We start from the raw sequence: 94,342 nt of genomic DNA on the forward strand, positions 1-94,342 counted from the left end.
AAGTAGATGCGGCAGGCTTTTATAGTCTGGAAGAAATGGCTTCTATGCCAGTGGCAGATTTCACGAAGTGGCTCATTGATGTTGCCTTGCATGCCAAAGGGGATGGTCTTATTGAGGATAAAGAACCTGTTATTCCGATGGCTGGCTATGGATTGTACCGTGTGCCCAAGGTTAACAACGTATGATCCAACTTCGCGGACATCACTTGCTCTGTTTGTTAGGCTACCGCGGAATGGGGTATTCCCCAGCGTTTTGTGAAAATATGACGACGGTCTATGAGCAGCTGCGCACAGAGCCTGAGACGATGATTCGCGTTGTGCTCGGACCTGACGATCTGTGCGCTGCGTTTCCGCAGGATGAAGTTGCGCATTGCGAGAATCGGACGGTGTACCATCGGGATGCAGAGATTGTTGCCAAGCTCGGCTTGGAGGTGGGGATGGAGCGGACTTGGTCTACCATTTGCGGTCAAGTAGCCCTTGAAGTAAAGCCGACAGATATTAGCAATCTCTGTGCGACATGCCGTTGGGAGCCTTACGGCGTTTGTGCAGATGGCGTTCGTATTATAGGGGAAGGTGGCGCATTGCCGCCTGTTCCGAAGAAATAAAAGGACCTGCGCGTAAGCGCAAGTCCTTTTTTCTCCACATAAGAATTAATAAGGTTCCGGAACTCGGAAGAACTAATTCTTATTGGCGATAAAAACTACATTTAAAACGCGGTCGCACATCTTCGAAGTACTTCGATAGAAGTTTTTCTCATACAAAAATACTGACATCCGAGCCTATTTCCAGCTTCTCAGCTGGGGAAGAGAGAATGTTTGCGACCATCCGCATCTCATCGATGGGATGTAGATAAGATCTTAACTGGCGACTATCCTTCTGGTCAGGCTGCAGCCACTTCTCCATCTGTTCCTCATCAAGAATAGCTGGCATGCTTGCGTGGTACGGCGAGACAACGGAGTTGGATTCCGTCATTAGCATCATGCACGTGCGAAGTTCCTCTCCCCCTGAAGGGGCTTGCCAAATGTCGTACAGCCCAGCAATGCCGAACGTGCCGCTCCGCATTTTGAAACGAATCCACTCCGTCTCCTTACCTTCCGTTCGCCCCACGTAGAAACTGCTGCAGGGGATGACACAACGTTGTTTTTTGACAATGCGCTCGAACACGATATTGGAGAAAATGGAATTGCGATCACCGCATACAGCATCCTTCGCCCAGAAAGGCATCAAACCCCAACGGAATTCATCTAATATACGTTCTCCCTTGCGATTGATCATCACGGCAGATACAGATTCAGTTGGGCGCACCTCATACCGATTGGAACTGTAGGATAAGAGCCGATCGACGCGGAATTGCTTCATAACTTCGTGGACATCAGCCAGAACGGCTATAGAATGACACATGATTATCACCTCATTTGATTTTGGTTAGTGTTTTCCTAAAGCAACCAATTCATGTATGAGGCTTAACACTTTTTTCCACGACAGCTCAAATGAAAAAACCAGCAGCACTTGGCTCCTGATTGTAAGGTTATTCGGCTATGGGCACTTGAATATCGGAAGCATGGACATGTATGCGGTTCTTACCGTTGCGTTTGGCCGTGTACAAGCATTCGTCGACAAGCTGGAACCATGCCTTTTTCATCGTATTCCGATTATAAGTCGCGAGTCCAATACTCATCGTCAGCTTCTGATCTGGCATTTCAGGGATGACGGTGTCGCGTATCGATTCCATAATTTCTTCGCAAATGGCTAGCACATCTTGATGTGATTTCCCAACGAACAATACCGCAAACTCCTCGCCGCCATAACGAAAGGACATATCATCTGGACCAAGCACTTCTTTAAGAATGGAGCCAATTGTTTTGAGAACAACATCCCCAACCCAATGTCCATAATTATCATTAATGAGTTTGAAATTATCTATGTCCATCAAGGCAAGTACTAAGGGTGTATCATGTGGCATATGTGAAATGAGGTGGTCCGTATGTTCTTGGAAAGAGCGGTGATTAAACAACTCCGTAAGTGCATCAACCTTGGAGAGGCGATCTATCATGACGTTGCGAATCAGCAAATCTTGCTCACGTATGACGGAGTGCCTAAGTTTGGCTAGCAGGTCGAGTCCACGGCTCATTATGGTAAAACAAAGCATTGAAATTGCAGTTAAGGTAGTCAGAGAGACGATAATTTCGTAAGGATTCGTTGTTAGTCCCAGTCCCTTCTGTATAAGCAATAGAATGAATAGACTCGCAACGCCAAGACTGTAGGCGAAAATCACATATTTTTTATGGAAATATATCGAGGCTAATAGAATCGGCATGCATAGCAGTTCATAGCTGCGTGTCATTTCAGGTATACAAAGGATGAATATACTAACCATAGTCATAGTCCATATGATCATGATAAACTCACTATAGTTCTTTAAAAAGTAGATGGCCAAATAGCCTATGCCCATAAGAAGTAGCTGTAATCCTGTAGGGTAAACTTGAAAACGAACAAAGCTATTAAACCAATTCGACGGCTGCTCATTAATTTCAAAGCTTAGAGCAATCGTAGCAGCTACTTCATAAATGATGAGGATCCACCATAACGTTAGAATGAGCTTTCGATTCCAAGTTGGATCATGTGCTGGAAATTGTTCCATCAGAAGGTGGCCACTTTCCTTTCAGGGCAGTAGGTGTCGAAATGATTTGTGCCTTATCCTGATATTGTAAAGAATAACCCCCTCTTTAGGCAAGCTATTAATGATGTTAATCGATTCGTTTTGAAAAAAATTATATAGTCATTGGGGAGGCCTATGACAGTTCTAGGGTATGTGCATGCATGGGAACATTATAAGGATGAGCTTCAACTGCTAGATAAGAAGCTGGAGCTTCTCTATAAGCGACGTCAAAAGCTTACACCTGATCCGCAAACGGATTCGTTCCGCGGGATGTTTGTGTCGGAGGATGAATTTATTCGTCTCATTGGCGGGTTTGGCAGTGAAGAAGAGATTGATGAGGACGAGCAAGACGTACTCGGTATGATAGAGCATCTAGAGAGTGCCATTGTAAGCCGCCTTGCAGAAAGCCGCAAGGGAGGTACATTTCTCCCGTTAGCCTATTTATCCACCGTTTTTGGCCTCTCATCTGTCGAAGAACGCATCGTTATGCTCGGGCTTGCCGTGGAATTAGATCGGAAATATGAGCGGATTTTTGGCTTTCTATTAGACGACTTAACTAGCAAAACACCGAATATTAGCATAGCGCTTCAAATTACTTGTACAACTCCGGAGGACATGAGGGCTGCGCGTACGACCTTTATGGCACCTGACGGCCGATTGGCTCGCTATGTGCTCCATCCAGACACGTTGATCGTTAGTGGGCAGACGCTGTTATCCAGACCTTTGCAGCTGGATAAACGGATTGTGACCTTTCTGCTGGATTCAGGCGAGCTAGATCCCAAGCTCAAGCCAGCTGTCGAGATTATTTACCCGGATGACGAGATCTCACCATTGCTTGTGCAGGAAGATTTCCAGCAGCGATTGCACGGGTTCATTACTGACATGTATCAAGCGCCAGCAGCGGAACGCAAACGGCTTGCCTTCCATCTCTGGGGGAATGCCGGTTCTGGCAAAAAGCTGCAAGTGAAGCATCTTAGCCGTTCCTTCCATAAGCCTCTGCTATTGGTGGACCTGGCTGATGTGCAGCTGCATGCGGCGAGCTTCGATGATCAGATTAGCGTTATTATACGCGAAGCAATTCTTCACCAAGCCATCCTGTGTTTCACACGGCTGGAGGTGCTTTACCCCGCAGAGCCAGACTTGGCTGCGCAGCAGCGGCTCGGGCGGTTCCATGAGCTGCTCGACGGCTATGGCGGCATGATCTTTCTCTTAGCCGGGCGATTCAACCGGCTAAGCTGGAAGCCCAAGGAGCGCCTGCTCCTTGAGCATGAACTTACCGTGCCTGACGAAGGCGGGCGCGAGCGCCTTTGGCGGGCATTTGCGCAGGAGATTGGCGCCGGCGCGGATGTGGACTATCGGGTGATGAGCGGGAAATTCCGCTTCACCCCGGGGCAAATACGCCGTGCGCTCTCGCTGGCGCGCGGGTACTCGACCTGGCAGGATGCAGCTGCCGGGGCTGGTACTTCGGGCGCGCTGCGCAGCGACGCGCTGTATAAGGCGTGCTACCAGCAGGTGCAGCACAAGCTGGAGCGCAAAGCGACGCGCATTGAGCCTCGCTATGGGTTTGGGGATGTGATCCTCCCACCCGAGCAGAAGGATCAGCTCCGCAACGCGTGTAACCAAGTGAAGTATCGCGGCGTCGTGTACAACGATTGGGGCTTCGAGAAGAAGCTGGCCTACGGCAAAGGGCTCAGCATGCTCTTCGCCGGTCCGCCGGGCACCGGGAAGACGATGTCGGCACAGGTCGTAGCCGGCGATCTGCAGCTTGAGTTGTATAAGGTTGACCTCTCGCAGGTGATCAGCAAATACATCGGTGAAACCGAGAAGAATTTGCACGAAATCTTTGAAGAAGCGCAGTTGAGCAACGCGGTGCTGTTCTTCGATGAGACGGATGCGCTTTTCGGTAAGCGTTCCGAAGTGAAGGATTCACACGATAAGTATGCGAATATTGAAACCGCGTATCTACTTCAAAAAATGGAAGAGTATCAAGGCATCACAGTGCTCGCTACTAATCTATTAAATAACATTGATGAGGCCTTTCTGAGGCGGATCAATTATGTCATTAAATTTCCGTTTCCGGATAGTGAATATCGGGAGAAAATTTGGCAGTCGATGTTTCCGCCAGCTGCACCGCTTAGCCATGATGTTGATTTCAAATATCTCGCACAGCGATACGAGATTGCAGGAGGGAACATCAAGAATGTCGTGCTCTCTTCTGCATTTTTGGCAGCGGAAGCGGGTGAATCCATCCGAATGCAGCATATTATCAAATCCATTCGGCATGAGCTGCAGAAATCGGGTAAAATCCTCGCTCGACAGGAGTGGGAGGATTACTAGAACAGTACGCAAAGGACGATCTTACAATTCTGTGAGATTGTCCTTTGTCGGTTCTATACACCGATTTTCAGCCAAATATCGCCATTTTCCGGGATGAAAAACATAAATAAATACGAGAATCCTATAGTCAACCTGACGGTTTACATTTATAATAGAAAAAGATACACAATGTGACATATTAAGCATCTTTTTTACAAGATTTATAGGTATTTAGAGGCAGGAAGTGACACTCATAGGCAATTATTCTGTCATCGCTGATGTAAGTGCATCTTTAGTCAAGCTACTTAGAGAAAACATGACCCCAGATCCTATTCCGCAACCAGAAATGATTGGTCTCGCATCGCCTGTAGATAAAGGGGATTTCTATCTTTCACTCTATCTATATAATGTTCGTGAGAGCGGCAATAATCGCCAAACCCATATGATTGCTAGAGGGACGAACGAGATTCAGTTTCCTCCTATGGTTGTCGATTTAAGTTACATAGTTACGGTACAATCGCCAGCTGAGCTTTCTTCGAGAGCATTGGATGAGCATCGAATTCTAGGCAGAGCAATGCAAGTATTCTACGATCATTCCATCCTTCGAGGTTCGATGACAGTGGGCACATTAGCTGAGCAAGATGAAGAAGTCCGTATTATCATGGATCCTTTCAAAGGTGAGAGCCTCATGAATATGTGGAATTTCTCAGACACCCCTTACAGACTCTCAATTGCTTATACGGTGGGGCCTGTACATATTGACTCAACGCGCATCAGAACAACAAAAAGGGTTTCGGAAACCGATTTTCGTATTCAAGGTTAGGAGGATTCCACCCGTGGATCAGATTCGAATATCACAATTGAGATCCCGCGTTTCCCTGGTTGTGTGTGTGATTGACGCACTCACCTCTCAAGCTCCTCTTGGCAACACGACCACAGTTCACCTGGAAGGCACCCGTTCGAAAGCAATTCGTAAATCGAATGGTTCCTATATATTCAACGATTTATCCCCCGGCGAATACCGTCTATCGGTACATAGCGAGTATTATTTTCAAGAACAAACAAACATCACAGTTAACGCACATAATTTTATCGAAGTTGTTCAAATGAAACCGTTACCTTCGTACCCTTTTTCTCAAGGGGCAGGACTGATTCGCTTCATGCTCCAGAATGCAGCTGGCTCTCCAATTCGCGATGCTCACTTACAGTCGACCGTGCTAACGGAGGACTGCGCACGCGCGCGCGTAATGGTTGATCAAGCCGACAAAGGTGCTAGTGAAATGACATTAGGTTCATTTACAGGAGGTATTGTAGTAGGTGATTTTTACCTGCTGCGAGGTAGAGGTTCCCAACCAGATGAAGAGGTCATCCGGATTTCCGAAGTGCTGGAGCACCAGAAACGGTTTCAACTCGCGAATCCATTAACGAAATCGTATACGCGTGGCGCTATGCTGCTTCCCGTTCAAGAAACTCGTAGTACGGAACGTGGAGAGGTTGTGATTGCTTTTCGAGGTAATCGGATCCCGACGTTTCATACCGAGTTGGTTATCACGTATGGGACGGATAACGAGCATAAGATCAAGGATCTCGCAGTAGCAGAAGGAACCACCACTAACCTTGGCACGATACAACTCGCGTAACCCTAATTAGTAGAATGGACACGTCCATCTTCTATACAAAATGACAAGCAGAAAGGAGAGAACTGGTTTCATGTCTTTGGCCATATTTATTAAGTAAGCAGTGCCATCTGACTGAACTGGGGAACAATGGCTGACTATTTATCACCTGGAGTCTATGTGGAAGAGTTTGACAGCGGAGCACAACCGCTTGAGGGTGCAAGCACAAGTACGGCCGGGTTTATAGGGCTTGCGCAAAGAGGGGAAATTGAAGGTGTCCCTCAACTGGTTACGAGCGTAGCTGATTTCCACCGTTTATTCGGGAGCTACTTGTCCGAGAATGAATTCGGCGAATATCGTTTCCTTTCTTATGCTGTAGAGCATTTCTACTTAAACGGAGGTAATCGCTGTTTCGTCATGCGTGTAGCGCCAACTGACGCGAAAGTAGCAACGAACAAAGCAGCTTCGAATAAAGAATCAGCAATTCTTGAGATTGCTTCCAAGAACCCTGGAACATGGGGGAACCAAGTTCGTATCGTGGTTGTGCCAGCTAGCAAAGCTAAGACGCAAATCTATGAAGTGCTAAGCGAATCACAATATCGCGTGAAGAACAACGCCGGATTTAATGTTGGCGACGTAGTTGCTTTTGAAGCAGCAGGCGTGAAGCAATACAGCAAAGTTGTCGCTTCTCAAGATAACATTATCTCGTTGTCTGAAGCACTTGATGGCGATGTTGTAGATAGCGGATTGCTACCTGCCAAAGTTCTGACAACAAGTGAATTTACACTTCACGTATTCTACGGTGACGAAGCTGAGACGTATGAGAAGGTATCCCTGAACATCACAGCAGCGAATCACATTGAGAAAATCGTTTCCCGTTCAAATATTATTACGGTGAAGGATTTGACAGAAGGTCAAGATCTTGGCGCAATCGCTCCTTTCGAGGTGCTTTCCGGTGAGAACGAAACAGCTGGCAAATTCCAAATCGCTTTGTCTGGCGGCAGCAACGGTTCCATCGCGAATGTAACGCCTGATATTTACATGGGTGTTGATCGTGGGCCTGGCAAACGTACAGGGATTCAGTCCTTCATCGATAACGATGTCGTATCCATCATTGCGATTCCAGGCGTAACTGAGCCGACGGTTCAATTATCCCTTGTAGCGCACTGTGAAAACTTGGGCAGCCGCTTTGCGGTTCTCGATATTCCACGCGAGAAAACAAAGGTAGCGGATGTTATGACACACCGCAATATTTTTGACAGTTCTTATGCAGCGATGTACAACCCATGGTTACAAGTATTCGATCCATTAGATAAACGCAACATTTACATACCGCCATCTGGTTCCGTCATCGGTATCTACTCCCGTTCCGACCAATCCCGTGGTGTTCAAAAAGCGCCAGCGAATGAAGTTGTTCGCGGTGCAGTTGGCCTCGATTGCCAATATAACAAAGGCGAGCAAGATATTCTAAACCCACAAGGCGTTAACTTGATCCGTCACTTTGCTGGACAAGGTATTCGTGTATGGGGTGCTCGTACAACATCGTCGAACGGTTTATGGAAATATGTGAACGTAAGACGTTTGTTCATCTTTATCGAAGAGTCCATCAAGAACGGCACGAACTGGGTTGTCTTCGAACCGAATGACGAACAGCTTTGGGCACGTGTACAGCGGACGATTGATGCGTTCTTGACGCGAGTGTGGAGAGATGGTGCTTTGATGGGCGGAAGTCCTTCTGAAGCGTTCTACATTAATATTGGTCGCAGCACAATGACACAGGATGACATCGATAATGGTCGATTGATCTGCGTAATCGGGGTTGCTCCGGTGAAACCTGCCGAGTTCGTGATCTTCCGTATTACTCAGAAAACAAGAGAAGAATAGTCTAACGTTAGATATTACGCATATTAGGAAAGGGGTATATTATGGCTGGCGAACGTAGGGATCCATACCGCAATTTTAGATTTAGAATTGAAGTAGAAGGTATTCAACAAGCTGGATTCAGCGAAATTTCTGGATTTGATGCTTCCTTATCGGTGATTGAATACAGAGAAGGAAACGAAACCATCACGCCTCGGAAGCTTCCGGGTCTTGCTAAATACGGTAACATCTCATTGAAATGGGGAGTTACAGACTCCATGGATATGTACAACTGGATGTCAGAGTCCATTCAAGGCAAAATCTCCCGCAAAACGGTCACGATTATCGCGATCAACGAAGAGGGCGGAGATGTAGCCACTTGGCAGGTTATCGAAGCGTGGCCATCCAAGTACTCAGCACCAAGCTTTAAAGGAACTGGGAACGAAGTTGCCATCGAGAGCTTAGAACTTGCACATGAAGGTATGACACGTACGAAGTAATGTTTAGCTAGAGTAGGTGCCGGAGCGAATACCTCCGGTTCCTGACTCTTCTTTTTGTTAAAATAGAAGAATTAATTGTTTTCACCACGAAGGAGGTAATGACACCATGGCTTTCAAAACAGAATATGAATTTGAACTTCCTAGAGGGTATGTAGATGACAACGGCACGCTTCACAAAAAAGGTGTTATGCGCTTAGCGACAGCTGCGGATGAAATTTTACCGATGCGTGACCAACGTGTTCAGCAAAACCCAGGCTATTTAACGATCATTTTGCTTACACGTGTCATTACAAATCTAGGGGATTTGCGTGCGATTGATACACGTGTCGTGGAGAAGTTCTTCACAGCAGATTTAGCATTCTTACAAAACTTTTATCGTCAGATTAACGAAATGGACGCTCCGAGGGTTCATACAAGTTGTCCCAAATGTGAGCATGAGTTCGATGTGGACGTGTCTTTTTTGGACGAGATGGCGTAACGGGCTACCCCATTGACAAAATATATGAAGAAGTAGGCTTCATTGCTTATTATTTTCATTGGTCACACGATGAAATTATGTCCATGGAACACCGTGAACGCCGTACGTGGTGCGAGGAAATTTCACGCATCAACCGTAATTTGAACGAAGAAGGTAAAAAACAGCCAGACAATCCGTTTGATGTGTTTCGGTAAGAGGTGAGTAACAAGCAATGGCAAAGAATTCATCCAAATTGCATAATGTAGGCGGCAACTTTCGTTTTCTCGTTGAGCTTGATGGACTGATCGTCGGAGGTTTCTCCGAGGTGACAGGCATGAAGTCAGAGATTGAAGTAAAGCCGTATTGGGAAGGTGGCTTGAACACCCATCCTCACTACATGGTTCAACATACGAAGTACCCGAACATTGTGCTTAAAAGAGGTATCAGCAACGCCAGCGAGTTGTGGGATTGGTACAATAATGCTGCGCAAGGCAAGATTAGTCGCAAGAATGGCTCTATTCTTTTGTACAACGTCGAGGGTAAAGAAATGTGCCGTTGGGAATTCACAAGCGCATTTCCTGTGAAATGGAACGGACCCGATCTCAATGCAGGCAGTGCCAATGTGGCGATTGAGTCGATCGAGCTGGTGCATGCGGGGTTGAAGACGATTTTTAAGAAATAAGTAGGGTAGCTTAGCGAAGGCTTGAAGCAAAACTTTTAGGGGGATTGTTCATGAACTCTCGACAATCGCATAAACCCCGTGGGAACAAGAAGAAGGGTTCATTACGTTTTGCTGAAGGTAAACGCATGGCAACTGTCGGTCAGACTTCTCGTCAGGCGAAGCAATTTGCCACTGGCATTATGGGGAAGTATGGATTTGATCGTCAAAATTATTTAGGCATGTTCGCCCTGATTTTTAAAGGCAAAGGCTTGCTGACAGATAAGGAATTAGCATCCATCAAGAACCCGAGTGATCGAGCTTGGATTCTGCAATTACAGCTACAGCTGCAAAGCTTGAAACATCCAGAATCAGCACCATTGATAACGAAGCAGCAAACAATTCAGCAAATTCAGAAGTTAGTGACACAAAGTGGATATCGGTTACCGAAGCAAGTCCTTATAGATGGAAGTCATAACGAAGAAGAAAGTGTGCCCTCGGAACCAACGCAGGCAGCCGTTGATGTGCCTGTCAAGAAGAAGAGAGGACGTAAAAGCAAGAAGGAGAAGGAATTAGCAAGCCAAATCCTAGCTGAGCAAGAAATTGCAAATGCCGCTAAGCGTAATCGTGCACAGTCTAAACAAGAAACAATTAACGTCGTTAATAAACGAAACTCACCGATTATGCAGCGTTCGATGAGGCAGCTCGTTGCTTCGATAGGTATGTTAGCTCATTCTACAAGCAACAAGACGAATCAACCGAGCCCTATGGTGAATGGCGTTCAACATACAGGTCACAGAACAAATATTAGCCAGAAAACAGTGAATTTATTATATAAACAAGCTTTGCGTGATAACAAGGATAGCGGTCTAGTCCGTTCAAGTGAGCAGGATGGACATACAACAGTTAGGGCGAAGCATGCTAACGTCGCTCAGCATGTGGAAGCCATTCGAAGTACTTCCGTTTGGCTTGAGCAGTTCCAATCTGGGAAGTTAAGTTTGGGCCGAAATGACGATGAAGCTGCTGGTACCCGTTTATCTGGGCAAAATATGCTGAAGTCGAATCCTTCTTTTCTCAATGTAGCTAAGCTGATCTTGCAAGAGGTAACGCAAGCGCCAAGAAGTCACCGCGGATTGATTCAGCAAGGTTCGCACAATAGGAGTGATTCTGAGGAATCCCAATCGAGCCCTACAGATTCCCAAACCATCGGATTTAGAAAGTCGTTAAAGCTGGGTGAAGGTCCTTTTTCGGAAGAGTCATCGCCAAGTACAGTTCGCTTTATTCGTAGTTTACTAAGTAAACATGCTGAAGGGCAGGATGTTCAAGCGAGCAAACTACAACCCGCTGAACAAGATCAGGCGGAAGGCTCTACACGCACAAGAAAAAGCGAATCGTCCATTGCGAAAGGGTTTCTTTCTTCCAGTCTACAACCAATGGCGATTAATGCTGCAAGCTTAACATCACGTTTACCTAGATCTATGCATGCTTCTGCAGGTTCATCTAGTTCTAGTCGTTCTAGAAATAGGGAAATGGATACGAGCACGACGAAGATTTGGCGTAAGACAGGTGATCAACAGGAAGCCGCTCAGCTACAGCCATCTTCACAAGTGTTGCAAGAGCAAGGAATATTAACAGAAGTAGTCCAGAGATTACAACAAGAGCGTGATGAAATAAGGCCACAAGAAGCGGCCTCAAGTCAGTCTCCAGTGATCGAACAACTGCGTATTCAACAAGAGCAGCAAGAAGTGCAACAACGGGCACAACGAGAAGAATTACTAGAGCAGCAAAGAGCCCAACAACGGACACAACAAGAAGAGTTGCAAGAGCGACAAGAAGCGTTACAACGGAGACAAAGAGTAGAACCACAAGTGCAGCAGGAAGCTCATCAACAGTTTACGCAAGCTCAGTTGCAGATTTCACAAGAGAACGAGCAGTCTACTAATCTGGTGCATGAGCGAGAAGGTCAAGTTTTCCATCAGCGACAAGTTAGAGAGAATCCGCAAGAATTGCCGGAGCTACAAGTAACGCAAAACAACCATGTAACTGACTTACAACGTGAACCTCAAGTGAGTCTAAGGCAAGAAGAGCCACGCCTTCAACAACAGCAGGTAGCTCAAGTAGAGACAGTTCACCAAGCAAAGCAAGCGCAACAAAAGCAGGATGTGGACATTGCAGAATCCGTGGTTTTGCAAACGATTGAGCAGCCTGTTAAGCGAAAAAGAGGACGACCACGCAAAAATAGCAGCCTACAACAGACAAGTAAAGAAACAATTGTTGGATCCTCAGAGATCTCGCCTGCTTCTACGGATGTGCCATCCATGGAGAAGACGACATCCGATTCTGAGACTGTGGGAATGCCAGAGCAAGAAAGAGTAGCATCCAAACACGTTGAGGTTGTGACTGCGTATCCGAGTCAGGTGTACAGGAAGCCTGCGCGTATGGATAATAGACGTCCAAAAGCTCAGAAAATTCAAAGCAACGAGAGCTGGTTGCAGCAGCTCGTTACCATACAAAGACAACCCTCTTCTAATAACGATTCTTTCATTAGGAGTACAAATAGTGTAAACAAAGATGGTATGCAAGTTTTAAGGAACAGAGCTTCTACCCAATCATCAATAAACGTAATAAAGCCTGATTTAGGTGCAGATGTGTTGGCTAGATCAACAAGTAAGCTTAGAGATCAGGGCTTAAGAGAATCCGCCATAGTTTCTAGGAGAATTAGTCGAACTTCCAACGGAGAGGAACTGCGTGGAAGTAATCGACTGCACCGTCAGCAGGAGAATCAAAGCGTAGACAGTCAAAGCCTACCTATCCAACGAGAGTCGGACTTATCAGAAAGTAAACCGCAAAGAGCAATTCCTGTGGAGTCCAGCTGGAATGGGGATGAATTCCTTCGTTCTGCTACTACGCTAGGACAGCAAGAAGTTCAGATAAGACAACAACAAATAAAGCAAGAAGACCAGATTCAAAGCAATAGGATAGTGGTAAGAGAGAAACGTCCTACTGGGAAGTTAACCGCTGAGATTGCAGCTAAAATGGCAGAAGCGAGCGTTCGATCCATAGGATCGTTGGTTTCTACACCAATACAACAGAGAAGCACAGAAAATAGAGAAGTTGTTCGTCTATTGCGCACTACTTTACGCCAAGCCGGATTAAGCAACAACAGGATGGCAGATCCACAACAGTCTGGTTTGCAAGAGGGCCATGCAGGATCGGGTCCACAAGGGCTGACAATCAGACAAACCTTAGCCGCAGAAATCGCAGCAAAGGTAGCACAAAGCAGCATGAACTTCGTGAATTCAAGCAAAGCTGCCATGAACGGCCCGCAGTTGCTTCAACGCAGCTTACGCCAACCAGCTAGTTTGGTGCAAGACGGTGGCAGTCTGTTTTCAACAGCAACGTCGAGGGAGAATAGGCCTCACAGCGCTGTGAGAGCAACAGAAATCAAATCAAGTGTCAGTGAACAGGCTACTGGCAAACCAACAAATGAAACAACGGTTGTTGGGATCGTTCAGCCAGCTAGTCATACGCCTCTTGATATAGTTAGGCGAGCTGGAAGCCCTTCTCGTGTTAATCAGGTGAAAGAGCAGCAAGCTAGTATTCAGCGTAGAATCGACTTAGGACAGTTTATATCTCGAAAACAAACCCGTAGCTCTCGCAACCAATCATCTTCAACAAGCAGCGAGGGTGATGCTGCGATTTCAAGTTCAACTGGTCCATGGGTGAGAGGTCAGCTTACACTTCGAGCCGGGCGAGTCGAGAATGGTACGGTAACAAGACGAGCAAGCGGATCAGAAGATGCGCAGTCATTAGAAATGACTAGTATTGCGGAGCAAGATAACGTACAGCGGTTAGCTGATGCTGATCGGAGGGACGAGAGACAGCCGAATAGTGTTGAAAACGTTGAACCAATTAGTGACCCTGTAACAGGGGAGGTTGGAGCACGGGCTTCTTCGGTTAGTCAGAATCGAAATTCAACTAGCAGAATGATAGATACACATATCGAACAACAGAATTCCGATACTGCTACACAGATCCAATTGAGCCGAATGGATGGAGAGGTGGACACACAACTCAACCATCCGGCAAGAGAGGTTGTGCGTGGGGAGCTTGTACAACAGCCGTCTTTTGTTGAGAATAGCAGGCAATTGAAACCGAACAATGGAATTGAACATCTTCTTCTGCAAGCTAGAAGTATAAGCAACACAGTAGTAGGAAAGCTCGTTCAGCGTTCACTAGCGAGTATGAATGGTATTCAGGTAAGAAGAGCCAATCAAGCTGATAACGCGCAATCACATAGTGCATCGGGTGAATTAGTACGTAGAAATCTCGTGCCAAGATCAACTGAGAACGAAATTAGGCAGCATGGAGGACAACGTGAGACTGCAAGACGGGTGGTCAGAACAGTTGATTCAGCGACAATTTCCGTGCAAAGCGCTTCAGGAAGAACAACAGGTTCATCTCCGGCTAATCATTCTTTTGATCTTACAAACCGTCAGATGCTTAGTCAGAATATGATGGAAAGTTCGAACCGGATACAAGGTACAGCAGGTATGGGTACTGGCAATCTGATTCAACGGGCGAGCGAGACGAGAATTAGGCAATTAATCAATAAAGCATCTGCCCAGGATATCAGGCAAGGAATATTGCAGGGGGCTGATGGTGAAGCATCACCAAAGCGTGGAGCAGTGAACTGGACTGGGGCGCAAGCCGAACATCTTCAGAGACGCGTAGTCGTCGATGGCAGTGAGCGCGCGCCTATGCGGGAAGCACATGGTTCGGAGAATCGCTTGGAAGCGGAACGCTTGCAAGTGGATTCGGCGGAGCAAACCATCAGAGCTATGGTGAGCGCGCAGGTGGAAGAGCGCGCACAAGGGCTAGAGCCTGCGGCCGCTTCGCGGGCCGCAGAGACGGTCTCGGTCGCGCGCGCTGCACGCGCGCCAAGAGCTCGCCAGAGCACGAGCATGACACCGCGTGTCATGCCGCTGCTGGCGAGCAGCGCAGGAGCGCTTCGCGCTGCTCCTGCGGCAATGGCTGCGGCTTCGCCTCCCGCAGCGGAACACCGACTGCCCGCCCGCGGGACGGGCAGTCTCATACAGGCGGCTGCCTCTGGCGGAGCCGCAGCAGCAACAGCTGGCGCGCGAAGCGGCGCCAGCATCACGAACAGCAGCAGCCAAGGCTGGGCTGCTGCTGCATTAACCAAGCCGCTGCCCACGCAGGTGCAGCGGCTTGCCAGACCCGTCGGCGGCATGCAAGCCGACCTCAACCAGGGCACGCCAGCGATGAGCATGTCGATGCAGTCCCGCAACCAGCAGCCGTCCATCGGCGCGAGCCACCAGGGCACGCCAATGGTAAACATGCCGATGCAATCAGCAAGTCAAGATCACCTTGCTTCACCGCTCAGCATGCTGGAGCATAAACAAGCCCCAACGAGTCAACTGGCGAACGCTCCGCTCGACATGGACTGGCTACGAACCAAAACGAGCGCAGACTCAGAACCAACACCAACACCGCCGGTCGATCAGACGCCGCCAGAGCTAAGTGAAGAACAGCTGAAAGAGCTGATTAAACAGCTTCCACAGCTGGATATCTCCAAAATCGCGGACAAAGTATACCGCGAAATCGAGAAAAAAATGAAATTCGAACGGCAACGCCGAGGAATATAAGCTTTTAATTTAAATAGAAGAATTTATAAGTATCACATAGTAAATCGACTATAAGTTAGTCGATAAAACCGACTAACTCAAGCGCGCCAGTGGCAATAGTAGTGAAGTTAGTCGATGAAACCGACTAACTCGAGCGCGCCAGTGGCAATTGTAGTGGAGTTAGTCGATAAAACCGACTAACTCGAGCGCGCCAGTGGCAATTGTAGTGGAATTAGTCGATGAAACCGACTAACTCGAGCGCGCCAGTGGCAATTGTAGTGGAGTTAGTCGATAAAACTGACTAACTCAAGCGCGCCAGTGGCAATTGTAGTGAAGTTAGTCGATAAAACCGACTAACTCAAGCGCGCCAGTGGCAATTGTAGTGAAGTTAGTCGATGAAACCGACTAACTCGAGCGCGCCAGTGGCAATTGTAGTGGAGTTAATCGATGAAACCGACTAACTTCACTGACAAGCATTCAACCTAAGATGAATTCAATACGGCAGAAAGGACGGATTCCTATGGCACTTAAGAAAGCAATGATTATTGTACACAAAGGCAGTAAAACAGAAAATGTACAAGTCATGTTTAACCCAGGTGAGTATACGATTGACACGAGCAATAACTACGACTGGAAAACAGTGCCGGGTCTGTCCATGCCAATTGCTCAGTTCGTGAGCGGGGGTACGACGACACTCACCATGGATTTCTTTTTCGACACTTACGAGAAGGGGACGGACGTTCGTCAGTTGACGACGAAGATTTCAGGTCTCCTCGATGTGGAGAAGGAGATCCATGCACCGCCGCTATGCAGATTCGTATGGGGTTCACTGGATTTTAAGGGAGTCGTCGTCGGTGTAAATCAGCATTTTACAATGTTCCTGGATACAGGGGTTCCTGTTCGCGCTAAGCTGAAAGTGACGTTTAAATCCACACTGAGCAAGAAAGATCAACTCAAGCAAATTCCGCGTCATTCGGCAGATCGGACGAAATTAAAGATGTTGAATCAAGGTGATCAACTATGGACGATAGCTGCCAATGAGTACGAGGATCCTACGATGTGGCGAGAAATCGCCAAAGCGAATGGGATCGATAATCCAATGAAAGTAGCCACGGGACGCCGCATTTCAGTTCCGCGGTTGGATTAAGCCGATGGCCTTAGATTTGGAAACGAGTTCTTTTACCTTTGACGACCTGGCCAAAAAATATGGTGATTTTTACGCCCCTTATTACGATATTAAAGTGGATGGCACGAAATTGTCGGATGATATCGCACTGGATAATCTACGTGTGGAGACAACGATTGATGGCACGGCGGACTCTTTTTCTTTTCGAGTAGCAAATGCGTACGATGTTACGAAGAATGATTTTCAATGGCTATCTACCTTCACGTTAGGTAAAGCCATTGATATCGGTTTAGGTTATGTAGACAAATTTACACCTGTTTTTACGGGACAAATCACATCTGTCGTTGTGGATTTTCCAGAAGACGGCGCCCCAGGTCTCGTTGTGCGTGGGATGGATATTTCTTATCTTATGATGAAAGGGACGAAGTCCCGATCTTGGAATAAGAAGAAATACAGTGAGGTTGTTGAAGAAATCGCCAAAACATATGGCTTCAAAACAAACGTGGATGCAACGACAACGGTATTTCCGGCACTTTCACAGAGTCAGATCAATGACTATCACTTCATTCAAAATTTAGCGAATTTAGTTAACTATGATTTCTTCGTTGTGGGGAAGAATTTGTATTTCCGTAAGCCATTAACGGCGATGACAGCCGTGATGACGTTGGAAATGGGAAAGACTCTCCGCAGCTTAATGATAGATCACAATTTGGCTGAGCAAATTACGGGCGTAACCGTACGAGCTTGGGATAATAAAGAGTTAAAAGTCATCGAAGGCAAGTCAGCCAGCGTGACGAAGCTCGGTTCTAATAGCAAGACTGGCAAGGATATTTTAGGCTCAAAAGGTGATTTCATCGAGCATATGTATACGAATGTAACTTCTGTGGAGGAAGCAAAAAGCTACGCAGATGCGATATTAAATCGCCGAGCCATGAAGCTGGTTAGCGGCAGCGGGGAATGCATTGGGATTCCAGAGATTCGCGCGGGGCGCTACATCAAGCTCAGTGGCGTTGGCAAGACGTTCGACCAGCCGTATTATATTACGGGAGCAACTCATATTTTTGATGATGAAGGTTATACAACTCGGTTTCAGTTGGGAGGGAATGCGGTCTAATGTTCAAAACTCCCGATATTACCATTGGTGGCATATCCGATTTTGCCAGTCAGAAGATTGGCGGTGTTATGGTTGCTGTGGTCACGAATAACACCGATCCTGATAAAATGGGACGCGTGAAGCTTAAGCTGCCGATGCAAGAAACCGAAACGGAGACAGACTGGGTTCGTATTGCGACGTTAATGGGCGGTAAGGAAATGGGCAGTCTTTTTATCCCGGAGGTTGGGGATGAAGTATTAGTTGCCTTCCATTTAGGCGAGCTGCGGATGCCTTTCGTGATTGGTATGCTGTGGAATCCGAAAAATATGCCGCCAACACCCGCAGAGAAGAATGATTTGCGTATGATCAAAACAAAATCAGGTCATGAACTGTCTTTCAATGATAAGAGCGGTGACGAAAGTATCACATTGAAGACCAAAAAAGGCCAGATTATTGAACTCAAGGACAAAGATCAGAGCATTTCGATTGCGGACTCCAGTGGGAACAATAAGATTTTGATCAAAGGCGGATCGGCGAATGAAATTTCAGTCGTCAGCCAAACCTCGAAGATCACCTTGAACGCCAAGGGCGAGGTCGGCATTGAAAGCACGAAGGAAATCAAAATTAAATCTACGCAAATTAACATAGAAGCATCTGCTACCATGGCGCTGAAGGCAGGGGCAACGCTAGATCTGAAGTCAGATGGGATCATTAACATCAAAGGTAGTATGGTGAAAATTAACTAGCGTCAAAATCAATTAGCGAGAGGGCGTGGCGAGATGTCGGAAGCATTTTTGGGACGAGGATGGAAATTCCCTATTCAAGTAGACCCTGCAACAGGAAGAATCCGAATGTCCGAGTATGAGGAAGACATCGCTGAAGCGATTCGCGTCATTTTGGGCACCACGCAAGGTGAACGCGTCATGCGTCCTTCTTTTGGATGCGGCGTTCAGGAATTTATTTTCGGTTTAACCGACGATACGACGCTTCATTTGCTGCAAACGAATATTGAAGAAGCCATTCGCAACTGGGAACCGAGGGTTCACGAGGTTGAAGTGAAAGCCATTCCAGAAGCGGATGACCCCGCTAAAGTGATGATTCATATTGCCTATCAGGTACGTACAACGAACAACTTGTTTAACCAAGTCTATCCGTTTTATTTATTTGAAGGTTCGAAATAGAAAGAGGATGCGGAAGCGATGACGATACGTGCAGAGAGGAGGTGGAGCTGTGCAACCTCCCAAAATTGATCCCAGAGACATACCTGATCTGATTGCCCAAATGAAGGAAATGGCGCCATATTATACACCGGAGTGGCGATTTACGCCTGAGAATCCGGATCCGGGTTCAGCCTTATTCCTGATGTTCGCGGATATGTTTCACGACAATATTAAACGATTGAATCGAGTGCCGACGAAGAACCTAATCTCGTTTCTAAATATGTTCGATGTCACGCTGCTTCCAGCAAGACCGGCTAGCAGTTACCTGACATTTGCATTAAATGAAGGAACGAAAGAATCTGTGTTTATTTCAGCGGGTACACAAATTGCCGCTGCTATAGAGGCTGATACGATTCTATATGAAACGGCACGCAGTGCCTTGCTGACGCCGGCCGTGCTCTCGAGCATTTATGTGACGAGTCGTAAACAGGATATCATTGTCAGGATCACGGATGACTTCTTACTTGCTAGTCGTCACGGGTATGCGTTCCCGAAGAAGCTGTTTCGTCTTCAGGACGGGGATAATTTGCAGGAGCATGCCTTGTACTTAGAGCACAGTTCCCTTTTCACGGTAACCAACCCGGCACGGATTGAGATTGAATTCCGGAACTCTACGAAACGCTTTGAGGAGTTCGGCATGTCCAGCCAACTGGCAGATCCAGAGCTTACGGAATGGCTGTATGCAACAGTAGATGGTTGGAAAGCATTTGATGCCGTTGAGGCGACGGGTAATCGGGTTATTTTGCTCAAAAGTGTCCGAGAAGAGCTTGCTCTCAAAGAAGTGAATGGCCAAAGCGGTCGCTGGATTCAGTGTCGATTAAAGCCACTCCAATCTGGGAGTACGACGCTCGCTGACAGCAGGCTTTCTATGGATCATATCTCTTTCAAAACAGACTATGTAGATACACTTGAAACGGGCGGTATTCAACCTGATCAGATGTTTTACAATGATATTGATGCGGATCCTTCGGGGTTCTATCCATTTGGTGATCAATTCGCCCTGTATGGCTCCTTTTATATTGGCAGTCAGGAAGTGTTTACGAAAACCAATGGTGATATTAAGCTGAGCTTCGGGCTGCAGGCGATTGAGAATCGTTTTGGAGCGGAAAACGCGGATCAAGTTGACTGGAAAATGGTCATGAAGAAGAACAAGTTTGATAAAGCACCTGTTGTGCATGTGACGGTTCTTCAAGTGGCTTGGGAGTACTGGAATGGTACGACGTGGGTGCGGCTTGATGTAGGCAAGGAGGCGGAAAAGCTCTTCTACTACCCCGTGCAGCAAAAGGTTCGCAAGGAGATTGAGTTCCGCTGTCCGCCTGATCTTCAAGCTACTTATGTGAACGGGAATGAGAACCGCTGGATCCGAGCACGTATCTTACATATCGAAAATGCTTATATTGCACAGGCTTTATATTTATCACCTTGGATAGACGAAGTAGCGCTGACGTACAAATACGAGGATCGTCTTTATCAAGCGGAACGCTGTTTGTCCTTCAATAACACGGTTTTCGAGGAACGAACTAAGCATAGCCGTCAGTTGGCAGGCGGATTTGAACCCTTCCAGCCTTTGGAAGGCAGCCATCCAGCGCTATGTTTCTCTTTTGATACACCGCCTGTGAGAGGTCCTATTTCGATATTCGTCTCGATTAAACAACAACGATTCTCGGAGCATGACGTCCCTATGCTAGAGTGGGAGTATTTGCGGGCAGGCTTGCTCCCAGGAACTCCACCGGAGTGGGTGACACTCAAGGTTATCGATGAAACGAAAGGCTTGACGCAAAGCGGAACCGTGCAGTTCGTGGGTCCATCTGATTTTGCAGGCGTCTCCCTATTCGGTCAAGAGGGTTACTGGATTCGGGCTACGAATCGGGATGATATCTATGATGATGTGACGGGGCGTGTACATATTCCGACGATTCAGGGCGTGTATATGAATACGGTTCATGTCCTCCAGCAGGAGACGATTACAGGTGAAGTACCTGAGGTCAAAGGACTGGAAGAAATGGAATATCAACTGAGCAGACAAGGAATCGTATCTGAGGAAGTATGGGTGGATGAGACTGAGTTCATTACGGAAGAGGATATCTCCGAGTACGAGTTATCTGGAACGCCACTTATGGACATTCGTCGCGATTCAGAGGGCAATATTCTACAGGTATGGGTTCGTTGGACCTCAGTTCGCGATTTGACGCTGTCGAGTAACCGAGATCGGCATTATGTGATTGACCACACCTTTGGACGCATACGTGTAGGGGATGGTGTTCATGGGATGCACCCGCCGAAGGGCGGACTAGAGCAATTGAAGGTCACTTACCAGGTGACAATGGGCCAAATCGGCAATGTACCTGCTCGTCAGATCAATCAGATGCAGGATTCGATTGCTTTTGTGGGTGAGGTGTATAACCCTGAGCCTGCGTCGGGCGGCTGTCAAGCCGAGAAACTGGAGTCTGCGCTAGTACGAGGGCCGGAGATGTTGAAGCATCGTAACCGAGCTGTTTCGTCCAAAGACTACGAGTGGCTGGCTAGAGAAGCCTATCCGAACATTGCGAAGGTCACGTGTATTCCGAATCGGAATGCGTATATGCAGAAAGAAATCGGAGCGATGACGCTTGTTATTTTGCCCAAAGAAGGTCAACAAGGCAGTTCAACGTTTCCTGAGCTGAAAAAACAGGTAGAACGATTCATTCTGGGGCGTGCCTCAAGTCTGGTTGCTTTCCCGGAACGCTTGCAGGTCATTGAGCCGGTGTATATGGAAATATCGGTTTCAGCTATTGTCGCTGTTGAGGGAATGGATACGGTCGTTCTCACGGAAATTCAAGCGATTGAGAAATTAAATCGGTTCCTTGACCCGTTAACGGGCAATTTTGATAATAAAGGTTGGGCCATTGGTGCACAGATTCATCCTTCCGTCTTTTATGCGCTGTTAAAATCGATTCGGACAATCAGTCATGTTGAAAAGCTGTACATGACCGTATTCAAAATTGAAGACGGTGAGCGAGTGGAGTTGGATGTGAATCGTCTGCCTTCATTGCCGCATAGCATTATTGTGAGCGGAAAGCACAAAGTGGTTGTAAAAGTACTGTAATACTTGTGAAGCAAGTTTTTATATAAAAACTTTAAGGAGGTGAGCACAAGTGCTGCCAATTCCTAATTTAGATGACCGGATGTTCGAACAAATGGTGATGGAGGCGCGGAAGTCGATTCCGAAGCTATTTCCAGAATGGACAGATGAGAATGAGCATGATCCTGGGATTACGCTGCTAGAGTTAATGTCATGGATGACTGAGATGCAGCAGTATTACTTAAATCGGGTGACGGAGCGCAGTGAACGTAAGTTTCTAAAACTGTTGGGGATTCGTCCTCGCGATGCTGTGTCCGCAGTTTGCGATGTGACGTTTACTGGCGCCACGCAGCAGCTTGTGCTCCCTAAAGGAACGCCGCTGTCTGCGATGGATTTGCGTTTTGAGACGCAGAGTACGGTACAGTTAGTTCCAGCTGCACTGGAGAAGGTGCTCGTACGTACGGAAACGGCTGCTGCCGATTATACGTCGAACAATCAGGCCAAAATTGCTTTCTATGCTTTTGGTGCGGATGCCCGCAAGGGAGCCCATCTGTATCTTGGTTTTGATCAGGCATTGCCATTGGACACGGAGATTTCAATCTATTTTAATTTGTTTGACCGCTACCCTGTGACCGTAAGTCATCATGCAGAAAAGTTGGCACCGATGATTTCATCAGCCAAAGTAGCTTGGTCCTTCGCAGGTGCAGGCGGAGATGGACAGTCAGAGAGTTGGCTGCCGATTGAGGCCAAGAGCGATACCACGGTTGATCTATCGCAAAGTGGGGAGTTTAAGTTTTTCATTACTTCGGAAATGAAGCCGATGTCCTTGTATCCAGCCGATGATCGTGGCCGCTATTGGCTCTGCTGTACACTGGAGGAGGACGGCTACGAGCTGGCTCCCAAAATTGAGAAGATCACGCTCAATGCGGTTAAGGCAGTGGAGCAGGAAACCTTTAGCGAGGTGACGGCTTTTAGCAGCTCTGGCGAGCCAGAGCAAAGCTTCGAACTAAGCTCGTATCTCGCTTATAACGGCCTGCACACCGTTCAGGTGCTGGATGAGCAGGGCCGTTGGCGCGACTGGCACACAGTCGCTGACTTAAGTACTTGCGGGCCAAATGATCTCTGCTGCGAGCTGCAGCAGGATTCGGCCCTTCGGACGACCCGTCTTCGCTTCGGCGACGGGGTGCATGGCAGTATCCCGCCGCAGGGTGCGCAGCGGGTACGGCTTGTTGCTTACACGGCTGAGTTTGACTACAGCCGGTATGTGGGAGGCAGCAAAGGTCTGCCTGGGCAGACCTTTGAGATCAGCCGCGGTCGCGTATATAAACCTAGCAGCATGCTGCTGCAGGTCGGCTACCGTCCGCGGGGCGAAGATAGCTTTGTCTGGGACGACTGGGCGACCGTAGATGACTTCGATAACTCGAAGTCAACGGACCGCCACTACGTCTACGACGCCGCTTCAGGCACGATCCGCTTCGGGAATAACGAAGCGGGGTTAGTGCCGCGCAAGTCCGGGGAACCGAACATTCGGTTCCTATCCTTGCAGGCAGGGGGCGGCGTACGAGGCAACGTGAAGGATGGCCTCGTGACGGGGTTCACGGCTTCGCCTGGCGTGAACGTGACGAATCCGTTCCCGGCGCGTGGCGGCCTGGAGGCGGAGACGCTCGCGCAAGCGAAGCTGCGCGTGCAGCGCGAGCTGGCTGCGCCAACGCGCGCGGTGACCGCCGAGGACTACGAGGCGCTCGCGAAGGCGGCGCCGGGTCTCCGCGTCGCGCGGGTGAAGGCGATCCCGCTGTATAAGCCGGGGATGCGGGATTTCCCGCGGGTATCGGCGCCGGCGCAGATGACCGTGGTGGTCGTGCCTTACAGCGAGAGCGATAAGCCGAAGGCTGGCAAGGGCTTCTTGCAGACGATCAAGATGCATCTGGATCGTCATCGGCTTCTGACAACGGAGCTGCATGTCATTCCAGCGGAGTATATTAAGATCACCGTCCACGCCGTGGTGGTGATGGAGCCGAAGTATAAGAACGAGCAACGACGCATCGCGCTCGAGCTCAAAAATCTGCTTCAGCCGATGGATCATGGGCAGGGCGCGGAGGGCTGGCGTTTTGGGCGAACCGTGTATAAGGGAGATATTTACGGCGTCATTTCCCGCATCAAAGGTGTCGTTTATGTGCAGGACATTTGGCTCGATGCCGAGGGAACGGGCTTCCACAAGGATGGCGCAGGGGATATTCATATCCCGCCATATGCGTTAGTCTACTCCGGTAATCATGAGATCGAAACGATCAGTCAGACGGATTTGTAGGTACCGGTGAGGCTGGCGGTAAGCAAACCATAGAAAAGAGGTGACGAACGATGCAGGATGGACAAACGTTTTTTTCGCTAAACAAGAGAATGGATTGGGAAGAGGGCTTTGATGCGAATGTTCATATGCTGGAGCAGGGCTTTTCGATTCAGCAGTCGGAGAAGTACAGCATTCATCGCATCGTTCGCACGGACGAGCTGGAAGGGATTCCTCCTATTCGCGACATGACGGTAGGGCCTGGGCGGAAGCTAATTTTGCTAGATGAGTCAGCGAATGTGTGGATTTACGATGATGAAAGTCGACACAGGGAGTTACTGTTTCGCCATGGTCACGAATTATTCAGCTCACAAGCAATGCTCGCATCAATGTCGGATCTGCTTGTGATCGCTGATAGCGATGAGGGCACAGAGAGAAGACTTGCTGTCTACTCCATCTCCAATGGTCAGACCATGTGGGCGGTTCAAGACTGGGAAGGTTTGAGTTTATATCCGCTTTCCTTGAATACAAAGCTTCAAACCGCGAATACGCTATTTATGGCGGTTCCTTTGGATATTGCGGTTGGTATGAATGGAAGTCCCGAAGTGCCGAAGGACGGTCGGATTGGCATTATACAGTGGAACTCGGCTGGTGAGGTGATGCGTGTGTATGAGCATGACGTACATTGTATGCCAGAGGCGATTCCGATTTCGAAGCTGCAGGATCGCTATTTTACTGCGGCGGCAGATGGCACGATTGCCCTGCTGGATAACCAGCTTCGGTCGGTGACGGTGTTCCATGAAGATGGGCGAGAGCCGTTCCATTTCCAATTGGAGCAGGAGGGGCGATTTGCCGGCATTTCCATTGATACGAATCATAATCTCTATATAGGGGATAGCGGTTACGCGCAGCAAGAGGGTGTGACGGAGCGGTTTATTTTAAGATATCGCGGCAATGGCACTCCCTTGGATAAGGTGACGGGCTTTCGAGGACGAACGGATAAATTAGTACGGGATGGGCGCAATCGCCTGTATGTGTTTGATCGAATGAGCGGTCAGATTAGCTTGCTGGACCTTCGAGCTCGAACGATGCTGCTGGAGGATACGCAATTGCCGGAGGCCGTATACTTCTCTGCGGATCTCGATACAACGGAGACCGAGACGACATGGCACAAAATACGGCTGGAAGCAGATATCCCAGAGGAGACGCAGGTTCGATTTTCGTATTATGCCTCGGATGAAAGTGAAGGAATGGTCGATGGGGATTACGTAAATCTCACTAGCTATTTCACGGATCCGGATATCTCGGTCAAAGAAAAGCTAAGAGCGACGCGCGACCTATGGTCAGAGCCGATTCTGAATCCGAAGGATGCGCTGCTTATGAATGCGAAGGGTCGATATCTCTGGTTCAAAATGGAGCTGGTCGGCAGTGAGCAGAAATCTCCGTTTATTCGTAAGTTGAGGGTGTACTACCCACGCACCTCACTGATCGCGTATTTGCCGCCAATGTATCAGCAGGATGAGGAACATAGCCCTTTCTTGGAGCGATTCCTAGCGATGTTCAGTACGTTTTTTGACGATATGGAGGATACGATCGATCGGATTTCGGGTCATTTTGATCCAGATGCGGTGTCAGGGCCGTACTTGGAATGGTTGGGCGGTTGGCTAGCCATTACGGAGCACGAGGCCTGGGGTGAGAAGAAACTGAGAGAGCTGATCAAGCGGGCACCTGAGCTATACAAGCTGCGGGGTACGCGCGAGGGCTTGATGAATATGCTCCACATTTACACGGGCGCTGAGCCATTCATATTGGAATATTTTCAATTTAAGCAAATGCAAGAAACGTCAGAGCTGCGTCAGCTTTTCACCCAGTTGTATGGCGATAATCCGTACACCTTCTGTGTACTACTGAGGCCAGAAAGTGTGCGTACAGATGAACAGCGCTTAGTGATTGAGCACATTATTGAAGATCAAAAACCTGCTTATACCGAGGGTAAATTGATTGTGCTGCAGCCTTGGATGTATGCCGATATGCATACCTACCTAGGTATTAATACGTACTTGTCTGAGCCTACTTTATTAACCCTCGATCAGCGCTCGTCGATGCCTTACAACACCGTGCTGATTGATGTGGATCGTGATAAACGAATGGATATACATACGCGCTTGGGACTAGATTCCGAAATCGAATAAATTGAGTCAGAGAAGGTGAGGGGATCGTTATGAAAAAATCACGTTATTACCCGTTTGAACGCAATCGGTATTTCTATGGGAAGCTGCTGACGGTCAGAGATTTCGAGTCCGAGCAAAAGTATTTTAATGATAAACGCCGCATGATGAATCGACTTCTACACGGTTCTGGTGTTGTAACTGGCTTGCAGGTTGTGGCTGTGGATGAGAAGTCCGTTTCGGTCGAAATGGGTGCCGCAATTGATGCCTTAGGACGTGAAATTGTTGTGCCGTCTCCGATGACGATGAAGTTGTCGATGATGGATGGTTTTTCGAACAATCAGTACGCTAAGAACGTTTACCTCTGTATTGCCTATGATGAAAAGGAAAAAGAACCCGTTCACGCCGTAGCGAACTCTTCCGTCCGTTCGGACGAAATTAATGATTATAATCGTGTCTTGGAAAGCTATCGTCTGTTTATCCGTGAGGATGCACCAGACCCAGCTTCCTTGCCGCTGGCTACGTTGTCAGATCAGACGATTGTCCTGTATCAGGATAAGCAGGTACGCGTCCTGCAAACGACACCGCGCTATGTGAATCCGGGGCAACTGTTCGAGATGACGCTCCGCTTTGAGAAGACGTTGAAAGCTGGCAGATTGTCTTTCCAATATGAGCTTGATGCTCATCGCGTAGAGGCGATCAACGGGACGACTATTGTGTTCCAAGAGCCGCAAGATGCGCAAGAGAGCGAATATGAAATGAAGGTGCTGCTTCGTGCCGATAGTACGGCTGCCGTGAAAGCTACAGTCGGTGTGAAAGCAGGAACAGGGGCTTTGAAGCTGGATGATCGACAGCTGGAGCTGCAAGTACAATCCATTGGCGAGATTAGTATCGTGACTGAAGCGGTGAAAGAGCGGTTAATGTCGGATTTCGTGAAGCAATCCTTGGAAGCATCCTTGGAAGCCCCATCGGAGCCGTGCATTTATTTGGCCAAGATATGTTTGATCCAAGTCGGACCGACTTATGTGATAGAAAGTGTTGAGCAAGTACCGTTCGGTGAATACGTCTACAATACGTCCGTGATGTACAGACTCGGTCAAGCTAGTCAGTACAGGGAAGAAACATCCGGTCAATTCGTAACAAAGTCCAAAGTGAAAACCTTGGCTCCAGGGCAAATGCCAGAGTTAAATGTGAAATACAATCCTCTGATCAGTGAGTTGTCTTTCGATTTGGGAATTCCAGCTGGCGGTGGCAGCGGGATTGCCGGCATTGTAAGCGGATATGTCGACATTCCAATTGAGCCCTTCACGAAAATTGCTGTTTCGCCATTCGGGCGTGCGATGAAGAGTTTCTATTCAGGTGAAATTGTACACGGACTCGGCGAGGGAAATGTGTTAATCATCACAAGCTTAGAAGAGCGAAGCGGCGATGCGTTCTCGGATATTCTTTCTAGCGGAGACCGCGTATATGGCGGGGCTTCGGAAGTGTTCAAAGGTAGTGAGTTTGAGCCTGATGCACCTGAAGTGAAGATCGGAACGATCGCGTACCCGCAGAAGGGCACATTCCGTATTGGCGTGAAAGTGCAGCAATCCGGTGAGCAAGGCAATGTACGTGTGCGCTGGTGGGCATACAGTGCCGAGATGGCAGGCGTAGTGCAAGGAAGTGGCGGAAGCGGCGATTCCTTGGACGAAGCGCTGTCAGCTATGAGAGAAGCGGCTTCGGCAGGTAGCGACGCGGAGTAGGATATACAAAGACCGTCCAGAACAAGTGAAATTGTTCGGGATGGTCTTTTTGACGTCGCGGTGTTGTCAGAGGCAAGTCAGTAACGGACATGGATCCCGCTATTTCATATATACACTGGCAGTCATGGTGATAACGGACATGTGTGACGCTATTTGGTGAAAAGGAGCTTGTTGGACTAGCGAAATGGCGGGATAACGTCGCTGCTGTCCGTAACATCTGAAAAAGGAGCATATAGCGTGGAATAACGTCTCCCTTGTCCGTTAGGATACGGGGGAGGCAATAGGGATCCAATCTTGTGTGACGAAAAACGCGTTGCAAAAAAACCATGGAAGACGGCCAAATGGCCGCTTTCCATGGTTTTTTGTAGTGGGCTTAGAGCGCAGCCCTTATTGTACTTTGTCCAACAGTCGGTAAATCACAACCGCTGCCTGGGCTCTAGAAGCGTTATCCGTAGGAGCGAATTGCCCCCCTGTTGTTCCGCTGAGTAGACCTAAGGCAGAAGCGATTCGGACGTAGGATCTAGCCCATGTACTAATCGTGCCTTCGTCGGCATATTTGACCTCTTGTGTGGTGACGATATCTTCAAGCTTTTTACCTGTTGCATGTAAATAAGCATTGACCATAGTTAGGGCCATTTGCTCTCGGGTGATAGGCGCATCGGGAACAAAGGTTTGCTCGCTCATACCGCTGATAATACCCGCAGAATAGGCGGCATAGACGGAATTCCGATACCAAGCATCCGCGGATACATCTTGGAATATGTCTGTTTTGCTACCTTCTTGTAATTTTAACGCTTTAGCGATAATGGTGACGAATTGTGCTCTTGTTAATGTAGTATCAGGTTGGAAGGAGTCTTGATCGATGCCATCGATGATCCCTTTGCCAGCCAAGTTTTCAATTTCTTTTTGTGCCCAATGGTCCTTAATGTCCTTAAGGATCGTATCGTTTTGCTTCTCAAGAACGGCATATTTGGAGAAATGGGCAAGTGAAGCCGTCATGGTGCCATCCGAATTAAGAGTGCCGGCGATTGGCGTCCAAGCACCTTGATCTTCATCATAGAAATAAACGCTTAGTTTATGAACATCTTTGACCTTTTTGGCATCAAAAGGAATAGTAACCTTCACAGGTGAAGCGAATGAATTGATTTTCGACCCATCCTCGGTTACAGAGAAATCATAAATAGCGGATGCTGATGTGAAATTCGGGATGGATGTATTGGTTTTGCTTGATGTAAATAGGATTTTGCCAGTTGAAAGCTTGATCGGCCAAGCATTTGGTGGAACCTGCATGTTGATATCATTAGCCTCGATAACAATCGGTCTGTTCATTTGCGAAGCTTTCTGAACAATATCAGCGTCCATCTCGATGGAGAGGATATCCACGTTTTCCTTCGTTCTAGCATCAAGCGTTAGGTCAGCCAAAGCTTTATTTAATAAGATTAATAAATCAACGTGTGCTGGTTTGAACTCATAGGCCATTTTCCCATCGGCATTGAGGGAGGGAGGTTGTTGTGAGCTGCCGCCACCGCCGCCACCCCCACCGCCACCGACTCGGGGTGCTGTAATTGTATATTGATAGATAGCATCTTCGCTGAAAACATTATGGTGCAATGTAGCAACGGTTAACTGAGTATTCGTGCTTATTTTCAGCGAAACACCTGAGTAATTAAAATAAGCGTATTTGGATTCATCTTTCGTAGTAAGTTCAACATAGATGGAACCTTCTTGATAAGGAGATGCGATGGTCACATTCTGTTCACCAACGTAGGTGCCTGAAGACAGGTTAACAATAGGTTTGGAAGGTAGACCAAGAAATGTATAAGAATTGGAGTGGTGATGATAATATGTGCCTCCTGGAACAGGCTCACTCCACAATCCATGAATATTAATGTGATGAACAGGATTATTCGTATTAAAAGCAGCTGTCAGTCTGGCTTTACCATCTTGTAATTGACCTGATGAAAGAGCTCCAAGGTAATAACTTTCATCACCAACTCTATCATAGGAAGTTTCATTATAGGCCCTGGCTTCAAGAGCAACATTATAGGTAGCAGTTACTACCGTATTGTTATGAATGTCTAATAAGGACAAATCATAAATTACATTTGGATTCGTTGGATAATTTTCCCCACCAGGCGCAGGAGTTAGCTTCAATCTAGGAATTTGAAAAGCTCGAATTCCATCGATTAAACCATCGCCATAAGCTGCGGAGTAGGAGACATGTGCGCTGGTAAAAATCGTATAAGGAATAGATTTATTTATGCTCCCATTTAGTTTTAATGAAAGCAAGCTGCTTTGATATTTAGAAGCGGAGGTTTGAAGAATATTTCGAATATCCTCTTCATCCAGGTCTTTATTAGCTGCCTTCAATAAAGCGGAAAGTCCTGTGATAAACGGAGTTGCTTGTGACGTACCTGACATGTACATATAGTTGCCACCCATGGCAGTACTGTAAATATTAACACCAGGTGCAACAACGTCTACCTTTCCTACGTTGGAAAAATCCGCAATCGCATAGCTTTTATCTGGCAGCTGAGCAATAGCTCCTACACTGATGACTTCCTCATAGGCAGCAGGATAATTTGTGTACCTAGCATATCGAATGGTGTCACTGTCAGTTGGTAAGTCCCATTGTCCTGGCTCTGTATTTATCCAATGATTACTCTCGTTCCCTGCAGCGGAGACAAGCACAATATGCTGAGCATGAGCTTTCTTAATGATTTCGTGCAGGGCTTTGCTATCGCCACTTAACCCCAAGCTCATATTAATAAGATCAACGTGGTTATCGATCGCGTATTGAATGGCATCAATTAAAAGGGATGAATCACCTTTGCCCTTATTATCAAGTACTTTAAGAGGCATAATCTTGACACCTGAAGCAACTCCGATCTGAAGGTTACCTTGAGATTGTGCGGCTATAATGCCTGATACATGGGTTCCATGGCCATTATCGTCCTGAGGTGTAATTTGCGTGTTAATAAAGTTGCGGCCTATGACAAGGGCGCTCTGAAGGTCTGGGTGATACATATCCACACCTGTATCCAAGACAGCTACCGTGACTTCCTTATTCTTATTGGGATCTGAGAAGTTGCCCAAATCGTCAACATGTGCCGCGATTTGTCCCCAATGCTGCATGTAAGAATCATCACCGATATAGACGGTGTTAGTAACCGAGGCTGTGCGGGTAGAATCATCCGTTGCAATCAAATGCACCTTATAAACCGGTTCCGCATACTCCACATTCGGGTCCTTTTGAAGTTCATTGAGCTTATCCGAGACAGAAAGATCACTATTGAAGTTAAGCGTTGTCCATGAAGAAACTGCGTGTGCGGAAGATGCCAGGATGCCGTTAGCAGCTGGTTGCTGCTTGTATTTGACGAGCACTTTCCCCGGAACGATGTCGCTCTCATTCCAAGATGGGGCAGTGGATGTGGCGGCTAGTTCATTCGGTTCTTGTGCAAAGCCGACCGTTCCAAGCGAAAGATTGAAGACGGTAAAGAGTGAAACGAGTGCAAGAAGTAACTTTCTTTTATGTAGAACCATGACTTCCCCCTTAAAAATGTAATATGAATACGAAATTAAAGTCCATTTCATATTTTACATGTTGAGAGGGCGGATTTTTGTCGGAATATGTCGAAGAGTTCTAAATATTCGATAAAATAGTTGGTTGAGTCGCGTTTACACGACGTTTCTGTTTTCCAAACGAAATATAATACAAACCGAGTATGATAAGCTGTGAACCGACCAACACGACATAGATATTACTAAAAATAATGCCAGATCCGTGGCTGAAAAGTGGATTCCAGCTAGTCAGCGAAGCTGAACCTAGATCGACGGCCTTACTATATAGACCGATGGCGATACCCTGCCCAATGAAATTGGCCATCGACAACATGCCCATCCCCACGCCGACCTGATCCGCCGGAAGTGTTCGGGAAACGGAATTATTCACCGCAATGACGATGAAGGACTGACCCACATTGCCAAGAACCAGGAAAACGGCAATAAGCAGCGGTGAACTGCCAGTAAATGTGGCAAGTAGAAGGAAGCAGGCTAACAATAAGCTGGAAGCAATGTAAGCAACGTACGAGTTGCCTTTGGCATCGGCGAGCTTGCCACCTCTGCGGCCAATTAGGGCTGACGCTGCGGCGGCAGGAACCAAGGCAAAACCAATCCATACGGAAGGAAGCTGTTGAACATCCGTTAACAGCAAGGGACTAAGTACATAGAGCGAGCAGCAGCTTCCGCTAATGAGGAACGAGAGGGTAAGCCCGAGCGTATATTTTCGATTTTGAAATAGCTTCGGTGCAATAAATGGCTCACCCGCGGTACGAATACGCACCATGAATAATCCAAGAACGAACAGTGCGCCGAGTAAAAACCAGAAGCCGTTCGTCACGCTGAGCAGCAGTAAAGCAATGGTGATGCCTAGCAAACCGCCGCCAATCCAGTCGAACTTACTTGAACTTACAGGCTGTTCATTGCCTAGGTATTTGCGGTAAAAGGGAAGAGCGACGAGCACAACAAGAGATACCGCGAACAACCAACGCCAGTGTAGTGTGCTTATAATGAGAGCTGCAATCACAGGCCCAAGTGCATTACCAAAAGCTAAACCGACAGCTGTCATGCCAAGTGCTGCTCCTCTTCGCTCGGGAGCGAAGTAGCGTAATGGGATAATCATGGCAATCGCGGGAATGACCGCGGCACCAGCGGCTTGTAAGCATCGGCCGACCAGCGCCATGCCAAATGTTTGCGAAGTCAGACCGATCAAGGAGCCTAGCGTAAACAAAAGAAGACCGAAAGTAACTAAATCTTTTAACCTATAGCGATCAGCGAGCTTTCCATATGTAACAGCGCCGATGGCATAAATCATGATATAAGCCGAAGATAGCCAGCTCACTTGGGCTATTGTCAGCGCAAATTCCTTACTGATTCTTGGGAGGGCTATGTTAAACATAACGCCGCTCATCATGGATAAGGTCATGGTGAACATGAGCACACGCATTAATTTGTCAGCGGTTTGCAATGGTGCTTTGGTTGCCATAAGAGGACACTTCCTTTCAAAAAAAGACTGTCAGTACTTACTGTCATGCGACTGAGAAAAAAACTAGGGCCGTAAAGCCCTAGCAAATAACTGGATACTCTCTTGCACGAAGGGTGCTAAGGTAATGCCGGGATAGCTTTTTTGAGCATCAAGATCATTCATGAAAGCTCCAAAATGCATCATAATGAAGGTAAAGGCATGCAACTCAGGGTTTGTTGAGACGATTTTCCCTTTTGCGGACATTTCAATGAAATAATTGGTCAAAATCTCGAGCAGCTGTTGAGGATGCTTCTGGGTACGAGCACGAAAGCCGGGTAATTGACCCTCATCTTCTTTGAGGGAGATCTGAATCATTTTCCGATTCCTATTCATGATCTCATGGTAGGTCGTGCAAACGAGAAGAAGATCCCTCTCCAAATCCCAGACGAGCTTCTCGGCAAAAAGTTTCTTCATCTCTTCCGCATAATGGTAGCGGTCGAAGGCAGTCTCTAGAAGCTTCTGTTTCGTGCCAAAATGGCGAAATAAGGTCTTCTCACTAAGACCAGCCGCGGTGGCAATTTCCAGCGTCGTTACGCCGTTATAGCCTTTTTCTGCGATTAAATGGAGCGCAGCTAATAGAAGTTTATCGCTGCTACCCAGCTTGCTGCTACTGCTGTCGTCCATGGTATCCCTCTTCCGAATCAATGTCAGTACTCACTGACATTTATAATAAATGGGTTAGAGATTAAAGTCAATGACGATTTTAGATTAGACTTACTAACAGGTAGACGGTGAAAACGAGAATGCTCAAAATTGGATATGAAGGATGCTAATGTGTTAAAAAAAGTGCATCGAATCGGTAGAGAAGCCTGTAACAACGGGGTTCTCCTTTTTTTGTCTCCGACTAATTACGCAGCAATAATTGGTCATTGTCACGGAAGAAGCGGTCAGGTACGATCGGAGTTGTGCAAGGCCAAAGACTTAACATACATAAGGAGAAGAAATTTTGTTCCATAGTCTTGATAATTGATAGATGTGATCGGGAGGATGAATTGATGAAGAAGATCAAAAAGAAAGTCAGTGTGCTGTTGGCTGCTAATTTGCTTTTTAGTGTGGTTGCGTCATCTGTTCCATTTTATGAAAGCGCAACCAATCAGGCGGAAGCCGCTGCGGTGAATTTGATGACGAACGGAAGTTTCGAACAGGCGACAACGGCCACAGATGCTAATTGGACCAGCGTGAATGCTCCTGTGGGTTGGGGGCTATGGATTCCTACTGGAAGCGGGAAGGCCCCAAACAAAACTGTCAATGTCACGCTGGATATGGCGGCTGCCCATGAGGGAAGTAAGTCGGTGTTGATAGATGCATTTGCAACGAGCAGAGTCTCCATTAATCAGACGGTAACGCCAGTGACCGCGGGGAAATCCTATCGATTGAAAATGTGGTTGAAAACGGAGAATGTGACAGGAACAGGAGCTTACTTCAGAACACAATTTTATAACGCAAGCAAAGTTGGAGACGGTCCCTCAACCCCCAAATTGTTAGGTACGAACGATTGGAAGATGCAACAGGTTTTTATGACAATTCCAACGAATGCAACCAAATTGGTCATCGAACCATTTCTAGAGACAGGTATGGGGAAAGTATGGTTCGATGAAGTAAGTCTGGAGGAATATAACGGCGTAACAGGAATTGCTTTGGACCCAAGCGCGATTTCCATGACAAAAGATACAACGACTACACTCACAGCGGTGCTCACTCCCGCGAACGCAGTGGACAGAACGGTGATGTGGTCTTCAAGCAACCCAAGTGCAGTGACAGTGGACAGCAATGGAAATGTGACGGCCGTAGGGGTGGGTACTGCAACCATTACCGTTGCGACACCAGATGGGACGATTTCAGCACATTGTACAATCAACGTGGAATCAGCGGAAATGGCAGCATCGTACAGTGCGCTTCGACAGAAATGGTCCGATAAATTAACGGGCGGTACCCTGTTCAACCCAGAGGATCCGGATATGGCCACTAATCTCACCAAACTGAAAGATAGTGTATCGAATGCTGCTCAAACAGGTTTCTGGGACACCTTGAATAAAGCTGGCAATCGGACAAATCTATGGAGTGATTTGACGAGCACAACAGATTCGAGCCAGATTAGCACGGCCTACGGTCGTTTAAAAACGATGGCCTTAGCTTATTCCATGCCAGGGACTCCTTTGTATCAAAGCACTTCGCTGCGAGATGATATCGTAAGCGCTATGGAATGGATGTACACGAACCGATATAACGAAAACAAGAGTCCATATGGCAATTGGTGGGACTGGGAGATTGGTATCCCGCAAACCTTAAATGATCTCATCGTGCTCATGTACGGGCAATTAACACAGGGGCAGATCACCAAGTATATAAAGCCGATTGATAAATTTTGTCCAGATCCGAAGGTAGGTTCCGTTCTTGGTGTCAAAGGAAGCAAAATGACGGGGGCTAATCTGCTGGATAAAGCACTGGTTGCTACGGTTCGGGGTGTGATCGGAAATAACAGTGCCAAGATATTACAAGGACGCGATGCGATGGGTCCAGAATTTGCTTACACCGATCATGGAGATGGTGTTTATGAAGACGGTTCCCTTGTTCAACACACCAATATCGCCTATACGGCTGGATACGGAGCAGTATGGCTAAGCAGAGCCGCGGATATGACGTTCTTGTTGAACGGATCCCCTTGGCCAGTAACCGATCCCAACGTCAACAACGTTTACAAATGGGTGTCAGATACGTTTGAGCCGGTGATTTATAAAGGTCTCTATATGGATATGGTCAATGGCAGAGGCATGTCGAGGCAAGCTTCAGGCAGTGCCAGAGGCACGATTACAACGTTGCTTCGCTTAGCCGAAGGAGCGCCAGCGGATGTGGCGTTATCCATCAAGCGAATGGCGATGGAGTGGATTTTCTCCGATACGACATATGCGAATTATTTCGATGGCTTGTCTGTTTACGATTTGAGTCTCGTTAAAAATCTATTAAACGATGCCTCGATTCAGCCTAGAGGTGAATTGATCAAAAATCAGGTATTTTCAGGAATGGACCGTGTTGTCCATTTGCGTGAAGGATATGGCTTCGGAATCAGCATATTCTCCAATCGCATCTCGGCCTTTGAGAAGGGCAATAACGAGAATTTAAAAGGTTGGTATACAGGGATCGGTATGACGTATCTTTACGACCAAGATCTCAACCAGTATCGTAATGATTTCTGGCCGACTGTAGATTCGTTTCGTTTGCCAGGCACGACAACAAATGGTTCTGGCAAAGGCATGACGCCAGGTGAATGGACCTCGTACATGAACGCGAAAGAGTGGGTAGGAGGATCGACGATCGATGGGCTGTACGGCGCGTCAGGCATGGACTTTTCCTTGACCAAAGTGACAGGAAGCGACCTGCAAGGCAAAAAGTCGTGGTTTATGTTCGATGATGAAATCGTTGCATTGGGCGCAGGGATTTCAAGTAACAGCGCTGGACCACAGCCTGTAGAAACGATTATTGATAACCGCAAGCTGAATGATGCGGGTGATAATGTGCTCACCGTGAATGGAGCAGTCAAACCTAGTCAGCTTGGTTGGTCGGAAAACATGGGGAACGTTAAGTGGGCTCATTTGGCTGGAAATATGCCAGGAGCCGACATTGGCTATTATTTTCCAGAAGCAACAAATGTTTATGGACTGCGCGAAGCGAGAACAGGCAAATGGAGCGACATTAACAGCGGCCAATCGGCGACGCCAATCACTCGGAATTACATGAGCCTGGCCTTTGAACATGGGGCTACGCCTTCGAATGCTGCATATTCGTACGTGATGCTGCCACATAAAGACACTGCGGCTACTCAGCTTTACAGCCATGCGCCCGATGTTGAAGTATTAAGCAATACGACAGATGTTCATGCGGTTAGAGAGAAGAAGCTCGGAATTACAGCAGCGAATCTCTGGAATCCAGGTACAGTTGATTTTATTACAGCACGTAATCCATCATCTGTCATGGTGAAGGAAAACGAATCGGAGTTAAACATAGCGGTATCCGATCCAACACAAAAGCAAAGCACGATTACGCTGGAGCTGAACAAGGCTGCATTATCGCTTGTACGCAGTGATGATACGGTTACGATTGTACAAACGTTGCCGACGTTAAAGCTCCAGATTAACGTAGCAGGTTCAGTAGGCAAAACGCACGTCGTAACGTTCAAGAAGGATGCGACAGCTCCAATTACGACAGATAATGCAAAGCCAGATTGGCAGCGCAATGCTCAGACTGTGACATTGACTGCTAACGATGAGGGCAGCGGCGTGCAGAAGACGTTCTATAGACTGGCCAATGGCACGTTTACGGAAGGGAACTCAGTTACGATCACTGAAGATGGGGTACATGAAGTCCAATATTACAGCGTGGATAATGCTGGAAATCAAGAGTCGATCCACACAGCGATTGTGAAAATCGATGCATCGGCCCCCATCATCGTTCCAACCGTTTCGATGGTTGTGTACTGGACGGCTGGTGGCAGTCTGAATTTCGATATTTCCGATCCTGTTAGTGGCCTAGCTGGGAAGTCGCTTCAATTGAACGGTAATGCAGTAAGCCTCCCGTACACGTTCAGTCCTTTAAGTCTGACAATTGGCGATCTTCCCGTAGTCGTTACGGCAACGGATATGGCGGGGAACGTTACAAGATCAGCTTACACGCTAAAAGTAATGATGGATGCTGATCACTTGGATGAATTGGTAAGTTATGCGTTCCAGCAGGGCTGGATTACTAACCAAGGCGTATATAACAGCTTGCTAGTTATGATTGATGTTCTTCAAAAGCATTTGAATCAGACACAAGATCAGCATGCATTCAATGCGTTAGAAAATCACATTCGTGCGCAATCAGGTAAAAAGATTGAAGCAGCTTTTGCTGAGAGGCTGTTAAACACTATTGCCTTTTTAAAGTCATAAGTTGAACAAGTTCCTGGAAACAAAGATCACCCGACTTTGTCTGTAAGACGAAGTCGGGTGATCTTTATTCCCTTGAAGACTTGATTTTATAGGTATAACCGATTAAAATGCTCATTATTCAATGAATGAGGTGATTGCCATGCGCAAAATACTTACGAATTTGTGGAAGCGTTTTTTCAGACGCAAAACGATCTTTCGCAATATGGTGACCCTATCCTTGTTTGCTGCCATTATTCCCGTTCTCGTCGTTGGGATAGGGAGTTATTTATATTCAGCCTCCGCTGTACAAAGTGAAGTGAATCAATCGAATGTTCGGATCTTAAATAACGTATCCTCAACCATTGATTCCACGTTAGATCGCCTGCAAAACAATGCGATCCAAATGTTGCTAGGTTCATTTTTTAGTTCCAATTTGGTGGAATTGAAGAGCACGAATTACACTGGTTTTTACTCAGGGATTTCACGTGAATTATCTGCGCTTATCAATGGTAATAAAGAAGCTAGCGATGTTGCTGTGTACGTGCCGGATGAAGGCTATTTGATCTCTCCGATTTATGGGGGGAGACGAATTGAGGGTATGGGGGAACGCGAGGCGCTCCTTAAAGAGCTTGCTGTGGATGATCAGCTCAAATGGGTAAGCGGACCCTACCCTTCTATACCCAGCTATAACGACAATGGCGTTACGTTAGTTGCCAAATTGCCACTACTTGCTAAACAGCCAATGGGTCTTATGTTTATTCGTATTCATGAAGAGCTGTTTCAAAACATCATGAAACGTTTTATAAGCTATGAAGGTGAACAAATGTTCATCTTGGACGAAAAGGGAGCACTTGTTACCTCGATGGGGGGGAATGACGTTCCTCACGGTTTATTTGATCGCGTTGCTCAGAAGGGTTCCGAACAGCGTTTCCAGTTCGCCTTTAAGGGAACCGAATATATGGTGACCCCGATTACTTCTTCTTTTAACAAATGGCAATATATCAATATGGTTCCGATCGATCAATTGAATGCCAAGTCGAATGGGATTAAATTAATCACACTGGTCATTGTTCTCATATGCTTGGTGTTGGGTGCACTCATAACGCTGTGGGGGACACGTCGTGTCTATCGTCCCATTCAGAATCTTGTCGCCTATGTGAAAGACGGCCAAACCGATGAGGTGGAAACCGATGAAGTGGGATTCGTGCACAAGCGATGGGCAGAGCTCAGCAGCACGGCTAATGACATGCAACAGCAGCTGAGTGACCAGCTGCCACTTATTCGTGAAATCTTTGCCTTGCAGCTCTTGCAAGGGCGATTCCTCTATTATTCCGAGGATCAACTGGCCTCCATGCTTCGGAGGTATAACGTGCCTGCAGATAAGGAAAGCATCGTGATCGTGATTGCCTTCGATTTGCAGTCAGAAGGAAAGGTGCGTTTCCAAGAAAATGACCGTGAGTTAATTGTATTTGCTGTGAAAAATATAGCAAGTGAACTTATACAATCCCATGAGATGGAAGGTATAGGCATCAATCTGCTGAATGATCAGGTTGCTGTTTGGCTGTATAGGGATCCACTGCAAGCGGAAGACGATGAGTCTGACATCAAACAATTTGCCGAGAGATTGCGGCTGCTTGTCTCTGACTATTTGCATCTGCAGGTTACGATTGGGCTCAGTGGGAAAAGCGAGCAAATTAGCGAGTTGCCTGAATTATACGAAGAGGCGTTGCTTGCGGTTCGTTCTCGTATCATTGTTGGCGGGAATCAAGTCATAGTCCATACGAGTGGTAAAAGTCATTCAGACATGCATTATCGGTATCCGTTGGAAATCGAAACTCATTTTGAGAATTCGCTGCAGCTTGGCGATCGTGATGAAGCAGTCAGGATGATGGATGAGTTTGCCAAATCGATGGGTGCTGCGATTCAGAAGCCTGAGCTCATTCAAATGTCGTATTATCGACTGCTAACTGCTGCGATTCGCACGGCCTACATGCTTGGATTGGATACAGCTCAATTATTTGGCGAGTCGAATGAAGATCCGTATCTTCATATCCGCAATATCAGTACGACCTACGAACTGAATGCCTGGTTTAAAGAGCAATTGGTTGAGCCTATTGTTGCTTATGTACATGGCAAGCAGCATCAGGAGCATGAGCAGTTGATTGCGAAAGTGGTTCGGTATATGGAGGAGAACTATCATTTTGATTTGTCGTTGGATCAATGTGCACAAATCTGTGGATTGAGTCCACAATATTTAAGCAAGTTGTTCAAAAAGAAAAAGGATCTCTCCTTTATTGAATATTTGACCAAGGTAAGGATTGAGAAATCCATTGAGTTGCTTCGTACGACCGATTTATCGGTTTCCGATGTGGCTGAGCGAGTTGGGTATCAGATGAAAAACTTTATCCGGGTATTTAAAAAGCAAATGGGTGTGACACCAGGTCAATTCCGTGGATCAGACGAGGAAAATTAGAATGCTCAAAAATCGTTATTCAGATTCATTATGAAGCGAAAAATGAGGAAAATAGGAAGAGAAACCGCGTAGTTACGGGGTTTCTCTTTTTTTTGTCTTGAGGGAAAAGCGTGAATAAGAATTGGTCATTGTTCCTATGACTTATGATCAGGTACGATCATTTCAAGCAAAACAACGAGATGCCAACGTAATAATGAGAGGTGATGACATTGTCACATAGTCAGGTGGAACAGTTTCAGAAAGTGATCCCGAGTGGACTCGAAGAAAGAAAGACATCTAAGAAATCAAGGGTACACGAGTGGCAGGTCGCGCTAAAGCGTGACAAATATCTATATCTATTGGCAGCGCCAGGATTACTATTTTTCCTCATATTCAAATATGTACCGTTATGGGGATTATTGCTTGCTTTTCAAAATTACTCTCCTTATTTAGGTTTCTGGGGTAGCGAATGGGTTGGATTGAAATACTTTCATGAGTTTTTCACGAATCCCGATTTTATGATGTTGTTTCGAAATACGATGGCAATCTCGCTTCTCAATATCGTGTTTTTCTTCCCTATTCCCATTGTAGTTTCCTTATTGCTGAATGAGGTGAAGAGTTTACCCTTTAAGAAATTCGTACAAACGGTCATCTATTTGCCTCACTTTTTATCATGGGTTATCATCGTCGGTATTTGCTTTTTGATTCTGGGCCAAAGCAGCGGGGTCATTAATCAATTAATCGTGGAGTTAGGCGGGCATAAGATTGAATTCCTATCGGAGCCCAATTATTTCTGGGCTATGCTCACGGCTCAAAGTATCTGGAAGGAAGCGGGTTGGGGGACGATCATTTTCCTGGCTGCCCTTGCAGGGATTAACTCAGAGCTCTATGAAGCAGCACAAATTGATGGTGCGACAAGATGGCAGCAGATGAGGAATGTCACGATACCCGGTATTAAAAGCACGATTATTGTTTTGTTAATCCTACGTTTAGGTCAAGTCATGGATGTAGGCTTTGAACAAATATTCCTTATGGCAAGCGGACCTGTATCGCAGGTGGCTGACGTATTTGATACGTATGCCTACCGTGTTGGTATTCAACAAGGTCGGTTCAGCTATGCCACGGTTGCTGGATTGTTCAAATCAGTTGTAGGACTCATACTGGTTGTTTCAGCAAACCGTGTAGCCAAGAAGTTCGGGGAGGAGGGACTTTACTAATATGGATAATCAGATGGGTTCTAAGATATTTAATGTCCTAAACTATACGTTATTAACGATTATTGGACTTGTTACACTACTGCCATTCATTTATGTTGTAATCATTTCATTTACTGATCCTACGGAGTACTTGACGAAGTCGCTGGTCCTGATACCTGAGAAATGGAGCTTATCTGCTTACGAATACATCTTCTCCACGAACGCATTCGTTCATGCGATGGGGATAAGCGGAATACTCGCTGTGTTCGGTACCTTACTAAGCTTAATTGTTACAAGTGCGCTAGCCTATGTGCTTTCCCGTAAACGCTTGAAAGGGAAGAAGTTCTTCCTTGTTGCCATACTCATGACCATGTTGTTCAATCCGGGCATGATTCCGAACTACTTACTCGTGGATAGTCTTGGTTTAATGGATTCCATTTGGGCACTGATCTTGCCGGCATTGACAAGTGCTTGGTATGTATTCTTAATGAAAAACTTTTACCAGGAAATTCCTGATGAACTAGAGGAAGCTGCCAAAATGGATGGATGCTCGGATATCGGTGTATTCTTTCGCATTATGCTGCCGATCTCCGTCTCAGCCCTTGCCGCTTTCGGGTTATTCTACGCTGTAGCGTATTGGAACACGTACTTTAGTGGCGTACTATACATCAATAGTGACAGCTTGCGTCCGTTGCAGGTACTCCTTCAAATGCTGCTCATTTCTGCATCGCAAATGGCGGATCCTTCGATGGCCGCTATGCTGGAAAGTGAACGTACCGTGCCGCCACAGGTGATTAAGATGGCTGCCGTTGTAATCTCCTCCTTACCGATTGTCATGGTGTATCCGTTCTTACAGAAATATTTTGTTAAGGGTATGATGGTTGGTTCCGTGAAGGGGTGAGAGAACTGCACCGAGAGGGGGGATGCAGGCAGGGAAGTATTGGACATGCAGGTTGATATTACGGATTGTATAATAAGCATATAAACGGGAGGTCTTTACATGAAACCAATGGTCAAAAAATTGGCAGTACTCTTAACAGCAACGGGGCTAGTCGCTTCCTTAGCGGCTTGTGGTAAAGCGAATGAAGCTGGGTCAGCAAGTTCAGCAACTAGTTCAACTGCAGCATCAGCTAAACCTGTGGCGCCGGCGGATATTTCCATCACGACACTTGCTTTCGCTGCTGCACCTACAGGTGAGTTGGAGGCAGTGAAAAAGCTAAATGAGAAGCTAAACGTCAATCTAAAGTTAAATTGGATTCCAGCAGCCCAAATTTCAGAAAAATTGAATGCTCTTCTTGCTTCCCGCGATTTGCCTGATGTTCTATTCGTAGAAGATTTTAACTTAACGCCTGCTTTCTTGAATGCCATTGATCAAGGCGCTTTCTGGGATCTAGGTCCTTATATTAAAAACTATCCAAACTTAGCTAAGTATCCAGAAAACGTATATAAGAATGCCTCGTTAAAAGGTAAACTGTACTCCCTTCCACGTGTAAGACCGTTGGATGGCCACGAGTCCATGCTAATCCGTAAAGATTGGTTGGATAAGCTAGGCTTACAACAACCGAAAACGATGGATGAGCTAGCTACAGTTCTTGAAGCCTTCGCACAGAAAGATCCAGATGGCAACGGCAAACCAGATACCTACGGTGCTGTTATTCCAGGATCACCTGGACCTGCTAGTTATCTGCTCTCGATGTTTGGCACGGGCACGAAGTGGAAAGAAGAGAACGGTAGTCTAATCCCGTATTGGTATACACCACAAGCCAAAGATGCGCTAGCTTTCTGGAATAAATCATTTAAAGCAGGCGGTATTCTTCCTGATTTCCCTGTACTCAAGGCAGCACAAATTAAAGATATGCTCGTTCAAGGCAAAGCAGGTGTAGCATTTGCCAACGTGATTGATGCCTATAAATATAATTTGGAATTGCAAAAGGTAAATCCGCAAGCGAACCTTATTGCTGTGGAATTACCAAAAGCACCAGATGGCAAGGCCTATTATGAGCAAGCAAGTGGTTATTATGGACAATTCCTAATCAATAAGAAATCGGTTGATGAGGCGAAGCTGAAGAAAATCCTAGAAGTCTATGATTACACAGCTTCGGTTGAAGGTTATAATCTTGCTACTTACGGCATCCAAGATGTTGACTATAAAGTGAAGCCTGACGGAAGCGTTGAGCAAACCGAAGAAGGCAAGAAAAAAGGATATTCCGGTGATACGACAGGCCAATGGGTAACCGGATACTTTGATAAATATTCGAGAGCCAAAATCTCAGGTATTCCGACGGATGTTTACGAAGCCAATAAAAAAGTGGTTGATGCGATTTCCTCTATCACAGATCCGACTTACGGCTTAATGAAGTCAGCGCCATTTAAGGAAAAGGGAGCAGACTGGGATAAAAAGCTGAACGATATGATGGTGAATGTGGTTTTTGGCAAAAATACGCTGGAGGATTGGGATAAACTGGTGAAACAGTTCAAAGATGATCCAAGCTTCCAACAGCATCTCAAAGAAACAAACGAGTTCTACAAAGAAAAATCCAAATAAGTCTGATGAAATGAAAGGACCCGATCGTGCCTGTTGATGGCGTGGTCGGGTTTCTTTTCAAAAAGAAGGGTGATCCTTTATGGGTACACAAGAGTTGAAGTTATGGTATCGAGGGCCTGCAGAGAAGTGGGTAAATGCTCTTCCAGTAGGGAATGGCAAGTTAGGAGCAATGGTATTCGGAGGCGTAAAGCAAGAACGGATTCAGATCAATGAAGATTCCCTCTGGTATGGCGGACCCAAGAAGAGGGAGCAACCTGACGCCTATAAACATCTTGAGGAGATTCGCAGGCTAATGTTCGAGGGTAAGCCGCAGGATGCCGAGTATTTGGCGCGAATGGCGATGACGCCGGGGCCCAAATTCTTTGCACCCTATCAAACACTAGGTGATATAAACCTTTATTTTCGAGAATCAAATGGGGAAACAACCAACTATAGCCGTGAATTGGATTTGCCGACGGGTATTGCTAAAACTTCGTATTCCTTGGAAGGGACGACGTATCAAAGGGAGATCTTCGCAAGTGCGATGGATCAGGTACTTGTTATTCGTTTAAGCTCGGATCGACCTGGAGCAATCAGTTTCTCAACGAATTTGAGCCGACGACCATTTGAAGGCACGTCAGGTAAAGAAAGTGCGGAAGGCATTGTTATGCAAGGGCAATGCGGGCCAGATGGGGTTCATTATGCGACGGTTTTGAAGGCTGTAGCAGTAGGCGGGAACGTGCAGATTATTGGCGATTTCATCTCTGTGGAAGCGGTAGACAGTGTTACTTTGTATGTGGCAGCTGCAACGACATTTCGACATCCTGAACCGCTTGTCGTGTGTCAATCTTGCATAGCAGCAAGTGTTGCCAAAGGATTTGAGGCTGTTCGAGAGGACCATGTGAAGGATCACCGTTCGTTGTTTGAACGTGTTCAACTTGAAATTGAAGATCCAGATCATCAAGTTGCGGCGGTGTTACCGACAGATGAACGGTTACGTCGAATCCAAGAAGGCTATACAGATCACGGACTTATTTCGTTATTCTTTCAATATGGCCGCTATTTGCTTATGGGGAGTTCGCGACCAGGCTCGTTGCCTGCCAATTTGCAAGGCATATGGAATGAGAGTCACACGCCGCCTTGGGAAAGTGATTATCATTTAAATATTAATTTGCAGATGAATTATTGGCCGGCTGAAGTGTGCAATTTGGCTGAATGTCATGAGCCAGTTTTCGATATGATGGATCGACTTATGGAGAATGGGCGTAAGACAGCTAGGGAGATTTACGGCGCCAGAGGCTTTGTGGCGCACCACGCCACGAATCTGTGGGCGGAGACAGACATATGCGGCATTTATGTGCCTGCCATTTTCTGGCCGATGGGCGGTGCATGGATGTCCTTGCATGTGTGGGAGCACTATCGTTATGGCGGAGATAGGGATTTTCTAGGTGCAAGAGCGTACCCGATTATGAAGGAAGCCGCGCTGTTTTTTCTTGATTTTCTCATCGAGGATGAGCATGGTCGTCTAGTCACGGTTCCTTCTCTTTCGCCGGAAAATACGTATCGATTGCCGAATGGCAATGAAGGGGTCCTTAGCATTGGACCGTCGATGGATTCGCAAATGATTCATACCCTTTTTGCAGCTTGTATAGAGGCGGGTACGATTCTAGATACGGACAAGGAATTTCTAGAGGAACTAGAACAAGTAAGGAATCGATTACCAGCACCTGCGGTCGGCAAGCATGGCCAATTAATGGAATGGGCGATTGATTATGAGGAAGTGGAGCTCGGTCACCGCCACATCTCACATTTGTTTGCTCTGCATCCAGGCGAGCAGATTACCGTACATCATACGCCAAGGTTAGCCGAGGCTGCTCGACGGACGCTAGAGAGGCGGCTTGCACACGGAGGCGGTCATACAGGGTGGAGCTGCGCATGGATCATCAACTTCTGGGCGAGATTGCATGATGGCCAGCAAGCCTATACCAATTTGACGGAGCTGCTTAGTCATTCTGTGCATACGAGTCTACTTGGTGACCATCCCCCTTTCCAAATAGATGGCAACTTTGGCGCTACGGCGGCTATCGCAGAAATGCTCCTGCAATCGCACAGGGATGAAATCATGCTTCTGCCAGCCTTGCCGAAAGCATGGCGTCATGGCCGAGTTAGCGGCTTGCGGGCGCGTGGTGGTTTCGAGGTTGAGATCCGGTGGCAAGATGGCCAGCTGAAAGAAGCCGTGCTGTATGCCACACAGGATGGCTTGTGTACAATCCGCAGCGAATCACCCCTTGTGATCAATAGGGAGGAAGGGGATGCGCAGGTGGTGAACTCTATAAGTAGTTCGATTTATTCCTTCAAGGCAGAGTCAGGAACAAGGTATTTGGTTCGATGCGCAAATAGAGACTATTCAATTCCTTCTATATCAAAATAAGGAGAGAAAGAAATGGTAAAGAAACCAAGCCTCAAGTTCGTCGTCTTAACAGATACCCATATTAAAGCGAGTTTAGAAGGAACTGAAGCCCAGAATTTCGACCGGGCTCTCAAGGATATTATAGCAACTTCCCCAGATTGTCGTGGGATCATGCATGTTGGTGATATCACGGACAATGGGGAGCGAGCAGAATTCGAGATCATGGAACAGATTTGGAAAGCCAACATGGAGGGGCTGCCGCCAATCTATTTTACTTACGGCAATCATGATGTGCGGTGGAAAGATATTGATAGGCAGATGTCGTTATTTACAGAGCATATGGGGATTCACAATGCCTACTATGATTTGTGGTTGGAAGGTTATCATTTTATATTCCTTGGCACAGAAATTGGCTTGAAAGACTGCGCTTATTTATCAGAGGCACAGCTCAACTGGTTGGATCAAAAGTTGTCTGAACATGAAGTGGCGGAGAAACCGGCATTTATTTTTGTTCATGAGCCCCTATTGAATACGGTCGCTGGGTCCCAAAGTGAGTTTGGATGGAACGGGATCAGGCAAGACGCAGAATTAAAGATGATTCTAGCCAAACACCCGCAATCCATTGTCTTTACCGGTCACACGCACTGGGAGCTGGGCGCAAAGGAGACGATGTACAACAGGAAGTATGCGACCATGTTTAATGCTGCTTCTGTAGCCTATTTATGGACGGATGATGATGTCCTGAAAGAGGGCTCGCAGGGATTTTTCGTTGAAATCTTCGAGGATAAGGTCCTTGTAAAAGGAAGAGATTTCTCCTCGAAATCGTGGGTTACTGATGCGGAATATACGGTACAACTGCCAGTGACCATTCCTGTGGTGGATCTGACGGTAGATCAGGATTGCACTCTCCGTAATCCCGCAATGAATATGAACAAATCTGTCTTTCAGCCAACTGAACAAATTGAGGTTAATTATGTAGGTTCGCTAAGAGAAGATGCCTTCGGCATTTATCTAAGAGGAGCTAAACCGAGTGAGACAGAACCCATTAGTCCCATTGCCTCTGTGCAGACCAAAACGTTCGGCCAGCCAGATGGCAAGTTGATTTTCAGTGATTTGAGTCTTCCAGTTGGAAGTTACGATATGATTTATTTGGGTGAAACGCTGAATACGGTGCTCACTCGTTTGTCTTTCGATGTAGTGGCAGACGGATGCGAAAATAGTGTTCATATAAAATAGAGCGTCAAATTTATTTCGTGTGAGGAGCAATATAGAGATGGCAGTTTCCTTAGAAGAAGCAGTAAAGGTCGTTCCCACTCCACGCCAATTGGCTTGGCAAGAGATGGAGTTTTATGCGTTTATACATTTCGGTATGAACACATTTACGGGAAGACAATGGGGATTAGGTGACGAGGATCCTCAGTTGTTTAATCCAACAGCTTATCATGCTGCACAATGGGTCGAGTCCTGCCGTTTAGCAGGAATGACAGGCGTGATCCTGACCTGTAAGCATCACGATGGATTTTGTCTCTGGCCAAGTGCTTACACGGATCATTCGGTCAAATCCTCCACATGGCAGGATGGGCAAGGGGATGTTGTAAGAGATGTAGCTGAAGCCTGCCGTGAGCAGGGATTGAAATTTGGTGTGTATGTATCACCATGGGATCGGCATGAGCCTAGTTATGGGGATTCCCCAAGATACAATACTTATTTCCAGAATCAATTAAGAGAACTTCTGACGAACTATGGTGAAATTTTTTGCGTTTGGTTTGATGGTGCTTGCGGTGAGGGACCGAACGGTAAAATGCAAGTATATGATTGGGAAGCTGCTTATCGAATTATTCGCGAACTGCAGCCTAGTGCTGTTATCAATATTTGTGGACCTGATGTTCGTTGGTGCGGCAACGAAGCCGGTCACACACGCGAATCGGAATGGAGTGTAGTTCCTGATGCTAGATGGAATATCGAGGAAATTGAATCCGAATCGCAACAGGAGGATGATGGTACTTTTTCGCAAAAAATAAATGCAGAAACAGAAGATTTGGGGAGCCGATCTGTTTTGGCGGAAGCTAATCGAATGATTTGGTATCCGGCGGAAGTGGATGTATCGATCAGACCCCAGTGGTTCTACGATCCTGTTGACGATGATAAGGTGAAAACTGTCGATGAATTGATTGATCTATACGAGAGTACAGTTGGCGGTAACAGCGCACTTCTGCTGAACATTCCACCGGATCAACGTGGGCTCATTCATGAGACAGATGCACGGTATTTGCGTGAATTTGGGCAATGGCTCCGTGCTACCTATGGACAAGATCTAGCTGAAGGAGCGAACGTATGGGCCTCTCAAACCAGGGATACAAGTGTCGATGCGGGGAACCTAACTGATGGTCGATCCGATACCTATTGGTGTCCGCAGGAAGGGATGGAGCAAGCTGAGCTTGTGATTGATCTTGGTACAGAAACGACGTTTGATCGTATCGTATTGAAGGAATATATCCAATCAGGACAACGGATTGAACGCTTCCAGCTGGCCTTCAAACAAGGCGATGAGTGGGTTTACCTTTATGAAGGTACCGTTGTTGGGTATAAGAAGATTTGCAGCTTCCAACAGACGAAAGCAAGATACATTCAGTTGAAAGTGACCGAATCACGTATCAATCCTATATTAAGCAGCTTCGGTGTGTATTGCAGTAGATAAGTTAAAACGAAGTATAGCCCGACATGGCCATTGTGGACAAAGTCGGGCTTTCTTTGCGTTGAGGCGATTACAAGCTGTGGAACAATCCCTCTGGCAGTTTGCCTTCCCAAGAAGCGGGCACATCGAGTCCGAGTGCATGGGCAATGACAGTTGCTGTGTCGACAATGTTGACATTGTCGAGCTTGGTGCCAGGTGCGATGCCAGGACCTGTGCAGCTCCAGAAGATGGTTTTGTCTAAAGGATGATCACTGCCGTGATCAAAAGCATTCTCGCCACCACCGCCGTGATCGGTGACAGCGATGATAAGGGTATCTTTTAGCAGATCAGACTGTTCAAGTGCTTCTAGAATGACGCCGGTATGACGGTCCGACTCTTCGATAACGCGAAGTTGTTCCGGCATATTGTATCCGTACTTATGACCAGCGGCGTCGGGGAGATCCAGTTGCACATAGAGCAGCTTGAAATCTGGGTTTTCATGGATGTAGGCGGCTATAGCTTGGACTAGCTCATCATCAGGCAGTGACATTTTATGGATGCCGATCGAAGGCTCAATGATCCCATCGTTAATGGGCTTCCAGGCGCTGTAGGCGGCTAGCTTAGCAAGTGGGAATGCTTCTCTAACAACGCGGAAAATAGACGGATAAGGTGAGTCGTCAGGGAAGGCTTCTACTTCTGCTTTGGTGTTAGTAAGTCCATGCTTTGCCGGATTAACCCCGTGCAGAAGTGTTCCCCAACATTCCGCGCTGATTGTAGGCGATGCCGTTTGCGCCTCCAGCGAGGAGGCACCTGCCTCGAACAAACGGTCCAAATTCGGGGTGTGCGCATCACGGACAAAGTTGCCTGCACCATCCCAACCAATAATAATGACACGATTACAATGGTTCATTGATATTCCTCCCTTTTCAACCCCAAAAACTGATAACTAGAATCCCTATTAAAATAAGAATAGAGCAAAGAATGCGTAATATACCTTGCTTCTCTTTAAGAATAACGATGCCAAGAATGGTGGCGAAAACAGTCCCAATTTCTCGCAATGGGGAAATATGGGCAACAGGAGCGTACTTCATGGCGAAGAGAAATAATAAATAGGATACGGGATTGAGAACTGCTCCGAGAGCAATCGTTTTGAAGTTTATTTTCCACTCTCTGCGCAGTTGTTTGGATGCAATGACAAGCGGTGTGAGCCCTGCGACGAATCCGATATTCGTCACTTCTAATAAAGCGATAGGTGAGATATGTGCGAGATTCAGCTTATCGACAAGTACGTAGCAAGTCGTGCACAGCCCCACACTAAGCGCCATTAGGAAGGGCCTAAGTGATTGGACAGATGTCTGTCCAGCAGATCGCGCACTTGTGAAGATACCGCTGAGCAACAGGAAACCAATCACCATGCATAGCAGTCCCGTCCATCCGAGTAGCGATAAGGATTCATGTAGAAACAAGACACCGACAATCGGGATAAATAAGGTGTTGGTACCTCTCATAATCGGATAGATCTGCGAGAGATCCCCCATATTGTAGGTGCGCGAGAGCAAGAGGGCATAAACAGCTTGTAAAGCGGCGGATAGTAAAAGTAGTGCATATGCAGATAAAGTTAACGGGGTAAACCATAACTCTTTGATCAAATATGGAAGTAGAAGAACGGTAGTGACCATGATGATGGACCATAAGAAGACGCCTTTGTTCAGGCTGCTTTTGGTAAACAGGCTCCAAATGGCGTGTGTAAGTCCTGAAGCAATAACGAGTAAAATTGACGCAGTCAACAAGTGATCAGCTCCAAACGTAAGTGAGTTTACAGCGTTGGTGAGTGTTCGGGTTGATCACGGATGACGGTGCCGTCGGCGAGTCGCAGCCAAGTTTCAAAAGTACGTTCACCTTCGCGGAGGCGAATCATTCTGGCACCACGATGAAAGCCTTCTTTGCCATATGTATTGTAGCCGGTTGCTCTCCCATAACAGAGACGAATTCCGTGAAGTTCTCCCCAGTAATCATTGATGTGGTCATGTCCACAGAAGGTTCCAACGACATCGCCCATTTCAACCATAGCGGCGAACAATCCTGAATTAACGTGAGCACAGCAGACATTTTCGTGTTTGTTCCCATAGCATGTCGCACGTTCCCACACGTACTGATACTCGGGAAGCGGGATGTGGAAAAAAGCGAGTGCAGGCAGTTCACGCTGCTCGTTACGGGACTGTTCGGTATACCAGCCGATTTGATCATGGTGAATCCAGTCATAACCTGGGATCTGAGCGACTGTAGAGCGACTTCCTGAGTCGAAAAAGTATAAGCTCGCTGCAGTCTTTCCGTCACGGCCACTGAGGGGAAGGCGGTAGTTGCCAACGCCGCTAAGCTCGGCAGGGCCAGGTTGAGTCACTGAATACGGATACGTGAGGACGCTGTTCATGAGCTCTTGTCTTGTGATGAGGGTTTCAGTGTCGTGATTGCCAAATACCACTGCCCATGGAATTTGGCGAGATTCGGCAGCTTGCACGGCTTCGCGAAAAGCTTGAAGGGGCTCTTCACAGTGGTGTTCACCTTCCGAAACAGGTCCTGTGTAAATGACATCTCCGGTAAAAACGACGAGATCAGGCTGCTCCGCATCGAGTACTTCTTCCATCAAACGGAGGGTTTGTTGATCTTCCTTTCTGCCATCAATCCAGTGTAAATCTGTAAACTGTGTGATCGTAAACGTACGATCCTCGCGAAAAGTCAGCGGTTGCTGCTTGAACATGATTATAGCCTCCGATTTGAATATTGTTTGTGGAATCATGTTGAATTAATACAAAGTGTTGTTGTTTGTTGACAATTGTAAACTGGTTAGGCAAAGCTGTCAACGAGCAATTTTTGTGGGTGAAAGGTGGTGAAGTTCCTCCGATTGACACACCTAGTAAGAACCCCTAAACTAATGAAAACAACATAAAACAACAACATTTACAAACTATCGGTCATATTAGGAGGCCATAATGTCATTAACCTATGAAGATCGCAGGATGACGATACTGAACCATTTGGAAATGGAAGGGAAAGTCCAAGTACATCACCTATCTGAGCTGCTGACCGTTTCAACGGAAACCGTGCGTCGAGATTTGGACCGTTTGGAAAAGGAAGGCAAACTACGCAAGGTGTATGGCGGCGCCGTCAAAATGCGCATGGAGATGGTCGAGCCTCCCTTTTTAAATCGTGTACAAATGATGAAACCAGAGAAAGCAGCAATTGGGAAATTAGCTGCGTCACTCGTTCAAGATGGTGAAACGATCATGCTGGATAATGGGACAACGACAATTGAAATCGTCCCTTTTTTGAATGACAAGACGAATGTGACGTTAATTACGAACTCTATCCCGATTCTCAATTTAGCAATGGAAACGTTCCGTGGACGAATTATTTTTGCTGGCGGAGAAGTTAATCAAGAATGTCGGGCTGTGACAGGCACCCTGACTGATCAACTACTCGATCAATTTAAAGTAAACAAAACGTTTATTTCAGCTAGCGGCATTTCGTTAACGGATGGAATTACTGATTTTCATTTGGCTGAAGCCGTGATCTCGCGCAAAATGATGCAAAGAGCAGAAGAATGCATTCTGATCGCAGATCATAGCAAATTCGGCTTGTCTACGTTTGCCAGAGTCGCGAAGCTGGAGGAAATCTCCATGGTGATCACCGACGCCGGTTGCCCGAAGGAGTGGGTGGATACGATTGAGGAGCTTGGTATTGAGGTACGGATAAGTGAGTGATGTGTAGTGAGTAGTGAGTAGAGAGTAGAGAGTAGTGAGTGGAGAGTGGAGAGTAGAGAGTAAGAGCGTAGAGCGTAAGACAGAGGAAGGCCAATAGGAGGAACGGTAGCCCGTTCTCTTATTGGCCTTTCTGCGTAATCGACTGCTGGTGTGACTGCAGTGTCGAGTAAGTCGATTACATCGACTTACAGTTTGCCAATCGAGGCAAACGCTGTAAATGAGCTAGAGTTAGTCGGTTTTACCGACTAACTGATTGCCAAACGAGATAAACAAGCTAGAGTTAGTCGGTTTTACCGACTAACTGATTGCCAAGCGAGATAAATAAGCTAGAGTTAGTCGGTTTTACCGACTAACTCCTCGCCGAACGAGCCGATCGGGGGCAAAGAGCCACTGTAAGTCGAATAATTCGACTTAAACACCGCCAAGCCCTAATCTATTGCACCGTATGGTGCTTCGGCCGGAACTCGCTTGGCGACTGGCCAGTCCAGCGGCGGAATTGCCGCGAGAAGTGGCTGGCCGATTGAAAGCCAAGCTTGTCGGCGATATGATTCATCGACAGATGGGTCGTAACGAGCAATTCTTTGGCTTGCTTCAGCTTCAGCTGACTGACATACTGGCGCGGTGATAGGCCGTACACCTTGGAGAACAGCTTGCTGCACTGGCTGCGGCTCATGTTCAGCTCTTTGGCGATCCCCGCGACAGAAGCTTCCTCGCCGAGCCCAAGGGACAGCTTCTCCTCGATCGCATGCGCGATGTCAGTTGAGAACAACGAAGCATCGCGGTTCGTTGCACTCGTACTTTCACGCGTTGTTTTCACTTCTGTGTGCTGCTGGGCGCGAAGCAGCGCGAGCACGTCATGAATGATGAGCAGCGTGTAGGACTGCAGCAGCAGCTTATCTTCAAAAAGCAGCTGAGACGATCCAGCCTGCTCAGCATCTTGCTCTAACAACTGGTTGCGTGCCACAACAGCTTCTAATTCACCTACGTAGCTGCGAAGCTTGCTCGTGGAGGCTTGCTTTTGACGGATCAGCTGGAAGGGGGTTGCCGCTAGGAGACTGCGAATTTCTGTATCGTCGAGATCAAAATGGACATTGAAATAACCATAATGCACATTTGACGGGTTGGCGGATTGATGTCGGACACCAGACTTAATAAGCAGCCAGTCGCCTGCGTACATGGTGATCGATTGGCGATTGATCTCATGCAAGACCTCACCCTCCGAGCAGTACAGCAGCTCAAATAAATGATGATGGTGCCTCGGATAGGCCCACCCTGGGGGCTGCAACCCAAAGTGGCAACCGACGACCTGCAGCGTCTGAATCATATTCGGAAATCGGTAAATATCTCTATACAAATCCTCCACGTAGATTGCCTCCAGTTGGGGTTCGATTGGTGGTATTGATGCCTCTAGTTCGCGCTTGTTCGTTGATTTTAATTTTTCTAGTTCGTGCTTGTTTGTTGATTTGATTTTTCTATCATAGCATCCTTTGGCACATTTGGTATAGAAAATGCGCTATTTGGAGATTGAGCAGAACGGTAGGAATCAGCGATGATGAGAGAAGAAGAAAGAACATACATACGGATAATTCGGAGGGATCATCGTGACGATTTTAACAGCGGGAAGCAAGCAATTTCTATTAGATGGGGAGCCTATCCAACTCTTGTCAGGAGCTATTCATTATTTCCGTGTAGTGCCAGCCTATTGGGAAGACCGTTTATTAAAGCTGAAAGCTTGCGGTTTTAATACGGTTGAGACGTATTTACCTTGGAATTTGCATGAACCGAAGGAAGGCGAATTCAACTTCAGCGGCCTCGCGGACGTGGAGGCATTCGTACAGCTAGCAGGAAACCTCGGTCTACATGTGATCGTGCGGCCTAGTCCTTACATTTGTGCGGAGTGGGAGTTTGGTGGGCTGCCAGCTTGGCTGCTTCAATATCCTTCGATGAAATTACGGTGTATGGATACTATGTATTTGCAAAAAGTCGATCGCTATTACGATGAGTTGATTCCTCGTTTGAAGCCGCTGCTGAGCACGAATGGCGGGCCGATTCTAGCGATGCAAATCGAGAATGAATACGGCAGCTACGGAAATGATACCGCGTATTTAACCTATTTGAGAGACGGCTTAATTAGCCGTGGTGTGGACGTGCTGCTGTTTACCTCAGACGGTCCTGAAGATGGTATGCTGCAAGGTGGAACAGTACCGGGGACGCTGGCTACGGTTAATTTCGGCTCACAGCCGGAAGAAGCTTTCGAGAAATTCCGTCAGTATCGTGAGGATGAGCCGCTTTTCTGCATGGAGTACTGGAACGGGTGGTTTGACCACTGGTTGAAGCCGCATCACACGAGAGACGCTGGAGACGTCGCGGATGTATTCGATCGGATGCTGCGAGCGGGTGCCTCGGTCAATTTCTATATGTTCCACGGTGGAACGAACTTTGGATTCTACAACGGAGCCAACTGCCAAGAGGAATATGGAGCGACAATTACTAGCTACGATTACGATTCCCCCTTGTCCGAATGTGGTGATGTGACAGAGAAATATAGCGCAGTGCGTAAGGTAATTGCCAACCATTTGGGGAAATCGGTAGAAGAACTTCCTGCGCTGCCTGCGCCAATTCAGAAGAAAAGCTATGGGCAAATTGCTTTGACGGAAAAGGCGGATGTACTGGAATCTTTGGCTTATCTGACGAAGCCAGTCAAGCGTACCTATCCGGTTTCGATGGAGCACCTCGGACAAGATTATGGTTTCATCGTCTACGCAACGAGGATATCTGGGCCTCGAATCGGCGAAAGCTTGCACCTGCAAGAGGTACACGATCGTGCGCAAGTTTTCCTAGATGGCGTGTACCAAGGTACGGTAGAACGCTGGGATCCACGTCCACTCCAGATGGACATTCCTGCTGGGGGAGCGAAGCTGGAAATCGTTGTCGAGAACATGGGTCGCGTCAACTATGGTCCACATCTCCGTGATTACAAAGGGATCACAGAAGGCGTGAGAATGAATAATCAGTTCCTTTTTGACTGGACGATTCATCCACTCCCACTAGACAATATCGTGGCGGTTCCATTCGTTCAGACGACAGGAGAAATTTTATCAGGAGCCAACGTGGATAGTAAGTTCCTAAATCGTCCGACCCTCTATCGCGGCGAATTCCTTGTAGATGAAACAGGAGATACGTTCGTCAAGTTGGCAGGCTGGTCCAAAGGCGTCGTATGGATCAATGGCTTCAACCTCGGCCGCTTCTGGGAAAAAGGCCCCCAAAACACGTTGTATCTGCCAGCTCCCCTACTAAAAGAAGGGCGCAATGAGATTATCGTATTGGAACTGCACCACACGGAGAATGCTATCATTGAACTAACCGATACGCCTGATTTGGGCTAATGTACAAGCATTGATGAAGCACCCTTGGCCGCATAGCGGTACAGGGTGTTTTTTTGATTTTATTAACTGGGTACCCAAACGCCACGAACGTCGCGGGAGTGGGAGTGTCACCTACAAGTACGATATGGTGCGGGGCAATAGTCTGGATAATCCCTCGAAACTGGTAAATACTAACGGAAATGTGCTTGGACGGAGGGTGCGGTATGGAAATGCAAAAGGATTCTTTTCTGATCTCCGAAGAGATCGAAGTGAATATACAGAAGCTATTCCAGTATTTCCATTCTTCCGACGATGTGCGGTCCAGGGCGTTCACGCTGCATGGGCTGAGGGGGAGCTTGCTCTATCTGACGACAATTACAGATGCAGGTAAGCTGCAATCGGATATTTTGAGACCTCTGCTAGATGCTGGGGAAGGCCGGCTGGAAGACGTGCTGCCCATTCTAGACATCGAGAAAGTTACAGATCTAAGAGCTGCTGCAGAAGGGATGCTCCAAGGTAAATGCGCGATTCTTCTCCAGCAAAGAGCGGATATTATTCTGGTGGATGCAAGTGCACGCGTGGTGAACAGCGTAGGAGAACCGCAAAATGAACAAACGGTTCGCGGATCACATGTCGGATTCGTGGATGACGTTTACATCAATGGGCAGCTGGTCCACCAACGGTTGAAAAACGTGAACCTAGTTGAGCGGCATTTCACCTTAGGTTCCGAAAGCCCAACGGACGTCAAGCTGCTATACATGTGTGATATTGCCGACATGACGGTTGTTGACGAAATTATTGCCAACCTGCTTACGAATCAGGCTACCTTCATTAAATCATCAGGGCAAATTACCGATCGGTTGGAAAGCAGTCACTTATCGCCATTTCCACAATTGCTGTTTACCGAAAGACCCGACACGACCGTTTCGCACTTAATGGAAGGGCGAATCGTACTACTCGTAGACGGAAGCTCATTCGCGACGATTCTGCCTGTAACGTTCTTTATGTTTTTTCAAGCGGCAGATGATTTTAATGTCAGGTGGTGGAATGGGACCTTTTTCAGATTCCTCCGTTTAATCAGCGTTATGATCGGTATTGCGCTACCGTCGGTATATATATCCATTGTTTCGAATCATTTTGATGTCTTGCCGATTGATTTGGTGTTTTCATTGAAAGCCTCGTTGGAAAATATCCCATTCAATCCGCTCATGGAAGCCATGTTCATGATTACCGTGCTAGAGTTGCTCAGGGAAGCCGCGATTCGATTACCGAAATCAATCGCAGCTACGCTGTCTATCGTCGGAGGTCTCGTGATCGGAAGTGAAGTTGTGAATGCCAATTTAGTTTCAACGACGATGATTGTTGTCATCTCATTGACAGCAGTAGCTTCTTTCAGCGTGCCTTCACATGAAATGCGCCTTGCTATTCGGCTTATCTCTTTCCCCATCATGATTGCTTCTTCGCTGCTCGGTTTTGCGGGTATTGCCTTTAGCTTCTGTCTTCTGTTCATGCATCTAAGTAAACTCGAAACATTTGGTGTGCCTTATTTCTATCCGTTCACTCCATTCGAACCAAGGCGCATTCTGACTACGCTTGTTCAGTTGCCAAGACGGATCTTCCGCCGTAAAGCGTCTGATAGGAGGGCATCATGACTAGGGTTCAATTATTTGCCTTCATTTTGCAAACGCAGATCGGTATCGCTGTGCTTTCTTTCCCTTATGATTTGCATAAAGCTGCGGGTGTAGATGGATGGATTTCTGTTCTTGTGGCTGGAGCCTGCGTCCAACTCATTCTGGTAGCTTACGCATTGTTATGCCAGAGATTTCCCCGGCAAAATCTATATCAATTTGTTCCTCTCATTGTGGGCAAATGGTTCGGGAATGTGATCAACGTGGTGTATATCTTACATTTTACCTTTACGAGCTGTCTGATTTTATTGATGGAAATGACGTTCGTAGAGTTATGGATATTACCCCATACGAACCCCGGTCTCATCATCGTTGCGAATTTTATTGTTTGCTTATACATGGCTAAGGAAAATATTCGGATTATTGCCCGTTATAATGTGTTAATTACCCTATTAATTATTGTGATGCTGGCGATCATGATGACGAACTTTAGCACGATGGACTACCGCTATCTATTGCCTGTTGGGCAAGAAGGGCTCCATGCCATATTGTTGGGAGTAAAAAGCTCTTTGCTATCCTTTTTAGGTTTTGAAGTGGTTTTAGTGCTGAATTCCGATATTCAAGCAAAAGGAAAAAGCTTGATTCCTCCTATTCTGTGGGCAAATGGATTGGCTACCGCCTTTTTTCTGATCATGGTTCTCATCTGTTATTTAAATTTCAGTCCGGAATCGATTAACTACATTCCGCAGCCTGTACCGTACTATCTCAATGGGATTTCCCTACCGTTTCTAGAACGATTAGACCTGCTTTTTCTTTCTATCTGGCTGGTAAAAGTAACTTCAACACAGATCAGTTACCTCTACAGTGCAGGGAAGGGATTGGGGTACTTATTTCATCGCCATGAGCACAGTAAAGCGATTTACTATCTGGTCCCACTTGTCTGTTTAACGGGAATATTCTGGCGATCGGAGAATCAAGTCCAGTTCTTAGAGCAGATCACTCAATATGATAGCTTTATCATTCTCGGGATTCCGATCGTGCTCCTACTGATAGCCTGGCTGAGCGGGGAAAGGGGACAGATGCCACCGGTATGAGAAAATTAGTGATTAGCTGCCTTAGTCTCCTGTTACTATCAGGATGCAACTATCGAAATGAACTCAAAAACTTGCAACTCATCTATGCGGCATCGATTGATATGAATGATCAGCACGATATCGTTACTACCGTAACCATTCAATCGCCTGGTGGTAAGGAACGAACGGCACCCGTCCATGAGGTGTTAACAGCATCGGGACCTACACTGCAAGATGCGTTATTCAAAAAAATTGGGTTGCAAATCGCAGGCCCGATAGGTACCTCCAAAAATCAAGTCATGCTGCTCGGCGAGAAGGTGGCAAAAAAAGATTTAGCGCAAATTCTGGACTCGTCCTTTCGGACTTCAAATGTTCCTATGCTTGCTAAAGTGGCAATTGTTCGCGGGCAAGCTGGCGACTTGATTCGCCTCGATCGAATTGGGTCTGCAACGGCAGGTGAATATTTGCGGAAAATCCTTAGAAGTGCTAGCTATGAAACGATCATCCCTGCAATGACTCTGCATTCACTCTACCCCATGCTACATGATTCAGGGCGGGACCCCGCCATCCCGATTCTGAGGAAAGAGACTGATAAAGCTGTGGTTGACGGACTGGCTCTAATGCATGAACGCAAATACACAGGTTATTCTTTAACGCCAGAGCAATCCATGTTGTATCTATTAATGAACGGAGATAAAGGTGATATTTGTGTGATCACAAGAGATATTGAGGAGGAAGCTTCCGATGATAAAGACGAACCCTCCGATTATTTAGCACTTAACATCTCGAACTTAAAGCGAAAAAAAGAGGTCTGGATTGACGCGGAGGGGCAAGTTCAGATTCAGCTCAGCCTGAATATGAAGGGCAGAATTATTGAATATGCCAACGATGACTTAGCCGACAAGGAAAAGGTTGAACAATTGAATAAGCTGTTCTCTGAGGTCATAACAAAAGAAGCCAATGGGATATGTAAGCAACTTCAGCAGGCAAATTCTGACGCTTTGGGTATTGCGAGGGATATGATGGCTTTTTATCCGAACGAATGGAAAAAGATGGACTGGGAAACTGAATATCCGAAAGCGAACTTTCAAGTTTCGATGAAAGTAGAGATTGTTTCACATGGGATTATTAATTAAGAGTAGGTATCCTAAAGTATACCGGGTATCTTTAAAGTGCCTACTTCCAGTGAGCAAGTTTACTCGCTATAATAACTAAGTAACATTAAGTAAGCGATTTACTTTATATTAGGAGGTAGGGAAATGACAAACGAGAACAAAGAGCTTAAAATAGGTATTATTCTAGGTAGCACCCGTCAAGGACGTGTTAGCCCGCAAGTAGGCGAATACATTAAGCAAATTGCTGATGAACGCGGAGATGCTGCTTACGAAATCGTGGATATTGCAGAGTATAAACTGCCTTTCTTAGGTGAAGGTACAGGGGAAGAACCTGGTCTTGCAACGTGGAATGCCAAGCTTGACAGCTTGGACGGATTTGTATTTATCGTTCAAGAATACAACCACAGCATTACAGGAGCTTTGAAAAATGCACTAGACTCGGCACGTGAAGCTTGGAATAACAAAGCCGCTGGTATCGTGAGCTACGGTTCAACAGGTGGTGCTCGTGCAGCTGAACATCTGCGTGGCATTCTAGGTGAGCTATTGGTAGCAGACGTTCGCGTACATCCGACATTCTCCTTGTTTACAGATTTCGAAAACTTCTCCGTATTCAAGCCAGCTGATCTTCACAAAGATAACGTGAATGCGATGCTCGATCAAGTGAAAGCTTGGAGCGGCGCGTTGAAAACGTTGAGATAAATAGTGATATAGAAATACCCCACAGGGATGAGCTGTGGGGTTATTTTTATCTCTAGGATGACACAACATAAGAATCTAGGTCAGCAACAGCTTGAGCTGCCGTAAATACGAGCGAAGCTCTGGAACAGCTTCAAGATGAGCCTTCAATACCCGTAACAAGGTAAGGTTCGGCTTATCCATAAGAACTTCCTTATGAAGCAGACCGACAACTTCCTTCAATTCCATCCGAGAGATTTCTGACAAGGGAAGCTCTTGAATCCGCTCCTCCATTGCCGTGAGGAAATCTCGAACAGTCCCTTTCCTCGCCTCCTGATCCTTTCGCTCCAAGTGATTGGAACGGACGATCCCTTCGCCGACTATCGACTTGGGAGCAGTTCGGATAAGATCTTGAACGACAGCCTCCATCCGATCAACGATAAAGTCTGCAAGATCTGCAATGGGGAGTGAAATTACTTTGCGCAAAACACCATTCATATATTCATGTAGAATTCCTTGGAATATCAAAACGGCGTCCCAAACGTATGGCTCGAGTTGCTCGCCGAACGTCTCGATCAGCAATTCCTTTCGCCAGGTAAGCAGGGCGGTTTTCATCTTTTTATGCGCGTCCACGAACGGCTCATTCTCCATAATGGGAAGCTCATGGAAATCGATCATAAACGAATGATTCTCGAGTACGTAGTAAAGGTTAAACTCGATCTTACGGCTCAACTTCTCCTTAGGGGACGAGCCAGACGGCATCCCGGATCGGTCGAGTTCAGACGCCTGCTCCAAAAGCATTTGATGGCAGACTAAGAACGCTGCCGTAAATAAGTCCTCTTTGGACGAGTAAAATTTATAAATGCTTGCTTTCGCCACTTCGCCAACTTCGGCAATGTCCTGCATGGAAGCAGCGCTGTAGCCCTTCTCCCGAAACAAATCCATGGCTGTATGTAGGATTTTATCCTTTTTTGAAAATGCCATTTTCGTAGATCACCCAACCCTATATTGACACTAGAAGTGAATGAAGTCAACGATCTTCCATTGACATAAAAACTAAATGGTTCTATATTGAACTCATAAGTTTTTATATTCCTGCTGGAGGTAACTCATTCGTATTGCTGATGGATTAGAGATGTTAGAATTAGAGATGAAGTTAAGTGGGCGCTCCTTGATGATTCACCCGGTTATCATCAGCGACAACGATGCTTGGACATTGATTGATACGGGAATGCCAGGTTTATCAAGCGAGATTCTCGCGTATGCTGAACAAGCTGGAATCACGCGGAAGCCGCTAGGTGCCATTGTTTTGACACATCAGGATATCGATCATATCGGCAGTTTGCCAGAGTTTCAGAACCGGGTAGACACAGATTCATTTGAAGTATACGCATACGAAGACGACAGGGATACGATCGATGGGAAAGCGCCACTGCTCAAATTCCCTCCAGATCGATTACAGGCTGTGTTGGCAACCTTACCAGATGAGGTGCGCATTCCGTTCGAGCATACTTTCCTTCATCCATCCAAGCAGAATGTTACCCGATTATTGGCGGACGGGGAGATACTTCCAATTGGCGGTGGTTTGACTGTTATTCATACGCCAGGTCATACACCAGGCCATATCAGTCTCTACCACCAAGCAAGCAAGACGTTGATTGCCGGGGACGCTTTGGTAATCAATGAGGGTGAGTTGCAATGCTCCTCTCCTTACTCAACCATCAATATGGAGCAAGCAATCCGCTCTATGGAGAAGTTGCTGCCCTTCGACATAGAGTGTGTGGTCTGCTACCATGGAGGCGTCATGCGAGGGGACATTACCAAGATGATCGCGAAATTGTTGCAGGTTTAATGGTAAGGAATTATCACGAGCCAGCAAATTTATAAAATCGCTAAGCTGCTGAGAAGATCGGCGGCTTTTTGCTATGCAATTTAATAGGCCCCTACCGAGGGAATATGCTAAGCTAATATGGATAATTATTACTATTGGAGTGTGACGTTCGTGATGATGAAGCCACGAGTACTATCCGTTTCAGGCGTTTCTGGTGGAGGGAAGACAACGACAATCAAACAGTTAATTCATAGATTAGATCGTGCTCAGGCCCTCTATTTCGATGATTATGAGTTTGAAAATTGCCCGGATATTTGCGAATGGGTGGAGGCGGGGGCTGATTACAATGCCTGGGTGCTCTCCCCACTTATTACAGATATTCAGTTGCTGCTAAAAGATCAATCACTCAACTATATTGTCCTCGATTATCCTTTGCCTACTTGAATGATGCCATTCGTGACTTTATTAATTTGGCCTGTTATATTGACACCCCATTGGATATTGCCATGGCCAGACGCATTCTGCGAAACGCAGAAGAGCAAACGATGCATGACCTGCAAAGTAATTTGCAGAACTATTTGATCAGAGGAAGAGCCGCTTATTTGGAAATGGAAAAGACGGTGAAAGCCAGTTCGGATATCATCATTCAAGGTGATTTGGTTACTGATCTTATTGTTGACCGGATTATAGAGGAGCTACGGAAGTCTGCTGTTTAACCTTTGATTATTTTACCTTAGGTAAATTCTTGCTTGAATGGGAACATCATGCGAGAATAGGTGTTGGACAAACAAACCAAACTTATTCACACACAAGAGGAGTTCATTAATATCATGTTGCATTTGAGTTGGGAAATGATGATTTTCGTTATCGTCGGCGGTTTCTTGGCAGCCTATGTAGATTCGGTTGTTGGGGGAGGCGGGCTTATTTCGGTGCCAGTCTTACTTGCAACAGGAATGCCGCCAGCGCTGGCGTTAGGTACGAATAAATTAGCGGGGACGATGTCGTCGCTGACAAGCACGATTTCGTTTATGCGGACAGGGAATGTTGATCTTAAAGCTGTGCGCGGATTGTTCGTGCTATCCTTGGCTGGAGCGGTGTGCGGGGTATTCGTGCTGCGGCAAATCCCTTCCGATTTTCTAAAACCACTTGTCGTGGTGATGCTAATTCTAATTACGATTTATACGATATTCCGCAAAAATTGGGGAGACATCTCGACCTTCAGTCAGTACTCGGCGAGGACAGCTTTCCTAATGGGCTGCGCAGCGTTCGTCTTAGGTTTCTATGACGGGTTCTTTGGTCCAGGAACGGGGTCATTCCTTATTTTCGTATTTCTGATGGTCGGCTTCGATTTCGTCAAAGCAGCAGGCAATGCCAAAATACTCAATTTCGGCAGTAACATCGCAAGTTTAATCACGTTCATGGCGCTGGGCTCCATTAATTATCGGATCGGAATCCCGATGGGTTTGGCGATGGTGTGCGGCGCATTACTTGGCTCTCGTATGGCGATCCGTAAGGGATCGGCTTATGTGCGGCCACTTTTTATCACGGTATGTGTGCTGTTGGTGGGTAAGCAGATTTGGGGCTTGATGTAGGGGCAATCGATGCAAGCCCATTGCGAATTGACCGATGGTTATGATATGCTTTTAGCAGAGTGTAAATTGAAGGAGGTGAAGGTAGGATGAATCGGGAGTTCGTAAACAACCGTGTGAGCCAGTTACCCATTGCGATGGCTGGCATCGTTCATGCAGAAGTCAAAGACGCGAGAGGTCTGTCCACTTATGCGCATACGGTTTACCAACTCACGAAAAGACGCCTACCTTAACCCTCTACGGAATTGATCCGAAAGGTCGTAGGAATTTTCCTGCGGCCTTTTTGTGTTAGCTGCGTGCAGGTCAGGGTCTGTCTTCAAACCAAGGAGGATCCTTTATTATGATAATTATTAATGTTCAAAATATAAAAAAATACCACGGTGCTCAGCTGGTTCTCGAGGATGTTACATTTGAAATTCATCAAGGAGAACGTGTTGGACTTGTGGGTCGTAATGGCAGTGGGAAATCAACGCTGCTGCGTCTTATTGCCAAAATGGAGAAGCCTGACGAAGGGCAGCTGACGGTGCGAAAGGATACGGGGATCGGATATTTGGCCCAAATCCCAAGCGCTTGGGAAAGCTTCGCGGTGTACGATGTGCTGGCTGCCAGCTTCCAAGAGCTGCTTGCGTGCCGCGCGACGATGCGCCAGCTTGAGAGCGAAATGTCGAGTCCAACGGTCATGAGCGATGAGAAGCAGATGGATCAGCTGCTAACGCGATATGCTGTTCTGCAGGAGCGATTCGAACGCGAAGGCGGCTACGAGCTGGATGCACGCATTGATCAAGTGGCGAATGGACTGCGGATCGCGAAGGGGTTTTATGAGCGGAGCTTTGCCTCGCTATCGGGTGGAGAGAAGACGAAGATTACATTGGCTTCCCAGTTAATTGGCAAACCAGATCTGTTGCTGCTGGATGAGCCGACGAATCATCTGGATTTGGCTGGTGTGGAGTGGCTGGAGGAGTACCTCAAGCATTATGACGGCGCTTGTATCATCGTCTCCCATGATCGTTACTTTCTGGATCTCGTTGTCACGAAAATCGTGGAATTGGAAGACGGTGAGTCGACTACGTATCACAGTTCTTATTCGGGCTATGTGAAGGAGAAGGAAGTACGTCTGCTTCAGCAGTTCGCGGAGTACCAAGAGCAGCAGAAAGTGATCCGTAAGATGAAAGAAACGATCAAGCAGCTGATTGAGTGGGGGCGGATCGGCGGGAATGAGAAGTTTTTCCGCAGGGCTTTCTCCATGCAGAAAGCGCTGGATCGCATGGAAAAGCTCAAGCGTCCAGTGCTCGATCCGAAGGCAGCTGATTTCGATTTGAAGCCGGAGGATCGCTCCGGCCGCAAGGTGCTGCGCTTCGAGAATGTCACGAAGCGATATGGCGAGAAGATGCTGCTAGGGCAGGCGAGCGGCTCCCTCGAATACGGCGAGAAGGTGATGCTGGTCGGGCATAACGGCTCAGGGAAAACGACGCTGCTGAAGATGCTGCTCGGTGAAGTGCAGCCGGATGGCGGGGACCTCGAGCTCGGGGCTCGCGTCGACATCGGTTATCTAGCGCAGCAAGCGTATCCAGCGGATGACAAGAAATCCGTGCTGGCGTATTTCTGCGAGGAAGCGAAGCTGGAAGAAGGGGAAGCGCGAGGGCGGCTGGCTGCGTATTTATTTTATGGCGCGGATGTGTTCAAAGCGGTAAGTTCCTTGTCTGGCGGCGAATGGACGCGATTACGCTTAGCCCTACTTGTACTTCGCAAGCCGAACCTGCTGATCCTGGATGAGCCAACGAATCATATGGACATCGCTTCGCGCGAAGCGCTCGAAGATGCGCTGGAGGAATTCCCCGGCACGGTGCTGGCGGTGACGCATGATCGATATTTTATGAACCGGCTGGCGCGTAAAATATGGGAGTTGGATCAGGGGAAGATCACCGTGTATTTAGGTGATTTTGATGCTTATAAAGAAAAGAGCGGCGAGCTTCGCGCGCGGGAAGCACTATTAACCGAGGAACGAAGCAGGCTCACCACCGTGGATAAAGCGAAAGTGAAAGAGAAAGTGAAACAGCCTGAGGCTTCCGCTGTTAAGCGGGGGAAACCAGCGGCGGCGTCTGGAAAGGCCGCTCTGGAGAAAAGGATCGCGAGCGTAGAAGCGGAGTTGGCAACGTTGGATGAGCGACTGCAGCAGGAAACCGAGACCCTGACACCGGCGGAGCTCACGGAGCTTTGGGAAAAGCGGGAACTTGTGCAGGGGCAGCTAGATGTGCTGTTTGAGCAGTGGATGTTGGAGGAAGACTAGTCGCAGACCGCAACATTAGCTGATCATCGTGGCTAACGGACATGAGTGACCTTAAATCGTGAAAATGAGGGATTTTGAAAAACTAACGGACATAGAAGCTGCTATTCAACGGAACTTGGCCTCAAATGAGGTGGGATGCTGGGATAACAGTTATAGTGTCCGTTAGTTCTTAGATAGAGCTCATTTGTTTGAAATAACGCCCAGTGTGTCCGTTAGCACACCTGACGTATACAACCCACATGGTCTTCGTCACAAAACTGGCTTCGTTCCGTCATTGTTCCGACATGGAGTCCATACCCTGAGTGTGATAAGCTAGAGGTACTTATAGAAGGAGGCGATTGCTGTGATCCAAGTTTTCCCGGCCGACACGCGTAATTCAACTGATTTGGGGTGGCTCAAGAGCCACAAAAGCTTCTCATTTGGCGACTATTTTGATGAAGAGAACGTCAGCTTTGGTGTCATGCGTGTGTGTAATGACGATGATATCGCAGCAGGACGGGGCTTTGGCCCGCATCCCCATAGTGACATGGAGATCGTCAGTATCGTGCTCAGCGGAGCGATTAAGCATGAAGACAGCCTTGGCCATGTAGCCATTACGGCTTCTAATGGTGTACAGCGAATGTCCGCAGGAAGCGGCGTGATTCATGCCGAGTATAATGCATCGGAAACGGAACCGATGAGTCTATTTCAGCTATGGTTTATGCCTGCGAAGCGAGGAATTGAGCCTTCTTTTGAAAATGTGACATATGAGCCAGAGGCGATGGTTAATCATCTGTTGCCGGTCGTAACGCCTGAAGGCGGCCCTCACATCGCAAAAATCCATCAAGACATGAGTATCTACTTGAGCAAACTGGATGCAGGGAAAGAGTTAGTGTTCGAGCAGGGCGAAGGTCGTCGTATTTTCCTTATGCTCGTGAGCGGGAAATGCTCGGCCAATGATGCGGTACTTGAAACAAAGGACAGTGCGCGTATCCAGGCGGAGTCAACGTTAACAATTCGTGCGCTCGAAGATACACATTTCATGCTTATTGATCTGCCATAAGGCGATATTGGAGAGATAGAGGAGGTTGCAGCGATGAAGGAAACGTTTCTAGTGAAGCATGCGGTTGGCGGTCGTGCTTTTATCGATACAAGTAAGCAGTCGGTGCCCTACACATGGGAGCAGCAAGGCGAACAGTGGTTGTTCCGTGTTCAGATTGATCAACCGGAGCGGATTGCGGAGCTTTTGAAATGGAAAGAGGAGCTCAATGTATTTGTTTTCCAAGAGTTTGAGAATGAGCCTACACGGAAATTATGGTTCTATGTCGGTGATGATGCGGTTCAGTTTGCAGACGAGAAGGGCGAGCTAACGATCGTCGCAACCTCCCACATCAGCTATATTCCCGACCAATTTAGCGTGAAATGATTGGAGCTATACCGATGAAAGTTCAGGACCAGCAACTAGAGAAAGCGATCCCTTTTATACAAGAATGCTATACCGAATTGGGCAAAAGTGAGGCGCAAATGAACACGCGTATTGCCGAGATTACGCAAGCGATTCAGTATACCGGGACGTATGAGCATACGATTGAAGAGTTGACGCATGGCGCGAAAATGGCTTGGCGCAACAGCAACCGCTGCATTGGGCGTTTGTTCTGGGAGTCGCTTCGTGTATACGACGCTCGTCATATAGAGACGGAAGAAGCCGCGGCGGAGGCGCTGTTCAGGCATATCGAGGAAGCGACGAATGGCGGCAAAATCCGCCCCGTCATCACGATATTTCCTCCTTCGCGTGAAGGGAAGCCTGTTGTTCAGATCAAGAATGAGCAGCTGATTCGCTATGCGGGCTATGAGACAGAGCATGGCATCGTCGGCGACCCTGTTTCAGTGGCTTTTACGAAGCAATGTCAGGCACTCGGTTGGCAGAGTGAGGGGACGAATTTTGATGTGCTGCCGCTCATGCTTCAGGTAGGAGAGAGGGAGCCGCGGTTGTTTGAGATCCCGAAAGCGTTGATTCTGGAGGTGGCGATTAGCCATCCAGAACTGCCAACCTTCGCGGAGCTGAACCTGCAATGGTACGCGGTGCCGATGGTGGCGGGCATGTACCTCGAAATGGGCGGCGTGATCTATCCCGCGGCTCCTTTTAACGGGTGGTACATGGGAACCGAGATCGGCGCGCGGAACTTCGCCGATGAGGCTAGGTACGATATGCTGCCGCGGGTAGCGTCGATCATGGGACTCGACACACGGCGCGAATCAACGCTATGGCGGGACAAAGCGCTCGTCGAGCTGAATGTAGCGGTGCTGCATTCGTTCGCGCAGCAGGGGGTTGCCATCGTCGATCACCACACCGCAGCGAAGCAGTTCAAACGCTTCGAAGACAACGAAGATAAAAGCGGGCGCGACGTCACGGGTGATTGGACATGGCTGATTCCGCCGATGTCTCCAGCCACAACGCATATTTTTCATCAGCATTACTCGAATGAAGTGAAGCTGCCTAATTTCTTTTACCACAGTAAGATGCGCTAGTTACGGTTGTACTTGGAGTCGATAAGTCTACTCACCTATTCACATTTGATGTGAAGGTGGGTGGGCTTTTTTGTTGCAAGTCGAAAAAATCGACTTACGAGCCGCGAAAGCCGCCGCACCTCCTACCGCAACCTCTATTGCATCTCCAAAATGTACCACGCCATTCACCAATAGTTTAATAGCCAAACTAACTCGTATGTAGTATGATTTGGCATATTGAAAGCACTTACTATACGTGAAAAGGGGAACTCCGCTTGTGGCAGAAGCTGGCTAACTGGAATACATTGCGCAATCAGATGTTAGCGGGATTCATTGCTGTGATGATCATCGTTCTGGTCTGTGCAGGCGCGATTACGTACAATTCGGTGTCCACCCTCCTCAATACGAAGGCGGAGACGCAGATGAAACAAATCGCTAGTCAAGCGAACGGCAGACTGGAAGCAATCATTACACAAATCGATACGCTGACCTTACAGGCTGTAAATGATGTGTATTTGCAGCAATTGTTTTTATCATCGGTTCAAGGGAAGGCGCCAAACTTCAGCGAGCGACAGTCGCTTTTGAAAATCGCCAATCACATTCAAGCCTACAGTGGTGTGAGCAATGTGGAGTTGTATACGACGGACTTTGCGCGTATGTTTCCGCTGGATGAGCAGAAGTTAACGGACCTGGTCGAGCCGAACTGGATAGAGCAGGCGGATAAAGAGAAGGGCAGGCTGGTGTGGATCGGGAACGATCCGAAGAATCCAGACACGGTTCTAGCCATTCGCCGGATCAATTTAATTGACCGATGGTTCTCGAATGGCGGGTATTTGATGGTGCGGATTAATCGCAGCTATTTCGACTTCCAAAGCCAGCTCCCCGATACGGGGCAGCGCGAATTGATGCTGTTAGCCGATAGCTCGGCAAGGCCCATTGTCTCTGAAGGCGGAGCGCTTGCTAACATCAGCGGGCTGATGCATACCGATTCGCAACAAGTTACGTTAGAGCAGAAACGGTATATTTTGGTGAAGCAGCTCTCCGAGCAGACGGGCTGGACGTTGATGATTTTGTATCCAGTTAGTGATGTGACGGATGGGATTTCCGTGCTGCGTTGGGCGATTATTGTATCTGGAGCCATCGGGTTGGTGCTGTTTATTATCCTGTCGTTTCTTCTATCATCGATGATTACGAGGCCGATTCTCAGGTTAATGCGAGCCATGAGGAATACAAGGCAAGGCGTGCTGACGCCGAATTTGACGCAGTCTTACACCACGGAGCTGAATGACTTGAACATGACCTATAATCAAATGGTAGATAATATGAATCGACTCATTAAACTCGTGTACGAGAAAGAAATGATCCAAAGCCGAACAGAGCTGCAAGCCCTACAAGCGCAGATTGATCCGCATTTTTTATATAACACATTAGAAGCACTATACTGGTCCCTGCAGGAAAAAGAGGAAGAAGAGCTAGCTGATCTTGTTGTAGCTATGTCCGATTTATTTCGCTATGTTATCGGCAATCCGAATAAGGATGTGTGGGTCAACCTATCAGAGGAATTGGAGCACATCAAGCGTTATTTAAGCATTATGAGTGTGAGGTTCGGCTCGCGACTCATTTGGGAAATTGACAGCGATGAGAGGTACAGTCACGTGCATATTCCTAAGCTGCTGATTCAGCCTTTGGTGGAGAACGCTATCTTGCATGGCTTGGAAGGCAAAATTGGAGTGGGTCTGATCACGATTCGCGTGGAACCGTCTCCCCTTGAGCCGTCGTCGGAGCTGCGCGTCACGGTACGAGACGACGGTCCAGGGATGGATGAACAGACACTGCAAGCAGTGCTGGAGTCGATGGAACGCGGAAGTGCAGCCACGGCCGCGGATTCGAGTTCTTCCTCATCGAGCTCCCCATCGAGCTCGAGTCTGGGCTCATCTACTGGCGCTGCTCCCAACACCAATGCTCCATCCGCCAAAGGGAAAGGCATGGCCATCTCCAATGTGCAGCGGCGTCTTCAGCTCTACTACCCGTCACTCCCGGAAACATATCGTGGCTTAACGATCACGAGTAGTCCAGGGGAGGGTACCAGTGTGAGCTTCGATATTCCAATTTAAGCGAATGCTTTCGAGGTTAGTTTTTCTGGCGAAAAACTTTAAGGAGGAACACGATGAATCAATCGGGGAAAACTATACTCATCGTTGACGATGAGCCATTAACGAGAGAAGGCATACGCAAAACATTAGAAGCGTGGTCCATCGGGCGTTATGCGATACTCAGCTGCAGCAATGGGACGGAAGCTCTCGAACTTTTACAATCGCGTCCCGTGCATCTCTTGATTACAGACATCCGTATGCCTGAAATCAACGGTTTGCAAGTTGTGGAAGGTACGCGTGGCTTCGCCCACAAGCCAGTAGTCATCATTATCTCGGGACATCCGGATTTTCAATATGCACAAACAGCGATTGAATTAGGTGTTGTTAACTATCTGCTCAAGCCGATTCAGAAAAGCAAGCTGATCGACGCCGTCGAGCAGGCGCTGCGCATTGAAGAAGAACGTGGGCGCGTTGAAACGATGGAGAAAATGGTGGATTCTCGCCTGATGCAGGCGAAAACTTCAGCCAAGAATTACAGTCCACCAGTTCAGCAAGCAGTCGATTATGTGGAGGCACACTTACAAGATCCGCTCGGTATGAGTGAGGTAGCAAGCCAGATCCATCTGAATCCGAGCTATTTCAGCGCTCTTTTCAAAGAGCAAACCGGGTTCACCTTCAGTGAATATGTTACGAGAAACCGGATCCAGAAGGCGAAAGAGCTGCTCCTGCAAACCAGATTAACGATTGCCGATATCTCGGAGCAAGTCGGCTATCAGACGTCGAAATATTTCATTAAGCTGTTCAAAGAATACGAAGGGACGAGCCCGAATCAGTATCGGAAACAGATTATGGATGCCGATGATCGGATAGATACCTCGAAATAGTGGAATATTACCCGATAGCTGTTACTCCCTGTGGCCGCAATGAAAGCGCTACAATAAAACACGTAGCACACAAATGATTAGGGGGAAACAAACATGGTAAGAAAAACGCTTACATGGTCGCTAACTACAATGCTCGGCCTATCAATGGCACTGACGGGCTGCTCTAGTTCCACAGATAATGCGAGTCCAACGACAGCTCCTAAAGAATCAGCGAAAGCAACCGAAGCAGCAACTGCACAACCCGCGAAAAAAGTAACGATTAAAATGATGCACCTATGGCCGACAGGAAATTCCGCTACGCAAAACAAAATTGTAAACGATATCATCAAAGAGTATCAAGCAGCGAATCCGAATGTGACGATTGAGCAGGAAGTGCTCGAGAATGAACAATACAAGAACAAAATGAAAGTGCTTTCGACTTCAAATGCCCTTCCTGATGTGGGCTTCACGTGGGCAGCAGGCTACATGGATCCTTATGTAAAAGGCGACATGTTCGCTCCGCTGGATGACTTGCTCCAAGGGGATTTGAAAGATAAATTCGTGAAAGGCACAACAGATGCTTACGCATTCGGCGGTAAAACCTACGGTCTTCCGGTTGAATTGAACATCGTGCCGGTTTATTACAATAAGGCGCTATTTGCCAAGTATAACCTTGCACCACCTAAGACGTATGATGAGTTCAAAAACATTGTCAAAACGCTTAGCTCAAACGGTGTAGCCCCAATCGCACTCGGCAACAAAGACCGTTGGACAGGTTCACTCTGGTACATGTACCTTGCTGACCGTATCGGCGGCCCCGAAACATTGAAAAAAGCGATTGATCGCACAGGCTCCTTCAACGATCCTGGCTTGGTTCGCGCAGCTTCGGAAATTTCCCAGCTTGTCGACATGAATGCGTTCAACAAAGGCTTTAACGGGCTTGGTAACGACGAAGGTAAAGCGGAGTTCATGAACAGCAAAGCTGCTATGTATATGATGGGAACATGGGAATTACCGAACTACACAACGAACAAAGATGTGCCGCAAGCGTTTAAGGATCAAATCGGATTCTTCAAATTCCCAACGGTAGATGGCGGTAAAGGCAACATGGATAGCTGGGTTGGTGGACCAGGCGTTGGTTTGTTCGTAGCGAACAACTCCAAAGTAAAAGAAGAGTCCAAGAAATTCGTCAGCTTCTTCGTATCGAAGTGGGGCGAGCACGCGATTTCTGAAGCAGGCGTTATCCCAGCAACGAAAGTAGACACATCCAAAGTGAAGCTGCCGCAAATGTACATTGACCTATTGAACGAATTGAATAAAGCGAGCAACATTACGCTGTTCGCAGATGTTCAAATGAAGCCTGCTTCCGCAGAAGTTCACTTGAATATGATTCAAGCTTTGTTTGGTAAAGCGGTGACTCCGGAAGCTTTTGCGAAGAATCATGAGGATGCCTTGGCGAAAGAAGCGAAGTAGCCTAACGAATACGAACGATTTGGGAAAGGACATATCCCTCCAAGTGGTATGTCCTTTGTCATAATCGCTGAAAGGGAAGTGCCTGCTATGGATAAAGTCATGTCTAACAAATCCATGATTGCGATCTACGTGATTCCCGCGTTATTTCTGCTGCTAGCCTTGATCTATATGCCGATCATAATGACGGGCTACTATGGGCTTATGAAATGGGATGGCGTGGGCAAAATGAGTTTCATCGGTTTGCATAATTATGCCGAACTGCTTAAGGATAAATTATTCTGGGGAAGCGCGAAACACTCGTTTTTGCTAGCGATTTTCTCAACAATCTCTCTGCTTGGTTACTTGTTAGTCGCTTTAGTACTCTCCGCAAACATTCGAGGGGCTAACTTTTTTCGCAAAATCTATTTAATTCCTATGCTGCTTTCTTCTGTTGCTATCGCTCAACTATGGTTGAAAATATTCCACCCAACGAACGGGGTATTGAATGCTATCCTGACGTCTCTGGGGGTCACGCATACACCGGAATGGTTGTCCAATCCATCCATTGTTTTATACGCCATCTTTATGCCAATCTTGTGGCAGTACGCCGGATTCTATATTTTAATTTACTATGCTGCTTTAAAAAATGTACCGACCTCACTGATCGAAGCCGCACGTATCGATGGTGCAAGCCCATGGCGCATCGCCTTATCTATTCGTGTACCGTTAATCGCAGAAGTGATGAAAGTAACGGTCGTTCTGGCTGTCGTTGGATCACTGAAATATTTCGACCTGATCTATGTCATGACAGGCGGCGGACCTAACGGATCCAGCGAAGTAATGGCCTCCTACATGTACCGTAAAGCGTTCAAAGGCTATGATTTTGGCTATGCCAGCGCAATTGGCTTCTTCTTACTCTTGATATGCCTCGTGGCTACGTGGTTAATCCGTAAAGCGACGGCGTCCAAAGATGATATCCAATACTCGTAACGAAAGGAGATTCCGATTCCGATGCAACTCGAAACCACCCGTCGTCAGGCACAGGCGCTAACCGTACGAAGCAAGCTACCTGGACAAATCGGATATGGCGTACTCTATATCGTGTTATCGATTGTCGCCGTGATTCAGATTTTCCCGCTCTTGTGGCTCATGCTATTCTCCTTGAAAAATAATGAGGAAATCTTCAATCTAGCCCCGATGGCTTTCCCAGAGAGACTGCGTTGGGAGAATTACGAAAAGGTATGGACGCAGGGCCATATCAATAGTTACTTTTTTAACAGCGTCTGGATGACGTTAGTGTCGGTTGGGGTCACGGTCTTATTAGCTAGCTTAGTGACATTCGCTTTGACCCGGATGAAATGGAAACTGCAATCCTTTGTGCTGGGTCTGTTTATGGTTGGGATGATGATTCCCGTGCACTCGACGCTCATTCCGTTATTCAGTATGTTTATGAAAATGAACCTAACCAACCATCCGTTGTCGATCATTTTGTCCTACATTGCTTTTAACTTACCGATTACAATCATGATTATGCTCGGCTTTTATTACACGCTGCCGCGTGAAGTAGAAGAAGCCGCCGTTATGGACGGTTGCTCCGTGAATCGTATCTTCTTCAGCATCACGCTGCCGATGACAGCATCTGTGTTATCTACCGCTGTGATCATCAACATGATCTATAATTGGAATGAGTTTATTTTCGTGAATACATTCATCTCCTCGGAAAAGTACAAGACCTTAACCGTGGGCGTTCAGAATTTCGTCGGTCAATATACAACCGATTGGGGCGCGATTGGCGCGACGCTGATGATCAGTATTTTGCCTATCATGATCGCGTTCATCTTATTAAGTAATCGAATCGTAGAAGGAATAGCTGCTGGTTCGGTAAAAGGATAATGATCGTAGAGGAGTCCCCGTAAATCGGGGATTTTTTTGCGAAAGCCACGCTGCATGTATCGCTTCGAAACCATATGTCCCGCTCTAGGACCAGTTACTTCATGGGTCCCATACTTCCTAATATAACCTTAACGGAAACATGAATATCTGCCTCTGACAGTGCTTCTCCCCAATGATCCTCCACTTTCTTGTATTGCCTATATTCATGGGCCCGCGCGTAGAGACCAAGCCCGATCGGATCAATTTGATGCTTTTGAAAGTTCTTGATGAGGATTTCGAATTGCTTTTGCACATGTTCAGAAATCATTTTCTCTAGCTCTTTTCCATTTTTTCGCACATCAAAAGGGAATAAACGTTCAGTAAGAACGGCTGTCATTTTAATGTTGATATCGAACCGAAACTTGTTCTGATTGTACGAGGTTTTTATTTTCGGTTTTATTCCTTGAACCGATATACTTAAATGGTCTGTATGCAATGGACCGCTCTTCTTTTGACTAGGAATTGGAAGTGTTATGTTTACAGGCTTCTTGGCGTTTTTATTCAGTATTTGAAGTAAAACGGTTTCCTCTGCGCTCAGAGAAGCCGCATATTTCCCTTTATGATCTAGCAATGTTACGCCTGCCAGCATGATCTGTTTGGCCTTGTCCAACTGGATTTCGGAGATAGAGGGTGTCACCCCCTTCTCATACATTTGCCAATGCAGCTTCTGCAGCGTTGTTTTTGCCGTTTCTGATCTAGTACTTTTCGTATCGACCATCCCCCGCAACAATAAAGGTAACATCGGTTGATCTTTCGGTTGTAGGTAGATAATGTCGGAGATAGATCCATCGAAAGCGATGACTCTTGATGTTAATGGATTTTTCATATCACGAAAGAAAGGGTCCAGTATCAGGAACCAGTCTTCATGTTCAAGTATGCGTTTCCCGATAAGCATGACCTGAACCTTTTTCCCTGTAACAACACCTGGTGCAAATTGATCTTGCTGCTCTCTCGCTTGACGAATAGTTTGCGACTTCGTTTCGATTTCTAGTGTTGTCTTCTTTATATCTCTACCGTACGAAGGGCTGTTCGAATATACAAGCAAGTTGTTTTCATTGTCGAGATCCAGACCAATAGCGAGGTTGTTTGTGGAGTCTTCCAAATCCAACCGGTCACTGCAACCCGGTACGATAGCCATCATCAAAATGATGAAAAAAAAAGATATTGGCCGCATGTTCATAAGTGCTTCCTCCACCCCAAACGATCATGTATCCATACATATAGGAGTAAACAAGCAGGAACCATATACTCGACAACAAGGCCGATCTGACCAAGCAAAGTATTCATTTGTTCGCTCTGAAAAAAATTAGGCATGAAGAAATACGTGCCCACAGCGATGAATAGCCAAAGCAGACGCAAATGATTGCGGTGGTCCTGCTTTCCGATTAGCCAAGTTGTGCAAAAAACACTCATGTACATCGTCGGTATCCATGATAATGAAAAGATAAGTAAATAGAACGAAATAAATAACACTTCGATCCGGGCTATAAACTTAAACTCAATCGTTTTCAATACATTGATCGTCGGTTCGTTGTACTCCATAATTTCATCTGGACTAAAATACACGAAACAGATAACGGTAATGAACAAAAACATGAGCATTGTCAGTATATACGAGATAATGATTCCAGCTGCGGCCTTGCGCTTGTTTTTAAGAAACGGATATAGAATAAACGTGGTTGAAAAACCTATATGATAATAGAAAGTGCTAGGTACCGCTGAGAATACAGGCTTCCATCCTTCCTTAAGCACAGGCAGCAGACGGAGCCAATGAGCGTCCTTTAGCGGAATCAAATAAACGAGGGGGATCCATAAAGAAAGGAGCATGATCACTTCCACATATCTGCCCAAAATGCGGGGGCCGTTCCGCACAATGACATAAGTGGGAATGAGCAGCAGAAGCATAATGATATACGCTGGAGTTTGCGGCAAAAGATATTGTTTTGTAATCAATATTGTATAGATAAGACCGGTGTATCCGTAGTAAAAAAGATATAGAGCAAATAGGACGGCTGCCACTTTGCCTGCCCATTTGCCCAAATACGCTGTCAATAGATCTAACAAGGTGCCATCTGGGTACTTCTTCATCACCTGTATGACGATCAAACTCGCTGCTGATGAGATCAACCAAACGATGATGAGAGCGATCCAGCCTGACGTACCTGCCTGTTCGGCTAATACTCGCGGCAGCGACAAAAAACCGATGCTCACGACCATACCAAAGTTGAGAAAGATATACTGCATGAAGGTGATTTCATTCAATGCATATTTTTTCATTTGCTGTCCTCCCTTAGAGCTTTTATTTCACTGTTCCCATAGCGCCTAGGATTGTTTTCACGGAAACATGAATGTCGGCTTTAGCCAGCGTTTCACCCCAATGATCTTCCACATTCTTGAAATGGTTATATTCGTGCGCCCGTGCGTGGAACCCAAGCCCAATCGGATCGATTTTATCCGCTTGTATTTTCTTGATGAGGCTTTCGAACTGCTTTTGCATTTGATCGGTTATCTTGTTTTCCAACTCTTTTCCATGACTTCGCACATCATACGGGAACATAAGCTCCGTTAATCCAACACGCATGGTAATGTGCATATCGAACTGAAAGTTGCCCCCCAGGTAGGAGGTCTTGATTTTTACCTTTATCTTATCAGCGTTTAAACTTAATTTGTCTGTATGAAACGGTCCAATCTTCATTTCGCCGGGAATAGGGATTGTTAAGCTGACAGTCTTTTTCGTACTATTTTGCAATATTCGCAATAGAATACTTTCCTCTATGCTCAAAGAATCAGCAAAATTCCCTTTATGATCTAGCAGTGCTATGCCTGTCATCGCAATCTGTTTATCTTTCACTTGAACTTCAGAGATGAAGGGAGTGCAACCCTTTTCACGTATTTGCTCGTGAAGTCCTTGTAAAGTCGTATTTACTGTTTCCGATCTGGCGTCCTTCGTATCGATCATTTCCCGAAGCAATAGCGGCAGCATCGGCTGATCTTTCGAATTGAGGTAGATGATTTCAGAGAGAGGTCCATCGAAAGCAATGATCCTTGGAGTTAACGCATTCCTCGGATCGCGAAACCAGACATCCGTTAATTGGAACCAATTTTCTTGCTGCAGGATTCGCTTAGAAATCAGTATGACTTGAATACTTCTGCCTTGGAAAACACCCTGTGTATAACTGTCCTGTTTTTCTCTTGACTGACGATTCGTCTGTGGTTTCACCCTAAGTTCACGCGTTTTTTTCTCGACATCTTTACTGAAAACAGGAGAAGTACTATATACAATGAACTCGTTTTCTTTATCGAGATCAAAACCTACTAATAGGGCAAATGAGGCATCTTCCATATCTAACCTGTCGCTGCAGCTTGAAATGATGACGACAACCATCGCAATGAGAATAACCTGAAGGAGCCGTTTATTCATAAGTTCTTCCTCCACTGAAAACGATCATGCATCCATAAATAGATGAGTAGGCAACCGGGAAAAACGTATTCGATTCCAAAACCAACCCGAATAAGGAAATCATTCATGCGATCGCTCTGATTAAATGTTGGGATGAAGAAAAACGTACCTACAGCAGTGAATAACCACAATAGCCGCAAATGATTGCGATGATCCTGCTGTCCGAGCAACCAGCTTGTGCAAAAAACGCCCATGTAGATAGCAGGTATCCATGCTAATGAAAAAATAAGTAAAAAAAATGCGATAAACAGCACTCCTATCCGTTCTACAAACTTAAACTCGATAGATTCTAAGATACTAACCATGGGTTCATTGTACTTCTGAATTTCATCCGGGCTGTAATAGACAAAACAGATAACCGTAATGAACACATACCCAAACATCGTCAGTGTATTGGAGATCATAATAGCGCTAGAAGCCTTTTTTTTGTTCTTCAAAAACGGGTACAAAATAAACGTAGTAGCAAATCCGATATAAGAAAAGAACGTTGTTGGTACTGCTGAAAATACGGGCATCCATCCTTCCTTTAATATAGGAAACATATTGAGCCAGTTGACGTCCCTGAGCAGAAGTAAATATACAAATGGTATCCACCAGGAGATCATAAAAACAATTTCCGCATATCTTCCCAAGACGCGAAGTCCATTACGTGCAATCACATACGTGGGAATGAGCAATAGCAGCATGACGATAAATGCCGAAGTTTGCGGCAAAAGCCATGCCTTCGTAAGCAATACCGCCTGAACGAGCCCCGTGTAAGCGTAATAAAATAGATAAAGAGCAAAAAAGATCGCAGCCGCCTTACCTGTCCATTTGCCCACATATCGTGTTAGTAGATCAAACAATGTTCCTTCGGGGTACCTTTTCATCACCTGAATAACAATCAAGCTTGCTGCTACCGTAACAGCCCAGCCGATGATGAGTGCGATCCAGCCATCCGTGCCTGCCTTTTCAGCTAATTTGCGCGGCATCGACAAAAAGAAAACACTGATTTGAATGCCGCTATTCAGACAAATATATTGCGTAGAGGTGATCTCGTTGAGTGCATATTTCTTCATTTCCCATCACCTTTTGGACGATTTGATCCTTGCTTCTGTGATTGAGTCGCTCTTGTGCCTAAAGGTCGCTTGACCATTGACCACAGCGGTAAACGGACGAACGTATCTTTCCAATCAGCAAATCGTACCGGTGCGAAAGGGGTACCGTACGGTGTTCCGAGCGATTCGAGCGCAATCAGGTGACCGATTATGGTCATCGATGCAATAATGACGCCAACAAAGCCGAACATGGAGGCAGCTATCATCATAACGAAGCGGATAAGCCGGACAGCTGCGACCATATCATAATTAGGAAGGATGAACGATGCAATAGCCGTAAAGGCAACGACAATTACCATGATGTTGCTGATGAGTCCTGCTTGAACGATTGCTTGTCCAATAACAATGCCGCCGACTATACCAACGGTTTGCCCAACGGGAGCAGGGAGACGAACTCCAGCCTCCCGCATCATTTCTAGCGTTACCTCCATGATGATCGCTTCCACAAATGGCGGGAATGGTACTCGACCTCTGAACTCGCCAATTGTGAGCAGTAATTTAACGGGGATGATCTCGAAGTTATAAGAAATGACGGCAATGTAGAACGCCGGCAAAAAGATTGCGATGATAAATGCGAACATCCGCAGCAATCGTATAAAAGTAGAGATCGACCAGCGTGTGCTATAGTCGTCGATGTTTTGAAAAAACGACATAAATGCTACCGGTGCTATCAAAACGCTTGGTGAACAGTCTACGACAACAGCGAATCTTCCTTGCAATATTTGTGAAGCCGCAGCATCTGGTCTTTCCGTTGTAATAAATTGAGGGAATGGCGAATACGGATTGTCCTCGATAAACTCGGCTAACTCGCCTGTGTTAAGGATGACATCGACATCAACTTGCTGAATTCGGTCTTCCAGTTCTTTCAGCACCTCAGGATTAGCGACATCAGCTAAATATAAAATAGAAACTAAGGTGTTTCCTCTTCGCCCAACTACCAGTTCTTTAATTTTCAATTCACGGTTTTGAATATAGCGACGGATTAAGGCAATATTCTGACTGCCTGTTTCAACAAAGCCTTGATGGGCTCCTTTTAAAGAAACCTCGATCTGTGAGTCTTCAATCGCCCGCTGCGGCCAGCCTTGCGTTCCTAAGGCGGAGGCGTGATTTCGTCCATTAACAAAGAGGACACTATTGCCTTGCAATATAGCATTCTCAACATGGGACCAAGTAAACAAGCTTTGAATTTGGCCTACATGTACCGTAATATCATCAACCGCAATACCGTTTCCTGTTTCAGATTGCAGTGGGCGGAGCACATTATTATTAATTGCGTTTTTATCTACCAGTCCATTTAAGTAGACTAGCGCTGCTTGGTCCCCAGACTTCTTAATGATAAAATGCCGAACAACCAGGTCGGGGGTTTGACTGAACTGACTTTGTAAAAAGGTTAAGTTATGCACCAAAGACGTACTAATGGTATTGCTAGGCGGCTGATTAACTTGTTCTTGAACCGAACGATACTTCTTCTTTCCGAACCAGTTTGAAAATAGCATCGATCTTCACCACGCTCATCCCATATTCTTTTCTTTTATTATTCAAGATTATGGAAATTTTATTCATGATAATGACCCATGCTCGCTAGTGCTAATATTTTGGATTATATTTTTTTACAAAAGCCCCACTCTACATTACAATGGAGTAATGTTATTAACCGACGGACAAATTTTATGCGGCATAGAATTGTGTTACTTGTACATGAAGTGGGGTTTTTATTATGAAAAAAGGGCTTGGATATGCCATTATTGCTTATATTGCTTGGGGCTTGCTGCCAGTATATTGGAAGCTTTTCGGGTCGTTGATGGCTGGAGAAATATTATCGCATCGCGTGATTTGGTCTTTCGTGTTTATGGCGATTCTGATTTTCGCTGGAAAAGGCAAATGGCAACAGTTTCGCAGCCTGATCACGAATCGCACCACCTTATTATTAGTGGGGGCGAGTAGTTTGTTGATCAGCACCAATTGGTTGATCTTTATTTGGGCCGTTAATAATGGGCATGTGATCGAGACGAGTCTCGGCTATTACATCACGCCACTTTTCAACATTATGCTGGCAGTGTTGTTCCTGCGTGAGAAGCCGACGGGCAGACAATGGCTGGCTGTGGCTTTGGCAGGAATCGGTGTCTTGATTGCCACCATAGACTACGGCAGATTTCCGTGGGTATCCCTCACATTAGCAGGTACCTTTGGCTTATATAGCCTGGTGAAAAAAAGAGTCACCTACGATGCCGCAACAGGACTCGCGGGAGAAACAGCGTTCGTTTTCCCGATCGCTCTTGCCTACATCATCTACCTATTTGCTGCGCATCAGGATGCTGCTTGGACACTGCCGCCGCTCACGTTGATCATGTTGTTCCTAGCAGGTGCTGCTACCGCGCTGCCTTTGCTATGGTTTGCCAAAGCCGCGTCACAACTGCCGCTATCTATGCTAGGCTTTATTCAGTATATTGGACCGTCAATTACACTTCTACTCAGCGTATTTGTGTTTAAAGAGAAATTTTCACCTATGCTTTTGATTAGCTTTGCTTTTATCTGGAGTGCACTTATCGTTTATGCCTTTGCATCGATCCGCGTAGCGCGAACGGCAGCAGTTACGGATTAAGTTAGTAAATGTAGAAGTAGATGTAGAAGTAGTAAAATTTCCAGCTAGCCTATAGCACAATGAACCCCGCTCGAGTGCGATTCTCGAACGGGGTTTTTCCCTTTATGCGTCGCGGGATTCATAGGCTCAGATGTCGGCATAATATTTCATTTTAGTGCAATGAAATTGAAATAAAATTTCCTTAATAGTATTAAATTTTACAGATGATTTACAGAAGGATCTTGTGTTTTCGCCTAATTATCCGTATGATTGAGGTGATTTCAGCACGGATAATCTATAGTGAGTAGGGAAACTATATGTCAATAAATGATAATATTTTGATCAAAATTCGCGATATGAAAGACAGTCTAACTCCCGTGGAGAAATTAGTGGCTGAGTATATATTAGACAATGTGGACGAGATTCCACATCTCTCGATTAAAAGTCTCGCTCAATCAACGAAAACAAGTGATGCTTCTGTATTGCGCTTCTGCAAAACGATGGGATATAAGGGTTATCGTAACTTTATCGTAAGCATTTCAGCTTCGCTGGGATCGATGGATGAGGAGCAGAAAGACCAATATACGGATATTCAACCGGGTGATGATCTCTCTACGATTATCTCTAACATTTCGCACAATAATAGTAAATCGATTGAAGACACGCTCAGCGTCATTGATCGAAACGAAATTGCCCGCGCAGTCAAAGTGTTAGTGGCTTGCAATCGCATTGTTTTCTTCGGGATCGGTGCATCTGGTCTAGTTGGGATGGATGCTGAGCAGAAATTCTCACGCATCAACAAGATGTGCCACACCTACACGGATGGCCATAGTCAACTAACGGCAGCCACGTTGCTTGGGAAAGGTGATGTCGCGATCTTCATTTCCAATTCGGGCAGCACGATTGAAATTCTAGATACGCTTGAAATCGCCAAGAAGAATGGCGCCACGATTATTGCCATTACCAAGTATAATAAAAGCTCCCTAGCAGATAATGCGAATATCGTACTCAGCATTTCGACACCGGAAATCACGATTCGAAGCGGAGCTATGGGTTCGCGCATAGCGATGTTGACCGTGATTGACATTCTTTTTGCAGGGGTAGCGAGCAGCGAATATAAGCATGTGAAGAAGTATTTGGCCAAAACACACGACATTATTGCTAGCAGCAAGCATAGGAAATAAGCGAATCGAACACACTAACGATGTCCTTCCAGGCGTCGTTTTTTTGTCGAAATTTAAGAAATAAAAAATCAATATTTTATTTTACGATAAAATAAAATTTCAAAAAGTATTGACCAAGTTAAAATTTTTCGTTAGTATTAGACCAGTAAAGAGTACAGCAGGCAGGAGGACAGCAGCTATGGATGAGTATCTATCGGGTTTAACTACGGAAGAGATTAATGAGAAGACACAGACAATTGACGAATGTTCAACAGAGCAAATGCTTCAGATGATGAATGAACAGGATGCATTGGTTCCAGCAGCAGTCGGAGCCGAGATACCGCAGATCATGAAAGCGGTTGATATCTTGCATCAAGTTCTCAGAAACGGTGGCAGGATGCTCTACGTAGGAGCTGGTTCTTCTGGCAGACTCGGTGTGCTTGATGCATCTGAATGTCCTCCAACCTTTGGTATTGATCCAATGTTGGTGCAAGGTCATATCGCCGGTGGCGATGGAGCACTACGAACAGCAGTGGAAGGTTTTGAAGACAACGCTGAGGAGGGGGTCGCCCTCATTGAACGATGCGGAGTAACAGCTAAGGATGCGGTAATTGGGATCACAGCCAGCGGAAGTGCACAATTCGTTATCGCTTGCTTGAAGAAAGCGAAAGAAATTGGTGCCGCCACAATTGGTGTCGTGAATAACAAGAATTCCAAATTGGTAGCTGTGACAGATGTATGCATCGCGCCAGTGGTTGGGCCGGAAGTAATTATGGGATCTACTCGTCTGAAGGCGGGTACAGCACAGAAGCTGGTGCTTAACATGCTGACAACTGGAACAATGGTTAAGCTTGGAAAGACATATAACAATCTCATGGTTGACATGAAGGCTAGTAATATCAAGTTGTACGATCGTTCTATTCGCATCATTCGGATTGCGACTGGGGTGGATGAATCCACAGCGATTGCTCATCTTGAGAAAGCGTCCATGAACTGTAAACTTGCCATTATGATGATTAAAACTGGCATGGAAGTGAAGGAAGCGATCGATGCGTTAGAACAGTGTGAGGGTAGTTTGAAGAGAGCCATACGTACCTTTGTCAAAGTGGTTTGATCATTTTAAAACAAAAAAGGAGAGACTTGAGCTACAATCAAGGATCCCTAACCTAGGAGGTTTGTTTTTCATGAAAAGAAAAATGCCCATATTAGCTTCTGTCGTAGCTTTAACAATGGCTCTAACAGCCTGTGGCAGTAATTCTGGTACGAAAGAAACGACTACACCAGCAGGTTCAACAGCTCCTGCAGCTACGGCCAGCACTGCGAAAGACACGATCACAGCCTTGCTTCCTCCGGTTTCACCGAACTATCAGAAGAATTTCGAGCAAATTTCCAAAGATTTCACGGCGCTTTATCCGAATCTTACATTGAAAATCGAACCAGCTAGCTGGGAAGATGTGAAACAAAAGCTTGATACACAAGTGAACGCAGGAAGCCCGCCGGATATCGCTTTTGGTGGATCTGATGGCATTCCGAAGTACATCGAGCAAGGTTTGTTGATGGATATTACGAGTACAGCAACGCCTGAAATGATTAGTGATTACGATAAAGCTCCACTTGAATATATGAAGAACGGCAAAGGCTTGTACGGCTTCCCAGCTTATATGGAAGTTCATGCACTTGGCGGTAACAAAGAGTACTTAGAGAAAGCCGGCATTGATTGGAAAAAAGTACAGACAAACGGTTGGACGTACGATGAATTCCGTCAAGCCATCAAAAAAGGTGTAGTTACTGAGAATGGTAAAACAAGATATGGCTTCGTATTCGCGGTAAAAGGCGTAGCCGCTGTGGATTACCTAGGGATTATGGCCAAAAATGCAGGCATGCCGCATGCGTTTAATAAAGACTTGAAATATGCGTATACTAGCAAAAACTACTTAGGCTTGTTGAAAGATCTTCGTGCATTGATCGACGATGGTTCCATGCCGAAAGAGCTTAGCTCGGTGGATGCAGGTAAACGTTGGAACATGTTCTTAACGGGGCAAACGATGATCACAGGTAAAGGTCTTGCTACATTCGAGAACTCTGCAAAAACGAATAACGCTAAGATTAAAGCTGCTGACGGTTCCGCGGTAAAAGACAGTATCCCAGTTGACTATATCGTATTGCCAGCGCCAACGTTCCAAGGTGCGAAGCCTTCTGCTGCAACAGTTGTAGATGGTTACATGACGTTCCGTGGTAAAAAAGAACCAACTGCAGAACACAAAGCAAATGTCGTAAAAGCGGCTTACTTCCTAGCTAGCGGTAAGGTTGCAGCAACGACAAACAACGATTTGTTCGCGGCACACATTACGCAAAGCGCTAAAAAAGAAGCAGCTAACATGAAAATTGACAGAAATCCTGACAACGTTGCAGCTGTAGACAATATGCTTAAAAATGCAACACCAGCTCGCTCTGACATTCCATCTGAATTGTCTGCTAAAGCGATTAAGCTAGAAACAGAAGTTATCGTTCCTAAATTCCAAGGTCTAATCGCAGGTGAGGTTACACCTGAAGCGATGTATGAAGCTGTTAAAGCTGCTGCTATTGCTGCCTTCGGTGCTGACGGAATCGTTAAAGACTAAGAATAGGGTATAAACCTCGGATAGTCGGGCAGAACATTGCACGACTATCCGAATCATTTTAAGCAAGTTCGAAAAGAGGGTTGGATTGTATGGCTGTAGCTAAGTCGATAAAACGAAAAGGAATTAAGGGAGATGGCGCCTGGGGATATATCTTTATTGCTGTGTCCTTACTTGTGTTTGCCATGTTCACCGCCTACCCGGTCGTAAGCGCGTTCATCATTAGTTTGCAAAAGTACAAACCATTAGGCTCCACCTATGTCGGCTTTGATAACTATGCAAGCTCATTGAAGGATGGCCTCTTCTGGCAAGCCATGAAGAATACGCTTGTGTATACGGTTTTGACTGTACCGGTTAACCTGTTTCTCTCGATGGCGATTGCAGTCTTGATTCTGCCGCTTAGAAAGAAAACTCAGTCCTTTTTTAAAGGTATTTACTATTTACCTGTTGTAGCTTCAGGCGTTGCATTGTCTGTCGTATGGCTTTGGATTTTCGATCCTTTAGAGGGTGGAATTCTAAATCAACTTATTCATTTCTTTGGTTTTGAGAATCAGAACTGGCTGGGTTCTAGTAAAACAGCTATGTTTTCATTGGTATTCATGTCGTGGATGTCCAGTCATGGTACCAGCATCATTATTTATTTGGCCGGCTTGCTCGGAATTGATGATACGTATTATGAAGCTGCTGAGATCGATGGAGCGAATTTTCTCCAAAAACTTTGGCACATCGTCGTTCCTAGTCTTAAACCAGCAACCTTATTCCTGCTAGTAACTGGTGTGATCGGTTCCTTCCAGGTGTTCCAGAACGCTTACCTGATGACAGGTGGCGGACCTAACAATGCAACGACGATGGTGGGATTACTCATCTTCAACAATGCATTTACGTATTTTGAATTTGGCAAAGCAGCGGCACAATCTCTGATTCTAGCCGTTATCATAGCAGCAGTATCGGTTGTTCAATTTAAATATGCGGGGAAAGACGTCGAGTATTAAGAAGGGGGAGATAACAAATGTCTTTATATAGTAATCATGCAGGCAATCCAAAAGTAAAAACAATGCGTAACTCAATCATTTTTATCGTCCTTCTTCTTTTTGCTCTAGCGACGATTTTTCCGATTTACTTTATGTTCATTTCTGCACTCGGAGATCCTGTAGAAGCTGGTGCGGTTAGTTATTCGATTTTCCCAACCAAAGTTTCCTTTGCTTCCTTTAAGTTCTTCTTTGATTATAGTGAGTACTCCTATCGTTGGTTATTGAATTCACTCATCGTGGCTGCAACGGTAACGGTCTCAAATGTGATTTTTGCAAGTATGGCCGGGTATGCCTTCTCGAAGCTTCGCTTCAAGGGTAGAGGCTTCCTGTTCGGATTGTTACTAATGTCCATGATGATCCCTTATCAAGTTACACAGGTTCCATTGTACATTCTGGTTGTGAATGTATTTAATTTGCAAGATACGTACAGTGCTTTGATTATGCCGGGGCTAGTAACCGTGTATAACATTTTCTTGGCGAAGCAATTCATGAGCAGTATCCCGAACGAGATTATGGAAAGTGCCAAAATAGAAGGATGCAGCCAGTTCCAAATCTATATTCGGATCATTTTGCCACTATCCAAAACGGTTATGGCAGTTATGGCAATTCTGACCTTTATGGATAGCTGGAACACTTTCTTCTGGCCGCTACTTGTTACGAATACGATGGAAATGCAGACGATTCAGGTTGGTCTCAAAAACTTCCGTTTTGCCAACACGACGTATATCGCGCCAATGATGGCTGGGGCAACAATCTCAGCATTACCTATGTTTGTTCTATTCTTTAGCCTACAGAAGTACTTCTTGGAAGGCGTAACTGTAGGTGCAGTGAAGGGCTAATCTCGGGTTAAAAGGAGGCAGCTGCATCATGCTAGTAACTTGGGATGCTTCCTATCGGAGTGACGTCATCGCGTTATGGAATGAAGCCGCGGTGAAGGATGGCTATAAGGAGCTTACTGAACAAAGCTTTGATGGGATTTTTGCGGGAAATCGTTACTTTGATAAAGACGGCACGTTTCTTCTACTAGCCAATGATAAGGTCATCGGTTTTGCCTGTGGATGTACAGGAGATGATCTTCCGCTTGGCGATGTGGCCGGATATATCACATGTATCGTGTTAGCGAGCGGTTTTGACACCGATGATAACTATTTAATGCTATTAACTGCTTTGGAAGACCGCTTTAAACAGTTGGGTAAAAAGCAAGCCGATATCCTTTTTTTTAATCCGATGTTATTGCCATGGTACATCCCGGATACACCTCAGCATGAGCATAATAATGCCCCGGGTGTACCGGTAGATAGTAAGTTATATACGTTTTTGCTAGGTGTAGGCTATTTCGAACGTGCGAAGCAATGCGCCATGTATCTCCATTTGTCAGCGTTTGCGATGCCAGAGGAATATAGCGTGAAAGAAGCCAAAGCGAGCGCCCAAGGGTATACGATCGACATGTTTGACCCGGGTAAGCACACTGGTGTGGAAGACATGCTTGAGGGCTTTGGGAATCCATTATGGCAAAAGGAGATCGGCGCATCTACGGCAAATGGCGTGCCAGTTGTCATCGCTGCTTACCAGGGCAAGACCATTGGCTTTGCAGGACCCGTCATTCGTCAAGCGAATGGCCGAGGTTATTTTGCCGGTATCGGCGTGCTTCCTGAGCACGAGGGTCATGGTTTAGGCAGTCTTTTATTTTACAAGCTATGTGAAGCGTTTCAGGAAATAGGGACCGAATACATGTCGTTATTTACAGGTATGTCGAATCCAGCTATCCGGATTTATGAACGAGCAGGTTTTCAAACTGTGAAACTATTTGCTGTCATGAGAAGGGAGTTTGCATAATGAGCGAGCCAAAAATGACCATTCTAGCTATCGGAGGTCACGTCGGAGATGCGGAATTAACGGCAGGCGGTGTATTAGCCCACCACTCTCTGAAGGGTGATCGAATTGTTACTTTAGCGTTAACTGCTGGGGAACGTGGCGTTCCTGCTGGACAAGACATGAAGGAATATCGTGCACAAAAAGTGAATGAGGCTAAAACCTTTGCCGAGATGTTAGGCGGGGATTCCATCGTTTTTGACATTCCGGACGGTGAACTGCAAGATAATGAAGAAATGCGCTATCGCGTATGCGATGTGATTCGCGATGTGCGTCCGAACGTGATCATAACTCACTTTAAAAACAGCATGCATAAGGATCATATGACGACTCACCGTATTGTGAATGATGCGCGCTTTTTCGCCGGGTTAGCCTCGTTTGAGAGAGAGAAGCCAGCCCACTTTGCAGCTAAATTGTATTACGCAGAAAACTGGGAGGATGCCGTTGATTACGTTCCTTACGTCTATGTCGATTTCCCGAAAGAGGCGTTTGATCTCTGGGTGAAGGCAGTTTCGACGCATTGGTTCGTAACAGGCAGTAAATCGTTCCAATACTTGGAATACTACAAGCATTTGATGCGTGTACGCGGTCTTGAAGCGAGAAAAGAATATGCGCAGACGTTCATGGTTCCTGAAGAAACAATGCGGATTCGTCAATCGGAATTATAAAATTAACATCCTAAAAACTAAATCATAAAAAATACCAAATGACTGTAACGAGGCTTAAGCTTGTTGCAGTCATTTTAAAATCAAGGCAAGGTTGGGGAGGCAGCGATGATCTTAAATGGTATCGATTGTATAGAACGGTATGATCACTTGTTCAAAGGTAAACGTGTAGGGCTGATTACAGCACCTACGGGATTAAACAAGGATTTTGTATCGACCATACAAATCTTTCATGAGAAGTTCAACCTGGTGGCTTTGTTTTCGCCAGAGCACGGCGTTCGTGGGGATCTAGCAGCAGGTGCGCTGGTCGACACGTATGTGGATCCATTGACGGAAGTTCCCGTCTATAGTTTGTATCGGAAAGATTCCAAACGTCTGACGCAGGAGATGTTGGATGAGGTCGATATCATCGTCTACGATATTCAAGACGTAGGTACCCGTTACTATACTTTCCTGTATACGATGCTTTATGCGTTGGAAGATTGTGCGTTGGCAGGCAAAGAGTTTGTCGTTCTGGACCGCATTAATCCGCTGGATGGGGTAACGGTAGAAGGCAATGTGCTCAAAAGCGGCTTCGAATCCTTTGTCGGCAACTATCCGCTCAGTGTACGTTACGGATTGACGCCAGGAGAGGTCGCTATGATGGCGAACGATGAAAAGGGGTGGCATGGCAAGCTGCATGTAGTACGCTGCGAAGGTTGGGAGCGAAACATGCTGTTCTCGGACACAGGTCGTCCTTGGGTTATGCCTTCCATTGGCATTCCTCGATTTGAGACAGCGGTGCTGTATCCTGGTACTTGTATTATAGAAGGAACTAACCTGTCGGAAGGCAGAGGAACGACAGTCCCGTTTGAGGTTATCGGTGCTCCGTTCATTGATGCTCAGAAGTTAGCGGATGAAATGAATGGGAAAAAGCTGCCAGGCGTCGTGTTCCGTCCTGTCTATTTTAAACCGACTTTTTCTAAATTTCAGGGAGAACAGTGCGCAGGTGTGCAAATTCATGTCCTCGACAATCGTGCGGTTCGCCCCATTGATATAAGTGTTACGTTGATGTACACGATTCAGAACAATTATGAGCAATTTTCATTTTTACCACCATTTAAAGAGGGTTCACGACCATTTATTGATTTGCTTGGCGGCGGCAGCCACTATCGTGAGTCTGGGGTTGACGTTCCGGCTATGCTGGAACAATTCCGTGAAGAAAGCCGGGAATTTGCTCGCAGAAAGCAGCCCTATCATCTCTATTAGAGAGCATTAGAGGCATTAGGAGGTGACGATCATATATGAAGAGATATGTAGCGGGACTAGATGGGGGAGGTACGAAAACCGCAGTAACCATCGTGGATGAGAGCGGTCTCGAGGTTCACACGTTTACATCGGGGGCTATTAACTATAATGGCCAGGATGAGGCGAGTGTTCAAGCTAGTCTAGCGGAGATTTTTCGGACAATTGATCGCGTATGCGATGGGCTTGGGCATTGCGCACAAGTGTGCATCGGGGCGGCTGGCGTGAGCAATCCAACGGTCACGACCCGATTGGAATCCAGTGTTCGGGCGTGTGGATATAAGGGGCCACTGTTCATTACCGGCGATCAAGATACTGCACTAAGCGGCGCACATAACAGGGAACTGGGGATCATTCTAATTGCAGGGACAGGTTCGATTTGTTATGGCAAAAATGAAGCTGGTGACACTCATCGAGCTGGTGGCTATGGCTACCTCATTGATGATGAGGGCAGTGGCTACAGCATAGGAAGAGATCTGCTTTCTGTCGTAGTACGGGCTCATGATGGACGTTTGCCTGCGACGGTCATTACAGGAATGGTGTTTGAGCAATTAGGCATGACATCGATTCAGCAGATCATCGGGTTTGTCTACGACAAACAGACCAATAAGAAGGATATCGCTGCGCTAGCACCTATTTTATCCCAAGCATGCGAGCTTGGGGATGAAGCGGCATTGGCTATCGCCGACAAAAGTGCTCGTTCGTTGCTAGAACTGGTTGTACCTGTTACGGAAAAGCTTTCGATGCAAGAAGGTGTTCTTGCGATGGCAGGGAGTGCGCTGCTTAAGAATAGCTTCATTCAAACAGCTTTTATTAATGGGCTTAAAGAACGTTATCCAGCTATGACCTGTATAACACCAAAGAGAGATGCCGCTAGCGGTGCTGCGCTCATGGCGCTGAACCGTTTGCAGTGATTAAGTGACAAGGGATGGTAATAAAGATGAGAGAAATTCATGAGATGTCGCTGCAGGAGAAAATCGGACAGATGATTCTTTGCGGATTTGAAGGCACGGAACCGTCAGAATCGCTGGAAACGCTAATCGCGGAACAGCGCATCGGCGGTGTTATTTATTTTGCCCGTAATGTACAGAATACCAAGCAAATTGCTGCGTTATCCGGCCGTTTGCAGGAAATAGCGGAGCGTAACGGCACATTGCCGCTCTGGATTTCCATCGATCAAGAGGGCGGCATGGTTGCCCGCATTACCGAGGGGGTCGCTCTCATGCCGGGTTCTATGGCGCTAGCCGCCGGAGATGCAGGTCCAGAGGGAGCGTATGAAGCGTCCCTTATTTCGGGTAAAGAGCTGCGCTCGCTCGGTATCAATCTGAACTTCGCACCGGATCTGGATGTGAACAACAACCCGGATAATCCGGTTATTGGCGTGCGCTCATTCGGCGAGTCGCCGGAGAAAGTCGCTCAGTATGGCCGAGAGGCTGTACGGGGCTTCCAAGACGCAAATGTCGTGGCAACCGCTAAGCATTTTCCTGGTCATGGGGACACGAATGTGGACTCGCATCTGGATTTGCCGACGATTACACATGATGAAGAGCGAATTCGCGCAATAGAGCTTGTACCTTTCGTAGAGGCGATTGAGGGTGGAGTCGATGCGATTATGTCCTCGCATATTTATTTTCCAGCATTAGAGTCTAAGAAACTGCCGGTAACACTTTCGAAGACTGTTCTGACCGGATTACTAAGAGAAGAGCTTGGCTATGACGGTGTCATCATGACCGATTGTATGGAGATGCACGCGATCTCTGAGCATTACGGCACGGTTGCCGCTGCCGTCATGGCGGTTGAAGCAGGGGCTGATCTGGTGTTGATCAGCCATCGTCGAGATCTGCAGGTCGGAGCCATTGCGGCGATCGAGCAGGCGGTGCGCGAAGGGCGTATCTCTGAAGCGCATATTGATGCTTCGGTACGGCGCTTGCTGGCGCTGAAAGCGCGGCGCGGGGTTCTAGCTGAGCAGCCTCATGATGAGGCTGCTCTTGAGGTCGGGACCGCGGCGCATTGCGCGGTTGCCGCGCGGCTTAGCGAAGCAAGCATCACGCTCGTCAAGGACGAGCAGGGGTTGCTTCCGCTGCCGCGCGTGCGGACGCTGGCGATCACCGTGGCCGCGGCGGTTTCGTCGGGCGTCGACGAAGCCTATGCGGGCGTCGCAAGCTTGGGGGCTGCGCTGGCCGAGCACGGCTTGGACGTGATCGACCGCGTGCTCCCGCTTGCGGAGGTGAACGATCGCCGCGCCGCGGTGCTTGCGGAAGCGGCAGCCGCGGAGCAGATCGTCATCGGGACGTACAACGCCCGATTCCATCCTGCGCAGGTCGCGCTGGTGCGCGAACTGCAAACGCTCGGCAAGCCGCTGGTCGTTGTCGCGCTGCGCGTGCCGTACGACCTGCTAGAGTTTCCGGGCGTATCCACGTTCGTTGCGGCCTACGAAAGCCGGCCGCTGGCGTTGCATAGTACGGCGCGTGCACTGCTCGGAATGGTGACACCACAAGGTCGTTTGCCAGTGTCGCTTGGCGCTGACTATCCAGCGGGCTGGAGATGGGAGAGGGGTCAGTGACGGAAGGCTGTAAGTCAATTTTTCCTAGAGGCTGCTGCGTTTAGTCCGATTTCTCTGACTTAAATTGAGGATTACGTATGTAGAAAGAGCATTAGTCCGATTTTGCCCAATTATTGCAACTAGAATAAAAAGTGGACACCTCGTTAACAGATTTAAGATAATAGATACAACGAGGAGGTGTTCACAATGGGTGAACAACGGCAAAGGTACAAT

Annotated in this window: 71 protein-coding genes and 1 pseudogene (1 of these 72 running past the window's edge); 57 read left to right on the forward strand and 15 right to left on the reverse strand. The window is 46.7% G+C overall.

Annotated features, from left to right (window positions below; translation table 11 throughout):
* Both L6I86_RS19805 and L6I86_RS19810 read left to right on the forward strand, forming a co-directional pair.
* Nucleotides 1-185, forward strand: the 3' end of a protein-coding gene (locus tag L6I86_RS19805) for an NUDIX domain-containing protein (protein ID WP_236289876.1). It extends 397 nt beyond the left edge of the window; the window shows 185 of its 582 coding nt (coding positions 398-582); its start codon lies off the left edge, out of view; it ends in the stop codon at nucleotides 183-185.
* Entirely contained in the window at nucleotides 182-604 is a 423-nt protein-coding gene (locus L6I86_RS19810) for a DUF1284 domain-containing protein (RefSeq protein WP_236289878.1), read from the forward strand. Before L6I86_RS19805 ends, L6I86_RS19810 begins: the two co-directional genes overlap by 4 nt.
* A 148-nt stretch (nucleotides 605-752) precedes the next feature.
* Here the strand turns inward: L6I86_RS19810 and L6I86_RS19815 are convergent, their stop codons facing one another.
* On the reverse strand, nucleotides 753-1,400 hold the full coding sequence (locus L6I86_RS19815) for an SOS response-associated peptidase (protein ID WP_056612215.1): 648 nt from the start codon (nucleotides 1,398-1,400) through the stop codon (nucleotides 753-755).
* A gap of 127 nt (nucleotides 1,401-1,527) precedes the next feature.
* Nucleotides 1,528-2,640, reverse strand: a complete 1,113-nt coding sequence (locus tag L6I86_RS19820) for a GGDEF domain-containing protein (protein ID WP_236289880.1) — start codon at nucleotides 2,638-2,640, stop codon at nucleotides 1,528-1,530.
* Between the two features lie 153 nt (nucleotides 2,641-2,793).
* Here L6I86_RS19820 and L6I86_RS19825 point away from each other — a divergent pair, with 153 nt between their 5' ends.
* From L6I86_RS19825 to L6I86_RS19900, 17 genes are all read left to right on the forward strand, one after another.
* Nucleotides 2,794-4,995: an ATP-binding protein gene (locus L6I86_RS19825; protein ID WP_236289883.1), complete on the forward strand. Its 2,202-nt coding sequence runs from the start codon at nucleotides 2,794-2,796 to the stop codon at nucleotides 4,993-4,995.
* A gap of 223 nt (nucleotides 4,996-5,218) precedes the next feature.
* Nucleotides 5,219-5,797 (forward strand): Pvc16 family protein, encoded by a 579-nt coding sequence (locus L6I86_RS19830; protein WP_236289885.1) that lies wholly within the window; start codon nucleotides 5,219-5,221, stop codon nucleotides 5,795-5,797.
* A 13-nt stretch (nucleotides 5,798-5,810) separates the two neighbouring features.
* Nucleotides 5,811-6,614 (forward strand): beta-sandwich domain-containing protein, encoded by an 804-nt coding sequence (locus L6I86_RS19835; protein WP_236289887.1) that lies wholly within the window; start codon nucleotides 5,811-5,813, stop codon nucleotides 6,612-6,614.
* A gap of 126 nt (nucleotides 6,615-6,740) precedes the next feature.
* Complete coding sequence (locus L6I86_RS19840; RefSeq protein WP_056612226.1) at nucleotides 6,741-8,474, forward strand: phage tail sheath family protein; 1,734 nt, start codon at nucleotides 6,741-6,743, stop codon at nucleotides 8,472-8,474.
* Between the two features lie 41 nt (nucleotides 8,475-8,515).
* Entirely contained in the window at nucleotides 8,516-8,950 is a 435-nt protein-coding gene (locus tag L6I86_RS19845) for a phage tail protein (RefSeq protein ID WP_056612231.1), read from the forward strand.
* A 106-nt stretch (nucleotides 8,951-9,056) separates the two neighbouring features.
* Nucleotides 9,057-9,428: a hypothetical protein gene (locus L6I86_RS19850; protein WP_068664310.1), complete on the forward strand. Its 372-nt coding sequence runs from the start codon at nucleotides 9,057-9,059 to the stop codon at nucleotides 9,426-9,428.
* Between the two features lie 20 nt (nucleotides 9,429-9,448).
* Nucleotides 9,449-9,622: a DUF6760 family protein gene (locus L6I86_RS35815; RefSeq protein ID WP_312886413.1), complete on the forward strand. Its 174-nt coding sequence runs from the start codon at nucleotides 9,449-9,451 to the stop codon at nucleotides 9,620-9,622.
* 17 nt (nucleotides 9,623-9,639) lie between these two features.
* Entirely contained in the window at nucleotides 9,640-10,089 is a 450-nt protein-coding gene (locus L6I86_RS19855; protein WP_056612237.1) for a phage tail protein, read from the forward strand.
* A 50-nt stretch (nucleotides 10,090-10,139) separates the two neighbouring features.
* Nucleotides 10,140-15,731, forward strand: a complete 5,592-nt coding sequence (locus L6I86_RS19860; protein WP_236289889.1) for a hypothetical protein — start codon at nucleotides 10,140-10,142, stop codon at nucleotides 15,729-15,731.
* Between the two features lie 499 nt (nucleotides 15,732-16,230).
* Nucleotides 16,231-16,857 carry a CIS tube protein gene (locus tag L6I86_RS19865; RefSeq protein ID WP_236289891.1) on the forward strand — a complete coding sequence of 209 codons (627 nt, stop codon included), beginning with the start codon at nucleotides 16,231-16,233 and terminating at the stop codon, nucleotides 16,855-16,857.
* A 4-nt stretch (nucleotides 16,858-16,861) separates the two neighbouring features.
* A complete protein-coding gene (locus tag L6I86_RS19870; protein WP_236289893.1) occupies nucleotides 16,862-17,950 on the forward strand; it encodes a phage late control D family protein in 1,089 nt (362 codons plus the stop codon).
* On the forward strand, nucleotides 17,950-18,675 hold the full coding sequence (locus L6I86_RS19875; protein WP_056612250.1) for a phage baseplate assembly protein V: 726 nt from the start codon (nucleotides 17,950-17,952) through the stop codon (nucleotides 18,673-18,675). Before L6I86_RS19870 ends, L6I86_RS19875 begins: the two co-directional genes overlap by 1 nt.
* Before the next feature lie 33 nt (nucleotides 18,676-18,708).
* Nucleotides 18,709-19,110: a GPW/gp25 family protein gene (locus L6I86_RS19880; RefSeq protein WP_057309160.1), complete on the forward strand. Its 402-nt coding sequence runs from the start codon at nucleotides 18,709-18,711 to the stop codon at nucleotides 19,108-19,110.
* Between the two features lie 49 nt (nucleotides 19,111-19,159).
* Entirely contained in the window at nucleotides 19,160-22,234 is a 3,075-nt protein-coding gene (locus L6I86_RS19885) for a baseplate J/gp47 family protein (protein WP_236289895.1), read from the forward strand.
* Between the two features lie 49 nt (nucleotides 22,235-22,283).
* A complete protein-coding gene (locus tag L6I86_RS19890; RefSeq protein WP_236289897.1) occupies nucleotides 22,284-24,518 on the forward strand; it encodes a putative baseplate assembly protein in 2,235 nt (744 codons plus the stop codon).
* A gap of 50 nt (nucleotides 24,519-24,568) precedes the next feature.
* Complete coding sequence (locus L6I86_RS19895) at nucleotides 24,569-26,686, forward strand: phage tail protein (protein WP_236289900.1); 2,118 nt, start codon at nucleotides 24,569-24,571, stop codon at nucleotides 26,684-26,686.
* 29 nt (nucleotides 26,687-26,715) lie between these two features.
* On the forward strand, nucleotides 26,716-28,404 hold the full coding sequence (locus L6I86_RS19900; RefSeq protein ID WP_236289902.1) for a hypothetical protein: 1,689 nt from the start codon (nucleotides 26,716-26,718) through the stop codon (nucleotides 28,402-28,404).
* 387 nt (nucleotides 28,405-28,791) lie between these two features.
* Here the strand turns inward: L6I86_RS19900 and L6I86_RS19905 are convergent, their stop codons facing one another.
* From L6I86_RS19905 to L6I86_RS19915, 3 genes are all read right to left on the reverse strand, one after another.
* A complete protein-coding gene (locus L6I86_RS19905; RefSeq protein WP_236289904.1) occupies nucleotides 28,792-31,947 on the reverse strand; it encodes a S8 family peptidase in 3,156 nt (1,051 codons plus the stop codon).
* Between the two features lie 100 nt (nucleotides 31,948-32,047).
* Complete coding sequence (locus L6I86_RS19910) at nucleotides 32,048-33,448, reverse strand: MFS transporter (RefSeq protein WP_236289906.1); 1,401 nt, start codon at nucleotides 33,446-33,448, stop codon at nucleotides 32,048-32,050.
* 63 nt (nucleotides 33,449-33,511) lie between these two features.
* On the reverse strand, nucleotides 33,512-34,111 hold the full coding sequence (locus L6I86_RS19915) for a TetR/AcrR family transcriptional regulator (RefSeq protein ID WP_236289908.1): 600 nt from the start codon (nucleotides 34,109-34,111) through the stop codon (nucleotides 33,512-33,514).
* Nucleotides 34,112-34,482: 371 nt separating this feature from the next.
* Here L6I86_RS19915 and L6I86_RS19920 point away from each other — a divergent pair, with 371 nt between their 5' ends.
* The 8 genes from L6I86_RS19920 (at nucleotide 34,483) to L6I86_RS19955 (ending at nucleotide 49,668) form a co-directional block, all read left to right on the forward strand.
* Nucleotides 34,483-38,409, forward strand: a complete 3,927-nt coding sequence (locus L6I86_RS19920; RefSeq protein ID WP_236289910.1) for a polysaccharide lyase family 8 super-sandwich domain-containing protein — start codon at nucleotides 34,483-34,485, stop codon at nucleotides 38,407-38,409.
* Between the two features lie 139 nt (nucleotides 38,410-38,548).
* A complete protein-coding gene (locus tag L6I86_RS19925) occupies nucleotides 38,549-40,861 on the forward strand; it encodes an AraC family transcriptional regulator (protein WP_236289912.1) in 2,313 nt (770 codons plus the stop codon).
* A 203-nt stretch (nucleotides 40,862-41,064) separates the two neighbouring features.
* Entirely contained in the window at nucleotides 41,065-42,057 is a 993-nt protein-coding gene (locus L6I86_RS19930; protein ID WP_236289914.1) for an ABC transporter permease, read from the forward strand.
* A gap of 1 nt (nucleotide 42,058) precedes the next feature.
* On the forward strand, nucleotides 42,059-42,937 hold the full coding sequence (locus L6I86_RS19935) for a carbohydrate ABC transporter permease (protein WP_236289916.1): 879 nt from the start codon (nucleotides 42,059-42,061) through the stop codon (nucleotides 42,935-42,937).
* 99 nt (nucleotides 42,938-43,036) lie between these two features.
* Nucleotides 43,037-44,581, forward strand: coding sequence for a type 2 periplasmic-binding domain-containing protein (locus L6I86_RS19940; RefSeq protein ID WP_236289917.1), 1,545 nt, complete (start codon nucleotides 43,037-43,039; stop codon nucleotides 44,579-44,581).
* Between the two features lie 79 nt (nucleotides 44,582-44,660).
* The gene (locus L6I86_RS19945) at nucleotides 44,661-46,991 is read left to right on the forward strand and encodes a glycoside hydrolase family 95 protein (protein WP_236289919.1); all 2,331 of its coding nucleotides are present in this window, start codon (nucleotides 44,661-44,663) and stop codon (nucleotides 46,989-46,991) included.
* Nucleotides 46,992-47,003: 12 nt separating this feature from the next.
* A complete protein-coding gene (locus tag L6I86_RS19950) occupies nucleotides 47,004-48,206 on the forward strand; it encodes a metallophosphoesterase family protein (protein WP_236289921.1) in 1,203 nt (400 codons plus the stop codon).
* Between the two features lie 37 nt (nucleotides 48,207-48,243).
* Entirely contained in the window at nucleotides 48,244-49,668 is a 1,425-nt protein-coding gene (locus tag L6I86_RS19955) for an alpha-L-fucosidase (RefSeq protein ID WP_236289923.1), read from the forward strand.
* A 67-nt stretch (nucleotides 49,669-49,735) separates the two neighbouring features.
* Here the strand turns inward: L6I86_RS19955 and L6I86_RS19960 are convergent, their stop codons facing one another.
* From L6I86_RS19960 to L6I86_RS19970, 3 genes are read right to left on the reverse strand one after another with little or no spacing between them, the layout of a single operon-like run.
* Nucleotides 49,736-50,554 (reverse strand): alkaline phosphatase family protein, encoded by an 819-nt coding sequence (locus L6I86_RS19960; protein ID WP_236289926.1) that lies wholly within the window; start codon nucleotides 50,552-50,554, stop codon nucleotides 49,736-49,738.
* A 16-nt stretch (nucleotides 50,555-50,570) separates the two neighbouring features.
* The gene (locus L6I86_RS19965) at nucleotides 50,571-51,434 is read right to left on the reverse strand and encodes an EamA family transporter (RefSeq protein WP_236289928.1); all 864 of its coding nucleotides are present in this window, start codon (nucleotides 51,432-51,434) and stop codon (nucleotides 50,571-50,573) included.
* Nucleotides 51,435-51,460: 26 nt separating this feature from the next.
* The gene (locus L6I86_RS19970) at nucleotides 51,461-52,402 is read right to left on the reverse strand and encodes a metallophosphoesterase family protein (RefSeq protein WP_236289930.1); all 942 of its coding nucleotides are present in this window, start codon (nucleotides 52,400-52,402) and stop codon (nucleotides 51,461-51,463) included.
* A gap of 232 nt (nucleotides 52,403-52,634) precedes the next feature.
* Here L6I86_RS19970 and L6I86_RS19975 point away from each other — a divergent pair, with 232 nt between their 5' ends.
* A complete protein-coding gene (locus L6I86_RS19975; protein ID WP_056617719.1) occupies nucleotides 52,635-53,405 on the forward strand; it encodes a DeoR/GlpR family DNA-binding transcription regulator in 771 nt (256 codons plus the stop codon).
* A gap of 433 nt (nucleotides 53,406-53,838) precedes the next feature.
* On the opposite strand, the gene L6I86_RS19980 is transcribed toward L6I86_RS19975, so the two are convergent.
* The gene (locus tag L6I86_RS19980; protein ID WP_236289932.1) at nucleotides 53,839-54,768 is read right to left on the reverse strand and encodes an AraC family transcriptional regulator; all 930 of its coding nucleotides are present in this window, start codon (nucleotides 54,766-54,768) and stop codon (nucleotides 53,839-53,841) included.
* A gap of 238 nt (nucleotides 54,769-55,006) precedes the next feature.
* Between L6I86_RS19980 and L6I86_RS19985 the strand changes: the two genes are divergently transcribed.
* The 5 genes from L6I86_RS19985 to L6I86_RS20005 all read left to right on the forward strand — a co-directional run bounded on the left by L6I86_RS19985 (nucleotide 55,007) and on the right by L6I86_RS20005 (nucleotide 61,285).
* Nucleotides 55,007-56,791 carry a glycoside hydrolase family 35 protein gene (locus L6I86_RS19985; protein ID WP_236289933.1) on the forward strand — a complete coding sequence of 595 codons (1,785 nt, stop codon included), beginning with the start codon at nucleotides 55,007-55,009 and terminating at the stop codon, nucleotides 56,789-56,791.
* A gap of 203 nt (nucleotides 56,792-56,994) precedes the next feature.
* Entirely contained in the window at nucleotides 56,995-58,422 is a 1,428-nt protein-coding gene (locus tag L6I86_RS19990; RefSeq protein ID WP_236289935.1) for a spore germination protein, read from the forward strand.
* On the forward strand, nucleotides 58,419-59,492 hold the full coding sequence (locus L6I86_RS19995; protein WP_236289937.1) for a GerAB/ArcD/ProY family transporter: 1,074 nt from the start codon (nucleotides 58,419-58,421) through the stop codon (nucleotides 59,490-59,492). Before L6I86_RS19990 ends, L6I86_RS19995 begins: the two co-directional genes overlap by 4 nt.
* The gene (locus tag L6I86_RS20000; protein ID WP_236289939.1) at nucleotides 59,489-60,607 is read left to right on the forward strand and encodes a Ger(x)C family spore germination protein; all 1,119 of its coding nucleotides are present in this window, start codon (nucleotides 59,489-59,491) and stop codon (nucleotides 60,605-60,607) included. Before L6I86_RS19995 ends, L6I86_RS20000 begins: the two co-directional genes overlap by 4 nt.
* A gap of 123 nt (nucleotides 60,608-60,730) precedes the next feature.
* On the forward strand, nucleotides 60,731-61,285 hold the full coding sequence (locus tag L6I86_RS20005) for an NADPH-dependent FMN reductase (protein ID WP_236289941.1): 555 nt from the start codon (nucleotides 60,731-60,733) through the stop codon (nucleotides 61,283-61,285).
* Between the two features lie 75 nt (nucleotides 61,286-61,360).
* On the opposite strand, the gene L6I86_RS20010 is transcribed toward L6I86_RS20005, so the two are convergent.
* Nucleotides 61,361-62,245, reverse strand: coding sequence for a TetR/AcrR family transcriptional regulator (locus tag L6I86_RS20010; RefSeq protein WP_236289943.1), 885 nt, complete (start codon nucleotides 62,243-62,245; stop codon nucleotides 61,361-61,363).
* Nucleotides 62,246-62,396: 151 nt separating this feature from the next.
* On the opposite strand from L6I86_RS20010, the gene L6I86_RS20015 reads away from it, so the two are divergent.
* The 13 genes and pseudogenes from L6I86_RS20015 to L6I86_RS20075 all read left to right on the forward strand — a co-directional run bounded on the left by L6I86_RS20015 (nucleotide 62,397) and on the right by L6I86_RS20075 (nucleotide 75,756).
* Nucleotides 62,397-63,113 carry an MBL fold metallo-hydrolase gene (locus L6I86_RS20015; RefSeq protein ID WP_236289944.1) on the forward strand — a complete coding sequence of 239 codons (717 nt, stop codon included), beginning with the start codon at nucleotides 62,397-62,399 and terminating at the stop codon, nucleotides 63,111-63,113.
* A 150-nt stretch (nucleotides 63,114-63,263) separates the two neighbouring features.
* Nucleotides 63,264-63,808 (forward strand): annotated as a pseudogene (locus tag L6I86_RS20020) (nucleoside/nucleotide kinase family protein).
* Nucleotides 63,809-63,922: 114 nt separating this feature from the next.
* Complete coding sequence (locus tag L6I86_RS20025; RefSeq protein WP_236289946.1) at nucleotides 63,923-64,684, forward strand: TSUP family transporter; 762 nt, start codon at nucleotides 63,923-63,925, stop codon at nucleotides 64,682-64,684.
* A gap of 86 nt (nucleotides 64,685-64,770) precedes the next feature.
* Complete coding sequence (locus L6I86_RS20030) at nucleotides 64,771-64,914, forward strand: hypothetical protein (protein ID WP_171632188.1); 144 nt, start codon at nucleotides 64,771-64,773, stop codon at nucleotides 64,912-64,914.
* 107 nt (nucleotides 64,915-65,021) lie between these two features.
* Entirely contained in the window at nucleotides 65,022-66,968 is a 1,947-nt protein-coding gene (abc-f, locus tag L6I86_RS20035) for a ribosomal protection-like ABC-F family protein (protein ID WP_236289948.1), read from the forward strand.
* A 343-nt stretch (nucleotides 66,969-67,311) separates the two neighbouring features.
* Nucleotides 67,312-68,010, forward strand: a complete 699-nt coding sequence (locus L6I86_RS20040) for a pirin family protein (RefSeq protein WP_056617751.1) — start codon at nucleotides 67,312-67,314, stop codon at nucleotides 68,008-68,010.
* Between the two features lie 33 nt (nucleotides 68,011-68,043).
* Nucleotides 68,044-68,373: a hypothetical protein gene (locus tag L6I86_RS20045; protein ID WP_056617754.1), complete on the forward strand. Its 330-nt coding sequence runs from the start codon at nucleotides 68,044-68,046 to the stop codon at nucleotides 68,371-68,373.
* A gap of 14 nt (nucleotides 68,374-68,387) precedes the next feature.
* Nucleotides 68,388-69,476 (forward strand): nitric oxide synthase oxygenase, encoded by a 1,089-nt coding sequence (locus L6I86_RS20050; protein WP_236289950.1) that lies wholly within the window; start codon nucleotides 68,388-68,390, stop codon nucleotides 69,474-69,476.
* 254 nt (nucleotides 69,477-69,730) lie between these two features.
* A complete protein-coding gene (locus L6I86_RS20055) occupies nucleotides 69,731-71,569 on the forward strand; it encodes a sensor histidine kinase (protein WP_236289952.1) in 1,839 nt (612 codons plus the stop codon).
* Nucleotides 71,570-71,622: 53 nt separating this feature from the next.
* Entirely contained in the window at nucleotides 71,623-72,432 is an 810-nt protein-coding gene (locus L6I86_RS20060) for a response regulator transcription factor (RefSeq protein WP_236289954.1), read from the forward strand.
* Nucleotides 72,433-72,525: 93 nt separating this feature from the next.
* Nucleotides 72,526-73,884 carry an extracellular solute-binding protein gene (locus L6I86_RS20065; RefSeq protein ID WP_236289955.1) on the forward strand — a complete coding sequence of 453 codons (1,359 nt, stop codon included), beginning with the start codon at nucleotides 72,526-72,528 and terminating at the stop codon, nucleotides 73,882-73,884.
* Between the two features lie 87 nt (nucleotides 73,885-73,971).
* The gene (locus tag L6I86_RS20070) at nucleotides 73,972-74,853 is read left to right on the forward strand and encodes a carbohydrate ABC transporter permease (protein WP_236289957.1); all 882 of its coding nucleotides are present in this window, start codon (nucleotides 73,972-73,974) and stop codon (nucleotides 74,851-74,853) included.
* A 21-nt stretch (nucleotides 74,854-74,874) separates the two neighbouring features.
* A complete protein-coding gene (locus L6I86_RS20075; protein ID WP_056617769.1) occupies nucleotides 74,875-75,756 on the forward strand; it encodes a carbohydrate ABC transporter permease in 882 nt (293 codons plus the stop codon).
* Nucleotides 75,757-75,850: 94 nt separating this feature from the next.
* Here the strand turns inward: L6I86_RS20075 and L6I86_RS20080 are convergent, their stop codons facing one another.
* The 5 genes from L6I86_RS20080 to L6I86_RS20100 are packed head-to-tail and all read right to left on the reverse strand — an operon-like array spanning nucleotide 75,851 to nucleotide 81,848.
* The gene (locus L6I86_RS20080) at nucleotides 75,851-76,975 is read right to left on the reverse strand and encodes a Ger(x)C family spore germination protein (RefSeq protein WP_236289960.1); all 1,125 of its coding nucleotides are present in this window, start codon (nucleotides 76,973-76,975) and stop codon (nucleotides 75,851-75,853) included.
* The gene (locus L6I86_RS20085) at nucleotides 76,972-78,072 is read right to left on the reverse strand and encodes a GerAB/ArcD/ProY family transporter (protein ID WP_236289962.1); all 1,101 of its coding nucleotides are present in this window, start codon (nucleotides 78,070-78,072) and stop codon (nucleotides 76,972-76,974) included. Before L6I86_RS20085 ends, L6I86_RS20080 begins: the two co-directional genes overlap by 4 nt.
* Nucleotides 78,073-78,094: 22 nt before the next feature.
* Complete coding sequence (locus L6I86_RS20090; RefSeq protein ID WP_236289964.1) at nucleotides 78,095-79,216, reverse strand: Ger(x)C family spore germination protein; 1,122 nt, start codon at nucleotides 79,214-79,216, stop codon at nucleotides 78,095-78,097.
* Entirely contained in the window at nucleotides 79,213-80,313 is a 1,101-nt protein-coding gene (locus L6I86_RS20095; RefSeq protein WP_236289966.1) for a GerAB/ArcD/ProY family transporter, read from the reverse strand. The genes L6I86_RS20090 and L6I86_RS20095 overlap by 4 nt, the downstream gene beginning before the upstream one ends.
* Nucleotides 80,310-81,848, reverse strand: coding sequence for a spore germination protein (locus L6I86_RS20100; protein ID WP_236289967.1), 1,539 nt, complete (start codon nucleotides 81,846-81,848; stop codon nucleotides 80,310-80,312). The genes L6I86_RS20095 and L6I86_RS20100 overlap by 4 nt, the downstream gene beginning before the upstream one ends.
* Nucleotides 81,849-82,069: 221 nt before the next feature.
* Between L6I86_RS20100 and rarD the strand changes: the two genes are divergently transcribed.
* The 11 genes from rarD (at nucleotide 82,070) to nagZ (ending at nucleotide 94,129) form a co-directional block, all read left to right on the forward strand.
* Nucleotides 82,070-82,954, forward strand: coding sequence for an EamA family transporter RarD (rarD, locus tag L6I86_RS20105; RefSeq protein WP_236289969.1), 885 nt, complete (start codon nucleotides 82,070-82,072; stop codon nucleotides 82,952-82,954).
* 296 nt (nucleotides 82,955-83,250) lie between these two features.
* A complete protein-coding gene (locus L6I86_RS20110; RefSeq protein WP_056617789.1) occupies nucleotides 83,251-84,117 on the forward strand; it encodes a MurR/RpiR family transcriptional regulator in 867 nt (288 codons plus the stop codon).
* A 178-nt stretch (nucleotides 84,118-84,295) separates the two neighbouring features.
* Nucleotides 84,296-85,210, forward strand: a complete 915-nt coding sequence (gene murQ, locus L6I86_RS20115; RefSeq protein WP_236289972.1) for an N-acetylmuramic acid 6-phosphate etherase — start codon at nucleotides 84,296-84,298, stop codon at nucleotides 85,208-85,210.
* 70 nt (nucleotides 85,211-85,280) lie between these two features.
* Nucleotides 85,281-86,717 carry an ABC transporter substrate-binding protein gene (locus L6I86_RS20120; protein WP_236289974.1) on the forward strand — a complete coding sequence of 479 codons (1,437 nt, stop codon included), beginning with the start codon at nucleotides 85,281-85,283 and terminating at the stop codon, nucleotides 86,715-86,717.
* Between the two features lie 89 nt (nucleotides 86,718-86,806).
* Nucleotides 86,807-87,706, forward strand: a complete 900-nt coding sequence (locus tag L6I86_RS20125) for a carbohydrate ABC transporter permease (RefSeq protein ID WP_056617797.1) — start codon at nucleotides 86,807-86,809, stop codon at nucleotides 87,704-87,706.
* A gap of 17 nt (nucleotides 87,707-87,723) precedes the next feature.
* The gene (locus L6I86_RS20130; RefSeq protein ID WP_056617800.1) at nucleotides 87,724-88,584 is read left to right on the forward strand and encodes a carbohydrate ABC transporter permease; all 861 of its coding nucleotides are present in this window, start codon (nucleotides 87,724-87,726) and stop codon (nucleotides 88,582-88,584) included.
* A 28-nt stretch (nucleotides 88,585-88,612) separates the two neighbouring features.
* Nucleotides 88,613-89,581 (forward strand): GNAT family N-acetyltransferase, encoded by a 969-nt coding sequence (locus L6I86_RS20135; RefSeq protein WP_236289976.1) that lies wholly within the window; start codon nucleotides 88,613-88,615, stop codon nucleotides 89,579-89,581.
* The gene (locus L6I86_RS20140; RefSeq protein ID WP_236289977.1) at nucleotides 89,581-90,285 is read left to right on the forward strand and encodes a PIG-L deacetylase family protein; all 705 of its coding nucleotides are present in this window, start codon (nucleotides 89,581-89,583) and stop codon (nucleotides 90,283-90,285) included. Before L6I86_RS20135 ends, L6I86_RS20140 begins: the two co-directional genes overlap by 1 nt.
* A gap of 105 nt (nucleotides 90,286-90,390) precedes the next feature.
* Nucleotides 90,391-91,530: an exo-beta-N-acetylmuramidase NamZ family protein gene (locus L6I86_RS20145; RefSeq protein ID WP_236289979.1), complete on the forward strand. Its 1,140-nt coding sequence runs from the start codon at nucleotides 90,391-90,393 to the stop codon at nucleotides 91,528-91,530.
* Nucleotides 91,531-91,565: 35 nt separating this feature from the next.
* Entirely contained in the window at nucleotides 91,566-92,480 is a 915-nt protein-coding gene (locus tag L6I86_RS20150) for an N-acetylglucosamine kinase (protein ID WP_236289981.1), read from the forward strand.
* 26 nt (nucleotides 92,481-92,506) lie between these two features.
* Nucleotides 92,507-94,129, forward strand: coding sequence for a beta-N-acetylhexosaminidase (gene nagZ, locus L6I86_RS20155; RefSeq protein ID WP_236289982.1), 1,623 nt, complete (start codon nucleotides 92,507-92,509; stop codon nucleotides 94,127-94,129).
* The last annotated feature ends 213 nt before the right edge of the window (nucleotides 94,130-94,342 follow it).

The organism is Paenibacillus allorhizoplanae, from assembly GCF_927798215.1.
GTDB lineage: Bacteria > Bacillota > Bacilli > Paenibacillales > NBRC-103111 > Paenibacillus_E > Paenibacillus_E allorhizoplanae.

What these genes read in the sequence shown, in the direction of transcription:
- L6I86_RS19810 (WP_236289878.1), top strand. Translation starts at nt 182, where the DNA reads ATGATCCAACTTCGCGGACATCACTTGCTCTGTTTGTTAGGCTACCGC.
- L6I86_RS19815 (WP_056612215.1), bottom strand. Translation starts at nt 1,400, where the DNA reads ATGTGTCATTCTATAGCCGTTCTGGCTGATGTCCACGAAGTTATGAAG.
- L6I86_RS19820 (WP_236289880.1), bottom strand. Translation starts at nt 2,640, where the DNA reads ATGGAACAATTTCCAGCACATGATCCAACTTGGAATCGAAAGCTCATT.
- L6I86_RS19825 (WP_236289883.1), top strand. Translation starts at nt 2,794, where the DNA reads ATGACAGTTCTAGGGTATGTGCATGCATGGGAACATTATAAGGATGAG.
- L6I86_RS19840 (WP_056612226.1), top strand. Translation starts at nt 6,741, where the DNA reads ATGGCTGACTATTTATCACCTGGAGTCTATGTGGAAGAGTTTGACAGC.
- L6I86_RS19845 (WP_056612231.1), top strand. Translation starts at nt 8,516, where the DNA reads ATGGCTGGCGAACGTAGGGATCCATACCGCAATTTTAGATTTAGAATT.
- L6I86_RS19850 (WP_068664310.1), top strand. Translation starts at nt 9,057, where the DNA reads ATGGCTTTCAAAACAGAATATGAATTTGAACTTCCTAGAGGGTATGTA.
- L6I86_RS19855 (WP_056612237.1), top strand. Translation starts at nt 9,640, where the DNA reads ATGGCAAAGAATTCATCCAAATTGCATAATGTAGGCGGCAACTTTCGT.
- L6I86_RS19860 (WP_236289889.1), top strand. Translation starts at nt 10,140, where the DNA reads ATGAACTCTCGACAATCGCATAAACCCCGTGGGAACAAGAAGAAGGGT.
- L6I86_RS19865 (WP_236289891.1), top strand. Translation starts at nt 16,231, where the DNA reads ATGGCACTTAAGAAAGCAATGATTATTGTACACAAAGGCAGTAAAACA.
- L6I86_RS19870 (WP_236289893.1), top strand. Translation starts at nt 16,862, where the DNA reads ATGGCCTTAGATTTGGAAACGAGTTCTTTTACCTTTGACGACCTGGCC.
- L6I86_RS19875 (WP_056612250.1), top strand. Translation starts at nt 17,950, where the DNA reads ATGTTCAAAACTCCCGATATTACCATTGGTGGCATATCCGATTTTGCC.
- L6I86_RS19880 (WP_057309160.1), top strand. Translation starts at nt 18,709, where the DNA reads ATGTCGGAAGCATTTTTGGGACGAGGATGGAAATTCCCTATTCAAGTA.
- L6I86_RS19895 (WP_236289900.1), top strand. Translation starts at nt 24,569, where the DNA reads ATGCAGGATGGACAAACGTTTTTTTCGCTAAACAAGAGAATGGATTGG.
- L6I86_RS19900 (WP_236289902.1), top strand. Translation starts at nt 26,716, where the DNA reads ATGAAAAAATCACGTTATTACCCGTTTGAACGCAATCGGTATTTCTAT.
- L6I86_RS19905 (WP_236289904.1), bottom strand. Translation starts at nt 31,947, where the DNA reads ATGGTTCTACATAAAAGAAAGTTACTTCTTGCACTCGTTTCACTCTTT.
- L6I86_RS19910 (WP_236289906.1), bottom strand. Translation starts at nt 33,448, where the DNA reads ATGGCAACCAAAGCACCATTGCAAACCGCTGACAAATTAATGCGTGTG.
- L6I86_RS19915 (WP_236289908.1), bottom strand. Translation starts at nt 34,111, where the DNA reads ATGGACGACAGCAGTAGCAGCAAGCTGGGTAGCAGCGATAAACTTCTA.
- L6I86_RS19920 (WP_236289910.1), top strand. Translation starts at nt 34,483, where the DNA reads ATGAAGAAGATCAAAAAGAAAGTCAGTGTGCTGTTGGCTGCTAATTTG.
- L6I86_RS19925 (WP_236289912.1), top strand. Translation starts at nt 38,549, where the DNA reads ATGCGCAAAATACTTACGAATTTGTGGAAGCGTTTTTTCAGACGCAAA.
- L6I86_RS19930 (WP_236289914.1), top strand. Translation starts at nt 41,065, where the DNA reads ATGACATTGTCACATAGTCAGGTGGAACAGTTTCAGAAAGTGATCCCG.
- L6I86_RS19935 (WP_236289916.1), top strand. Translation starts at nt 42,059, where the DNA reads ATGGATAATCAGATGGGTTCTAAGATATTTAATGTCCTAAACTATACG.
- L6I86_RS19940 (WP_236289917.1), top strand. Translation starts at nt 43,037, where the DNA reads ATGAAACCAATGGTCAAAAAATTGGCAGTACTCTTAACAGCAACGGGG.
- L6I86_RS19945 (WP_236289919.1), top strand. Translation starts at nt 44,661, where the DNA reads ATGGGTACACAAGAGTTGAAGTTATGGTATCGAGGGCCTGCAGAGAAG.
- L6I86_RS19950 (WP_236289921.1), top strand. Translation starts at nt 47,004, where the DNA reads ATGGTAAAGAAACCAAGCCTCAAGTTCGTCGTCTTAACAGATACCCAT.
- L6I86_RS19955 (WP_236289923.1), top strand. Translation starts at nt 48,244, where the DNA reads ATGGCAGTTTCCTTAGAAGAAGCAGTAAAGGTCGTTCCCACTCCACGC.
- L6I86_RS19960 (WP_236289926.1), bottom strand. Translation starts at nt 50,554, where the DNA reads ATGAACCATTGTAATCGTGTCATTATTATTGGTTGGGATGGTGCAGGC.
- L6I86_RS19970 (WP_236289930.1), bottom strand. Translation starts at nt 52,402, where the DNA reads ATGTTCAAGCAGCAACCGCTGACTTTTCGCGAGGATCGTACGTTTACG.
- L6I86_RS19975 (WP_056617719.1), top strand. Translation starts at nt 52,635, where the DNA reads ATGTCATTAACCTATGAAGATCGCAGGATGACGATACTGAACCATTTG.
- L6I86_RS19990 (WP_236289935.1), top strand. Translation starts at nt 56,995, where the DNA reads ATGGAAATGCAAAAGGATTCTTTTCTGATCTCCGAAGAGATCGAAGTG.
- L6I86_RS19995 (WP_236289937.1), top strand. Translation starts at nt 58,419, where the DNA reads ATGACTAGGGTTCAATTATTTGCCTTCATTTTGCAAACGCAGATCGGT.
- L6I86_RS20000 (WP_236289939.1), top strand. Translation starts at nt 59,489, where the DNA reads ATGAGAAAATTAGTGATTAGCTGCCTTAGTCTCCTGTTACTATCAGGA.
- L6I86_RS20005 (WP_236289941.1), top strand. Translation starts at nt 60,731, where the DNA reads ATGACAAACGAGAACAAAGAGCTTAAAATAGGTATTATTCTAGGTAGC.
- L6I86_RS20010 (WP_236289943.1), bottom strand. Translation starts at nt 62,245, where the DNA reads ATGGCATTTTCAAAAAAGGATAAAATCCTACATACAGCCATGGATTTG.
- L6I86_RS20015 (WP_236289944.1), top strand. Translation starts at nt 62,397, where the DNA reads ATGTTAGAATTAGAGATGAAGTTAAGTGGGCGCTCCTTGATGATTCAC.
- L6I86_RS20025 (WP_236289946.1), top strand. Translation starts at nt 63,923, where the DNA reads ATGTTGCATTTGAGTTGGGAAATGATGATTTTCGTTATCGTCGGCGGT.
- L6I86_RS20030 (WP_171632188.1), top strand. Translation starts at nt 64,771, where the DNA reads ATGAATCGGGAGTTCGTAAACAACCGTGTGAGCCAGTTACCCATTGCG.
- abc-f (WP_236289948.1), top strand. Translation starts at nt 65,022, where the DNA reads ATGATAATTATTAATGTTCAAAATATAAAAAAATACCACGGTGCTCAG.
- L6I86_RS20045 (WP_056617754.1), top strand. Translation starts at nt 68,044, where the DNA reads ATGAAGGAAACGTTTCTAGTGAAGCATGCGGTTGGCGGTCGTGCTTTT.
- L6I86_RS20050 (WP_236289950.1), top strand. Translation starts at nt 68,388, where the DNA reads ATGAAAGTTCAGGACCAGCAACTAGAGAAAGCGATCCCTTTTATACAA.
- L6I86_RS20060 (WP_236289954.1), top strand. Translation starts at nt 71,623, where the DNA reads ATGAATCAATCGGGGAAAACTATACTCATCGTTGACGATGAGCCATTA.
- L6I86_RS20065 (WP_236289955.1), top strand. Translation starts at nt 72,526, where the DNA reads ATGGTAAGAAAAACGCTTACATGGTCGCTAACTACAATGCTCGGCCTA.
- L6I86_RS20070 (WP_236289957.1), top strand. Translation starts at nt 73,972, where the DNA reads ATGGATAAAGTCATGTCTAACAAATCCATGATTGCGATCTACGTGATT.
- L6I86_RS20075 (WP_056617769.1), top strand. Translation starts at nt 74,875, where the DNA reads ATGCAACTCGAAACCACCCGTCGTCAGGCACAGGCGCTAACCGTACGA.
- L6I86_RS20080 (WP_236289960.1), bottom strand. Translation starts at nt 76,975, where the DNA reads ATGAACATGCGGCCAATATCTTTTTTTTTCATCATTTTGATGATGGCT.
- L6I86_RS20085 (WP_236289962.1), bottom strand. Translation starts at nt 78,072, where the DNA reads ATGAAAAAATATGCATTGAATGAAATCACCTTCATGCAGTATATCTTT.
- L6I86_RS20090 (WP_236289964.1), bottom strand. Translation starts at nt 79,216, where the DNA reads ATGAATAAACGGCTCCTTCAGGTTATTCTCATTGCGATGGTTGTCGTC.
- L6I86_RS20095 (WP_236289966.1), bottom strand. Translation starts at nt 80,313, where the DNA reads ATGAAGAAATATGCACTCAACGAGATCACCTCTACGCAATATATTTGT.
- L6I86_RS20100 (WP_236289967.1), bottom strand. Translation starts at nt 81,848, where the DNA reads ATGCTATTTTCAAACTGGTTCGGAAAGAAGAAGTATCGTTCGGTTCAA.
- rarD (WP_236289969.1), top strand. Translation starts at nt 82,070, where the DNA reads ATGAAAAAAGGGCTTGGATATGCCATTATTGCTTATATTGCTTGGGGC.
- L6I86_RS20110 (WP_056617789.1), top strand. Translation starts at nt 83,251, where the DNA reads ATGTCAATAAATGATAATATTTTGATCAAAATTCGCGATATGAAAGAC.
- murQ (WP_236289972.1), top strand. Translation starts at nt 84,296, where the DNA reads ATGGATGAGTATCTATCGGGTTTAACTACGGAAGAGATTAATGAGAAG.
- L6I86_RS20120 (WP_236289974.1), top strand. Translation starts at nt 85,281, where the DNA reads ATGAAAAGAAAAATGCCCATATTAGCTTCTGTCGTAGCTTTAACAATG.
- L6I86_RS20125 (WP_056617797.1), top strand. Translation starts at nt 86,807, where the DNA reads ATGGCTGTAGCTAAGTCGATAAAACGAAAAGGAATTAAGGGAGATGGC.
- L6I86_RS20130 (WP_056617800.1), top strand. Translation starts at nt 87,724, where the DNA reads ATGTCTTTATATAGTAATCATGCAGGCAATCCAAAAGTAAAAACAATG.
- L6I86_RS20135 (WP_236289976.1), top strand. Translation starts at nt 88,613, where the DNA reads ATGCTAGTAACTTGGGATGCTTCCTATCGGAGTGACGTCATCGCGTTA.
- L6I86_RS20140 (WP_236289977.1), top strand. Translation starts at nt 89,581, where the DNA reads ATGAGCGAGCCAAAAATGACCATTCTAGCTATCGGAGGTCACGTCGGA.
- L6I86_RS20145 (WP_236289979.1), top strand. Translation starts at nt 90,391, where the DNA reads ATGATCTTAAATGGTATCGATTGTATAGAACGGTATGATCACTTGTTC.
- L6I86_RS20150 (WP_236289981.1), top strand. Translation starts at nt 91,566, where the DNA reads ATGAAGAGATATGTAGCGGGACTAGATGGGGGAGGTACGAAAACCGCA.
- nagZ (WP_236289982.1), top strand. Translation starts at nt 92,507, where the DNA reads ATGAGAGAAATTCATGAGATGTCGCTGCAGGAGAAAATCGGACAGATG.